We start from the raw sequence: 97,848 nt of genomic DNA, 5'->3' as shown, positions 1-97,848 counted from the left end.
CCGCACCGACCGACCTGGGCGGCGCGCCGCCGCGCCCGGGCCGGCCCCACGGGGGCGCGCCGCCCCGCGCCCGCCCCGCGCCCGCCCCGTACCCCGCCCCGTACCCCACTCCGGGCCCTCCCGGAGGCTCACCCCGGGGCCCGCCACGTCACTGCACGGGGTGGGCCCCGGGCCGTTGGACGAAGGCGTTCCGGTAGGCGGTCGGGGTCATCCCGAGGTGGCGGGTCAGGTGTTGGCGCAGGGATTCCCCGGAGCCGAGGCCGCTGCGGTCGGCGACCTGATCGACGGTGAGGTCGGTGGTCTCCAGCAGTTCGCGGGCCCGCAACAGCCGCTGCTGGAGCAGCCATTGGAAGGGCGTCACGCCCGTCTCGGCGGTGAACCGCCGGGTCAGCGTCCGCACGCTGACCTGCGCCCGGGCGGCCAACTCGGCCAGTGAGATCGGCTGGTCGAGCCGGCCCATGGCCCAGGTGCGGGCCGCGTCGAGCGAGGAGTTCGTCTCGGCCGGCAGCGGGGTGCGGACGAACTGCGCCTGCCCGCCGTGCCGCACCGGCGTGACCACTGCGGCCCGGGCCGCCGCGTTGGCGGTCGCCGCCCCGTAGTCGCAGCCGATCAGGTACAGGCACAGGTCGATCCCGGCGGCCGAACCCGCGCCGGTCACGATCCGCCCCTCGTCGACGAAGAGCCGGTCGGCGTCGACCCGTACGGCGGGGAAGGCGCGCTGGAGTTCGTCGGCGAGCGCCCAGTGGGTGGTGGCGGCCCTGCCGTCGAGGAGACCGGCCTGGGCGAGGACGAAGGCGCCACTACAGATCGAGGCGACCCGCTTGCCCGCGGCAGCCGCCTCCCGCAGCGCGGCGAGCGCGGCAGGGCCCGCGTCGTGCCGGCTCGCGGTGGAGGGGACGATGACGGTGTCGGCACCGACGACCGCCGCAAGGCCCTGCCGGACGACGACCTCGATCCCGCCGGACGCGTCGAGCACGCCGGGTTCGGCGGTGCACACCGTCACCTCGTAACCGGGCCGCCCCGCCACCTCCGCGGCGCCCAGCAGCGTGGCCGGCATGGCCAGGTCGAAGGGCTTGACCGGCGGTACGGCCAGGACGGCGACACGGTGCATGGCCAGATCCTTGGAGCTCTTGGCAATGTGGCCACTGACCCTACCGGCCGGCCACCCGCCACAGTGGGCCGAGCGGCCGGGCCCCACCCCGCCGCCCCTCCCGGGGCCACCGCCTGGAGCCCCCGGCCCCCCACACCCCTCGCCACACGAAGCACGGAGAGAACGCCATGGCTGTACGAGTCGTCATCGGGGCCGGCGCGACCGGAGCCGCGACCGCGCGGCGCCTGGCCGACCGCGGAGACCGGGTCCGCCTGATCACCCGCAGCGGCAGCGGCCCCGACCACGCGGGCGTCGAGCGGGTCGCCCTGGACGCGAGCGACACCGACGCGTTGACGCCGGCGCTGACCGGCGCTACCACGGTCGTCAACGCCGCCATGACCGCGTACCACACCTGGCCCGAGACGCTGCCGCCGCTGTTCACGGCCATCCTCACGGCGACCGAACGGGCCGGCGCCGACTACGTGATGCTCGGCAACCACTACGGCTACGGCCCGTCCACCGAACCGCTCACCGAAGGCACCCCCCTCACCTCCCGCACCCGCAAGGGCCGGGTACGGGCCGAACTGTGGCAGCAGGCCAAGGCGGCGCACGACGCGGGACGGCTACGGGTGACGGAGGTACGGGCCGGCCAGTACCTGGGCCCGGGCGCGATCTCGGCGTTCACCCTGCTGGTCGCCCCCCGGGTACGGGCCGGCGAACTCGCCCTCGTCCACGGCAACCCGGACGCGGCCCACGCGTTCTCCTACACCGAGGACGTGGCGGCGGCGCTCGTCGCGGTCGCCGACGACGACCGCACCTGGGGCCGCCCCTGGCACGCCCCCGTCATCACCACGACCGTACGCCAGGCCGCAACCGAACTCGCCGCACTCCACGACGCCCCCGAACCACGCCTGGACCCCCTCACCGAACGCGACCTGACCCTCCTGTCCTTCAGCGACCCCCTGTGGCGCGAGTTCACCGAACTCGGCTACATGACGGAACGCCCGTTCCTGGTGGACGACACGGACCTCCGGGACACCTTCGGCTTGACTGCGTCGCCACTGGGTGCGGCGTTGGTGGGTTAGGGGAGGAGGGGGCGGAGCAGCGGGTCAGGGCCTTCGCGCCGGTACGGGGCGGTTGCCCAGCCCGTTCCCGCCGAAGGGGGGAGCGGCCCGGGGGCCGGCCTGGTAGGCGACGCCGTCGGTACGGACCTGGACAACGGTCTCCGGTTCTCCGGTCCTCCCGTTCTCCGGCGCTTCCGCCAGGCCCCACGCGGGATCAGCGCCCCTACCGACCAGCCCCGTCAGCAGTACCCCATCAACCCGTCCGCCAACTCCTCCGCATCCTCGTCCTGATGCGCGGCCAGGGCCTGTTGGAGGGCGAAGGTGCCGCGGATCGCGGCTGCGCGGGTGGTGAGGTCAGGGTCGGGTGCGGGGGCGTGGGCGCGTACCCGGGTGAGCAGGTCGGGGCCGTAGCTGGCGGCGATGGCCGCCAGGTCCTCGGCCGGGTCGCCGAGCATCACCTCGTCCCAGTCGACCACGCCGCTGAGCAGGGGCAGCCCGGCCGCGTCGGTCGTCCACAGGACGTTCTCGGCGCCGAGGTCGCCGTGGACCAGGGCGGTGGTGCGCCGGGGCAGCGCGGTCACCGCGGCCAACTCGGCCGCCGCCTGCTCCCGCCCGGCGGCCGACATCATCCCGAACAACTCCGCCCGCACCTGCGCCGCGAAGCGCTGCCACCGGTCGGCGGGCTCGGCCGGCAGCGCCGCCCGCACCCGCGGCTCGTCCCCGGCCGCCGCGAGCCCGGCCAACAGCGCGGCGAACTGCGCCGCCACTGCCTCGCCGACCCCGGGCCGGTCGAGCGCGCCGCGTTCCAGCGGCGCGCCGGGGATGCGGCTGAGGACGAGGAAGGGCGGGTCCGTACGGGCAGGTCCCGGACTGCCGCCCCCGGCCTCGTCCGCGGGCTCGCTGCCCGTCCCGTCCGCGATCGGCTCCGGCGTACGGAACCCGAGGTCGAGCCCGGCGAGCGTGCGCAGTACGGCGGCCCGCTGCGGCAGCCGCCGCGCCGCAGCGGCCGTACGCGGCAGACACACGACCCGCCGAGCGCCACGCACCACGTAGTGGAACTGCCCTTCGAGGACGGCTAGTTGATCCGGAGCATCGCCCGGCAGAAGTCGGTGCAGCAGGGCGCGGTGCGTCGTCAGGACGTCCATCGGGACGGGCCTCTCTCGTGGGTGCGCACTCGGCGCGTACGTGGTGCTCACGGGTACGCGGGTACGCGTGCGCGCGGAGTGCGGAGCGTAGGGGCGTACGTGCGGTGGGGCCGCCCACGGGTCGGGCGGTGCGGCGGGTCACACGAGACCGGACGGGGTCACAAGAGCTTCCCCCGCGGCCACGTCCGCCAGGCCACGGCCACGGGCCCCCGTCCGCACTTCACGTCCTCACTTCGTCATGGACTGCCCCGGCGCGCAGAACTCCGCGTCGAAGACCTTCTCGTACGGGGCGCCGTCCGCCAGCCAGTCGCCGTTGATCTGGAAGGTCAGCGAGTGCGCGCCGTCGCGGGTGGTGGCGGAGCTGGTGAGGGAGCCCCAGACGATGCCGTCGTGGCCCCACACGGTCGTCCCGCAGGACAGGTCGCGGGCGATGAGCCCGAGCCCGTACCGGAAGTGCTGGCCGGTCTCCACGGTCTGGAACATCTCCCGCATCTGCTGCTTCGGCAGCAGCTTGCCGCGGGTCAGGGCGCGGAAGAAGGTGTTGAGGTCGCCGCTGGTGCTGATCAGTTCGCCGGTCGCGCCCGACCAGGTGGGGCTGTACTCGGTGGCGTCGTACACCTCGGGGCCCGGGTTCGGCGCGTACAGCTTGGAGTAGCCGATCGAGTGCGGCGACGGCAGCGTGGTGTCGGTGCCGGGGAAGGACGTGTGGCGCAGCCGCAGCGGCTCGATGATGCGCTGCTCGGCCTGGCGGGCGTAGCTGTCGCCGGTCACCTTCTCGATGACCATGCCGGCGAGCACGTAGTTGGTGTTGGAGTAGTGCCAGCCGGCGCCCGGTGCGAAGTACGGCCGGTACTTCAGTGCCATCGCCACGATCTCCGCCGGCCGCTTGACGTCGAAGCGGTGCTCGAAGAAGCCGGGCCCGTTCATGGTCTGCTGCCACTCCGGCGTCTCCACGCTGTCGTGGATGCCGCTGGTGTGATTGAGCAACTGCCGTACGGTGATGGCGCCCGCGTCGTACCCGTCGCCCACCACCACGCCCGGCAGCCACTTCTCGACGGAGTCGTCGAGGTCGATCTCGCCCTCGGCTTCGAGTTGCAGCAGCACGGTGGCCATCAGCGTCTTGGTGATGCTGCCGGCCCTGAAGTGGTCGCCCGCGGTCCGCTCGCGCTGCTGCGCGGTGTCGGCGTACCCGGCGGAGCCGAACCACTTCCGCCCGTCGGCCGTCTGCGTCTCGGCGGCCACGCCCGGCATACCCGCCCGCACCAGCCCGTCGAGCGCGTCCTGGGTGGGCCGGTCCACGGCCGCCACCGAGTCCGCCGCGGTGGCGGCCCCCGGCGCACCGGTCACCGCCAGCGCGCCCGCTGCGGCCGATGCGGTGATGCCGACCAGAACCCGCCGAACCCGTACGGAAGAACCGAACACGACGCACACTCCTCGTCTGTTGGCTGACTCGTCTGCTGGGCGAGTCTTTCCGCGCACCCTAGGTGATCATGGTGGGGCGAGGCCGGCTGGGGTCGGTGGCCGCACCGTACGCGCCGGGCCCCACGGCCGCCGGCACGGCCCGGCGTGCCCCGACCACCGCCCGCCGCACCCCCGTGCGCCCGCCCGATGTTCCGCCGAACCCTGCTGTTCCGCCCCGTACCGGGCTATCCTCCACGCATCCGGCGGGCGTGGCCCACGCCGGACGCACACGGGGGAGGACGGGGGTCCTATGGCCGGCGCGCACCCTGACGTCCTCCGCGACCGCTACGCGCTGTACACCGCCTGGGGCGAACGGCCCGGCTCCACCTACTGGTCCGGCTACGACCGCACGGCGCAGACCGCCGTCCTCGTGCAACAGCTCCACCCGCCCGTGCCCGACGCCGGCGGAAAGTCCGGCGGAAAGTCCGCCGATAGGACGGGCGCCAAGTGCGTTGCTGCTCACGGGAGTTGGAAACCCGGCGGGCTGGCGCGGCAAGTGCGGCCGGCGTCGGTGCCGGTGTCGGACGACTCCCACCTGTTGGCCGTGCACGACGTCTTCGAGGAGGCGGGCGCGCTGTGGGTGGTGATGGACCCGGTCGTGCCGCGTTCGCTGTACGGCCTGTTGCGCGACCACGGCCGGCTCGAACCGGGCGCCGCGACCCACATCGGCCTTGAGGTGGCGAGCGCACTCGAAGCGCTGCACGCCGCGGGCCTCGCGCACGGGCAGGTCGTCCCCGGCGGCATCCTCTTCCGCGAGGACGGCACGGCGGCGCTCCCGGGTTACGGGCTCGCGCCCCCCAGCCCCCTGGACGGGGCGCCGCCGCTGCTGCCCGAGCGGCCCAACTCCCAGTACACGGCGCCGGAGATGACCGCCGCCCACCTGGCCGGGACGCCGCCGGACGCGCCGACACCCCAGGGCGATCTGTGGGCGCTCGGCACGACCCTGTACGAGATGGTCGAGGGCCGCCGCCCGCTGCGCGGCCCCATGCCGGGCGCCCGGATCAAGGCGCTCCGGGACGCCCGCCCGCCGCGGGTGCGCCGGCACAAGGAGTTCGGGCCGCTCATCGAGGGTCTGCTCGAACCCCACCCGGGGGCCCGCCCGAAGGCGCCGTCGGTGGCCGCGGCCCTGCGCTCGGCGGCCGGCCGGCAGGAGCCGGTCACCGACACCCACTGGGCGCTGGCCACCCCCAAGCGCCACTCCCGCTGGCAGCGGCTGCGCAGCCTCCTCATCCAGGTGGGCACCCTGGTCGGCAGCCGGCTCGCCGCCGCGTTCACGGGCGGGGCGCTCGCCGCCCTCCTCGGCCTGCGGCTGGCCGGCGAGTCGGCCGCACCGGACGTGGCCACCTCGTTCCTGTCGGCCATCGTCCTCGGCACCGCGTCCGGCCTCGTCGTCCTGGGCGGGAAGTGCGTGTGGCACGCGGTGGCGTACGTCAGGGTGCGATTACGGCGCGGGGTGCGGGGCGGGGACGGCGCCCTGAGCGGAGACGGGGCCGTGGGCGGGGCCCCCGGCAGGGGCTCGGGCCGTCGCCCCGACGTCACCCACGTCTCGCACGCGCACGCTCCGTGGTTCCCGCCCGGCCAGGGCGCCGCCGCACCGCCCGCCGCGGACGACCTCCCCTCGCCCGGTAGCGCGCCGATGCGCGCCTGGGACGGCCCCGAGTCGGCCGTGGTGATCGCCGGGCTCGACCACCAGTCCCTTGTGCTCAGGGGCGACCGTGGCTCCGTGGAGCCGGAGACGGACGACCGCCGCAAGCCGCGCAAGGCGCAGGCCGGCCGGTCCCGCCCGGAGCCCGGCCCCGCCCGCCGCCACCTGGTCCGCCCGGCCCGAACCCGCCGCCCCGCCACCACCCGCCCGGGCCCGTCCCGTACGACCACCGCCCGCCCGGAACGACCCACCACCGCCCCCGGCCTCACCCACGAGACCCCCGGCGACCCGAGCAGCCCCACCCCGCGCCCGGAGCGTGCCGATACGGGCCGGGCCGACACGGGCCAGGGCGGGTCGGGCCGCGCCGACACCAGCCGGGTGAGTACGGGCCAAGTCGATACGAGCCGCGTGTCCACCGGCCACCCGGGGACGAACCGCCCCGAGCCCCACCACACAGGTCCCCACCACGCCGAGGGCGAACCACCCCACCCCGAGTCGACACCTGATGCCCAACCCGGCCTGGAAGAAGTCGAATTGGCGGGGCCGGGGGAGGGTGAGCCGCCTCGTACGGCCACACCCCCACCGCCCGCGGCACAGGACCACCCGGACGAGCCACCGCCCGCGGCGAACGAAACCGACCCACCCCCGCCGGCGGACGCCACCCCACCACCCCCGCCGGCGGACGAAACCAACCCACCTCCACCGGCACGCGAGTCCACCCCACCCCCGCCGGCAGCCAACAAGCCCCGGCACCCGGCCGCCGCAGGCCCTCCGCCCGGGCCAGCCGCCGCAGCGGGCTACCCACCCACGCCCCCCTGGCGGCCCACCGGCCCCCCCTGCCTGCCGCGGCTCACGCTGCGCGACGGGCCGGCCCGGGTGGGGGCGCCCGCGGAGCTGGAGTTCGTACTCGAAGTGCCCGACGAGCACCTGTGGGCGCGCCAGCCCGAGCACCCGTCGGCCCACCTCATGCTGGTCGCCGCGGCGCGCACCGCGGGCCACATCACGCCGCCGGCCCGCAGTTACCGCGCGGGGCACGGCAGCGACGGCGCGGCCACCTTCTCCTTCACGGCGCGCGAGCCGGGCGAGCACCAGCTCAGGTTCACCGTCTACGACCGCGACCACGGAGTGGTGCTCCAGGAACTCGACGCCACCATGACCATCGAGGCCCCCGCGCGCCCCGCCGCGCAGGCCGGACCACCCCCGGGCGGGCCCGCGACCCCGGTCGACGCCGCCGACCGCAACCAGGCGCCGGAGTTCTGAGCCGTTGGACGAGAACATTCCCCTGACGAGCAGTCAGGATGCTAGTAACGGCTACCGTCTGACCCTCGCGCCCACCCGCGAACTCCGGGACCTCGTCGTCTGCCTGCGCGTCCAGGACGGCCGGCCGTGGCTCATCGCGTGGGGCGAGACCGGGGTGCTGCCCCGCTCCCGCAGCCGCGAGCACTGGGCCGAGCTGGAGACGGACGTCCGCGACATCAAGGACCTGTCTGCGCAACTCCTGGCCGACTGGAAGGCGTTCGTGGACTACCAGCCGGCCGACCGGGCCGCCGGCATCCGCCCGTACGCCACCGGCGCGGACCTCAGCAGCCGCCCGCCCGGCGAGGTGCAGCGGCGGGTGGCCGAACTCGTCCGGGCCGGCAGCCACCTCCTGGACACGCTGCTGAGCGGCCACAACCCGAACCTGCTGCGGCTGCGTGCCTTCCTCGCCACCGCCCTGCACCGCCGTGACCTGCGCATCCGCTTCGATTCCGATCTCGACCTGCCCTGGCCGCTGCTGGCCGTCGGCGAGCAGGCCCCGCCGATATCGGGCCCGCCACCGGCACCCGCCCCGTACGCGTCGCTGACGGTTCCGTACGACGTCCAGGTGTCGTCCGTCGCCAGCCCCCCGACCACCCCCGGGACCCCAGGCGGCGGACCCGCGAACGGCCCCGGGACCACAGCCGCCAGCGCCGGGGGCACCACCGCCCCCACCACCCCCTCCGAACTCGCCCGGCTCTTCGACCTCTTCCTGGGCCACCGCCACCTCATCGAGACCGCGTCCGGCGCGTACGAGACGGACTTCTACTACGCGGCCAGTCGGGCCCGCCCGATCAGCAGCGCCAACATCGACGAGGCGCTGCGCAGGGCGTCGCGCGTGCCCGAGGCGCAGAAGGTGGCCGCCGAGGTGCACAAGCTGCTGGACGACCAGACGGAGCTGACGGAGCGGACGCACAGCGACACCCTCCTCAACGACCTGGACGCGGCCCACTTCGACGAGGACCTGATGTACTTCTTCTGCCACGGCGCCGTTCTCCGCGACGGCGACGCCACCTGGCAGGCGTTCCAACTCACCGACGCCCGCGCGGTGCACGCCGGCCGCATCGACAGCATCCGCAAGCGGTACACCGAGGCGAACCGCAGCCGGGGCGAGTTCGTCCCGTTCCACCCGATGGTGGTGCTGAACGTCTGTTACGCCGGCTCCCCGATGACCGGCAGGTTCGCCAGCCTGGCCGGCAGCTTCATCCAGCACGGCGCGCAGGGCGTGCTGGCCCCGGCCATCGCCGTACCGCAGCTCTTCGGCGCCGAGTTCGCCCTGCGCTTCCTGACTCGCTACCTGGTCGACCGGTCGGCGGCGGGCGAGGCGGTGCGCGACACCGTCCGCTGGTTCGCCGCCGAGTACCACAACCCGCTGGGCCTGATCTACGGGCTCCACTGCGGCCTGGACAGCAGGCTGCCCCCCGCCGCCCCGGACGAAGGAGCGACCGCCCCGTGACCGTGCCGCACCACCGCAGCCCCCGCCCCGGCCCCCGGCCCAGACCCCGCGACGTCCGCCGCCGGGCCCGCGCCGCCCAGGTCCCGGCGCCGGCCGACTTCGCCACCGTCGACCTGGACCACGACGGCTGGCTGCTGGCCCCCGACACCGGCGAGCCGGTCCCCGCCGACCGGCTCGTGGACCACCTGGCGCACTGGCTGCGCCCGCCGGAGTGGGCCACCGACATCCTGGTGTACGCGCACGGCTGGCAGACCGGCCAGCCCGCGGCCCTGCGCAACGCCCAGCGCCTGCTGGCCCTCGTCCACCAGCAGCACGCCCGCCACCCGCGCCTCTACCCCAGGCTGCACACGGCAGCCGGCTACGCGCCGTGGACCGTGGTCGTCCGCTGGCCCTCCTCGTCCCAGCGGCTGCGCAAGGGCTATTACGCGGTACGCGACCGGGCGCACGCCATGAGCGCCCCGGGCCGCGGCTTCGCCCCGCACGTACTCGGCCACCTGCTGGGCTACCTCGACGCCGAACGCGGCGACCCGAGGGCCGACACGCTGCGCACCGCGACCGGCCGCTACCTGCACCTGATCGGCCACTCCTTCGGCGGCAGGTTCCTGTGCGAGGCCGTGCAGTGGGCGGCGGACGCCGCCGCCGGCGACACCCTCGGCTGGAGCATCGCCACCGACCCCGGCCGGCCGTTCACCGTCGACTCGCTCACCGCCTTCCAGATGGCGGCCCCCAGCAACGCCTTCGACGGCACGTTCCGCACGCTGCGCCCCGCGACCGGCGGCCACCGGGCGCCGGTCGGCGGCCCGATGGTCTTCACCCACTCCCGCCACGACCACGCCACCGGCTACTGCCACCTGCACGCGGAGCACCTGCCCGGCATCGGCCACGGCGGTATGCGGCTGTCGCCGGCCCGCGGCGACCTGGCCCCCAACGACGTCGCCCACACCGACCTGCACCCGGCCGACAGGCCCTACGCCCGAGCCTGCCTCGACCACCCCTTCGTCAACGTCAACGCGAGCTGGCGCTACCGCAACAGCCCCCTGAACCCCCTCCGCGCCCACTCCGACTACTTCCACCCGGAATCGGCCCACTTGCTGCTGAGCTTGGCGGAGTGGTCACGGCCTTGAACGTGCAAGGCCCCCGACCGCTGGGAGCGCGGTCGGGGGCCTGTCGTACGGGCGGCGGGTCAGGCGTTGAAGTCGCCGGCCTTCACGCCTGCCACGAACGCGGCCCATGCGGTGGTGCCGAACGCGAGGGCCGGACCCTGGGGGTCCTTGCTGTCGCGGACGGGCACGGTGCCATGCGTGGCAAGGTTGGCGGCCACCTCGACGCACTCGCCGCCGTTGGAGCTGTAGGAGGACTTGGTCCAGCGGGGGGATTCGCTCGTCACAAGGTGCCCTTTCGTAACTGGTTGATCATGGCCACAGACTCGGCCTGAGACATGGATTCGGCCTGTAGCTGATGGTAGTCCGCAAGGGCTGCCGTAACGAAGGTGCTTTCGCGCTCCACATGGCCCCGTGCGTACGACTCCGCATACGCGACCATCGAGCGATCCGGCATGGTCAGCAAGTAGATCGGCAGATTGAACGGCCTCCGCTCGCCGAGTCCGAACGGGGCGATCTGCAACATGGTGTTCGGCTGCTCGGCGAAGTCCGCCAGGTAGTCGAGCTGCTCGCGCATCGCCTCTGTGCCGCCCACGGGTCGCCGGAGGCAGCTCTCGTCCAGCACGGAGATGACGGTGGGCGGACGCTGCCGATCGAGCGCAGCTTGCCTATTGGCCACCATGGCCAGGCGTTCGTCGGCCTGTTCCTGAGTGATGGTCCTTCGGCGCATGTCTGCGTTGGCCAGAGCGCGTGCGTACGCGGCTGTCTGGAGCAATCCCGGAATGATGCCGAGCGTGAACAGCCGGATCTCCGTTGCTCGTCCCTCGTAGGAGACGTACTCGGGAAAACCCTCTATGAGCGCCGTTTGGCGAACGGCCTGACTCTGCCGCTCGAACAGGTCTCCGGTGCCCAGGGCCTTATCGATACCACGCGCGAAGCGAAGAGTGGGGGGTCTGCGACCAGTTTCGACGGCCGATACGTGCGTACCGGAGCACCCGGCGCGCTCGGCGAGTTCGTCCTGTGACCACCCTCGCTCGTCCCGCTTCCTGCGGACTAGGAGTCCGAACCGCGCTCTTGGCGACCCCTCGGGATCTAGTTCCTTCCGATGCATGCGCCATCGCCTCGTTCTTCGAGCAACAAAGACAGGTTGAAGACGATTTGACTCTAGGGGACGCTGACTCATCTCGGTAGTCGGACCGCTACGGAGAGGAACGTGCGTTCCCTTTCGGCCGCCGAGCCTCGAACACGGAGACGATCAACTGCCTTTGCTGGAAAGGGAGATGGGGTCATGGCGGAACATTTGATGAGGTTGCGCGTATATCGCCGCCGCCCAGGCGAAAGCGGACCGCCCGACCCGGAAGCCACGGTCGTCACCGTGACCTCCGTCGACAGCGACCAGACATGTGCCGACGCCTTCCGCGAGGCACTCACCGGCGCCTGGCCTCCGTGCCGTTGCCCGCAGCACCGCAACCAGCCCAACAAGACGCTGACCGGGGGTGCTTGATGGACGGCACTCACCGCGTCCTGGTCATGGGTACCCCGCTGCGTTTCTTCCTCAGCTTCGGTGAGGACGGCACGTGGTCTCCCGTGACGGATGTCGAGTTCCACCGCGCGTATCAGGAGTCGATGTTCGATCCGGATGCGTTGCGCAGCGACGTCCTGTGCCCCAACCGGCACCGTGCCGAGTACGAGACCGTCGAGGGTTGGTGCTGGTCGGACGGCCGGGCCGCGTACGGGCTCATCACCCTCAACGACCGGGCGCCGCAGGCGTGCGCCGGGTTGCAATCCCTGACCCACGGAGGCGAAGCCGCGTGAAGCTCGTACACCCCATGAACGCGGTCAAGCCCGCGAACCCGCCCCGCGAGGTGTGGGTGTTCCTGCTGATCCGCTGCCCGGTCGAGAACCCCAAGTATTTCGCGCCGCTCGGGATGTGGCCGCGCGTGCTCCAGGTCGTGCGCGACGGGTGGGCCTGCCCGCCGGGGGTCATCGTGCAGCCGGGGGAGGCGATCGTCGACGCCGCCCACCGGGTGGCCGACGCATTGGGCATCCGGTTGCCGAAGGGGGCCGCACTGCTCGCTGTGGATCAGCAACCCGCCATCGATGGCGAGCAAGACGAAGAAATTGCTTTCGTCTTCGACGGCGGTAGCGCGGCTGAGGACGCCTTCGCCGATCTGCCCCGCGATCAGGTCGAGGTCGAGTGGTCGGCCGTGGAGAACCTGGAGCGGGTGGCCCTCGTCCATGCTCTCCGTACCCGGCTGCTGGCCGTCGAGCCGCCCGTGTTGGTGGAGGGGATGCCGCTGCCCGAGCCCAGGCGGGGGGAGGGGACCGCTTAGGTCGGGTCCCCGACCTTGGGACCGCCGGGCGCGTGGGCGTGCCCGGCGGGGTTGGTCGGGGTGGGGCGGGCCGGCGTGCGCCGCGCGGCAGCCGCCCGCGCGAGCCGCCGGAGGTTCCGCCCCGCCCGCCTCCCCCCGGCCGCAGGACCCGCGGCGTCAGGAGCCGCCATGCCGATGAATGCCTGCATATGTCGCTGACTATCCGGATATGAATCTTCGGCGAGCCGGCCGAGCCGATCGAGTAACGCGGTGCCTCTCCCCGTCTCCCCGGCCTCCGCGTATCCCAGTCTTTCGCTCTCTCGGTCTTTCAGTATTCGACGGTTCGGTATTTCGGCATTTCGGCACATCCGATGCTGCCCCACGGGGAGCTTTCGGCTCTTTGCCGTCAGCAGCAGGAGGGAGACCCGAATGGGTACACCGGCGCCCAGCGGGACGGCCCCGGCCAGCGCCACTCACGCGCAGGCCCTGGACGTGATGATGCAGGACGTGCTCCAGGCGGTCGGCGTCCCGGTCGACGCCGCGTCCGCCCGCCCCATCGCCCCCTTCTACGCACGGAGCACGGTCGCGGCCGGCGACGCACCACAGGCCATCGTGATCACCTCGGCAGCCGGCCTGCCGCGCAGCGCCCTGCACGTGGTGCGCGACCAGAGGGCCCCACTCGGCTGGCGGGTGGTCCCGCTCGACCTCGGGGCCGGTGTCGAACCGGCCGAGGTCGTCGTCGTACGCCACCCGCTGCGCTGCGTGGTGCTGGACGCCGCGGGCGCCCTGCACACCTGCGCGTTCGATCCGGAGCGCGGTGGTTTCGGCCCGGCCCGGCGGCTGGCGGCCGACGACGGGACCCGCTGGGAGGCGCTGCGCTCCGACGGCGGGGGGCTGGCCTACGCGCGGGCCCGCGCGCGAGACGGGGCCGACGCTCCACCTGGGGCCCGGGCGCAAGACGGGGCCGACGCGCAGCACGAGGCCGCCCGCTACTGCCTGCTCCGCGCGGCGGGCCCGCAGCAAGCGGAGTTCCCCGGTGCGGGCCGCGGCAGCGTCCTGGTGGACGTCGAACGGGGCGACGGCCGGTACGCCTACGCCGCACGGGTGACCCCGACCGACGCGTACCCCGTACGCGTGCAGTGGTGCGGCGATGACGGGGCGCGGAGCGGGCAGGTGCGGCTCGCTGACGAGGACGGCAAGCGGGCGCGGCAACTCGTGGCGCTGTACCCGGACGGCACGGGGGTGCTGGTCCTCGTCGCGAACCGGGACGGCTCCTTCTCCTGCGCCCGGATCGACGACAGCGCGTCCGACACGGGGCGGCTCGCGGCGGCGCCCGTACCGCCGATGCCGGTGGCCGTGGAGTTCGCCGACGTCGTCCCGCACCGCAGCCGGGAACCGTACGACGGGGCCGAACGTGACTTCCGGGACGTGTACGCGCTGGACGCGGCGCAGCGGCTGTGGGTGGTGCGCGAGAGCAGGTCGGCGCCGGGGCGTTGGCTGCCGCCGGTGCCCATCGACCGGGAGGTCGGCCGCATCGCCGTCGCCGGCCGCGAGTCAGGGGAGCGGGACGCCGCGCTGTTCTCCTGCCACCGCGCCGGCCCCCTGCTGCGGCTCCACGTCCACCAGGCGCGTACGCGGCGGTGGCGCGGTGTGGAGGTGCGGCTGCCCGCCACGGCCGGCGAGGCGTACACCGCCGACTTCCACCACGTGGAGGTGAGCGTCTTCGACGCGATCGGCACCCCGCTGCCGCTGCACGAGGTCAGCCTCGCCAGCGCCGCGCACGCCGGCGACTGCGAGGTCTACTGGCGGCGGCCCGGGGTGACGGGCGCCGAACCGACGCTGCACACACTGACCGCACGGCCGCAGCCGTTCCTGACCGACCATGCGGGGGTGCTGCGGTTCATGGTCCGGGCCACCACGCTGGCCAGGTCGGAGCTGGTGCTGGCGGACGCGGCCGGGGTCCGGGTGATCGTGCTCCGCCCCGGCACCAAGACGCTCGCGTACCTCGCCGGCACGGGCGCCCTGCGCGAGAGCGACGCCCGGGGGCGGCTGCCCGCATTCGATGCCCAGGGGACGGCGCTGGGCGGCCTCGCCACGGGCGTCGCCCCCGACCGGCTCGCCCGTACCGCCGGCACCATCGGGGCGATCGCCCGGCACGCGCTCGCGGGGCCCGGCGCCCCGTCCGGCGTGCACGCGCCCCCCAGTACGGGCACGGCGAGCGTCAGTACGGCCACGGTGCTCGCCAGCACGGGCGCGGAGGGCGAGGTGGAGGGCGACGCCGTCGTTCCGGCCGGCTCCGTGCCGAACGGCGAAGGCGACCCGCTCCTCTTCGGCGACCTGTGGTTCGGGGTGGAGCGCGGCGCGGTCGACGCGGGCGGCTGGGTCGCGGACGGGGCGGGCTGGGCGGCGACCGAACTGGCGCTCGCGGGGCGGGCGGTGACGGGGACGGCGCCTTCGGGGCGGCCCGTGGCCCCCGGCGTCCGGTTGCCCGTGCGGGGGCTGGAGGAGAGCGGGCGGGCCGTGGGCGCGTGCTTCGCCGGCGTCGGCGTGCCCGCCAGGGAGGCGATCGGCTGGCTGAGCACGTCGACCGACTGGCGGGCCGTGTGGGAGGCGAAGGTGGCGCTCCAGGAGGCCATGCGGCTCTCCCGCAAGGTGCTGGGCACCGACGGGTTCGCCCGCCTCGACCGGGCCTTCGACGCCTGGCTCGACGCGCGGGAAGGAGACGCCGACCGACTGCTCGACGCGCTGGCGCACGGCCTGCTCAAGGACAAGTCGTTCCAGACGGGCATCGCCCTCGTGGTGCCCCACCCGGTGGTCTTCGAGGCCCTCAACGACCCGATCACCGGCTGGCTGGAGGAACGGCTCCAGCGGTACGGCCCGCTGACCTTCCCCGCGCCCCGGCTCGACCGGGTGGTCGAGCAGGCGTTCGCCGCCGACTTCGCCGCGGTCAGCGACCGCATCATGGGCCACCTGCGCGCCCTGTGGCGGGCGGTCGGCGACCTCGTCGGCAGCCCGCGGCAGGTGTACGGGCAGGACCTCGCCCACCTGTTGGCCGCGGCCAAGGAGAGCCTGCGGGAGGTCATGGGGTGCGTACGAGAGGTCGTACACAGCCTGCTGCGGGTCGCCGACGCTGCCATGGAAGCGGTCGTCAGCGTGCTGAACACCGCACTGGACACCACATCGGGCGCGCCGAACCTCACCCCACTGTGGCAACTTGCGGCCCGCGCTGCGGGGCGCGACGAGGACGACCTGCCGACCGTCGGCGGCCTCCTCGCGCTCACCGCCGCCTACCCCGCGACCGTCGCGTACAAGGTCGCCACCGGGGACGCCCGGGCCAGCCTGTTCCCCGGCGGGGCCTGGCCCTTCCACGATGCCGACGGAGCCGGGGGCTGGGCCGAGGGGCAGACCGGGGGCCAGCCCGGGGGCCGGGCCGGAGACCGGGTTGGGGGCCAGGCCGCGCGCGAACAGGCCCTGGTGCTCGGCGTGTTGACGAGCATGAGCACGTGCTGCCTGGCGTTCGCGCAGCCCGGCGTCGACCTGTGGGCCCCGCGCGACCCCGACCAGCCGCTGCTGCGCCACTTCCACGCCGGCGTCCTGGCGTCCAGCCTGGTGGTGCTCGCGGCCGGCTTCGGCGACTGGACGCTGGCCACGGTCCCCGCCGAACACGTCCCGTACCAGGTGCTCGGGGAGGTCGTCGCCGGGCTCGGCAGCCTGCTCGCGCTACTGGGCGACGACACGCCGGCGGGCCAGGCCCTGGACCGAGCCGCGCCTGTCGTCACCACGTTGGCGGCGGTGTGCGCCCTCCCGCTGGTGGCACAGGCGTGGGAGACCGGCCACCTCGCAACGGGCCCCGACGAGTGGGCCGCGGCCCTCGGCCTGCTGGGCCCGCTCTTCGCCTTCCTCGCCCTCCCCGAGTTCGCGACGGCGGGGGATGCGCGGGTACAGGTGCCTGCGGCGCATGCGGCGATTGACCTGGGGGCGCATGTGGCGGCGGCCATTCCCCAACTTGTCGCTGCTTTGGGGTGATTGTTCGTTCAGTTGGGCTCCAGTTCGCCGGTAAGGATTCGCTCGCGGTAGTGCTGTGCGATGACCTCGCAGGTCGGTTGGCTGGCCATGGGGGCCCTTCCGCTTGGCGTTGACTTGTGGTCAGGCTCTGGGGGAGTGGGGAACCGTGAGTCGTGGTGGTCAGGCCAGGGCCGTGTGGGGGACGGTGGTTCGTGCGCGTTCGTAGAGTGCGCGGGCGGTGTTGTTCTTGAGGTGGGGGCGGAGGGAGGTGAGCATGGTGTGCATGCGTTCGTCTGCTCGTGCGGAGTGGACGAGGGGGTAGTCGTCCAGGACGCTGCGCCAGGTGGCGCATGCGGCTTCCAGGTGGCCGACTTGTAGTTGTCGTTCGGCCAGGAGCGCCTGGTGGTGGACTCGTGTGCGCCTGTATACGGTGTGCCTGAGTTTTCCGGCTTGCTGCATGGCGGCGATGGAGCCGGTCAGGTCGCCGAGTTCGTAGCGGACTTCGCTGGTGTGGTAGCTGAGCGCTGCCGGGTCGTAGGAGCCGAAGGTCTTTTCCTGGGATTCTGCTTGGTCCATGGCGACTTCGGCTTCCCGTAGCCGGGCGAGTGCTTCGGCGCGATGGCCGACTTTTGCGGCGGAGTGTGCCTGTTGCCCGGCGAGGAAGGCTCGCATGCGGGGGCCTGCCTGGGGTGAGGCGGCGGCAGCGGCGTCCGCCAGTCGCATGGCTGCCTGACCGTGGCCGAGGTTCACGGCCTGCACGCTCATGCCGCGCAGTGTGGTGCAGTACGTCAGGTGGTCTTCGGCGGCGCCGGCGAGTTCCAGTGCTTTGACGTAGTACTGCTGGGCGACGTTGTGCAGGCCCTCGTCAACGGCCATGTAGCCGGTGAGGTAACACAGGTCGGATGCAGCCGACATCATGGCTTTGCGTACGGGTTCCGGTGCTTCGGTCTTCAGGTAGACCGCCACGGTGTTGATGAGGAAGGCGGCAGCCATCGGGCGGGCGTGGCGGCCCCCGAATTGGTCGTCGAGTTCCGAGATGCGTTCGGTCATGGCGATGACGGTGTTGACGTCGGTCATTCCCATCGCCTGTACGTCGCCGACCTGCGCGGCTTCCATTCTGCCCACTACATCGGGCCAGTTGGGGATGGTCAGGGCGACGGAGAAGAGGCCAGCGCCGAGAACACTGCGGCGTGAGGGGTCCATATCAGCCCTCCCGAGATCGATCAGCCCATCCACGGTATTCGGTGGCACGTGGGTTGTCCCTCTCTCCGAGATCATTTCGCCGGTAGCTGGCTATCCGCTATCCGATGTCCGGTATTGGACCCGCCCATGCCGTGGGGTTTGGTTGGTTGTTCAGTCGAGTGCGAGGGGGTCGTTGTTGACGAGTGTGCCCAGGTGTTCCAGTGCGTGGGCTGTGTTGGGGGGAGCCGTCGGAAGGCTTTGGCGTACGGTTTTTGACAGTAGGTTTCGGGTGCGGGTGGATGCGGTTTCGCTGGCCGTGCTGTGGAGGCCGATGGCGAGTTCTTCGGCTTCTGGCCAGGCGCCGGTGTGGAGGAGGGAGCCGAGGAGGCGGGCGGCGCTGATGCTTCGGTAGCCGACCGTTGCAGAGCCCGTGGGTTGTAGGGCGCGTTGGAGGTGGGGGGCGGCTTCGCGGTGGCGGCCGGCTGCCCAGAGGGCGAAGCCGTGTTGTCCGTCGAGTTCCTGGTGGGTCACCCACCATGCCCATGCTGGTTCGTCGTCGCGTACACCGTCGTCCAGGAGGGTTTTTGCCTGGCTGAGGGCTTGTGCGCCGCCTGTTGCGTCGCCGGTGCCGAAGCGCCCCTGGGCCTCGCGTGCGAGAAACATGGCTCGTACGCGTGGCGATAGTCGCCTGGTGAGTGCTCCGTCGGCGGTGGCGAGTGCGGTGCGGAAGTTACCCCGCCATTCCGCGACCATGGCGATGTTCTGGAGGATCAGCAGTTCCATGGATCGATCGCCGCTGGTCCGGGCCAGGTGGAGGGCGGCTTCGTTGTAGCGTTCTGCCGCGTCGTGTTCTTCGGCGTCGAAGAGGGCCCAGCCGGCTACTTCGGCCAATTCCGCGGCGGCGGCCCGGATTTCTCGTTCGTACGCCGTGGCGTAGTCGCCGTTCCTCAGCCGGGTGTGAATGACCTTGAAGGCGTGGGCGGCGGTGGTGGCGATGGGCATCCCGCCGCCCTCGTTGTCGAGCGTCACCAGTCGTTGGGAGGTTTCCCGAATGGCGCGGACCAGTTCGGCGCCGCGTACGTCGCTTATGCGCAAGGTGGTGGCGAGCGCAGATTCGGGTGTGCTGGGTGCTGCTGCGAGCAACGACACGAGTTCGCCGTCGGCTCGCAGAAACCGGTCCAGCGCTGCGGCGAGCGTTTGCGACGGTGCCTGTTTGCCGGCCAATACCCGGGTCAGATAGGCGGGGTCGTAGCTCATCGCCCGGGACGCGGCCCTGATCGAAAGCCCCCGGTCGTGCAGCATCTGCTGAGTACGCCGAACAAAATCCCGACTCCCCATGCGGCCCCATGGTAGCGGGGCCTAGTCATCAGTCAGTCATCGCGGGATCACTGTCCGTGCGAAGTCGAGTGGGAGAGGGTGGTGACTGGATGATCACATTCGGTGGTCATTGGCTCCGTGAGGGTTTGGACCATGGGAGAACACCTGATGACTCTTCGCGTATATCGCCGCCGCCCCGGCGAATCCGGCCCGCCCGACCGGGAAGCTACGGTCGTCACCGTGACCTCCGTCGACAGCGAACAGGTGCGGAGTGACGACGCCTTCCGCGAGGCGGTCACCGGCGCTTGGCCGCCTTGCCGTTGCCCGCAGCACCGCAACCAGCCCAACAAGACGCTGACCGGGGGTGCTTGATGGACGGCACTCACCGCGTCCTGGTCATGGGTACCCCGCTGCGTTTCTTCCTCAGCTTCGGTGAGGACGGCACGTGGTCTCCCGTGACGGATGTCGAGTTCCACGACGCGTATCAGGAGTCGATGTTCGATCCGGATGCGTTGCGCAGCGACGTCCTGTGCCCCAACCGGCACCGTGCCGAGTACGAGACCGTCGAGGGTTGGTGCTGGTCGGACGGCCGGGCCGCGTACGGGCTCATCACCCTGGACGACCGGGCGCCGCAGGCGTGCGCCGGGTTGCAATCCCTGACCTACGGAGGCGAAGCCGCGTGAAGCTCGTACATCCCATGAACGCGGTCAAGCCCGCGAACCCGCCCCGTGAGGTGTGGGTGTTCCTGCTGGTCCGCTGCCCGGTCGAGAACCCCAAGTACTTCGCGCCGTTGGGGATGTGGCCGCGTGTGCTCCAGGTCGTACGGGACGGGTGGGCTTGCCCGCCGGGTGTCATCGTGCAGCCGGGGGAGGCGATCGTTGACGCCGCCCGCCGCGTGGCTGACGCGCTCGGCATCAAGTTGCCCAAGGGGGCAGCCCTGCTCGCGGTCGATCAGCAACCCGCCATCGATGGCGAGCAGGATGAGGAACTCGCCTTCGTCTTCGATGGCGGCAGTGCGGCCGAAGACGCCTTCGCCGATCTGCCCCGCGATCAGGTCGAAGTCGAGTGGTCGGCGGTGGAGAACCTGGAGAGGGTGGCACTCGTCCACGCCCTCCGTACGCGACTGCTGGCCGTCGAGCCGCCCGTGCTGGTGGAGGGGATGCTGCCGCCCGAGCCGGGGCGGGGGAAGGGTGACGGGGCGCGGGATGAGTAAGCCCCTCACCCGGCTGGCACTGCGGTTGGTGGTCGATGCGCGGCGGGCCCGGGTGGGTGACCTGATCGAGTTGGGTGAGCTCACTCGGCGGGTGACCTGCGTCAAAGCGTCCGACCGTGACACGACACTGGTCGTACGCGACGGGTCGATTACCTTCGCCCACGGCGTCCGTATCGTCGTCCAACGACACTGACCCACCCAGGGCGGGCCAACCCGCAACCGACCAGCCCCCATTCACTTGCCCACCCCACCCGCAAAGACCACCCCCCAACCGGCCCGCCCGTACCCCCGTACGAAGCGGGCCGGCCCCAGCCCTGGGACAACCCCGTAGGGGCAACCCAACCCTTGGGCACCGCGTACGAGTAACCCGCCCCGTACGAGCAACCCACCCAATACGGCCAACCCACCCCAACCCCACGCGAGCAACCCACCCCACCCCGCGCGAGCACCCCCCACAAACCCCCCGCAGCCCCTAACCTTCAACCCTTCCAACCCCAGCCCCAAACCCCGCCCCCTAAATCCGCTTCCTCCGGTCGAACCACATCGTGGCGAGCGTGGGGACGAGGCCCGTCCAGAAGAGGGCCTGCGGCACCGTCCGCTCCGTCCACGGGACCTCCGCGATCAGCAGGCCGCACAGCAGCGCCAGACCCGCCTGGGCCAGCACCACCTTCGCCCACTTCCCGCGCCGCAGCACGGAGCGCACGTTGAGTTGGACGCCGGCGCGCAGCCGCCGGTAGCGACGGGCCGCGCCGAACGCCCAGATCGCGGCCATCACCACCAGCACCCACAGCCGCGTACCCAGCGGCACCGGCAACTCCGGCGCCTCACCCTCCTCGGGGAACAGGTTCACCATCGCGCCCGCGGCCACCAGACAGATCAGCGCCAGCCACCGCGTGCCGCGCAGCAGCCGGTACGTGGCGTGGTCGAGTCCGCTGGTCAGCGACGTCGACGTGGGCACGGCCGCGAGCGCCCCCGCGTACAGTTCGGCCGCGTCGGCGGCCCGTACCCCGGGCGCGTTCGCCGCCTTCGCCGTCTGCTGCTCCAGGGCGAGCGAATGCGTCGGATCGATGCGCAGGATGTGCCGCTCGACCTGGTCCATCGCGGCCCGGTCCCCGGCCACCGCGGCGACCTTCCACAGCGTCATGTACGGGCCGACCGTCTCCGGCGCCAGCCGCACCGCCTCCTCGGCCAGCCCCACCCCCTCCTGGAACCGCTCCGGGCGCGGCGGAATGCACAGCAACTCCGCGGCCAGCGCGTAGCCGCCCCACCACTGCGGACTGAGCGCCATCGTCCGGCGCGCCGCCTGCTCCGACTCCTCGCGCCGGTTCAGCGAGCGCAGCACGTAGCCGCGCAGCAGCGTCGCGTCCGCGCTCTCCGGCGCGAGCGCCAGCGCCTGATCCACCGAGTGCAGCGCCTCCGCGTCGGCGTCCGTACGGAACTGGCAGCGCGCCATGAGCGTCCAGGCGGCCACGTCCGCGGGGTCCTCGGCCAGCCGGCGCGCCAACAGCTTCTGCGCGTCCGCGTACCGCTCCAGGTCGAACAGCGCATCGGCCTGCGCCGTCATCGGATGCACGGTCACAGCTTCCGCTTCCGCTTCAGGTACGCCACCAGGTCGTCGTACGAGCCGCCCTCGTTGGCGTACATGGCCACGTTGCGCGCGGTGGCGAACCACGGCTCCGTCGAGGGCACCACGGCCTTGGCCGCGCGCGTCAGATCGGTCATGTTGATCATCCGGACGGTGCCGGTACGGGCCGAGTCGAGCAGCGCCTGTTCGGCCGCCGCCTCACACACGTGGGCCAGATCGGCGCCGGACAGGCCGTCCGTCAGCTTCGCCAACTTCGCCACGTCCACCGACTCGATCGGCCGGTCCTTCAGGTGGTAGCGCAAGATCGCCTCGCGCGCGGGCGCGTCGGGCGGCAGCACCAGGATCGTCCGGTCGAGCCGCCCGGGCCGGCGCAGCGCGATGTCCACGTCCCAGGGCACATTGGTGGCGGCCAGCACGAACACGCCCTCGTTGGCGTTGGCGTCCACCCCGTCCAACTCCATCAGGAGTTGGTTGACGGTGTTGCGCATGCCGCTGTTCCCGGTCCGGCTGCGCTTGCCGCCGAGCGCGTCCAACTCGTCCAGGAACACCACGCACGGGGCCTGCCGGCGCGCCGTCTGGAAGATCTCGTGCATGTTCCGCTCGGAGTTGCCGATCCACATGTCGAGCACGTCGTTGACCGACACGGACAGGAAGTTCGCCCCGAGCTCACCGGCGACGGCCCGCGCGATGAACGTCTTGCCGCAGCCGGGCGGCCCGTACAGCAGCAGCCCGCCGCGCAGGCTCTTCCCGTACAGCCGGCGCAGCTCCGGATTGCGCAACGGGGCCAGGAACGCGGCTTCCAGCCGCTCCTTGACCTCCTGCATGCCGCCCACGTCCGCCAGCCGTACGGTGCCGGGCGCGGCCACCTCCCAGGCGTCCGCGTCGCCCGCGTCGCCGCTGCCGTCCACGGTCAGCGGCGCCTCCACGAAGCGTGGCGGGACGACGCCCCCCACCTCGTTCTCGGCCGCCTGCCAGTCGAAGCCGCCCGGCGGGGGGCCGGGGGCGTCGGCCGGGGTGGCTCCGCCAGCGGGCGGGGTGGCTGCCGGCGGGGTGCCCGGGGCGGTCGGGCCGGCCGGTGGGGCGGTCGGTGTGCCCGGGGCGGTCGGCGGTACGGCGGTGCCGGTGGGCGTTCCGCTTCCGGATTGATAGGCCGGGGCAGCGGCGGCGGGGGCCGGGGCGGCGGCCGGGGCCGGCGGGGCGATGGCCCGGGCCATCAACGCGCGCGCCTGCGCGTGGTCGGGCGCGTGCTGCAAGGCCACGGCGACCTCTGCCACGGCCGCGCCCTGCTGGCCCTCGCCGAGCAACAGCTCGGCGAGGTGCAGCCGCAGCGCCACGTCACCGGGCGCGGCCTGCACGGCGGCCCGCATGCTCTGTATCAGGGGTGACTCCTCGGACATGGGCCCACCCTATGTAGCCCCCACCCAGGCCCCACCGGCCGCCCGCCCCACCCGCAGGCGGAGCCACCCCGGCGACTGCTACCCGGGCAACATCGCCCGCCGCCCCGGCGCCGCGGACGACTGCATGGTCATCCCGCCGTCCACCACCAGGAGTTGCCCGGTCAGATAGCGCGACTCGTCCGAGGCGAGGAAGACCATGGCGTGCCCGATGTCCTCCGGCGCGCCCAGGTACGGCAGCGCATTGCCGCGCTTGAGGTCGGCGATGACACCGGGCGGCAGGTTGTTCTCCAGCGCCGGGGTCATGACGGCGCCCGGCGCGATGGAGTTGCACCGCACGCCCTGCGGCCCGTACTGCACGGCGATCGACTTGGTCACGCTGACCACGGCCGCCTTCACCGCCCCGTACGCGGTCTGGAGGACGTCACCCACCAGCGCGGCGACCGAGGCCGTGTTGATGATCGAGCCGCCCCCGGCCCGCACCAGGTGCGGGATCGCGTACCGGGAACCGAGCAGCGTGCTGCGCACGTTGCGCGCCACGGCCCGGTCGAACTCGTCCAGGTCCATCCGCAACAGGTCCAGGTCCCGCCGCGGATCGGTCCCGCCGACGTGGTTGCAGAGCACGTGGAGCGCGCCGAACTCGGCCACGGCGGCCTCCACCATGGCGGCGATCGACGCCTCGTCCGTGACGTCCACGGTGACGGCGAGCGCCCGCCCGCCCCCGGCCCGCACCAGCCGCACGGTCTCCGCGGCCCCCGCGGAATCGAAGTCGGCCACCACCACCCGCGCCCCCTGCCGGCTCATCAACACGGCCGCGGCCCGCCCGATCCCACTCCCCGCCCCGGTGACGATCGCCACCTTCCCGGCCAACCGCGCCCCTCCGGCGGGGGCGATGGCGTGCTCTGCGTGTGCTACGCGCTCTTCCATGACGTGTGGTCCTTCCGTCGTACGGGGGTGGGTCACCGGGCTTCGGTGCTGGTGGGGGCGTCCGGGTTACGCGATGCGCCGGACGTCGGCGTTGCGCTGGGCGTACGAGATGCGCCGGACGTCGGCGTTGCGCTGGCCGTACGAGATGCGCTGGACGTACGGGAGACATCGGCCGGGGCGCCGGGCGCGCCGGGATCGGCCGACTCGTGGGCGCCGTCCGTCCCCTCGGCGCCGTCCGCCCCACGGGTGCCGTCCGTACGCCGTACCCGCGGTATCGCCAGCGTGAGCAACACCCCCACGGCGGCTGCGCCCATCGCCACCACGTACGTGACCCGGAACCCGTTCTCGGTCGGCACCTCGGCCGGCCCGAGCCGCAGCGTCATGTTCGACAGGACCGCGGCCATCACGGCGCTGGAGGTGGAGGTGCCGATGGAACGCATGAGGGCGTTGACCCCGTTGGCCGAGGCCGTCTCGGTCACCGGCACGGCGTCCATGATCAGCGCGGGCATGGCGGCGTACGCGATGCCGACGCCGCCACTGACGAGCACCGCGGTGACCACGATCTGCCACACCTCGGCCATCAGGAACAGCCCCACCGCGTAACCGAGGCCGATCACGGCCACGCCGATCAGCAGCGAGGTACGGGCCCCGTGCCGGGCGGTGATCCGTGTCGAGACCGGCGACAGGGCCATCATGACCAGCCCGCCGGGCGCCAGCGCGAGCCCCGCCATCAGCGTGGACTGGCCGAGCCCGTACCCGGTGGCCGCCGGCGACTGGAGGAGTTGCGGCAGCGTCAGCGACATGGCGTACATCGCGAAGCCGACCAGTACGGATGCCAGGTTGGTGAACAGCACCGGCCGCCGCACGGTCACCCGCAGGTCGACCAACGGCTGCGCGACGCGCATCTCGTACGCGGCCCATCCCACCAGGACGACCACACCGGCGGCGAACAGCCCGAGCGTGGTGCCGCTGGTCCAGCCCCAGTCACCCCCCTTCGTCACCGGCAACAGCAGCCCCACCAGACCCACGGCGAGCCCGATCGCACCCGGGGTGTCGAACCGCTCGGTGGCCCGGCTCGGCGGCGCCGGCAACAACGCGACGACCAGCGCGAGACAGAGCGCCCCGAGCCCCGCGGCGAGCCAGAACAGTACGTGCCAGTCGGCGTTCTCCACGATGGCGGCGGACAGCGGCAGCCCGATCGCCCCGCCGACCCCCAGGCTCGCGCTGACCAGCGCGACGGCCCCACCGACGCGCGGCGCGGGCAGGGTGTCCCGCAACATGCTGATGCCCACCGGAATCACGCCGGTGGCCAGCCCCTGCAACACCCGCCCGACGATCACCGGAACCAGCCCGTCGGACACGGCACACAGCACGGAACCCGCGACGAGCGCGGCCAGACTGCCGATGAGGACCTTGCGCTTGCCGTACATGTCGCCGAGCCGCCCGGCGATGGGCGTCACGACGGCGGCGGCGAGCAGGGTGGCGGTGATCACCCAGGACGCGTCGGAAGCGGAGGCGTCCAACAGGCTCGGCAACATCGGAATGATCGGCACGACGAGCGTCTGCATGAGCGACACCACGACGCCGCTGAGCGCGATCACGGCGGTCACCGCGCCGGGCCCCACCGCACGGGGGGAGGTGGCTGACAACGTAAGAGCTCCTTGACCGGACCGGCGCGCACTCGGCGCCGATGACGTGGGATTTCGGGTTTCGGGGAGGGACGCGTTTCGGGGGAGGGAAGCGAAGACGTGCCCCGCTGCCGCCCCTGCTACCGGCCCGGCCCTGCCCCGACACCGCGGGCCCGAGCCGCGACCCGACCCCGGACGACGAACACGCGAAGTGCGTACGGGCGCGGGGCCGGGGGAACGCGGGACACGGCGTGCATGAGCACCATGCATACGATATGCACGATACACATCACATGCATAATGAACAATCCTCGTCGGTGCGGACCGGCTGGGCCGTACGAAGGGGTGCGAGAGCGCGGGGCTGGGGGCTTGGGGGAGCTTGGGGTTTGGACTCTCCAAGGAGGCGCGCGGAAGGAAGAGGCCCGAAAACTAGGAGGTTCAGAGGGCAGCCGCTCCCCGCAGGGACAACCACTCCACATCCCGCAGGCGCCCCACCCGCCCCACCGCAATGCACGATGATGAAGAGAGCCGAGGCGGAAAGAGACCGAGGGCAAGGGTATGACCGACGAAGAACACCGGCTGAGCGACCTGGAGCGAGAGCTGACCCTGCTCTCCCGCCACTTCGTCGCCTCGAAGGGCCCCCGCATCGGCCAAACCCTGGACCGCTCGGCGTACGTCCTCCTCACCCGCCTGGAAGCGGGCGACCCCCTGACCCTGAAGGAACTGGCCCACACCTTCCAGGTGGCCGTCTCCACCATCAACCGCCAGGTCAGCGCCATGCTCAAGAGCGGCCTCGTGGAACGCATCCCCGACCCCGCAGGCGGCCTGGCCCGAAGGTTCCGCCCCACCCCCCTGGGCCTGGACCGCCTGGCAGCCGACCGACCCATCAGCCTCGCCGGCACCACCCGCCTCATCAAGGCCACCGGCTGGCCCCCCGAAAAGACCGAGCAATTCCTCACCCTGCTCATCGAGTTCAACCAGAGCATCGAACAGTTGGAAGGACTGGCTTGGGAACGGGGCGGGGCCACGGGAGAGACCACGGGCGAGCACTGAACCGAGCCGGAACACCCCTCCCCGAACACTCGGGGCTATCCCGCGCCGCTGCCGCAGCTTGGCGCTTCGCTGAGAAGCGGTCCCCGCCCAGACGGGGCAGGCCCCCTCCCGGCTAGCGACCGGCTGCGCTGTGGCCACACGCCCCGCACCGGCGGGGTTCCTCCGGGCGGAGCGATGGGGCCGCACACGCCTGAGTGGCGGTTGGCCCTTGCGGGCGGGGGCAGCGTGCTCGGGTGAGTGGGGTGGGGTGCTTTGTGTGGGGGTGGGTGGGGGTGGGTTGGAGTTCTTTGTGTAGGGGCAGGTGGGGGTGGGTTGCTGTCAGGCCCTGAGGCGCCCTGCCCCTGGCCCCCCCACGCCGGGCAGGGTGAAGCAGCGAGGCATGGGCGTCGACCGTAGGGTGAGGACTGTCTATGCGGTTCGACGGGCTTCCCCTGCGGGACACGCCCCCTCCGCGCGAAACGTCGCGTGCCGGGGGATGTCGTGTACCTCAAGTGCCTGTCCGCCACGGAAACGTATGAACTGCACGCTCGCCAAGCCCTGAGGTCCGTGCTGTCCGAGGCCGAAATGACTCTGGGGCGCAGAACGACGAGCGATGGCGAGAAGGACGCCTGGGCCCGCAGCCTGCCCGTCATCGCCGGTGACCTCATCGAGGCGGGGCTCGGGGCGGTCGACCTCATGGTCGAGTGTCAGGTGCCCGGCGTCGCGGGTGAAGCGGACGTCATCCTCGCCGGTCGCCACCCGGAGACCGGTGACCACTCCTATGTGGTCACCGAGCTGAAGCAGTGGCAGCGGGTGTCAGCGGCCCCGAACGACGACCGTCGCTTCATCGTGGGCAGCATGATCAGCGGCGGGAAACGTCATCCTGCCGAGCAGACGGCGAGGGTGTGTCGGACGCTCCTCGCCTCGCACGACCTCTTCACCGCGCCCCACGACCGTCTGGTGGGCATGGCCTATCTCCACAATGCCGCTGACCACCAGGTGACGGACCTGCTCGCGGCCCCGCGCACCAGATTGGCCTACCTGTTCACCCGCGATTCCCGTGGCGCGATGCAGAGGTTCCTCAGCCGTCGGCTGGGGTCGGCGCCCGGACGTGAATCCGCCGAGTTGCTGGCCGACAGTACGTTGTTCACCGAATCCGCGGCCCAGCACGCCGGCTCCCGGGGCCCGGCTCGCCGCGAATTCCGCATCGTGGACGACTGGGACGGGGCGACGCACTGGGTGAACACCGTGCTGCGCGCATCATTCACAGCAGACCAGAAATCAGTGGTACTGGTGACGGGTCTGTCGCGGCTCGAGGCGTCACAGTTGGCCATCACCGCTGTCGAGTTCCTCTGCCGTGTCGGATATCGAGCCCGATTCCTTCCGCCGGAAGGCGCCGCTGAGCTGCCCCGGTGTGACATGTTGCTGTGCGGCGAAGCCACGCTCGGGCAGGTGCAGAACCGTACGGATAAGCGCGATGGGCAGGAGCCGTTGGCTGCGTACGTGCGGCGGCTGTTCGCCGTGGCCCAGGTGCCCGCGTTCATCCTGCCGACCGGACTGCCCGGCGAAGGGCAGGAAATGGAAGAGGTGGCCGCCGTGCTTCGGAAATCAGCGGTCGACGCGGGGTTGAAGCTACGCGTGATGGCACTGGACAGCGACTTTCGCTGAGTCGGTTCCGCTGGCCGGAACCGATCGCTGCTCACCCGGGTGAACGCCAGTTCGGTAAGGTCCTCGAGTTACGTGCTGCACCCGACGGGCTTCCTATCGAGGACACGCCCCCCGCACGACGATTCCGTCTTCCTGGGGGACCCGTGACCTTGAAGCACACCTCCGCACGAGGTTTGCTCGCCGAATCCGCCTTCGGCCAGCGTCCTTACGTCAGCGAATTGAGGGAGAAATACTTCTTCGAGTACCAGCAGTACCCCTCGACGGCCGAGGTCAATTCCTGGGGGAGGAGCCTGGACGCACTGGCTCGCTTGCTCGTCACGGCCGGCCTTGACGATGTGCACATGCTGGTCGAGTTCGCGCTGCCGATGTGCAGCCTGCGCGCCGACGTGGTGCTCGCCGGGCGGAATCCGGAGACGGGCGATCCGGCCTACGTGGTGGTGGAGCTCAAGCAGTGGAGCGCGGCGTGGCTCATTCCGGGCTCGGACGATCTGTGTGAGGTCGCCAGAATGCCCCGTCGGGCGATGCTGCATCCGATAGCCCAGGTGACGCAGTACTGCGAGTACCTCAGGAACTACGCCCTGGTGCTCGAAGGGCACGATGAGCGCGTGAGCGGGGTGGCCTACCTTCACGACGCCGACAGCGAAGACGTCGCGGAACTCCTCACCACGCCGGGTGCCGAGGGCAGGCTGTTCACCCGAACCACGCAGGACGAATTCGTCCGATTCCTGCGTGCGACCCTCTGCTTCGACGACCGCAAGGAGGTGGGCGACCAACTGGCGAACAGCCGCTTCGCCCCCAGCAAGGCGCTGATGGAGGTCGTCGCCGACGAAGTGCTCCGGCGCAGTCATTTCACCCTCATCGGTGAGCAGCAGACGGCCTTCTCCCTCGTGCTGCGTGAACTCACCATGGCGCACGAACGGCGTTCCGGCACAAAGGAATTGGTGCTCGTCTCCGGCGGTCCGGGATCGGGCAAGAGCGTGGTCGCCCTTTCCCTCATGGGGAGACTGCTGCGCGATGGATATTCTGTGATGCATGCCACGGGTTCCAGGAGTTTTACGCGGACCCTGGCGAAGTTGATCTCGGGTGATATCCGGGAACGCGGCAAGCTGTTCACGTACTTCAACAGCTTCACGGGCGACAAGGCCAGCGCGCTGGACGTCCTGATCCTGGATGAGGCACACCGACTGCGGGAGACCTCCAACGGCGCTGAGTTCGGTAGCAAGTGGGGGACCAGGAGACAGATCGACGAACTCATCGACGCCGCTCTGGTCCCGGTGTTCCTCCTTGACGAACACCAGGTGGTGCGCCCCGGTGAAACCGGCACCGTCGCGATGATCGAGGAAGTGGCCGCCGAGCGTGGACTCCCGGTGCGCCACGTCGACCTGGACGGCCAATTCCGTACCGGCGGCAGCCGCGCCTACGAGACGTGGGTGCTACGCCTGTTGGGCATCGAGCCCGGTGGCCCCTTCCCATGGAAGGGGGACGGGGGCCGATACCTCGTACACGTCGCCGAAAGCCCCGAGGAACTCGAGACCTTTCTGCGGCAGAAGAGTGGCCGCGACGAAGACGCGCGAATCACGGCGGGATTCTGCTGGCCCTGGAGCGAACCGAACAAGGACGGTTCGCTGGTGAACGACGTGAAGATCGGCTCCTGGGAGCGCCCGTGGAACATCAAGGGCCCAAACGGAGTGGGCGGCCTGCCGCCCTCGGACCTCTGGGCGACAGACCCGGCGGGCTTCGGTCAGGTCGGCTGCATCTACACGGCCCAGGGCTTCGAGTACGACTGGAGCGGCGTCATCGTCGGCGACGACCTGGTGTGGCGAGGACAGGACTGGCAGTCGGTCCCCTCAGCCAGCGAGGACAAGGTCCTCGACGGCGTCCCCGCCCACGAGTTCCACCGGCTGGTCCGCAACACCTACAAGGTGCTCTTCACCCGCGGAATGAAGGGCACCGTGGTGTATTCGACCGATCCGGCCACTCGGGAGTTCCTGCGCATGCTGGTCGCCTGAGGCCGCGGGCGGACGCACGACCCGCCGGACGGTGGATCGCGGCCTCGAGGGTGCGCCCCAGGCCGCGAGCCCCGACCGATCAGTGCCCTACCGCAAGGAGCGGGGCACCACTACCCCGTCACGGACGACGCCCGGTTAGCCGCCAGTTCCCGGAGCTTGTCCTGGGTCTCGGCGTCGGTCGAGTACAGGACGGTCCCGACCATGCCGCGCGTCAGCAGGACCTTGTACGTGTTGCGAACGAGCCGCTTCGCCTCGGGTTCCGGCATCGCCCGCTTGAACACCGGGTCCTTGGAAGCGGTAAGGTCCACCACCCATTCGTCACCGCGCCACACCAGATCGGGCCCGATGATCACCCCGCTCCAGTCGTACTCGAAGCCCTGCGCCGTGTAGACGCAGCCCACCTGGTCGAACCCGGCCGGGTCCGTGGCCCACAGTGCCGCGGGGGGAGCGCCCATCACCGAACGGTCACCCTTGAGGTTCCAGGGGCGTTGCCAATCCCCGATCACGACGTCCGACGGCAGGGGTTGGCCGGGCTTGGCGTCCGACCACTTCCAGCAGTAGCCGGCCGACAGCCGAGCCCCGTAACCCTGCGCGCGCTTCGCCCGCAGGAACTCCTCCATGGCCGCTGGCGAGTCGACGACCTCCAGCGTCATGCGGTCGTCAGGCTCCCAGGGCTCCGGTCCCCCGCCCTCGATTCCGAGCAGTCGCACCACCCACCGTAGATAGGCGTCGCTGCCACCACACCGGTACTGACTCGCCAGCGACACGACGCGACACTCCAGTCCCATGTCGGCCGCGGCAGCCTCGATCTCCTCGACGGTCCCCATTTCACCGGGCCGTACGACCTGGTGCTCGTCGAGCAGGAAGACCGGCACACGAGCCACCTCGATCAGCTCCCTGACCTGTGGCTTGCCCGTGCGGTGCTCGGCCCGTGTGTACCGGTTGGCCGATGTCTCACGGATCCGGTGCGCCTCGTCGCAGAGTAGGACGTCGATGCTGTTGGGCTCGGCCGTCATGAAGCTGTTGAAGTACTTGAAGAGGTCCTGGACCTCGCGCTTCCGTGCCCCGGCGACCTTGCGCATCGTCTTGGTGAAGGACTGCGACCCGGTGGCGTGCAGTGCCGGAACGCCCCGCCGGTACATCTCGCCCAGTACGGAAAGCGCGATGACGCTCTTGCCCGTGCCGGGACCGCCGGTCACCACCAGCACTTCCTTGTGGTGCGACCGGTGTGCGTCGCGAACGGCTCGCAGCACGAGTTCGTACGCGACCTGCTGCTCGTCCAGCAGCACGAACTGCTCGCGGTCTCGAACCTCGTCCGCGGCCACGGTCATCAACTGCTTCGACGGTTGCACCTTGCCGGCCAGGAAGTCGTCGGCGGCATCGGCGCCGGACGCGGGAGCGAGCTTCGACTGCAGGAACGTGAGGAACTTCCCCCGCCGCTCAGCCGTGAACATGCGGGCCCGTTCGTCGACCTCACCCGCGTCCAGGCCGCTGACCCCGAACTCGGTCGCGTTGTGCAGGTAGGCGACCCCACAGACGCGCTTCGGGTGGCCGGCCAGCGCCCCGTTGAACGACACCAGGTAGTCGCGGTACCTGCGTACTTGCTCGATCGGATTCAGTACGGGGCGCGAGTAGGCGTCCACCCGACACAGCACGGGGTCCTCGTCCTCATCGGGGTGCGCTTCGCTCCACTGCTTGAGTTCCACGATCACGTAGGAAGGCTCCCCCGTCGTGGGGTGGGTTCCGGCAAGCACGACGTCGGCGCGCTTGCTGGTCAGCGGCAGACCGTACTCGATCAGCATCTCCACCTGGCCCAGCCCCGCGTCGAGCAGGGCCCCGGTCAGCGCCGGGATGCTGCGGTTCCACGACCGGATCTCGGACTCGCCGGGCCGGTGGCCGTGCACGTGCACGAACTGTTCGATCAGATGCAACTCGAGTGTGCCCTCGAGCAGTCGAGCCGCGATCGACGACACGGAATCACGGATGAGCAAGGCGGACCCCCAGACAACGCATGCGACGGGAGCGGGTGGGGGCGTGTCCCGTGAGCCCCTGAACGTAGCGCCAGTGGGGAAGGGAAGCCCGGCGGGCCGCTTGATGAAGAGATGGCCACCCTATCTGCGCCTAGAGCGGCTCGATGGTGCACGGACCAAGGGGGCCGCGAGGCCCCCTCGCCCCGCCTGACGTGCTGGTTGGCATGACGAGCAGCCGTGCGAAGCACGCGCGGACAGGACGCGTGCGCCACTCGGGAAACGCCCGGCCACAATGCCGGCGTGGGCAGCCGATGCACGGCCGGGATACGTCCCGCCCGGGCCGATGAGTCGTCGGTACGCGGCGACAAGGGCGCAGTCACGAGGGGGGCTCAGACCCGCGAACTGCCGTGGTCAGGCAGCTCACGAATCTGGAGGGAAAGGTTTCCGCGTGCGCTCTTACCGCAACTCGGCGGTGCCCACGGTGGTGCGGTTAGCTGATGGAGGGCGTGTGACGCGCGGGCTCGGCAAAGGCGGGGCCTCGCCGGCGGACGGCGTACGGGTCGTACGCCGTCAGGAGCGGCGACGGCCCGTGAGCACCTTGCGCACACCGCACGGCAGAAGAGGACGAAGGCATGGAGGCCCTCCATTTCGAGGTGGGGGACATTCCCGTTGGGAGTCCGTCGTGATCGAAACAGTTCGGTCGGGACCCTACGGCGCCGATCAAAGATGAGCAAGAAGCGTCTCTTTTGGTCGATAAGGAGCAGCGATGATGCGCCGATCCGCACGCAATTGCCCACGCGCCTGTCGGCCTGGGGTGGGCCCCGATGACGGGCGCGGCGAGCGGTGACCGGTGTGGTGAAGGACGCACTCCCCGCTGCTACGGGGCGGACGCCGCCGACTCGGGAAACGACGCCACGGTGGCCAACTGCTGAGGCGAGACCTGACCGGGGAAGCCGGTCAGCGGCTGCTCCGTGGTGGACGAGCCGGGCCCGAACAGCGCACGTGCCGAGCGGTGCCCCCGGGCGTCGGTGACCGTGATACCGCCGGACCACTTCCCCCTGGCGTCCCGGTAGCGGTGTTGGAGGTGCGCGAGCCGTGGACAGTGCCGGTCGCGCACCTCGACGAACCCGGGGTGGCAGTGGACGTTGCCGGTGAGGTCTGCCGCGTACGTGACGGCGGACGCCGGCGCCAGGACCGCGGAGACCAGGAGGTCGGCGATCTGAAGGCCGAGGTGGGTGTTGCTGTGGCCGAAGAGAGGGGACTCGGGAAGGTGCGGCAGTTCGTCGCCGTCCCTGCTGAACTTGCGTGTCGTGACGCCGTGCACGCTGCCGGCGTTGTCCGACGGGTTGCGGCTGTCCAGCACGACGATCCCGCTGGCGGAGTGCTCGGCGAGGTAGTTCTCGAAGGTCGCGCACAACGCAGCGACGGATGCCGCATAGAGGGACTTCTCGTCATTGACGACGCCGTCCTCCTTCACCCAGACACGGGCCAACACCGTGCAGTGGTGCTGCTCGAGCAGGGTGAGCAGATGATCGAGGAAGCCGTGCGCCGCGCGACGTCGCTTGCGCCCCTGACCGCGGAAGGGCTTGCGCAGGGTCTCGCCTTTGACCTCGTGATGCACGACGTCCTGCAGGGTGGGCCGGGTGCGAAGCTCCGGCCGAAACCGCTTCTTCAACTCGATGAAGTCGTGGGCCAGCCCCGCCAGGCGCCGCTCCGGAACGGTGAACCCGCCGATCACCATGACCGGCACCGAGTCGGGCACGTCAGGGTTGAGGACCTGAGCGGTGCCGGATTCGTCGATGTAGCAGAGATACAAGAACGAGCCCCCAAGCACAGAAAACAGCTATGGCCGACCCCGAAATCCCGGGCGACGGCCATAGGAGGCGCCACGCCGACACGGCCGGTCGCAGCAAGGTGTTCGTACTGTTGCACAGCGTAGGCGAGGACCTTTGGCCAAACAACACCACCGCCCGCAACGGCGACCGCCCTGGGTGACCAGGGGCATCGACGGCGTGCCGCGGCCCACCCGCCTCGCCACCCCTGCCGCGTTGCGCGCGCGCCCACGCGAGGGAGGCGGCCACAGCACAGCCCACCCGCCCGCGCCCGTCTCCGCCATCGGGCCGTGGCAACGCGAAGACCCCGCATTCAACACCTGGCTGAATGCGGGGTCTCCCGGCACTTCTATTGAAGTGCCCCCGGCAGGATTCGAACCTGCGCACACGGCTCCGGAGGCCGTTCGTATGAGACGCCTCAAAGGGGCTCTGACCTGCTGAGTAGCTGACTCGTTGACGAGCGGTTCGGCGTTTCACGCACTGCTCACGCATTGGAGGGTGGAACCCGCCGTAGCTGATGACGTGGCCACTGGTGGTGCGTCTGCGCTGCCCCGCCTCTCGGGGCGATGAACGAGATGGAGAGGCGACGCGGGGTGGTCGCCCACAGGGACGGATGATGGGTCCTCGAACTTGGCCTCCGGCGACGGGCGGTAGCCTCGTGCGTGTTGAGGTGAGAGTAGGGATGCTATGGCCGAATCGCCGGGTTTGGGCGATAGGTCGCGATCGGTGGAAGTTGCAAAAGACCGGCCCTCCGCCGAATAAACCCGCAGGTCAATTGCTCTGGTCCCCGTGCACGCGGGGATGGACCCCCCGGCTTCGCCGTGCAGAGCTTGCAGGTCGACTGGTCCCCGCGCGCGCGGGGATGGACCCGGCTCGTCCAGGAGTCGGAGTTGTCCGTCCACCTGGTCCCCGCGCACGCGGGGATGGACCTGGGCTCATGTAGCGATACCTTGTATCGCAACGCTGGTCCCCGCGCACGCGGGGGTGGCCCGGCGGGGCCCCGCACAAGAAACCGGCCGCAACGAGTGTCCCCGCCCACGCGGGCGCAGCTCGCGCGAATGACCCGGGACGAGTGAAGGACGGAACACTGCCCATGGGCCCGAAGTCCGCGAAGGTCTACGAGACGATTCGGGAGTGGATCAACTCCGGCAAGCTATCGCCCGGTGACAAGCTGCCGTCCGAACGGTCCCTCGTGGAGGAACTCGGGATCGGGCGTACCGCCCTTCGTCAGGTGCTCGCCAAGCTCGTGGCCGAGCGTGTGTTGGAGGTTCGCGGACGGAGTTCGTACCGGGTGCCTGGTGGGGTCAGCGTCGCGACGCCGGAGGGGCTGGAGCCCTGGCAGGTTCACGGGAAGCGGACGATCTACGACAACCGGTGGGCCAAGCTGAGCCTGTGGGATGTCGAGCCGCCCGGTGTGAAGCGGTTCGAGCACCACGTTGTCGAGCTGCACCACGTGGCCGTGGCCGCCGTTCTGGACGACCAGGACCGGGTGCTGATGATGTGGCGCTACCGGTTCGTTCCGGACCAGTTCGGTTGGGAGCTGCCGGGCGGCATAGTCGATGCGGGCGAGGAAGCTCATGCCACGGCGCTGCGGGAGGTTGAGGAGGAGACCGGGTGGCGGCCGGCCGAGCTGGAGCACGTCGTGACGTACCAGCCGATGGTGGGCATGGTCGACTCACCGCACGAGATCTTCGTGGGGCGTGGCGCGGAGCGCGTGGGCGAGCCCACCGACCTGGAAGAGGCGGGGCACATCGAGTGGGTGCCGCTGGCGGACATCCCCGGGCTGATGGCGCGCGGTGATCTGATGGGGTCCGGCACCCTGGTCGCGCTGCTGCACGTGTTGGCCAACCGGCCCGCGGGTGGTTTCACAACCTCGCGGTGAGCAGGTCGATGCGTCGGCGGTGGCGCACGGAGCCCGTGCGGTTGGCCAGCAGGCGCGCCTGACGTAGCTGGTCCTTGGCCTGGTCGTACTCGCCGCGGGCGAGGTGGGCCTGAGCCAGGTCGCATCGCAGTCCGGACTGGGCCCGGGTGAAGCTGGGGTCCATCACGTCGAGCGCCGCGTAGAGGTTGGTCACGGCGTCCGCGTCGCCGAGGAGGGCGAGCGCGTTGCCGCGCCAGCGGGTCAGGTGACCGTCGTTGAGGAAGATGCTCAGCATGTCCGGGTCGCGTGGCTCCGGCCCGGCCGGGATGCTGGCCGCGGCGCGCTCCAACGCCTGGTGGCAGGCGTCGGCCTGCCCGACCTGCGCGTACAGCTCGGCTTCTGCCGCGTACAGCCAGGCCCGAAGCCGTGGTGAGACGCGGTCGCCAGCCACCCGTTGGGCCTCGTGGATCAGGTCAACGGCGAGGTGGGGCCGCCCGGCGTCGCAGAGTACGTACGCCTGCTCGCCCATGGCGTGAGCCACGTACATCGGCGCGTCCGCATCGAGCGCGGCCCGTTTTCCGAGTTCGTAGTGGCGCCACGCGCGGTCGATCGCGCCCGCGTGCAGTGCCTGCCACGCCGCGAGCGTCGCCGCGCCGGCCAGGGCCAGTGCGACCGGGCGCCGCGCGTCGGGCAGCACGGCGAAGGTGAGCGCGTCTTCGAGGGCCGCGAGGTGGCCCGACATCTGGTCGACCAACCCCGCGGCGCCCATCTGCCGGTCCACGGTCCGCAGCAGCTCCGTCTGGTCCATGAACGTCTTCACCATGGACTGGCTGACCGAGCGGGACGCGTCGATGCGGTCGAGCAGGTCGTCGTAGCCGTCGGTTGTGGGCGGCTGGCCCGACGGCGCGGCGCTGGGCCGCAGCTCGGCGTCCGTGATGCCCAACAGGGGGCGGAGCAGGGCCGCGTAGCGCTCCGACAGTGGGCGCTTGCCGTTCTCCCACTCGGAGACGTACACCCGTAGGCTCGCCGTCGTCGCGACGTCGATGAGGTGGCGTTCGGCGTACCGCTCGATCTCGCGGATCAGCCGTTCCTGCGACCACCCGCGCGCCTTTCGTGCGCTGCGAAGACCCTCACCCATTGCTGCCGCCTAGCCGTCGGTCCGGTGACTGCCGATCTCAGCATGGCGCAGATCGGGGCAGGTCAAAAGCGGTTAACACGCCTGGGGTTAAGGGTTGTTGGCTACCGAACATACCCCCGCGAACGGTGTCCTTGAAGGGCGCCAGGGGGCACCCGCCAAAGTCCGTTCTCACGACGGGGGTTGACTCTGGTGCGCACCAGATGCCAACCTTCTGGTGCGCACCAGTTGGCGCGCACCTCGCCCGGAGGGCTCCGTGAAAAGAGCCCGAAGGCCGCGACTGCTCGTTGAGAACTCCACAGTGATCTTTGAGAGACGCCGCCGTTGTTTGCGTAGCACCTTTGATCTGCGGCGTCCCGGCGACCGTCGGCCGTGATGGCGGTCTGGGGCCACTCCTCCCCGGGGCAAGAAAAGGGGCTCTGCCTGCTGACCGCTTGGGAGCGGGTAGGGGCCGCGCGAGCATCCCGATCTTTTCGGTCGGGCAGCGTGTGGTCAGTGATCACCCGAGGTCCGTTCGTTCGGAGGGACCCGTGATGTATCGCCGAAGTACCTAGGGTGCGCGTCGGTTGGACCGGCTGGCGCGTAGCCCGTTGCGTCATCTGCCGCGGGAGTTCCCGCCACGCACAGCGTGAGCGGGAACTCCGCGGCCAGCTCCTCTGCGTCGCCGTGATGCCCTGTCCGCTGTGGTGGGCGGGGCGGCGCACGGGGGTGCTTGTACGTCTTGGCCGTGGCCGGTGGGCCACCGATTCGATGGAAGGACGGCCGTCATGAACGTCACCAAGCACGCGATGCCGCGGCCGTCCGGCTGCTACCAGCCGTAGGCCACGGCCCCCTTTCAACGCTTGGCCGCGGTTCGACTCCGCGGTTTGAGCCCTGTGTTGCTCAGTCGCCCCTGGCTCGCGAGAGCCGGGGGCGGTGAGGAGCGCCGGGATCACACAACCCGATCGTTTCCACCCCGCAAGAACACGGCCCCGGTGCTGGAACACCGGGGCCGCCGAGCTGGGCCGCCTCTTGGAAGGAAAACCGACCCATGCACATCGTCCCACTCATGGTCTCGTTGCAGGAGGCCGTTACCGCGTTTGCTCCGTGGAAGGAGCCGACGGACGCTGAACTGGACGCGATCGAGGCCGAGATGCCGCTGATCCTGGCGGACATCGACGTGTCGGATGCGCAGATCATGACCCTGGACCGGGTCCCGTGCGAGTTGGATGAGCGGCGTGTCCGCCGGGCCCGGCGCCAGGCGCTGGCCGCCCGGACCGCGTTGGCCAACCGCGCCGCTGAAGAGAGCCTTCCGGGTGGTGCGGCATGAGTGCCCTGGTGCCTGCCACCGCGATGGTGGCGCCGCTGTTAACAGGCTGGTCGGCCACGACGTGGTGGCTTCACCGGCGCCTGAACCAGGCCCGGTTGGACCCGCTGTCGGGCCTGCCCACCCGCGCCCGCTTCGAAAAGGGCGTGGAACGTCTACTGCGGCGCCGGGCGCCGGTGGCGCTGGTGATGGTCGACCTGGACGGGTTCAAGGCCCTCAACGACACCCACGGCCACCAGGCTGGGGATGCCGCGATCACCGCGACCGGAAGCCGCCTGAGCCGCTGGGCCGCCGCGCACGCTGAGCGTTGGGTGGTGGCCCGGTTGGGCGGGGACGAGTTCGCCGCCGCCCTGACCATGCCCCACGCCACCGACCTGCCCAACGCGCTGAGCCGGTTGCACGAGAACCTGTGTGCCGCGGTGCCCATTGAGGGCGGCACCGTGGCACTGGGGGCGTCGGTGGGCGCGGTGTGGTCGCCGTACTGGCCGCTGGCTGAGCGTTCCCGGTTGCTGCGCGGGGCGGATGAGGCGATGTACCTGGCCAAGCGTGCGGGTGGCGGGTGGCGTATCGCCCACAGTGACCGCACCGCCATCGCCAGCGTCAATGGCCGCCGCCCGGGTCGGACCGGCACCCAGCCGGCAGGGGGCGCCAGGTGAACGCGCTCACGGTTGAGGAACTGGCCAACCCGCTACGGGCGCTGCGCCTGCTGGCCAGCGACTTCACGCACCTGCCCGCCCCCGCCATCAAGGTCACCGACATCTTTCCGGATTGCTTGGAACTCTCCTTCCACGGCGCCGCCGACGACCTGGGCGGGTTCGCCGCGTTCGAGACCTGGCGGCAGGCGCTGCGTGTCGAGCCGGACACCGTGGAGTTCGCAGTGCAGTCCGGTGGGCGCACGCACAGCCTGAGCGCCTACACCGAGTTCGCCGGGGCCAGCGTGCGCCTGGTCGCCTACGGGCCGGGGCCGATGGCGTCAGCCGGCGTGGAGGTGGAGCGGTGAGCGCCCGTTCTGCTTCTCGTCAGGCGTTGGCGGGTGGGGCTGGGGCGGTGACCGTGTTGTTGACGGCCGGCGCGTTTTGGCTCTCCTACGAGCACCTGCACGACACCGCCGCCGCCAACGGCCTCAGCGGCGCCCGCGCGTGGGCGTGGCCGGGCACGATCGACTTGTTCATCATCGTCGGCGAGCTGCTCATGCTCCGCGCCTCGCTCATGCGCCGCACCGACTGGTGGGCCATCGGGTTGACTGCCTCCGGTTCGCTGGGTTCGATCGCGCTGAACATCGCTGGTGTGGGGGAGGGGAGCCGGCCGCTGGAGTACGTCGTGGCAGCCGTACCCCCGGTCGCCGCGCTGCTGGCTTTCGGCGCGCTGATGCGCCAGGTACACCAACGCCTGACCACCCCCGCGGGTACACCGGCGGGTACGCCCGTACCCGCGACCGATACGGGCGTACCCGCCGGGCCGTCTCCCGTACCCGCCGGGCCGGAGTACGTACCCGCTGCCCCGGTGCGCGTACCCGCGGCGTCCGATCCCGTACCCGTGCCGCCGGTGCCGGTACCTGCCGGGGTGCGGCTGCTGCCGATCATCGCCCGCCCCGAACCGGCCCCCGCCCCCGAACCGGCACCCGATGTACCCGCCGAATCGGAGCCCGTACCCGCGGCTGAAGCGCCCGTCGGGTACGTACCCGACGAGGACGAGGACGAGGAGTCCGCGGAGCTGGGGTTGGACTGGGTGGAGCCGCACGACGACAGCCCCGCTCCGCCGGCCGAGGACAGCCTGACCGCCGACGCTCGGCAACGCTTCGCCGACCACGTGCGGGCGGGCCGGCCGGTGCCCTACCGGCAGCTTCGCGACACGTACGGCATCGGCCAACAGCGGGCCGTACGTATCCGCGAAGAGCTGCTGCGCGTCCCGGCAGGGGCCCGGTGATGGCTACTGTGGCCAGCCGGTTCTACGACCCTACCGGCGCCCGCTACGGCATCCCCACCTACCCCTGGCGCCTGGCCCCCGACGGCTACCTGACGCGACGTCAGTTGCGCGTGCGGGGGCTTCGGCCCGGCGGGCAGCCGGTGGCGGCGCAGGTGATGTGGCGCTCGCGCCGATCCCCTGCCGGGTGGCGCGTGGCCTACTTCTACCGGCTCGACAAGGCCCGGCCGGTGCGGCCGATGACTCCGGGCCGGGTGCGGGCGTTGGCCGCTGCGATGCGTGCCCGGCGTACCTGCCCGGGCTGCCGTACCGATGCCGGGTACTGCATCCCCCGCTCACTGGGCCTGTGCGTCACCTGCGCGTACCCCGTCTGAACCCTCGCCCCGGGTACGCCTGTACCCGCCGTACCCGCTCGCTCTCCCCGCCCGTACTCGGCCGTATCCGCGTCGGGTACGGGCGGGCGCCGCGGGTGGGCCGGTGACAGGCGTTTCGGGGTACCTCCCTTCTTGATCGAGAGGACTCGGTTTCGTGTCCCGTCGTAGTCGTATCCGTGCCGTGAAGACGGCCGGGAGTGTGACCACCATTCGTATCCCGCGCCAGCGTGGTCGTCGTTCGCAGCCGGTCGTGGTCGTCGTGCCCGACCGGCCCTCCTGGACCCGTGAAGCGCTGGGTTTCGCCGGGCGCATGCTCTGGCGCTTTCGCCGTGCTCTGGCTCCCGCTGCTGCTGCCTTGTTCGCGCTGGGTGTTACCGCGTTGCTGCATGCCGTGGCGTGGTGGTCCGGGCTGGCGCTGGCGGTTGTGGCGATCGTGCCGCTGGTGTGGCTTGTGCGCACTCAGCACACCCACCCCGCCACCGGCACCGCGCTGGGCTGGCGCATCGCGCTGACCTTGGTGGCCGTGACCACGTTGGTGTGGCTGGCGCTGGCGGCCGGGTTCGGCCCGCTCAGTGCCCCTCTGCTGCTCGCGTGGCTGGTCCTGGCCATCGGCGCGCAAGCCGCCTGGCTCTTCGTCCGCCGCTCGAAGTAGAAGGAGTGCATCTGATGGCATCCACCACGGGCCGGCCCAGCGGCGCGCCAGTCAGCGGGTCGGCTAAGCCGAACAAGTTCACCAACGCTGGTGCTGCTGCCGGCGGGTTCATCGGTGCGATGGGCAGTTCCTTCGTGCCGCCGATCAACGTCACCGTCAACCGCAGCACCACCACGACCTTCAGCCAGGGCCGTGAGCGCCCGCAGGCCCAGTCGTTGTTGCCGGAGCCGGACTTCACCTCGCCGGCGCAGGTGCGCAACTACTGCAACACGCTGCGGGCCGCCTCCATCACGCTGGCCATCGAGGTGGCCATGGCCGCCGAAATCCTCAAAGGGGTGCTGGCGGCCGTGCCTGACCCGGAGGGCCGGTTGGGTGGCTCGCGGATGAGGGCGGGGCGTGTGGCCCGCAAGTTGCAGAAGTCTGCGGATGAGCTGCGCTCGGCCGGGGTTGCTGCCGCCGCGACGTATGCGATGTTCCAGCAGCAGTACGAGGAAGAGATCAACCGCGTCCGTCACCGTGCTCGGCGCCCGCAGACCCCACGCATCGACTGGACCCGTCAGTAAGGAGGGACGGTCATGAGCGACCGCAACCACAACCGCAACCGCAATCGCATCCGCGATCACGAGCATGCTGACTCCACTGCCGGTGGCGGCCCGGTGGGCACGTATCTGCTGCACCGGGTCAAGCCGCACCTTCCCCCCTGGCTGGGGGTCGCTGGAACCGGGTTGGCCGGCGTGCTCGGTCACGCCCGGTGGGCGGACTCCGCCGCGGCCGGCGTCGGACTCACCCTGGCGTCGGTGGCGTTGACGGGCACCACGTGGTGGGTGGGCCGCTCCACCGGCGCCCAACGCCGGCTGCACTCGGCCATCACCGTGGCCACCGGCTCCGCCTGGCTGACCGCCGCCTGCCTGGCCGGCCCCACCACCAGCCCTGTCGGGGACCTGTTCCTGATGGGCGGGCCCGTCCTGGCGCTGAGCTGGAACGTTCGTCTGGTCATCGGCCGCACCACCGACCCCACCGGCGAGAGCTCTGACAAGGGGTTGCTGGCGAAGGTGGGGTTGGCGCGGGCGCAGCTTGGGGCGACGAAGGTCGAGCCGAACCGTGTCACCGCCCCCGTGCTGCTGGAGCCGGGGGAGCAGACCAACGACGACGTCACCAAGGCGTTGGCCCGCCTGGCATCCGCGCTTGATCTGCCGAAGAACGCCGTGCGCTACACCCCCGACCCCTTCTCCGAGCGCCGCGGGGAGCTGGTCATCGTCCCCGAAGACATGCTCTCCCAGGTGGTGGAGTGGGAAGGCCCCTCCAACCTCGGCGGCTCGATCACCGAACCACTGGACCTGGGACGGTATGACGACGGGGCGCCGTTGCTGATCTGGCTGCCCGGTGATCCGGAGGCCGGGCGCAACTCCACCCACCTGCTCATCGCGGGTGGCACTGGTTCCGGCAAGGGCGACACCGCGCTGAATCTGCTGACGGAGATCCTCTCCCGCCGGGATGTGATCGTCTGGTTCTCCGACCCCAAGGCGTTCCAGGACTTCGCCCCGCTCCGCCCGGGCCTGGACTGGGGCGTGGAGGGCGGCACGGACACCGAAGTCCTGATCGAGGCCGTCAAAGCCGCGATCCCTGAGCGCACGCGCTGGCTGGGTGCCCACGGCTACCGCCAGTGGCTGCCCCAGTGCGCACACCAGCAGACTGATCCCGACCACTCGTGCCGTGCGGATGGGCGGGCGTGTGGGTGTGCGGGGATGCCGTTCCTGGTGGCCTGGATGGAAGAGGCCGCCAACACCCTGCGCGCTCTGGGCGACGACGTGTTCACCGGCATCGCCCAAGAAGCACGCTCGGCCGGCATCAGCCTGGTCGTCTCACTCCAACGCCCCTCCTACGACCAGATGTCCACCAGCACCCGCGCCTCCCTCCCCTCCGTCATCGCCCTGGGCTGCGACCCACGCGACGAGGGATTCTCGCTGCCGGAGACGGTCATCGACGCCGGCGCGCATCCGGGCGCGTGGGGTAACCGCAGGCCCGGATACTGCTACATCGTCTCCCCGGGCATCGCGGAGGACCGCTACCCCTCCCCGGGCCGCACCCGCCGCTTCACCACCCGCGCGATCGCGGTCATGGAACTGCTGGCCACCTGGGCCCAGCGCAACGGCGCCACCGCCGACCCCATCACCGCCCGCGCCGCGGCCAACGTCGCCGGCCGCGCCTACACCGGCCGCACCACCACCCCCGACACCCACACCGGCTCGACTGGCTCCAGTCCATCCGGTGGTGGGGTGGACTTGGCGGAAGAGGACGAGATGGGCCCCGAGCCGCACTACGACCCGGACGACGCCGGCATCGACCCCGAAGTCGACCTTGCCGCCCCCGAGCCCGGCGACGACGCTCCGATCTTCGGCACCCCGCCCGGTCGCCGACCGAGCCCGGAAGAGGCCCGGCGCCTGTTCGCCGACGCCCTCGCCCAGTTCGAGACCGAGGGCCGAATGATCGTCGGACCCAAGGACTTCATGGACTGGTGCGATGAGCACCAGCTCTCGCGCTCCTGGGTCTCCCTGCGCCTCAAGGAAGCCGCCCTGGACGGGCGCCTGGAGCCGACAAACACCACGGGCCGCTGGCGCATCCTGCCCGCCCTCACAGCGGCGTAACACCCGTAACACGTTACGCCGGCCTAACACCCAAACCCCTAGGCAAACGCGCCGTTACGCGGACCTCACACCGTCCCGTAACACCCCTCACGCCTCGTCTAACACTCCGATCCCTGTGGGCCCGCGCCTCTCCTTCGGCGCGGGCCCACACCGGTCGAGAACGGAGCCCCGGCATGGACCACGAACGGCCCCCGGCCGTCGTCCACCACCCCATCCCACTCCCTCCCCACCCCGCGCCCCTGGCCCCCATCCAACCCGCCACGGCCCCGGCCCTCTCCAGCGTCCAACTCCCCGACGGCCACATCGTCACCGGCTACACCCTCACCCCCCACCCGCACCCGGCACCGGTTCCGGAACCCGTTGAGCCGCGGCCGGTCATCTCCCGCACCGCGATCAACATCGCGCTCGGCGGCATCGGGTTCGGCGCCATCTGCGGCGGACTGGTCCTGCTCACCACGTTCATCGCCGCCCTGGCCGCACTCATACAGCAACTCATCATCCTGGCCGCTGTCATCTTCGGCGGCTGGATCGCCACCCAAGCCCTCCGCCACCGGCCCACTCGCAGGGGCACCACGGTCAACATCCGCAAAGCCGTCATCAAGCGCAACCACTTCCACACCTGACGCGAAAGCGCGATGTGGCCCACCGCCATCGCAAGCCAACCGCCTACACACGACAAGGGGCCGAACTGATGTGGACCACCCTCATCGCCGTGGTGGGCACCCTCGCCGGCGCGGGTCTGGGCACGCTCGCCCAGCGCTCCGCCGAGCGAGATGCCCGTACCGAACGCCACCACCAACAGGTCATCCAAGCCCTGACCAGCCTGCTGGAAGCGATCCTGCGCTTCCGCGAGAACTACTGGCTCGGTATCGCCCGCCTACGCGCAAACCTCCAGGCACCCAGTGACCCAGAGACCGAATACCGGCTACGCAGCAACATCACCATCGCCCGCGATCACCTCGCCCTCGTCGCGCACGGCACTGCCTTGCCCGCACTCGGGGAGGCCGCCGCATGGGCCGCAATCACCCTCTCTGAGATCCCGCTGAGCACGCCGGTTGATGGTCGCTTCGACCCGGCCACGGAAACCGCGCTGGCCACCGCTCGCGATCACAGCCGCGACACCCACACCGCCCTCCGCGAAGCCGGAAGCACCTACCTCAACACCTGACACCCCCGCGCCCCGAACCCGGGGCGCCCCCTCCAGCGAAGGTGAGCCCGTGACCACCCCTGTCCCCTGGCCCGAGGGCCCGATGCTGGCGGTAGACGTCGAAACCACCGGCATCGACCCCGAAACCGCCCACATCGTCTCCGCCGCCATAGCCACCATCGACAGCGGTAGCGACACCACACCCGTAACCACTTCGTGGCTCATCAACCCCGGCATCGACATCCCCGCGGACGCCACCGCCATCCACCACATCACCACCGACCAAGCCCGAGAGAACGGCCGGCCCCCGGCCGAAGCCCTTCCCGAGATCACCACCGCACTGGCCGAAGCGGTGGGGGCAGGCATCCCGCTGGTCGTCTTCCGGGCCCCGTACGCACTCACCGTCCTCGCCCGCGAATGCACCCGCGCCAGCGTCCCCTTCCTGGAAACGGTGGCACCAGTCATCGACCCGGCCGTACTCGACAAGCAGGTCGAACGCTACCGCCCCGGACGCCGCACCCTGCCCGCGCTCTGCACCCACTACCGCGTCCGCCACGACGGCCCCAACAACGCCATCGAAGACGCGCTGGCCGCTGCCCGCCTGGCCTGGCGCCTACCCCGCGTCCACCCCAGCCTGGCCGCCGTCCCGCTTCCCGAACTCCACACCCGCCAGGAGGCATGGGCAGCAGAACAAGCTGCGGGCCTACAGGAACACCTGCGGCGCACCGACCCCAACGCAACGGTCAACGGCACCTGGCCACTGGTTCCGTGAGCGCCGGCCCCGCGCCTGCGGGGCCCACCCGACGACGTGCAGATCGTCGGAGCGCTCGAACGGACCCCCGCTCGCGCGGGGACCACCACACGGTCCGCACCGACCGCCAGGCGGGGCCCGGACCACCCCCGCTCGCGCGGGGACCACCTGGGCGAGGGCCGGGAGTAACGCGGCGATCTCGGACCACCCCCGCTCGCGCGGGGACCACAACACGAAGAAGCTCGTCGACCTGATGAAGGGCGGACCACCCCCGCTCGCGCGGGGACCACGTAGCCGAGGTACGCCGGGCCGGTGGGGCTGCCGGACCACCCCCGCTCGCGCGGGGACCACCCTTCCCGACCTGCGACGTTACAACGCACATTCCAACTCTTTACCCAGTTCAGCAGAACGGGGCGGCCCGCGTCTCGCCAAAGCCTCGGGCCGCCCCTCCGTCCCATCAGAACGGAGCACCAGCATGGCACCAACCCCCCGCCCGTCGCTGCTTGTCGCAGCACTGGATGCCGCAGCGCGCGGTTGGCCCGTCTTCCCCCTGCGCCCCCGCGACAAGCGCCCCACGGGCCACGCCGAACCCCGCTGCCTGCGTGTAGGCCCCTGCGCGGATGGCCACCACACGTGGGAACAGCGCGCCACGACCGACCGCTCCGCCATCTGCGCCGCCTGGTCGCTGCGCCCGTACAACATCGGCATCGCGACCGGCCCCGCCAACCTGGTCGTCATCGACCTGGACCAGCCCAAGCTCAAGGGCAACGCGGACACGCCTAACGGCGCGACGAACCTGTTGGCGCTCTGCGAGCGCGCCGGACAGCCTGTCCCCCGCACCTACCGCGTCCGGACCGCCAGCGGTGGGTGGCACCTGTACTTCACCGCCCCACCCGGCACCCGGCTGAACAACACCGCGGGCCGGCTGGGGCCGCTGATCGACACCCGTGCCTGGGGCGGGTACGTCGTCGCCGTCGGCAGCACCGCCCCCCACGGCATCTACGAGCTGGCCGACAGCGTGCCCGTCGCACCGCTGCCCGATTGGCTCGGTCAGTTGCTTCGCCCCGCTCCCGCCCAGCCTGCCCGCCCCCTCAAGCTCCGCGTCGTCAACGGCTCCAGCGCTGCCCGCGCCGCGCTGGAGCGGGAGTGCGCGGTGGTGTCCGGAGCGCCGGACAAGCAGCGCAACACCACGCTCAACCGCTGCGCCTTCAAGGTGGGGCGCTTCGTGGCCTGGGGCGACATCCCCCGCCACGAGGTGGAAGAGGCCTTCCAAGGGGCGGGAGAGGCCCGGGGACTCACCGCTGCCGAGTGCCGCGCCACCATCCGCAGCGCACTCGACAGCTCCCTCCGCAAAGCCCGCCCCCGGGACGCGGCATGAACACACCCCGCCCCGCCCCCTTGGAAGGCCACCCCAGCACCACCAACAGGCCTGGCCCCGCCAAGGAGACCCCCGCCCCTGCCGGCCGTGGCGCGCCGAAGGACGCCGCCCGCAAGGGCGTCCGCACTGCCCTTCGTCCGAACCCGCGCCCGGACGACGGGCGCCAGCCGATCGCCTGGCTCCACATCACCGCGCCCCGCGACGCCACCCCCACCGCCCGCTCCTGGTGCGCCTGCGGACGCGACCGCTTCGCCGCCGGCCACCACCGAGCGCTCGCGCTGATCGCCGACCACACCACACACCGCACGCTCTGCCCGCTCCGCAACCCCCAGGAAGGCAGGGCCGCCGCATGAGCACTCCCGCCAACAGCACCGACGGCGCCGCACTGCTCGATGAGATCGAGGCATTCCACCGTCGCTTCAACGCCTTCCCCACGCCCTCCGCGTACGTGGCCGTCGTGCTGTGGGACGCGCACACGCACCTGCTGGACGCATTCGAGTCCACCCCCCGCCTGGCCTTCCTTTCCCCGGAACCGGGGTCGGGGAAGACGCGAGGTCTGGAGATCTGCGGGACGCTGGTCCCGCAGCCGATGGTGGCCGTCAACGCCTCCCCGGCCGCGCTGTTCCGTGCGGTCTCCGGGATGGAGGGCGGGCGCCCCACCATCCTGTTTGACGAGATCGACACCGTGTTCGGCCCCAAGGCCAAGGACAACGAGGAACTGCGTGGGCTGCTCAACGCCGGGCACCGCCGCACCGGTGTCTCCTACCGGTGCGTGGGCGATGGTGGCCAGCAGACGGTTCAGGCGTTCCCCTCCTACGCGGCCGTGGCCGTCGCGGGGCTGGGCTGGCTGCCCGACACGATCATGACCCGGTCCGTCATCATCCGGATGCGTCGCCGGGCGCCCAACGAGCACGTGGAGGCCTTCCGCAGCCGTATCCACGAACCGGAAGGCCACGCGCTGCGCGATCGATTGGCCACCTGGGCCGACAGCGTGCGCGAGACCGTCGAAGGGTCCTTCCCTGAAATGCCCGACGGGGTCTCCGACCGCCCCGCGGATGTGTGGGAACCCCTGCTGGCGGTCGCCGACGCGGCGGGTGGCCACTGGCCCGAGCGGGCCCGCGCCGCGTGCGTGGAACTGGTGGCCGCCGCGACGGCCGGCGACAAGGCATCGCTGGGCATCCGGCTGCTGACCGACCTGCGCGACACGGTGTTCTGCGGCGCCGACCGCATGCCCACTGCGCAGATCCTCGCCGGACTCACCGCTATGGACGAAGCCCCCTGGGCCGACATGAACGGCAAACCGCTCGACTCTCGCCAACTCGCCAAGAGGCTGGGCGAGTACGTCACCGCGGACAACGAGCCCATCAAGGCCCGCAACATCCGCACCGGCTCCGGAGTGGTCAAGGGCTACTACGCCAGCGACTTGTACGACGCGTGGAAGCGGTACTGCCCCGCCCCCAAGGCAGCGGAATCCGCTACACCCGCCACAGACTCCGCATAGCCACCGGCTGACCAGCGGAAACGGCGTAGCGGCTGTTACCCACGACAACCGCTACGCCCCCGCTACGCCTCGCCCCGAACCGCTACACCCCTCGCCCCCCGTAGCGGACCCATCCGCTACACCCCGCCTTGCCGCTACGCCAAAACCCGCCCCTGACCTGCGATGTAGCAGCCGTGGCGGATGTAGCGGACCTGCTGCGGAGGGGCCGTTCGCTCTACACGACAACAGAAGAGAGGAGAGTGGAATGAGCACCCGTGTGGTGGACGAGAAACTGACCATCGCCGAGATAATCGCTGACCTCAGAGTGCCGCCCTCCACCTTCCACCGGTGGCGCCAGCTCGGGAAAGCGCCTCGCTCGATCAAACTCCCGAACGGCGATGTGCGAATTCGCCGGTCGGATTACGAACGCTGGTTGGCGGAGCGGGAGGACGCCGCGTGACCAGCGGTATAGCCGGTACGTCTCGGGGTGCTCATGAAAGTGAGCACCCCGAGGGTGCCAAGGAGAGAGCATTTTCCAACGACGTGCGCGTATGGCGTGTCGGCAAGGTGAGGAGTAAAAGCGCTCCTTATCAGCTCCGTTGGGTAGTTGCGGGGGAAGTTCGGCACGCGTCCTTCGCCACATTCGCACTTGCCGACAATCGCCGTTCAGAGCTGCGTCAAGCCATGCGCAGGGGCGAAGCGTTCGACGTGGAATCGGGCCTGCCCGAGTCGGAAGTGCGGCGGGCGGAAGAGGCACTGGCCGCGCAGACCGCAGAGAAGTTGGACCCCACCTGGTGGCAGTTCGCGCGTGAGTTCATGCGGCGCCGTTGGCGTACGGCTGCGGCCAAGACGAGAGAGGGTTTCGCCGACAGCCTGGCGTCCGCAGCGCTGGGGATGATGAACGACAAGCCCGACGCTCCGGACCTCCGCCTGGTGCGCCAGGCCGTGCGGTGGGCGGTCGTGCCAGCCCACGAGAACGAGGAGCCGCCGCCCAAACTCACCAAGGCATGTGCCTGGTTGGCGGAGAACTCTCTTCCCTTGTCAGCGCTACGAGAATCCAGCATCGCCGAAGACGTGCACTACCGGCTGGCTTACAAACTGGACGGCAAGCTGGCGGCCAAGGACACGTACAAGAGGCGGCGTCGTAACTTCAACGCGGCTATCGTCTACGCGATTCAAAAGGGTTATCTCGCTGAAAACCCGATCGCTGAGCTGGAGCGCCCATCCACCGCAGCCAGCGGCCCGATCGATCCGCGCGTGCTCATGAATCCCATCCAGGGGCGCGAGTTCCTGGTAGCTGTGTCGTACGTGGGGTCGGTGAAGCGGAACCGGGGGAGAAGGTTGGTCGCCTTCTTCGGGTGCATTCTCTACGCCGCGATGCGCCCGGCAGAAGTCGTAGGGCTACGGGAATCCGACTGTTACTTACCGGAGAGCGGGTGGGGTGTTCTCACCCTTCGGGAAACGCGTCCGGTCTCCGGTAAGAAGTGGACTGACTCCGGCGAGCGGCACGATAAGCGCGGGCTGAAGATGCGGGACCCGGAAGCCGACCGGCCGGTGCCTATCCCGCCTGTCTTGGTGGCGATGCTCCGAGCACATGTGAAGGAGTTCGGCACGGCTGCAGGCGGCCGGCTGTTCCAGAACGAGCGCGGCGGCCTGGTCGGGACGTCCAGTTACTGGCGCGTCTGGCAGGAAGCCCGAGCGTTCGCCTTCCCGCCGCCAAAGTTCCACTCGCCTTTGGCGCAGAAGCCCTACGACGGGCGTGCCACGGCCATCACCGACTGGCTCCGCTCCGGCCTCCCCGTGGCGGAGGTGGCCAGGCGCGCGGGCACCTCGCCGGAGGTCATCGACCGTCACTACGCGGGGGTGATCGACAACAGCGAGCAGGAAGACAACAGGAAGATCGAAAAGACAATGGGGTGGGGGCCGGAAGGGGACTCCTGAGCCACGCGTGGCTCACGCGCTCCTCACGCGCAGCCAGTGGGAGGCAACGAGAAAGGGCGGGAGTCAGTGAGACTGACTCCCGCCCTTTCCCATCGGCATCCGCCCTGGTCAGAACCTGGATTCAGGTAGTTGACCGGCGAGTGCCCCCGGCAGGATTCGAACCTGCGCACACGGCTCCGGAGGCCGTTGCTCTATCCCCTGAGCTACGGGGGCGTGTCTGCCGTCTTGCTTGGCGACGGGTAGAACACTACCAGCTCGTGAGGGGTGGCCATGAACGCGTTTCTCGGGTGGGGTGGGGCGGGGCGTGGTGGGGTGTTTCGGGAGGGGGATGGGCGGTTGGTGGGGAGGCGGGGCGGGCTTTTAGCGCATCCGTTGTGTTCCGTGGGGAGGCTCGGCGAAACGTCCCCCGCACGTGGCGGAAGTGGGCAAAACCCGGACGCAGCCGGAGTCGCACGCCTACGCTTCGAGATGTGCCTGGCGTGTCCGGCCGGGTCCTTGTCGTCGACGACAACAAGGTCATCCGGCAGCTAATCAGGGTCAACCTTGAGCTTGAGGGGTTCGAGGTCGTGACCGCGGCTGATGGTGTCGAGTGCCTGGAGATCGTGCATCGCGTGCGGCCCGACGTGGTCACTCTTGACGTGTCGATGCCCCGTCTCAACGGGTTGCGGACCGCTGCTCGATTGCGGGATGACGTACGTACTCGGCACATCCCCCTCGCTATCGTCAGCGCCTGTACGCAGTCGGATGTCGACAGTGGACAGTCCGCTGGTGTCGATGCCTTCCTTGCGAAACCCTTCGAGCCCGCCGAGCTGGTGCGGCTCGTACGACAACTCGTGCGGCAGTCCGCCGGCCATGAGGTCGGAGAGGACGGTGACGACGACGGCGGTCCGGGATCTGGGCCGTCTGAAGGCGTCGAGCCGGTCGTCCGGCCCGGTGGCTGAGCAGACGTAGCTGGCGAACTGCTGAGTCGTACCGCCGAGCCGTAGCAGGGCGGGGGCGATGGCCGCCCCGGGCCGGCCGGTGGGGCGGGTGTCGGCCGGCCGTGGGAGCGGTCGGCGCCCGGAGGGGCATCGTGGGGATGACCGGTTCCGGCCGGGGCGGCCGGTTCCGCCCGCGATGCGAAACCCGTTCGCAAAGCCGCCCCCTTTCTCCCATACGCTTGCCCCGTGACCCCCGCGCAGCTCTCCCGCACCGTCGTGCACGCCGTGCGTTCGGCCGTCCGGGCCGGTGAGCTGACCTTGCCCGCGGACGAGCTGGCGTGGTGCGACCGGGCCGCCGCCGGGGGCGGAGCGCGGCCCGGTGTCGTACGGGTCCCCGCCAAGGCCGGTCGCGGGGACTTCTCCTCACCGATCGCGCTGCGGCTCGCCGCCGCGTCGGGCCGTACGCCGCGCGAGGTCGCGGACGTCCTGCGGCGCCGCCTCGTACGCGAACCCGGCATCGCCCGGGTCGACCTGGCCGGACCGGGTTTCCTCAACATCACCGTGGCCCACGCCGCCCACGCCGGGCTCGTACGGGACGTCATCGCGCAGGGCGCCGCGTACGGGCGGGGGCACGGGCTGGACGGAGTGCGACTGCGGTTGCGGTACGCGCCCGGGGTGCGGGCCGCGCTGTGGGCCGAGACCGTCGAACGGCTGGCCACCGCCTGCGGCGCCGAGCCCGCGGCGTTCCCGGCGGAGGCGGCTGCGGACCTGCGGGGCGGGGCGGCCCCCGCTCGTGGGTCTGGCGGCGATCCGTACGACGGCGCCTTGGCCGTCGACCGTGATGCTGCGCCCGGATCCGGCTTCCCACCCGGAACCGGCTCCGAACCCCTCGCTCCGGCCCGCCGGACCAGTGAGCGCGAAGTCGACTTCGTCGTGCGCGAGCCCGGGATCGGGGCTGCGGAGCTGGTGGCCTCGCTCGGGCGGGACGGCGCGCGGTGGGCGCTGTTGCGGGCCGCCGCGCACGACCTCCCGCTCTGTGATCCGGCCGCCGTCCTCGCCCAGCGCGAGAGCAACCCGCTCTTCCGCGTGCAGTACGCCCACGCGCGGGCCCGTGCCCTGCTGCGCAACGGCCGTGACCTGGGCGTTCTTCCCTCGCCCGGGGCTGGGGCCGAGGCCGGGCCCGACGACGTACGGGACGCACGCGAGGGGCGAAGCGATGCCGCGCTGCCCGATGCCGCGCTGCTCGCGCTCCTGGCGGATTTTCCGCGGGTGGTGGAGGACGCCGCGCGGCGGACGGCGCCGGACCGGGTGGCGCGGGAGCTGGTGGCCGTCGCCGACGCCTTCTTCCGGTTCCACGACAGGCAGCCGCCGCTGCCGCGCGGCGAGGAGAAACCCTCGGCCGTGCACCGCGACCGGCTGGCCACCGCCGAGGCCGCCGGAACGGTGCTGGCCAACGGCCTGACCCTGCTCGGCATCTCCGCACCCGTCCACCTGTGAACCGCTGTAGCCGTAGGAGACCTGACCACCATGAGCCGATCCGCTCACCCCGCCGGACCCCGCCACGGTGACGTGCTGCCCGAGGGGCACTACTTCGCGCCGCCCGCCGACCTCAACGCACTCGACCCGAAGGTGTGGGCACGCACCGTCGACCGGACCGACGAGGGATCGGTCACCGTGGGCGGGCTCGACGTGCGGGCGCTGGCCGAGGAGTTCGGCACGCCCGCGTACGTGCTGGACGAGAGCGACTTCCGGGCCCGCTGCCGGGCTTGGCGGGAGGCGTTCGGCGGCGAGGCCGACGTGTTCTACGCCGGCAAGGCGTTCCTCTCCCGGGCCGTGGTGCGCTGGCTGCACGAGGAGGGCCTCAACCTCGACGTGTGCTCCGGCGGCGAGCTGGCCACGGCCCTCTCGGCCGGGATGCCCGCCGAGCGCATCGCGCTGCACGGCAACAACAAGTCGACCGCCGAGATCGAGCGGGCCGTCGAGGCCGGCGTCGGGCGCATCGTGCTCGACTCGTTCCAGGAGATCGTGCGGGTGGCGCACGTCGCCGAGCGGCTCGGCAAGCGGCAGCGCGTACAGATCCGGGTGACGGTCGGCGTCGAGGCGCACACCCACGAGTTCATCGCCACCGCGCACGAGGACCAGAAGTTCGGCATCGCGCTCGCCGGCGGCCAGGCGGCCGAGGCGGTGCGGCGGGCGCTCAAGCTGGACGGGCTGGAACTGATCGGTATCCACTCGCACATCGGCTCGCAGATCTTCGACATGGCCGGCTTCGAGGTCTCCGCGCGGCGCGTCGTGCAACTGCTGGCCGACGTCCGCGACGAGCACGGCGTCGAACTCCCCGAGATCGACCTCGGCGGCGGCCTCGGCATCGCGTACACCTCGGACGACGACCCGCGCGAGCCGCAGGAGATCGCCGCCGCGCTGAGCCGCATCGTCACCCGCGAGTGCGAGGCCGCCGGGCTCGCCGTGCCGCGGATCTCGGTGGAGCCGGGGCGTGCCATCGTCGGGCCGACCGCGTTCACGCTGTACGAGGTCGGCACCGTCAAGGAGCTCGACGGGCTGCGTACGTACATCAGCGTCGACGGCGGCATGTCGGACAACATCCGTACCGCGCTCTACGACGCCGAGTACTCCGTCGCCCTGGTCTCGCGGGCCTCGGACGCCGATCCGATGCTGGTGCGGGTGGTGGGCAAGCACTGCGAGTCGGGCGACATCGTCGTACGGGACGCGTTCTTGCCCGCCGACGTCGCGCCGGGCGATCTGATCGCCGTGCCCGCCACCGGGGCCTACTGCCGCTCGATGGCCAGCAACTACAACCACGCGCTCCGGCCGCCGGTGGTCGCCGTGCAGGACGGCGCGGCGCGGATCATTCTGCGCCGAGAAACCGAAGAAGACCTGATGCGGCTCGACGTCGGGTGACAATTGGGGGACCGGCGGGCGGCTCGCGCGCTGCGCACAGTCGCGTGTGCCGGTAGACGAAATAGACATCTCGGATACTGGACGGGGGGCGGAATCTCCCGTCCAGTGAGTGAGACTGGTGCCGACGTATGTGCGGTCGATGCAGAGGAAACGAGGTCGGATGATGCGTACGCGTCCGTTGAAGGTGGCGCTGCTGGGCTGTGGTGTGGTCGGCTCAGAGGTGGCGCGCATCATGACGACGCACGCGGACGACCTCACGGCGCGCATCGGAGCGCCGGTGGAACTGGCCGGGATCGCCGTGCGCCGCCCCGGCCGGGTGCGCGCCGGCGTACCGGCCGAGCTCATCACCACCGATGCGATGGCGCTGGTCAAACGCGGTGACATCGATGTGGTCATCGAGGTCATCGGCGGCATCGAACCGGCCAGGTCACTGATCACCACCGCCTTCGAATCCGGCGCCAGCGTCGTCTCCGCCAACAAGGCGCTGCTCGCCGAGGACGGCGCCGCGCTGCACGCCGCCGCCGAAGAACACGGCGCCGACCTCTACTACGAGGCGGCCGTGGCCGGCGCCATCCCGTTGGTGCGGCCGTTGCGCGAGTCGCTGGCCGGAGACACCGTCAACCGGGTGCTCGGCATCGTCAACGGCACCACCAACTTCATCCTCGACAAGATGGACAGCAGTGGCGCCGGGTACTCCGAGGCCCTGGACGAGGCGACGGCGCTCGGCTATGCCGAGGCCGACCCGACCGCGGACGTCGAGGGCTTCGACGCCGCCGCCAAGGCCGCGATCCTGGCCGGCATCGCCTTCCACACCCGGGTGCGGCTCGACGACGTGCACCGCGAGGGACTGACCGAGGTCACGGCCGCTGACATCGCATCCGCAAAGCGCATGGGATGCACGGTGAAGCTCCTCGCGATCTGCGAGCGGGCCGTGGACGGCCGCTCGGTCACCGCGCGGGTGCACCCGGCGATGATCCCGCTCAGCCACCCGCTGGCCTCGGTCCGCGAGGCGTACAACGCGGTCTTCGTGGAGGCCGAGGCCGCCGGGCAGCTCATGTTCTACGGGCCCGGAGCCGGTGGTGCGCCCACCGCGTCGGCCGTACTCGGCGACCTGGTCGCCGCGTGTCGCAACAAGCTGGCGGGCACCACGGGCCCCGGCGAGTCCGCGTACACGCGGCTGCCCGTCAGCCCCATGGGCGAGGTGGTCACGCGTTACCACATCAGCCTCGACGTCGCCGACAAGCCGGGTGTCCTCGCGCAGGTCGCCCTGGTCTTCGCGGAGCACGGCGTCTCCATCGACACCGTCCGCCAGCAGGGCAAGGACGGTGAGGCGTCACTGGTCGTGGTGACGCACCGGGCGCAGGACGCGGCGCTCTCGGCCACCGTCGAGACGCTTCGACAGCTCGACACGGTCCGCGGCGTCGCGAGCATCATGCGGGTTGAAGGGGAGTAACGAAAGCAATGACCGCAAACATCAGCGCTCGGCAGGGCACCCACCAGTGGCGCGGGGTCATCGAGGAGTACCGGGACCGGCTGCCGGTCGGCGAGCACACCCCGATCGTCACGCTCCGCGAGGGCGGCACGCCGCTGGTCCCCGCCCAGGTGCTCTCCGAGCGCACGGGATGTGAGGTTCATCTCAAGGTCGAGGGCGCGAACCCGACCGGGTCCTTCAAGGACCGTGGCATGACGATGGCCATCACGCACGCCAAGGAGGCCGGCGCCCAGGCCGTCATCTGCGCCTCCACCGGCAACACCTCGGCCTCGGCCGCTGCGTACGCGGTACGGGCCGGCATGGTCTGCGCCGTCCTGGTGCCGCAGGGCAAGATCGCGCTCGGCAAGATGGGCCAGGCCCTGGTGCACGGCTCGCGCATCCTCCAGGTCGACGGCAACTTCGACGACTGCCTCACGCTGGCCCGCGAACTGTCCGAGAAGTACCCGGTCGCGCTGGTGAATTCGGTCAACCCGTCCCGGATCGAGGGGCAGAAGACCGCCGCGTTCGAGGTGGTCGACGCGCTCGGCGACGCCCCCGACATCCACGTACTGCCGGTCGGCAACGCGGGCAACATCACCGCCTACTGGAAGGGCTACCAGGAGTACGCGGCGCCCACCCAGCACGGCGGTGCCGTCTCCTCGCGCACGCCCCGGATGTGGGGGTTCCAGGCGTCCGGGTCCGCGCCGATCGTGCGCGGCGAGCCGGTCAAGGACCCGCACACCATCGCCACCGCCATCCGCATCGGCAACCCCGCCTCCTGGGAGCAGGCCGAGCGGGCGCGCGACGAGTCGGGCGGCCTCATCGACGAGGTGACCGACCGTCACATCCTGTCCGCCTACCGGCTGCTGGCCGCCCAGGAGGGCGTCTTCGTCGAGCCCGCGTCGGCCGCCAGCGTCGCCGGACTGCTCAAGGCGGCCGAGCAGGGCCTGGTCGACCCGGGCCAGCGGATCGTGTGCACGGTGACCGGCAACGGCCTCAAGGACCCGGACTGGGCGGTGGCCGGTGCGCCGCAGCCGGTCACGGTGCCGGTGGATGCGGACGCCGCCGCCGGCCGGCTCGGGCTGGCGTAACTTCCGGTAAGCGGAGCGGCGGCCCGGGTTACGGCCAAGCGGAATACGTGTTAACTCCCTTGGCATCCGGCCGCCGAGCAGCGATAAAGGAGCGACAGAGGAGCACGGGAAGGCTCGCGACACGCATCGTGCGCCTCCCGTGCGCCCTATGTCGCCACAGAACCTTCCTTCGATAGGCTGTACTGAATCCGCCCCGTCGCAGCGCACCCGTCACAGCGCAATCGCCTGTGTGCGGCCGTGCCGAACGGTCCTTGCGGTGTTCCCGTACTTCGTCGATCCGCCGCAGTCCCACACCGCAGCCCGCACACGTCCCGACACGTTCGCAGTAATTCGCAGCAACACCTCTCGTCCCACGTCCACAGTCACACAAGGAGAGTCATCGAGCGATGGCCGGTCCAGCGTTCCGTGCCGCCGCCGTCCGGGTGCGCACCCCCGCCACCAGCGCCAATCTCGGCCCCGGCTTCGACTCCCTGGGCCTGGCCCTGGGGCTCTACGACGACGTGGTGGTCCGCGTCGCCGACGCCGGTCTGCACATCGACATCGCCGGTGAGGGCGCGGACAGCGTGCCGCGCGACGAGAACCATCTGCTCGTACGGTCCCTGCGGGCCGCCTTTGACCTACTCGGAGGCCAGCCCCGCGGCCTGGAGCTGGTGTGCGCCAACCGGATTCCGCACGGCCGCGGGCTCGGCTCGTCGGCCGCCGCCATCTGTGCCGGGATCGTGGCCGCCAGGGCGGTGACCATAGGCGGCGCCGAGCGGCTCGGGGACGAGGCCCTGCTGGAACTGGCCACCGAACTCGAAGGACACCCGGACAACGTTGCGGCCTGTCTCTTCGGCGGGTTCACGCTGTCCTGGATGGACGCCGGCGTCGCCCGGGCCATTCGGATGACACCGACGGATTCCATCGTTCCGGTGGTCTTCGTCCCCGCCGGCGCCGTGGCGACCGAAACGGCCCGCGGACTGCTCCCGCGCACCGTCCCGCACGCGGACGCGGCGGCCAACGCGGCCCGCGCCGCGCTCCTGGTCGAGGCCCTGACCAGGCGCCCCGAGCTGCTGCTCACCGCCACCGAGGACCGGCTCCACCAGGAGTACCGCACGCCCGCCATGCCCGAGAGCGTGGGCCTGGTCAACCGATTGCGCGCCGACGGCGTCCCTGCGGTCATCTCCGGTGCGGGCCCCACGGTGCTCGCGCTGGTCGAGAGCGGTGCGGCCGAGAAGGTCGCACGCCTGGCGGGCGAGGGGTGGGCGGCCAACCGGCTGGCTCTCGACGCCGTGGGCACGAGCGTCCTGCCGCTCGCCTGACGCACGGGCCCGGGCCGCCCCCGGACCTGGCTGAAATGCGATTGCCGGACTTGGAGAGGGGGAATGTTTGTTGGAGCCGGTAGTGTTAACCTCAAGTCTGCACCTGTCGCCTTTCGGTCTGTTGCAAAGGCGCAGTGCTCACCGTCCCCCTTCGGGACCACCCTTCTTCCGGGAGCCTCCCCAACTGCCTGAGCAGCCTGCCTGAGCAGTGTTGAGCACGCTCCGGAATCGGCGTGGCGGATCTGAGTGATAGGTCTCTACCGCGCGCCGGACCCAGCACCGATCTTTCCGCCGTCCTGGCGGACCACCGCCCCGGTCAGGTCCATGCAATGCGGACCACAGCCGGACAGCACAACCGGTCGCCGAGCCAGACAGGCCGACGCCCGCTCCAGGGAAGGACCCTTCGTGAGCGACACCACCGATCTGATGGGCGTGAACGCCTCCGGCACCACCGACAGCTCTGTCGGCAATGCCGCCGCGCCCGCCACGGACGCTGCCGCCGCGCCTGCCACCGGTGCCACTGCCAGTGCCCCGAGGCGGCGCCGTTCCGGTACCGGCCTTGACGCCATGGTCCTGGCCGAGCTCCAGCAGCTCGCCTCCAGCCTCGGCATCAAGGGCACCGCGCGGATGCGGAAGAGCCAGTTGATCGAGGTCATCAAGGAGAAGCAGGCAGGTTCGGGTGGTGCCAAGAGCACCGAGACCGCGCCCGCAGCCGAGGCGCCGGCCAAGCCCAAGCGCCGTACGACCTCCCGGGCCCGCACCGGCGAGGGTGCCGACAAGCAGGCTGAGGGGGCGGCCGAGCAGGCCCCCGCCCAGCAGCAGATCGACATCCCCGGTCAGCCGGTGAGCGACGAGGCCCCGCCGGTCGAGCGCCGCCGGCGCCGCGCCACCTCCCAGGCGGGCAGCCCGGAAGCCGCCGAGCAGCCGGCCGAGCCGCAGCCCGAGGCTCGTAGCGAAGCCAAGGCGGAGGCCCGTAACGAGGCCAAGTCCGAGGCCGCAGCCGCCGACGGCCAGGACGGCAAGCCCGCCAAGGCCGAGCGCGCCGAGCGTGCCGAGCGCGGCCAGAAGGGCGAGCGCAGAGAGCGCGGCAACCAGCGCGACCGCGGCGACCGCGAGAGCCGTCGCGGCAAGAACGACGACGGCGGCCAGGGCGGCCGTCAGCAGCGCGAGGGCCGTGGCCAGGGGCAGCAGCGGTCCGACGAGGACGGCGAGGACTTCGAGGGCGGCCGGCGCGGCCGGCGCGGGCGCTACCGCGACCGGCGTGGCCGCCGGGGCCGCGACGACTTCGGCAACGAGCCGCAGGTCGCCGACGACGACGTCCTGATCCCGGTCGCCGGCATCCTGGACATCCTCGACAACTACGCCTTCATCCGTACGTCCGGCTACCTGCCGGGGCCCAACGACGTGTACGTCTCGCTGGCCCAGGTCCGCAAGAACGGGCTGCGCAAGGGCGACCACGTCACCGGTGCGGTGCGGCAGCCGCGGGAGGGCGAGCGGCGCGAGAAGTTCAACGCGCTGGTACGGCTCGACTCCGTCAACGGCATGGCCCCCGAGACCGGTCGCGGCCGGCCCGAGTTCGGCAAGCTGACGCCGCTGTACCCGCAGGACCGGCTGCGCCTGGAGAACGAGTCCGGCGCGCTGACCACCCGGATCATCGACCTGGTGACGCCGATCGGCAAGGGCCAGCGCGGTCTGATCGTGGCCCCGCCGAAGACCGGCAAGACCATGATCATGCAGGCGATCGCCAATGCGATCACGCACAACAGCCCCGAGTGCCACCTGATGGTCGTCCTCGTCGACGAGCGGCCCGAAGAGGTCACCGACATGCAGCGGTCGGTCAAGGGCGAGGTCATCTCCTCGACCTTCGACCGCCCGGCCGAGGACCACACCACCGTCGCCGAGCTCGCCATCGAGCGGGCCAAGCGGCTGGTGGAGCTCGGGCACGACGTCGTGGTGCTGCTGGACTCCATCACGCGTCTGGGCCGTGCCTACAACCTGGCGGCGCCCGCCTCCGGCCGCATCCTCTCCGGTGGTGTGGACTCCACCGCGCTCTACCCGCCGAAGAAGTTCTTCGGTGCCGCGCGGAACATCGAGGACGGCGGCTCGCTGACCATCCTGGCCACCGCGCTGGTCGACACCGGCTCGCGGATGGACGAGGTGATCTTCGAGGAGTTCAAGGGCACCGGCAACATGGAGCTCAAGCTCGACCGCAAGCTCTCCGACAAGCGGATCTTCCCGGCGGTGGACGTGGACGCGTCCTCCACCCGTAAGGAGGAGATCCTGCTCGGCAGCGAGGAGCTGGCGATCGTCTGGAAGCTCCGCCGGGTGCTGCACGCGCTGGACTCGCAGCAGGCCATCGAGCTGCTGCTGGACAAGATGAAGCAGACCAAGTCCAACGCCGAGTTCCTGATGCAGATCGCCAAGACCACGCCCGCCCCGGGCAACGGCAACGACTGACGCCGGGCGTCGGACGCGGTGCCGCGCCCCAGCGGCGCGGGACCGGGCGTGATGCACCGGCTCCGCCGGTGACGTGCGCGTCTCCCCTCTTCCGGGACTCAGGGCCCCTTCCGTACCAGATGGGACGGAAGGGGCCCTTCCGCATGTTCGGGCCCGGGTGGGGAGCCCCGGCGACAGGGCGCCCTGGCCGGTCGACGGGGCGCCGGGCTGAGATGTGGAGCACAACGATTACCGGCCACGGTCGGCGCGACGGATGCCACTGATGTCGATGAAACAGCAGGTGAACGGCGTCGGTACGGGCCGCGGTACGGGCCCTACCGGCGATCAAGAGGCGATTTTTACCTGGGCCCCCGCATGCAACCCTGACGCCTGAGCCCTCGTCTGACTAGTCACGATGGGGCGCGCCAAACCGTGGCGTCAGGGGGTAGCGAAACCACCGAGGACTGAGGAGCCCATGGCGGACGAGAGTAAGAGCGAGTCGGTGGACCGGCGTCGCCATGGCCGAAAAGGCAAGCGCCGCAGGCCGAAGGCGACGACCAAGCGGCGCCGCGGACTGGTGATCACCGCGTGGATAGCCGGGTCCGTCGTCCTGCTGGGCGGGGGAGCGCTCGGATACCTCTACTACCAGCTCAACGGCAACCTGACCGGCGTGGACATCAATGCCGCGCTGGGCACCGACCGCCCGGACGACGTCGACAACGGCTCGATGGACATCCTGGTCCTCGGCTCGGACTCACGGGCCGGCAAGAACAGCAAGTACGGCAAGGACGAGGGCGGCGCCCGCTCGGACACCGCGATGATCCTGCACGTGTACGAGGGCCGGAAGAAGGCCAGCGTCGTCAGCATCCCGCGGGACCTGCTCATCGACCGCCCCCCTTGCACCAAGGACGGCCAGGAGGCCCCGGCGGCCCACCGGGCGATGTTCAACACCGCGTACGAGGTCGGCGGGCCGGCCTGTGCGGTCAAGACCGTCGAGGCGATGACCAGCATCCGCATGGACCACTACATGGAGGTGGACTTCTCCGGCTTCAAGAACCTCATCGACGACCTCGGCGGCGTGGACATCACCACGACCGAGCGTGTCCGGGACAAGAAGAGCCACCTCGACCTGGAGCCCGGGGACCACACCCTCAACGGCGAACAGGCGCTCGGCCTGGTCCGCACCCGGCACGCCGTCGGCGACGGCACCGACCTCGGCCGGATCAAGCTCCAGCAGGCGTTCATCAAGGCCCTGATCGACCAGGTCAAGGACGTCAACCTGTTCGGCAACCCGAAGAAGCTGTACGACCTGGCGGACACCTCCACCAAGTCGCTCACCACCGACTCCGAGCTGGCCTCGGTCGACAAGCTGCTGGGCTTCACCCGCGGCCTCAAGGGCATCGACTCCAAGCACATGACGATGGTGACGCTGCCGGTGGTGTACGACACGATCGACATCAATCGGGTGGTGCCGATGGAGGAGAAGGCCAAGCAGGTGTGGCAGGCGCTGCTGGCCGACCGGCCGATCCCGAAGTCCGCCACCGAAGGCTCGGTCGGCAACCAGCCGGAGGCAGGCAAGGTGGTCGAGAGCGCCGACGGGCCCGAACCCGACCCCACCGGCAGCTCCACCGGGCCGACCCCCACCACCAGCGCCCCGGCCCTGACCCCGACCGGCACCCGCGGCTGAGCCCCGTACGGGCGCGGCCGACCACCGGCCGCGCCCCGCGACCTGGGCCGTGCGCGAGGTCGCCCGAGAGGGCCGTACGCGGCGGGGAGCCGTACGGCCGTACGGGAGGGCCCGTCCGCGCATGATGCACATGAGGCCGCACGAGAACGCCGTACGGCCAGGTCAGCCGCGCGTCAGCCGTGCGCGAGCCGCGCACCGGCCGGAGGGCGGGCCATGCGCGAGGCCCCGCGGGAAGGCGTGCGGCAAGCCGTAGGCCAAAGCCGTGCGAGAGCCCTGCGCAAGCCGTTCGACCGGCCTCCCGCCGCCCCGGCACGGCGGTCGGCGGGCGCCTCGGGCGGCCTGCCCCGGGGTGGGGGAATACCTCCCGACCGGCCCCCGTTTTGGGAGATGCGGCCAGTGCTGGCAGACTGGTCCGTCGGCTCCGGTTCACGTCGGGCAGCCTTCCCTTCCGACCTGCCCATCGGGTCGAAGGGGGCCCAGCGACCCGGTGCCCTCCCGAAACCTAGGAGATTCCCTTGAAGAGCGACATCCACCCCGAGTACGTCGAGACCCAGGTGAGCTGCACCTGTGGCGCGTCGTTCACCACTCGTAGCACCGTGAGTGAAGGCACCATCCGTGCCGACATCTGCTCCGAGTGCCACCCGTTCTACACGGGCAAGCAGAAGATCCTCGACACGGGTGGCCGCGTTGCCCGCTTCGAGGCCCGCTTCGGCAAGAACGCCGGGTCCGCCAAGAAGTAGCGACCCCTTCGGCGCCGGTTCCCGGCCGCCCCGCCCCGGGGTGGCCGTGGGCCGGCGTTCTGTCGTAGCGGCCACCTCCGGCCGCTGCACGGGCCCGCTCCCCACCGGCGCGCGGGCCCCGACCCACACCAGAGCCCCCTTGCGGAGAAACGAGTCCCGATGTTCGAGGCGGTCGAGGAACTGATCGGCGAGCACGCCGACCTCGAAAAGCGGCTCGCCGACCCCGCGGTCCACGCCGACCAGCGGGAGGCGATGCGGTTGAACAAGCGGTACGCGGAACTGACCCCGATCATCGCCACCTACCGCGCCTGGAAGGCGTGCGGCGAGGACATCGAGGCCGCCCGCGAACTGGCCGCCGACGACCCGGACTTCGCCGACGAGGTCAAGGAGCAGGAGAAGCTCCGCGAGGAGCTGACCGAGAAGCTGCGGCTGCTGCTCGTACCGCGCGACCCCAGCGACGACAAGGACGTCATCCTGGAGGTCAAGGCGGGCGAGGGCGGCGAGGAGTCCGCGCTGTTCGCCGGCGACCTGCTGCGCATGTACCTGCGGTACGCCGAGCGCGTCGGCTGGAAGACCGAGATCATCGAGGCCAACGAGTCCGACCTCGGCGGCTACAAGGACGTGCAGGTCGCGGTCAAGACCAAGGGCGGTGGCGGAGCCACCGAGCCCGGGCAGGGCGTCTGGGCCCGGTTGAAGTACGAGGGCGGGGTGCACCGCGTGCAGCGGGTTCCGGCCACCGAGTCGCAGGGCCGCATCCACACCTCGGCCGCCGGCGTCCTGGTCACGCCCGAGGCCGAGGAGGTCGAGGTCGAGATCGGGCCGAACGACCTGCGCATCGACGTGTACCGCTCGTCGGGACCCGGCGGCCAGTCCGTCAACACCACCGACTCCGCGGTCCGCATCACCCACCTGCCCACCGGCATCGTCGTCTCCTGCCAGAACGAGAAGAGCCAGCTCCAGAACAAGGAGCAGGCCATGCGTATCCTGCGCTCACGACTTCTCGCCGCGGCCCAGGAGGAGGCCGAGCGCGAGGCGTCCGATGCGCGCCGCAGCCAGGTCCGTACGGTGGACAGGTCCGAGCGCATCCGTACGTACAACTTCCCGGAGAACCGGATCTCCGATCACCGGGTCGGCTTCAAGGCGTACAACTTGGACCAGGTGCTCGACGGCGAACTGGACGCGGTCATCCAGGCGTGCGTCGACGCCGACTCCGCGGCCAAGCTGGCCGCCGCCCAGTAGGAGGGGCCAGTGCAGCAGTCACCCGGGGGCCGCCCCCCGAACCCGCGGTCCGTGCTGCTCGCTGAGGTGGCACAGGCCACCCAGCGGCTCGCCGACGCGGGCGTGCCATCGCCGCGCTTCGACGCGGAGGAACTCGCCGCGTTCGTCCACGGCGTCAAGCGGGGTGAACTGCACGCCGTCGCCGACGCGGACTTCGACGCCCGCTACTGGGAGACGATCGCCCGCCGCGAGGCCCGCGAACCGCTCCAGCACATCACCGGGCGCGCCTTCTTCCGCTACCTGGAACTGCACGTCGGCCCCGGCGTCTTCGTGCCCCGCCCGGAGACCGAGTCGGTGGTCGGCTGGGCCATAGACGCGGTACGGGCCATGGACGTGGTCGAGCCGCTGATCGTGGACCTGTGTACCGGCTCCGGGGCCATCGCCCTGGCCCTGGCCCAGGAGGTGCCGCGCTCGCGCGTGCACGCCGTCGAACTCGACGAGAGCGCCCTCCAGTGGGCCCGCAAGAACACCGAGGGCTCCCGGGTGGTCCTGCACCACGGTGATGCGCTCACCGCGCTGCCGGAGCTCGACGGCCAGGTCGACCTGGTGATCAGCAACCCGCCGTACGTGCCGCTGACCGAGTGGGAGTACGTGGCCCCCGAGGCCCGCGACCACGACCCGGCGCTGGCGCTGTTCTCCGGCGAGGACGGCCTGGACACCATCCGCGGCATCGAGCGCACCGCGTTCCGGCTGTTGCGTCCGGGCGGCGTCGTCGTGGTCGAGCACGCCGACACGCAGGGCGGCCAGGTGCCGTGGATCTTCACCGAGGAACGGGGGTGGGCGGACGCCGCGGACCACCCGGATCTCAACAAGCGCCCCCGCTTCGCCACCGCACGCCGGGCCATGCCATGACGAGCGCCATGGCGAAGGCATGCCCGCGCGGCGCAGCCGTGGTGCGCGACGGTGCGCCCCGGCAGACATTGGTCACGTACGAGGAGGTCCGTTAAATGGCTCGGCGATACGACTGCGGTGACGCGACCGACCGCAAGACCGGTCTGCGCGAGGCCGCGTCCGCGATCCGCCGCGGGGAACTGGTCGTGCTGCCCACCGACACCCTCTACGGGATCGGGGCGGACGCGTTCAGTCCGGAGGCCGTCGCTGACCTGCTGGCGGCCAAGGGCCGTGGGCGCGGCATGCCCTCGCCCGTCCTCGTCGGGTCCCCGAACACGCTGCACGGGCTGGTCACGGACTTCTCCGAGCAGGCGTGGGACCTGGTGGACGCGTTCTGGCCGGGCGCGCTGACGCTGGTCGCCCGCCACCAGCCGTCGCTGACCTGGGACCTGGGGGAGACCCGGGGCACGGTCGCGGTGCGGATGCCGCTGCACCCGGTGGCGATCGAGCTGCTGACCGAGTTCGGGCCGATGGCGGTCTCCAGCGCCAACCTGAGCGGCCACCCCTCGCCGCAGGACTGCGACGCGGCCCAGGACATGCTCGGCGACTCCGTCTCGGTCTACCTCGACGGCGGGCCCACGCCGGCCGCCGTGCCGTCCTCGATCGTGGACGTCACCGGCAAGGTGCCGGTCCTGCTGCGCGCGGGTGCGCTCAGCGCCGAAACGCTTCGCGAGGTCGTACCCGATCTTGAGGTGGCCAATTGACGTCCCCCCACGGGCGTGGCATAGCGGACGGTGGCTTCACCCGCGACGGTGACCCCGACGGCGCGGGCACCTTTCGCATCCTCCACGTCAGCACCGGCAACGTGTGCCGCTCGCCCATCACCGAGCGGCTGAACCGGCATGCCCTGGCTCACCGGCTCGGCGACCCGTACATCGGCGGTCTGGTCGTGGAGAGCGCGGGCACCTGGGGACACGAGGGCGCGCCGATGGAGGCGCACGCCGCCACGGTCCTGGCCGACCTCGGCGCGGACCCGGCCGGTTTCCTCGGCAGGGAACTCCTCGACGAGCACGTCATCCGCGCCGACCTGGTGCTCACCGCGACGCGCGACCACCGGGCCCAGGTGATCTCGATGGGGCACTCGGCCGGGTTGCGCACCTTCACGCTCAAGGAGTTCACCCGCCTGGTGCGGGCCATAGACCCGGCGACGCTGCCCGATCCGGAGCTGAGCGGCGGCGTGGTCGAGCGCGCCCGGGCGCTGGTGCGGGCCGCTGCCGCGCTGCGCGGCTGGCTGCTGGCCCCCACCGAGGACGCGGACGAGGTGCACGACCCGTACGGGGCGCCGATCACGTTCTTCCGCAGCATCGGCGACGAGATCAACCAGGCCCTCGACCCCGTCGTCACGGCCCTGACCGGGGTGCCGGCCCGGGCGTGAGGGGCCGGCCCGGGCGTGCGGGCGCCGGCCGGTCGGTCGGTGCCGGCCGGCGGTGCGCACGCCGGGGGTGGGTTGCCCGGTCGGCTGCTGCGGTGTCGCTCGTTGCGCCGCCGGCCTGCTGGCCGTTGCCCCGCGGGCCGTGGCCCGTCGCCCGCCGCGGCGCAGGCTGTCGCGGTGTTGCCGGTCGCGCCGCCGGTCCGCGGCCCGTCGCCCACCGCCCCGGTCCGCAGGCCGCTGTCCGTCGCGGCGCCAGCGGGCCCGTACCGTCGCGCGGGGGCGCTCGTAGGGTAATCGGACGGCCCGCGCCCCGCAGGGGCTGACACGGGCTCGTATGGGCTCCCAGGGGCTCGTACGGGCGACAAGCCGGCCCTACCGCAGCCGCTGGACCGCGGACGCCCCGCGGGCGGGCGGACGACCGGGACACCGCCGGACGGACGGGCAGAGGGGCGGGCGAACCGGCGGGCCTGACGCTCGCCGGTGAACGGGCGGGACGCCGCCGTTCGGTCGGCTTCTTCGGTACGGGTGCCGCGCGCCGCGCCCGACGCCGGGCGCGGCACGCCCGCCGGACCTACATTGGGCGGTACGTCCCCGTCTAGGCCCGGAGCAGCCGCCATGTCGGTCATCGCCACGTCCTTGCCACAGACCCCCTGGGGAACCGATCTCGACGCGCTCCAGCGGGCCGACCCCGAAATCGCCGGGGTGCTGCTCGGTGAGGTGGAGCGGCAGTCCGGCGGGCTCCAGCTCATCGCGGCCGAGAACTTCACCTCGCCGGCCGTGCTCGCCGCGCTCGGTTCGCCGCTGGCCAACAAGTACGCCGAGGGCTACCCGGGCGCCCGCCACCACGGCGGCTGCGAACTGGTCGACCTCGCCGAACGGATCGCGATCGACCGGGCCAAGGCGCTCTTCGGCGCCGACCACGCCAACGTCCAACCCCACTCGGGCTCGTCCGCCATGCTCGCCGCGTACGCCGCACTGCTGCGCCCCGGCGACACCGTGCTGGCCATGGCGCTACCACACGGCGGCCACCTCACCCACGGTTCGCCGGCCAACTTCTCCGGCCGCTGGTTCGACTTCGTCGGCTACGGCGTGGACCGCGCCACCGGCCTCATCGACTACGACCAGGTGCGCGCGCTCGCCCTCGCGCACCGCCCGCGGGCCATCGTCTGCGGCTCGATCTCGCACCCGCGCCACCCCGACTACGCCGCGTTCCGGCAGATCGCCGACGAAACCGGCGCCTACCTCATCGCCGACGCCGCCCACCCCATCGGCCTGGTCGCAGGCGGCGCCGCCCCGAACCCGGTGCCGTACGCGGACGTGGTGTGCGCCACCACGCACAAGGTGCTGCGCGGCCCGCGCGGTGGCTTGATTCTGTGCGGTGCACCGCTCGCCGAGCGCATCGACCGGGCCGTCTTCCCCTTCACCCAGGGCGGCGCACAGATGCACACGGTGGCGGCCAAGGCGGTCGCCTTCGCGCAGGCGGCCACCCCCGACTTCGTGGGGTACGCGCACCGGGTGGTGGCACACGCCCGCACGTTGGCCGAGGCGCTGGCCGAGGAGGGGCTCGGACTGCTCACCGGCGGCACCGACACCCACTTGATCAGCGCGGACGTGACCGGACTCGGTCTTGACGGGCGCACCGCCCGTGGGCTGCTGGCCGCCGCCCACATCGTCCTGGACACCTGCGCCCTGCCCGCCCCCGGCCGGGGCGACGGCTATCTGAAGGGCATCAGGCTCGGCACCGCGGCCATCACCACGCAGGGCATGGGCACGGCCGAGGTGGAGCGGGTCGGGCGGCTGATCGGGGCCGCCCTGCGGGGGGAGCCCGGGGTGCGCGAGGCAGTGGTGGAACTGGCCGGGACCTTTCCCCCGTATCCGACCGCGACGAAGGCCCGGACCAGCGACGGGAACCGTTGAACCGCCCCGTGCGTCTGTCTTGAAGTTCACAGAAGAAGGTCGGACACGCATAGGGTGTGGGGCTGTGATGGCCAGCGAAACCTCTGGGGCAGCCCGTGCGTGAATACCTGCTGACGCTGTGTGTCACGGCTGCGGTCACCTATCTGCTCACCGGCCCGGTGCGGAAGTTCGCCATCGCGGCCGGGGCGATGCCCGAGATCCGCGCCCGCGACGTGCACCGCGAACCGACCCCGCGGCTTGGCGGGATCGCGATGTTCGGCGGACTGTGCGCGGGGTTGCTCGTCGCGGCCCACCTGACCAACCTCAAGAGCGTCTACGAGATCTCCAACGAGCCGCGCGCGCTGCTCTCCGGCGCCGGCCTGATCTGGCTGCTCGGCGTCCTGGACGACAAGTGGGGCGTGGACGCGCTGGTCAAGCTGGGCGGCCAGATGATCGCCGCCGGCGTGATGGTCCTCCAGGGCCTGACCATCCTGTGGATTCCGGTGCCCGGCGTCGGCACCGTCTCGCTCACCCCGATGCAGGGCACCCTGCTCACCGTGGCGCTCGTGGTGATCACCATCAACGCCGTCAACTTCGTCGACGGCCTCGACGGACTGGCCTCGGGCATGGTGTGCATCGCGGCCACCGCGTTCTTCATGTACGCGTACCGGATGTGGTTCGGGTACGGCGTGGAGGCCGCGGCCCCCGCGACGCTGTTCGCCGTCATCCTGATGGGCATGTGCCTGGGGTTCCTGCCGCACAACATGCACCCGGCGCGGATCTTCATGGGCGACTCCGGGTCGATGCTGATCGGCCTGGTGATGGCCGCCGGCGCGATCTCGATCACCGGCCAGGTCGACCCCGACCTGCTGAACTCCTCCGCGGGTTCGGAGCGGGCCGCCGTGCACGCGATGGTGCCGGTGTACATCCCGCTGCTGCTGCCGCTGACCGTCCTCGCGGTGCCCGTCGCCGACCTGGTGCTGGCCATCGTGCGGCGCACCTGGAACGGCCAGTCGCCGTTCGCCGCCGACCGCGGCCACCTGCACCACCGACTCCTGGAGATCGGCCACTCGCACAGCCGCGCCGTGCTCATCATGTACTTCTGGTCGGCGCTCATCGCCTTCGGCGCGGTGGCCTACTCGGTCAACTCCGCCAGCGTCTGGGTGGTCCTCACCATCGCCGCCCTGAGCGGCGTGGGCCTGGTCCTGCTGCTGCTCCCGCGCTTCACCCCGCACGCGCCGCGCTGGGCGGAGCAGGTCTTCCCGCCCCGCTACCGGCGCGGTCGCCGGCGGGGCGCGCACGCGGCGGGCGGCGCCCCGCACGAGGGCGCGGCGGCGGGCCCGGAACAGGCGGCGGACGAGGGCGATCCGCAGGACGCGGACCGGGAGTCGGTGCCGGCCGGGTTCCACGGGGCGACGGCGGTCGGTGACCGTTCGCGGTTGCCGCAGCGCCGCCGGATCAGCACGCACCGCTGACCGGGCGCCGCACGGCCGGGCGCTCCTGTCGGCTGTTCCCGTCGGATGTTCTCGCTGGGCGTGGCATCGCCCGACCCGTCGCTCTCGGGTGGCGTACGGGCTCAGGCGTACGGGCCCGGGGCCGGCGATGCCCAATGCAGTCGATACGCAATGCAAAGGTGCGAAGGCCGGCGCCCGTGTGGGGGAGGCCGGTGGGGCGGGGCCCGATAAGGTGCACCCGCCCCCTACCAGACTTGGGCGACGGCGTCAGCTAGGCGCGACGGAAGTCACCCTTCTGTGTGACGGGCGGCACACTTTATAGGTAAAGGCCTCATCAAATAGTTTGTGATACCGTTCACGAAACCCGGTGCACAGATCCTAAGGGCCCCAGTGCGATGGTCCTTTGGGTCCTAGGTCATCCCCTGCCCCGGGCTACGCTCGTCCATGACGACGCCCGCCCTCTCGCCCAGCCGGAGCTGCCGCCATGCAGTCGAATGACGCCCGAATCTTCCTCCATACCGCCGTGCCCACCGCTGCCGCCGGCGTACTCGCCGTCGTACTCAGCGCCGTGTTCGCAGGTGGCAAGGGGGCGGTCGGTGCGGTCATCGGTGCGCTGTTGGTGATTGCGCTCATGGGCATGGGGCTCGTCGTCCTCCAGTGGATTGCCAAATCCCTGCCCCAGCTTTTCCAGGGCATTGGACTGGTGCTGTACGTGGTGCAGCTCCTGCTGATGGTGGTATTTCTCGCGGTGTTCAAGAACGCGACGTTCTTCAACCCCCGGGCGTTCGCCATCACTCTGGTCGCCGCCACCATCGTGTGGATCGGAGCCCAGGCCCGTGCACAGATGAAGGCCAAGGTCTTCTACGTCGACCCGGCGGCTGCCCAGGCGCAGAAGCCAGAGACCGCAGGGTCCTCGACGTGACACGTAGGGGCGGAATAAATGTCCGCACGAGCGCCTGCTATCGTCCGGTGCCATCTGCGGCACGGCTGGCGCCGGCGGCTGAACTCCCGTATTGCGCGGGACGCAACCAGCGGCCACCTCGGCAGGTGCCAGTGACCCGCCCCGGCCCAGCGCCGACCAGCCGCTCTCTCATCCGTAAGACCAGTCCAGTGCCGTTCCGTGGCTCCGTGCCGCGCCGACACAACGAGGTTGCCGTACCCATGCGCCACGCTGAAGGAGCTCGCGGTGAGTTCTGACCAGACGCTCGCCTTCGAGACCGATTGCCACATCTTTGACGGGTGCGGCTTCCCGGCCCCAGGGCTTCACTCGTTCACTTTCGACCCGATCTTCACCGTCGGCAGCTTTGAGTTCAACAAGCCGATGCTGCTGGCGTTGCTCGGAACGGTTGCCATCGTCTGGTTCTTCTGGGCGGCCTTCGGAAAGGCCAAGGTCGTTCCGGGCAAGCTCCAGATGGTCGGCGAGGCGGGGTACGACTTTGTCCGTAAGGGCATCGTCTACGAGACCCTGGGCAAGAAGGAGGGCGAAAAGTACGTCCCCCTCATGGTCTCGCTGTTCTTCTTCGTATGGATCATGAACCTGTGGTCGATCATCCCGGTGGCACAGTTCCCGGTGACGTCGATCATCGCCTTCCCCGCCGCCATGGCGTTGGTCGTCTACGTCCTCTGGATGTACCTGACCTTCAGCAAGCACGGCTTCATCGGCGGCCTGAAGAACATCACCGGCTATGACAAGTCGCTCGGCGGAGTGCTGCCGCTGGTGATGTTCCTGGAGTTCATGTCCAACGTCATCGTGCGCCCCTTCACGCACGCGGTCCGGCTCTTCGCCAACATGTTCGCCGGTCACCTGCTGCTGCTGATGTTCACCATCGCCAGCTGGTACCTGCTGAACGGGATCGGCATCGCGTACGCGGGTGTCTCGTTCGTGCTGACCATCGTGATGACGGCCTTCGAGCTGTTCATCCAAGCCGTCCAGGCGTACGTCTTCGTGCTGCTGGCGGCCACTTACGTACAGGGCGCTCTGGCCGAGCACCACTGAGCACCCGCCTCCCTCAGTCCCGTCCCATAGACGTCCGGTGGCCAACCCCCACCGGTCCGTGAAAGAGAAGGAAGAACCGGCATGTCCGCTCTCCAGACCATTGCTGCTGGTGTCGAAATCAAGGGCAACCTTGGCTCGATCGGTTACGGCCTCGCGGCCATCGGCCCCGGCGTCGGCGTCGGCATCATCTTCGGTAACGGCACCCAGGCTCTCGCCCGTCAGCCCGAGGCTGCCGGTCTGATCCGCGCCAACCAGATCCTCGGCTTCGCCTTCTGTGAGGCGCTCGCCCTGATCGGTCTGGTTATGCCGTTCGTCTACCCGACCAGCTGATCACGGCGTAACGCCCAGTTGATTCGACGAAAGGCACTGATGTGAACGCCCTGGTACAGATGGCGTCCGAGGAGGCAGAGAACCCCCTCGTCCCGCCGATCCCAGAGCTCGTCATCGGCCTGATCGCCTTCGCGATCGTCTTCCTCTTCCTCGCCAAGAAGCTCCTCCCGAACATCAACAAGGTTCTGGAAGAGCGCCGCACGGCGATCGAGGGCGGCATGGAGAAGGCCGAGGCCACCCAGGCCGAGGCGCAGCAGGTTCTCGATGACTACCGGGCCCAGCTCGCTGACGCCCGCCACGAGGCCGCGCGCCTGCGCCAGGAGGCGCAGGAGCAGGGCGCCACGCTCATCGCCGAGATGCGCGCGGAGGGTCAGCGGCAGCGTGAGGAAATCATCGCCGCTGGTCACGCCCAGATCGAGGCCGACCGCAAGCAGGCCGCGCTCTCGCTGCGCCAGGACGTGGGCAAGCTCGCCACCGAACTGGCCAGCAAGCTCGTGGGCGAAGCGCTTGAGGACAACGCCCGGCAGAGCCGCACCATCGACCGCTTCCTCGACGGGCTTGAGGACAGCGCGACGAAGGCCGAGGCCACGCGATGAACGGAGCGAGCCGCGAGGCGCTGGCCTCCGCACGCGAGCAGCTCGACGCGCTGACGGACAACACCTCCGTCGACGCGGCGAAGCTCGCCGAGGAGCTGGCCGCCGTCACCACGCTGCTCGACCGCGAGGTGTCGCTGCGCCGGGCCCTGACCGACCCGGCACAGTCCGGCGACGCCAAGGCCGAGCTGGTGGGCCGACTGCTCGGCAACCAGCTCGGCGGCGAGGTCATCGACCTGGTCTCCGGCATGGTCCGCTCCCGCTGGTCGCGCTCGCGTGACCTGGTGGACGCGGCCGAGGAGCTGACGGCCAGCGCCGACCTCATCGCCGCCCAGCGCGCCGGTGCGCTCGACGACGTGGAGGACGAGGTGTTCCGGTTCGGCCGGATCGTCTCCTCCTCCACCGAGCTGCGGGCCGCGCTGGCCGCGAAGGCCAGCCACCAGGGCGCCGCGACGGCCAAGGCGGAACTGCTGCGCACGCTGCTCGGGGGACGGGTCAACCCGGTCACCGAGCGGCTGGTGGTCCGCCTCGTCACCCAGCCCCGGGGACGTAGCCTGGAAGCAGGGCTGGACGCCCTCTCCAAGCTGGCCGCGGACCGCCGCAGCCGCATGGTCGCCGTCGTCACCTCCGCGGTGCCGCTGAGCGACCAGCAGAAGCAGCGCCTCGGCGATGCGCTCGCCAGGGTGTACGGGCGCTCCGTACACCTCAACCTCGAAGTGGACCCCAGCGTCCTCGGCGGGGTCACGGTGCGCATCGGCGACGAGGTCATCAACGGCAGCATCGCGGACCGTCTCGACGAGGCGGCCCGGCGGATGGCCGGCTGACCAGCCACCAACTCAACAAGCATTGCTAGCGGCCCGAGTTGGGCCGACTGAGTCCTCTGGGGGGTAGCCCCCAGACCCCCCAGAAAAACTTCGGGCCCAACAAGGAGAGCAGGGAACCCAGATGGCGGAGCTCACGATCCGGCCGGAGGAGATCCGGGACGCACTGGAGAACTTTGTCCAGGCGTACACGCCGGACGCGGCCTCGCGCGAGGAGGTCGGTACGGTCAGCGTTGCCGGCGACGGCATCGCGAAGGTCGAGGGACTGCCCTCGGCCATGGCGAACGAGCTGCTGAAGTTCGAGGACGGCACCCTTGGTCTCGCCCTCAACCTTGAGGAGCGCGAGATCGGCGCCGTTGTCCTCGGCGAGTTCAACGGCATCGAGGAGGGGCAGCCGGTCACCCGTACCGGCGAGGTCCTCTCGGTCGCCGTTGGCGAGGGCTACCTGGGTCGCGTCGTCGACCCGCTCGGCAACCCGATCGACGGCCTCGGCGAGATCGAGACCGAAGGCCGGCGCGCCCTGGAGCTTCAGGCCCCCGGCGTCATGGTGCGTAAGTCGGTGCACGAGCCGATGCAGACCGGCCTCAAGGCCGTCGACGCGATGACCCCGATCGGCCGCGGCCAGCGCCAGCTCATCATCGGTGACCGGCAGACCGGCAAGACCGCGCTGGCCGTCGACACGATCATCAACCAGCGTGACAACTGGCGCTCCGGCGACCCCAAGAAGCAGGTCCGCTGCATCTACGTCGCCGTCGGCCAGAAGGGCTCCACCATCGCCGGCGTGCGCGGCGCGCTGGAGGAGGCGGGCGCCCTTGAGTACACGACGATCGTCGCGGCTCCGGCGTCCGACCCGGCAGGCTTCAAGTACCTCGCCCCGTACACCGGCTCGGCCATCGGTCAGCACTGGATGTACCAGGGCAAGCACGTCCTGATCGTCTTCGACGACCTCTCCAAGCAGGCCGACGCCTACCGCGCCGTGTCCCTGCTGCTGCGTCGCCCGCCGGGCCGTGAGGCCTACCCGGGTGACGTCTTCTACCTGCACTCGCGGCTCCTGGAGCGTTGCGCCAAGCTCTCGGACGACCTCGGCGCCGGCTCGATGACCGGTCTGCCGATCGTCGAGACCAAGGCGAACGACGTGTCGGCGTTCATCCCGACCAACGTCATCTCCATCACCGACGGCCAGTGCTTCCTGGAGTCGGACCTGTTCAACGCGGGCCAGCGGCCGGCGCTGAACGTCGGTATCTCGGTCTCCCGAGTCGGTGGCTCGGCCCAGCACAAGGCGATGCGCCAGGTCTCCGGCCGGCTCCGCGTGGACCTCGCCCAGTTCCGTGAGCTGGAGGCGTTCGCCGCCTTCGGTTCCGACCTGGACGCGGCGTCCAAGGCGTCGCTGGAGCGCGGCAAGCGCATGGTCGAGCTGCTCAAGCAGGGCCAGTACGCGCCGTTCTCCACCGAGGACCAGGTCGTCTCCATCTGGGCCGGCACCTCCGGCAAGATGGACGACGTACCGGTCCAGGACATCCGCCGCTTCGAGCGTGAGCTCCTCGACTTCCTGCACCGGGAGCACAAGGACCTGCTGACCTCGATCCGCGAGGGCGGCAAGATGTCGGACGACACCCTCCAGGCCGTCGCCGACGCCATCGCCTCCTTCAAGCGGCAGTTCGAGACCTCGGACGGCAAGCTGCTGGGTGAGGGCTGAGCATGGGCGCCCAGGTACGGGTATACAAGCGCCGCATCAAGTCCGTCACCGCCACCAAGAAGATCACCAAGGCGATGGAGATGATCTCCGCGTCGCGCATCGTGAAGGCGCAGCGTCAGGTTGACGCGTCTTCGCCGTACGCGAACGAGCTCACCCGCGCCGTCCGTGCAGTGGCCACCGGGTCCAACACCAAGCACCCGCTGACCACCGAGGTGGAGCGTCCGACGCGGGCCGCCGTGCTGCTCATCACGAGCGACCGCGGTCTGGCCGGCGGCTACTCCTCCAACGCCATCAAGGCGGCCGAGCAGCTCACCGAGCGGCTCACCGCCGAGGGCAAGGAGGTCCTGTCGTACATCGTCGGCCGTAAGGGCGTGTCCTACTACAGCTTCCGGGGCCGTACGGTCACGGAGTCGTGGACGGGCTTCACGGACAACCCGACGTACGCGGACGCCAAGGCGGTCGCGGGCTCGCTCATCGAGGCCGTGACCACGGAGACGGCCGAGGGCGGTGTGGACGAGCTGCACATCGTCTTCACCGAGTTCGTGTCGATGATGACGCAGACGCCGGTCGACGCCCGGCTGCTGCCGCTGAGCCTCGAAGAGGCGACCGGGCAGGCGGAGACCTCGGGCGCGGGCAAGGAGCAGATCCTGCCCCTGTTCGAGTTCGAGCCCTCGGCCGAGGACGTCCTCGACGCCCTGCTGCCGCGGTACGTCGAGAGCCGGATCTACAACGCGCTGCTCCAGTCGGCTGCCTCCAAGCACGCCGCCACGCGCCGCGCGATGAAGTCGGCGACCGACAACGCGGAAGAACTCATCAAGTCGCTCACGCGGCTTGCCAACGCGGCCCGCCAGGCCGACATCACCCAGGAAATCAGCGAGATCGTCGGTGGCGCGAGCGCCCTGGCCGACGCGACCGCGGGGAGTGACTGATATGACCACCACTGTTGAGCCGACCGCTCCTGCCGGCGTGGCCACTGGCCGCGTCGCGCGGGTCATCGGCCCGGTCGTCGACGTGGAGTTCCCCGTCGACGCGATGCCGGAGATCTACAACGCGCTGACCGTCGAGGTGGCCGACCCGGCCGAGGACGGCAAGCTCAAGACGCTGACCCTTGAGGTCGCCCAGCACCTGGGCGAGGGCATGGTCCGCGCCATCTCGATGCAGCCGACCGACGGCCTGGTCCGTCAGGCGGCCGTCACCAACACCGGCGACGGCATCACCGTCCCGGTCGGTGACATCACCAAGGGCAAGGTGTTCAACACCCTCGGCCAGATCCTCAACGAGCCCGAGGCCGAGAAGGACGTCACCGAGCGCTGGGCGATCCACCGCAAGGCCCCCGACTTCGACCAGCTTGAGTCGAAGACGGAGATGTTCGAGACCGGCCTGAAGGTCGTCGACCTGCTGACCCCGTACGTCAAGGGCGGCAAGATCGGTCTGTTCGGCGGCGCCGGCGTCGGCAAGACCGTCCTCATCCAGGAAATGATCATGCGTGTGGCCAAGCTGCACGAGGGCGTTTCCGTGTTCGCCGGTGTCGGCGAGCGCACCCGTGAGGGCAACGACCTCATCGACGAGATGACCGACTCGGGCGTGCTGGACAAGACCGCGCTGGTCTTCGGCCAGATGGACGAGCCCCCGGGCACCCGTCTGCGCGTCGCGCTGGCCGGCCTCACCATGGCCGAGTACTTCCGTGACGTCCAGAAGCAGGACGTGCTGTTCTTCATCGACAACATCTTCCGCTTCACGCAGGCCGGCTCCGAGGTCTCCACGCTGCTCGGCCGTATGCCGTCCGCGGTGGGTTACCAGCCGAACCTGGCGGACGAGATGGGCCTCCTCCAGGAGCGCATCACCTCGACCCGTGGTCACTCCATCACCTCGATGCAGGCGATCTACGTCCCCGCCGACGACCTCACCGACCCGGCCCCGGCGACCACCTTCGCGCACCTCGACGCGACGACGGTGCTCTCCCGTCCGATCTCGGAGAAGGGCATCTACCCGGCGGTGGACCCGCTGGACTCGACGTCCCGCATCCTGGACCCGCGGTACATCTCGCAGGACCACTACGAGTGCGCCTCGCGGGTCAAGGGGATCCTCCAGAAGTACAAGGACCTCCAGGACATCATCGCCATTCTCGGCATCGACGAGCTCGGCGAGGAGGACAAGCTCACGGTCCACCGCGCCCGTCGCATCGAGCGCTTCCTGTCGCAGAACACCCACGCGGCGAAGCAGTTCACCGGCCTCGACGGCTCGGACGTCTCGCTGGACGAGTCGATCAGCGCGTTCAACTCGATCGCCGACGGTGAGTTCGACCACTTCCCCGAGCAGGCGTTCTTCATGTGCGGTGGCCTGGACGACCTCAAGGCCAAGGCCAAGGAGCTGGGCGTCGCCTGACGCTGACGTAACGGGAGGGGCGGGTGTGTCCCGCCCCTCCCCGCACGCCCACTAGAATTCGACCCAACACCCGGCACACCTGCCGGGTGTCGACCCGAGGAGCCACGTTGGCTGCTGAGCTGCACGTCGAGCTGGTCGCTGCGGACCGGAGTGTCTGGTCCGGCGCGGCCACCTTGGTCATCACGCGCACCACATCGGGTGACATCGGCGTCATGCCCGGCCACCAGCCGCTGCTCGGTGTGCTGGAGTCGGGCCCGGTGACCATCCGTACGAGCGACGGCGGGACGGTGATCGCCGCGGTGCACGGCGGGTTCATCTCGTTCGCCGACGACAAGCTGTCGCTGCTCGCGGAGATCGCGGAGCTGTCTGACGAGATTGACGTTCAGCGTGCCGAGCGGGCGCTGGAGCGTGCCAAGTCGGAGGCGGACGACGCCGCCGAGCGGCGCGCCGAGGTCCGACTGCGCGCGGTGGCGGGCGCGCACTGAGCCGGCCACCGATACGTACGATCCTCAGCCGCGGACCCCGCTGGACCTTGATCCAGCGGTCCGCGGCTGAGGCGATGCAGGTGCGGGTTTTCCGGATGATGCGAGGAGGTCGGTAAAGATGGTCCTCGCTCTGCTCGTGAGCGGCGCGGTCGTCGTACTCGTGCTGCTGGGACTCTTCGTCTTCGGCTTGCGAAGGCGATTGATCCAGCGTGCCGGAGGGACCTTCGACTGTAGTTTGCGCTGGGACGTGACCGTCCGCGGCGAGCAGGACGCCGCGGCCGGCGAGCCGAGCGGCAAGGGCTGGGTGTACGGCGTCGCCCGCTACAGCGGTGACCGGGTGGAGTGGTTCCGCGTCTTCTCGTACGCGCCCCGCCCGCGCCGCCTCCTGGAACGCTCGGCCATCGAGGTCATCGCCCGGCGCACCCCCCAGGGTGAGGAAGAGCTCGCCCTCCTCTCGGACGCGGTCGTCCTGGCCTGCTCGCACCGCGGCACCCAACTGGAACTCGCAATGAGCGAGGACGCGCTGACCGGCTTCTTGGCTTGGCTGGAGGCGGCGCCGCCGGGGCAACGAGTCAATGTGGCTTAGAAAGAGGCGTCTCGTTGTTTGGGGGCCCCTCCCAGCGTTAGCTGGGGGAGAGTCAATGTGGCTTAGATAGAGGCGTCTCGTTGTTGGGGGGTGCCGACCAGCGTTGGCTTGGGGCGCATCACATGTGGCTTGGGCAGGGATGTTGCGTTGTTCGGGGGCGCTGCCCGGCGGTGAGGGAGCACAGGTTGCTCGGGTGGGTTGGGCTCGGGGGTGGGTGAGGGTGTTTCCCGGGTTGGTGGTGGTTGGTGGTGACTGGGTGGGCCGTGACTGAGCTGGTGCTCGTACGGTTCGGGGTGGGTGTGTCGTGGGTGTGGGTGGGTGGGACCTGGTCTTGGGCCGGGGGTGGGACGTACAGGTTTCGGAGTCTTCCGGGGCCTGTTTTTTCATGCCCTCCTCAGGGTTGCTGGTTGTGGCTTGTGTGTGGGGTGGCTCGGGGGCGGGTGGGTTGTTCGGCCGTGGGTGGGGCCAGGGTGGGAAGGGACCGGGGCCGGGGGACGTGGGCATGCGGAAGGACCGGAGAGGCGGCGGGCGGTGCCGTCTCTCCGGTCCGGTTTCACACCGTGCACGAGGCTGTCGCGTGCACGTTCCTCGGGGTGCGGCGGGGCCGCCGTGGCGGGCCGTCCGTGCGGCCCGCCACTCCGAGGGGGTTAGCGCAGGCCGCTGTTGATGGCCGAGATCAGCTCACCGTTGGTGGTGTCGCCACTGAACTCCCAGAAGAACGAGCCGCCGAGCTTCTGGTCCTTCACGTACGACATCTTGCCGCCGATGGTGGCCGGGGTGTCGTAGCTCCACCACTGGTTGCCACAGTGGGCGTAGGCGGTGCCGGCGACGGTGCCGTTCGACGGGCAGCGGTCCTTGAGGTCCTTGTAGTCCTCGATGCCCTGCTCGTACTTGCCGGGCGCGGGGCCGGTCGCGGTGCCGCCCGGCTCCTTCTGGGTGACGCCGGTCCAGCCGCGGCCGTAGAAGCCGATGCCGAGCAGCAGCTTCTTCGCCGGGATGCCCTTGCCCTTCAGCTTCTGGATCGCCGCGTCGGAGTTGAAGCCCTCCTTCGGGATGCCCTGGTAGGAGGTGAGCGGCGAGTGCGGGGCCGTCGGGCCCTTCGCGTCCCAGGCGCCGAAGAAGTCGTACGTCATGACGTTGTACCAGTCGGCGTGCTGAGCGGCGCCGGCGTAGTCGGCGAGGTCGAGCTTGCCGCCGTCCGAGCCGTCAGCGCTGATCGCCGCGGTGACCAGGTTGTCCTTGCCGAACCGGTCCCGGGTCGCCTTCATCAGCGCGGTGAGGGAGTTCTGGCCGCTCGTGTCGCAGGTCAGACCACAGGCGTTCGGGTACTCCCAGTCCAGGTCGATGCCGTCGAAGACATCGGCCCAGCGCGGGTCCTCGACCAGCTTGTAGCAGGAGTCGGCGAAGGCGGCCGGGTTCTTGGCCGCGTCACCGAAGCCGCCGGACCAGGTCCAACCACCGAACGACCACAGCACCTTGATGTGCGGGTACTTGGCCTTCAGCTTGCGGAGCTGGTTGAAGTTGCCGCGCAGCGGCTGGTCCCAGGTGTCCGTCTTGCCGTCGACGCTCGCGCTGGCGTCGTACATCTTCTCGTAGTCGGCGTAGCTGTCGCCGATCGTGCACTTGCCGCCCTGGACGTTGCCGAAGGCGTAGTTGATGTGCGTGATCTTCTCGGCGGTGCCGGACGTCACCAGGTTCTTGACGTGGTAGTTGCGCTGGTAGACACCCCAGTTGGTGAAGTACCCAAGCTTGACCGCGTCGCCTACGGGCGGCTCGCCGCCGCCACCGGTGGTGCGCACGGTGCGGGCGGGGCTGGCCGGGCCGACCTGGTCGGCGGTGTCGCGCGCCTTGACCGTGTACGAGTAGTCGGTGCCGGCGGTCAGACCGCTGTCGGTGTAGCTGGTGCCGGTGACGGTGGCCACCTTGGCGCCGCCACGCAGCACGTCGTAGTTCTTGATGCCCTTGTCATCGGTGGCAGCGGTCCAGCTCAGCTTCACCGAGGTGTTGGTGATCTCGCTGGCCGAGGGGGTGCCGGGAGCGGTGGGCGGGGTGTCGCCCGGCTGGGTGCTGCCGTCACAGGAGCCGCCGTTGAGCTTACAGCCGCTGGGCGCGCCGGTGCCGGTGCCGTTGAAGCCGAAGGTGACGCTGGCGCCGGGCGCCAGGGTGCCGTTCCAGCTCAGGTTCTTGGCGGTGTAGTGGCCGTTTGAACCGGAGACGGTGGCGTCCCAGCCGGAGCCGACGGTGGTGCCGGAGGGGAAGTCCCACTCGACGGTCCAACTGTTCAGCGTGGTGTCACCGGTGTTCTTGACCGTCCAGCGGCCTTCGAACCCGCTGCCCCAGTCGGATGCCTTGAGGAAGGTGGCGGTGGCGGACTCGGCGGCCTGGGCGGGAGAGGCGAGGCCAACGAGTGCGGCGAAGGGGAGGGCCATCGCGACGAGCGTCGCGGTTGTTCTGTGCCGGGTATGCCGGATGCGTCTGACGATTCCTGATCTCACTACAGGGGCTCCTGGATACTCGGGTCCGGACGTGGGGTCCGGATGTCGGGCTGAGATCTTCGCGAAACGAGCGCCGCCCAGTAAGCCGTCATTGTCATGACACGCTCACCAAAGATGTGAAGGGAGCGTAAGGAGGTCTGGACCACTGGTCAATAGGTCTGGACCAAAGTGAGAGTCGATCTGTCGACTCGTTCCGGTTAGTCGCGGGGCTGAGGTGCGCTCACGCCGCACTCCTGCGCCAACACCGCGGCCTGCACCCGGCTGCGCAGTTCCAACTTCGCCAACAACCGGCTGACGTGCGTCTTCACGGTCGCCTCCGCCATCGTGAGCCGGGTGGCCACCTCCGCGTTGGACAGCCCCTCGCCGAGGCAGCCGAGCACTTCGCGCTCGCGCCGGGTCAACGTGCCGAGGAGTTCGGAGCCCTGAGTGCTCGGCGGCTCCGGCGGCTGCACCCGGCCGAACTCGTGGATGAGGCGGCGGGTCACCGCGGGGGCGATGGTCCCCTCGCCGCGGGCCACCGTCCGCACCGCGGCCAGGAGTTCGCCCGCCTCGCTGTCCTTGAGCAGGAAGCCGGCCGCGCCCGCGCGCAGCGCGCCGAAGACGTAGTCGTCGAGGTCGAAGGTGGTCAGGACCAGCACGTCGGCCAGGCGCTCGGCGACGATCTGCCTGGTGGCCGACACCCCGTCAAGCCGGGGCATCTGCACGTCCATCAGGACTACGTCGGGGCGCAGTTCGCGCGCCATGGCCACGGCCCGCTCGCCGTCCGCGGCCTCGCCCACCACCTGGAGGTCGGGCGCCGACCGCAGGATGAGCACCAGCCCGGCCCGTACGGACGACTGGTCCTCGGCGACCAGCACCCGGATCGGGGCTGCGGGGCCCGCGTCGGTCGACTCGGTCATGCGTGCTTCTCCTCCTCCACCGGCAGTACGGCCCGTACCCGCCAGATCTTCTCCGAACCCGCCTGCGCGGGGCCCGCCTCGAAGGTGCCGCCGAGCAATTCGGTGCGCTCGCGCATGCCGACCAGACCGGCCCCGGAACCCGGCGCCCGCGGGCCGTCCCGGTCGGTGAGTGCGCTGGTCACCTCCACGCACAGCGGCCCGGTCCGGGTCCGGTCGAGCCGCACCAGGACCGTACCGGGACCCGCGTGCTTGAGCGCGTTGGTCAGCGCTTCCTGCACGATGCGGTACGCGGCCAACTCCACCGGCATCGGCAGCCCGCGGGGCGCCTCGCCGAGGGGCGTCGCCCCCGTGCCGCTGCCGGCGGCCGGCGCCTCGCCCGCGCGCGTACCGGCCTCGGCCGGGGGCTGCGGCGCGCGCTCGTCGCTGAGCACGAAGGACAGGCCGCTGTCGGCGCCGGCCCGTTCGGCCCGGTCGATCATCGCCTGGAGCCCGTCGAGCGTGGGGACCGCGGTCGGCTCCACCTCGCCGCTGGCATCGCGCAACAGTCCGATCAGCCGACGCATTTCGGCCAAACCCTGCACGCTGTTCTCGCGGATCACGCCGAGCGCCTCGCCGGTCGCCTTCGGGTCGCCGAGCGAGAGGGCGGCGGTGGAGTGGATCGCGATGGCCGACAGATGGCCGGCGACCATGTCGTGCAGCTCGCGGGCCATCCGGGCGCGCTCGGCCGCGACGGCCTCGCGCCGGTCGAGCTCGGCGAGGAGTGCGGTGCGCTCGGCCTCGTGCCGCGCCGCCTCGGCCGCGTCCCGGTGCGAGCGCACCAGTGCGCCGGTCCAGGCCGGCACGATCGTGATCATCGCGGTGGCGAAGCCGAGCAGCAGCGCGGCCGGTTCGCGGTAGGCGGCGAAGGTGCCGGCCGTGGCCAGCGCGGTGATCAGGTAGCACTCGCGCTGCACCCGGCGGGCGGTGCGCGGCGAGCCGTACAGCACGGCCGCGTACACCACGTCCGAGAACATCAGGACGGTGACCATCAGCGTGCCGGTGATCAGGTCGAGGGCGAGCGCGAGGGTGGCGACGACCAGGGCGAACCTGGGCATCGTGCGGCGCAGCAGCTCGGCCCCGCACATCACCACCAGCGCCAGCAGCAACAGCCATTCGGGCAGCCCGAAGGCGGTGGAGCTGTTGCGCAGGTCGAGCGCGTAGAGGAGGAGGCCGCCGAGCAGCCCGCTGACGCTGATGAGCACGTCGTGCTCGTGCGGTCGGAGCGGGGGCGGGCGGCGCGGCATGGCTCCATCACAGCACGGGACGCGGAGCGCCGACGTCCGCTGCCGGTCGGGCGCGCGCCGCGGCCGGTACATCGAAGGATGCAGTACGGGTTCGTCAGCGGCGACGACGCGGGCCGGGGCGGCGGCGGGGGAAGGTGGAGGGGTCGCCCGGGGCCGAGGCTCGCCCACGGGTCCGCCGCAAACGATCGAAGTACGGGAGCACGCCGTGATCGTCACGATGATCATCGTCGCCGAGGTCGGCTTCTGGGTGCTGCTGGCCGCCGGCCTCACCCTGCGGTACGGGCTGCGCCGCCCGCGGGCGGGGGCAGCGGTCCTCATGTGCGAGCCGCTGCTCGAACTCGTCCTGCTCGTCACGACCACCGTTGACCTGCGCAACGGCGCCACCGCGAGCACCAAGCACGGGCTGGCCGCGGTGTACATCGGCTACTCCGTCGGCTTCGGCCACTACACGATCGCCTGGGTCGACCGGCACGTCGCGCACCGGTTCGCCGGCGGCCCGAAGCCGGCCAAGCCGCCGAAGTACGGGCGGGCGCGCATCGTGCACGAGTGGCAGATGTGGCTGCGGATGGCGCTGGCCGCCGGGGTCGCCGCCGGGCTGCTGCAACTGGCGATCTGGTACGTCGACGACGCGGACCGCACGGCGGCGCTGCGGGACTGGCAGTCGCCGATGGGCCTGGTGACCGGCATCTGGTTCCTGGTCGCGCTCTCGTACACGATCTGGCCGAAAAAGGACCCTCGCGGGGCGTCCGCCACGCCCGGGCCCCTCGCCGAGCAGCCCTCGCCTCCCCACTCCGCGGACGGCCGCCCGGAGCGCCCGCCGGTCGGGGCGGCCGGCTGGGCGCCACCGATGGCGGGGGAGCGGGCGACGGAGCAGCAGGTGGACCCGGCGTCGGACCGGACCGCGAGCTGGGAGCCGGCAGGCCGTACGACGGAGCGCTGGGGGCAGGACGGGCGGTGAGGCAGGGCGCGGGGCGGGCGGCGGGCCGGGGAGGCCGGTGCCGGCGCGGCCCGGCCCGCGCGAGCAGCCCGCCTTGACGGCCCGCCCGTACGCCCGCCGCGGAGAGCCGGCCCGTACGGCCTGCCGTGAGGGCCAGCCCTTACGCGTACCGCGAGGGCTCGCCCGTACGTCTGCCGCGGAGGCCCGCCCGTACAGCCCGTACGCATGAGAACACCGCCCCGGTCCGCCCGCCCCCGGCCCCGCTCACCGCTCCCTCAGCGCTGGCCGCCCGGGACCCAGAGCACGTCGCCGGTCTCCTTGTTCGCCGTGCGGGCCAGGATGAACAGCAGGTCGGAGAGGCGGTTGAGGTAGGTCGCGGTGAGGACGTTCATGGTGCCGCCGTCCTCGACCGAGCGGTGCTCGGCGAGCGCTGCCCAGGTCGAGCGCTCCGCGCGGCGCACCACCGTGCACGCCTGGTGCAGCAGGGCCGCGCCCGGGGTGCCGCCGGGCAGGATGAAGCTCCGCAACTTGTCCAGGTCGGCCAGGAAGGTGTCGCAGTCGGCCTCCAAGCGGTCGATGTAGGACTGCTCGACCCGCAGCGGCGGGTGCTCGGGGTTCTCCACCACCGGGGTGCACAGATCGGCCCCCACGTCGAAGAGGTCGTTCTGCACCCGGACGAGCACGCGGACCACCTCGTCGGGGAGCGAGCCGAGTGCGATGGCCACGCCGATGGCGGCGTTGGCCTCGTTCGCGTCGGCGTACGCCGCGATGCGGACGTCGGTCTTGGCGGTGCGGCTCATGTCGCCGAGCGCGGTCGTGCCCTTGTCGCCGGTGCGGGTGTAGATGCGCGTCAGATTGACCATGGGGTGAGCGTAACCATCCGGTCAGGAGCCGGCCGAGGTGAACACCCGGGTGCCGATGCCCATGGTCAGCGCCGCGAACCCGAGGCCCACCAGCGTTCCGTACAGCATCTGCGGACTGGCGTAGTCGCCGACGAACGCGGCCCGTACGGCGTCCACCAGGTAGCGGAACGGCATCACGTGCGAGAGCGCGTCGAGCCAGCCGGGCGCCAGTGACATGGGCAGCATCAGCCCCGAAAGCAGCATGGACGGCATGGTCAGCGCGTTGATCGTGGGCCCGAACTCCTGGGGCGTGTTGACCTTGACGGCCAGCGCGTAGGACAGCGAGGCCAGCGACACGGTGAGCACGGCGACGAACGCCAGCCCGATCAGCACCCCGACCACCGGCGCGCGCAACCCCATCGCCAGTGCGGCGCCGATCAGCAGCACGGCCTGGAAGACGAAGAGTGCCGCGTCCCGCAACACCCGCCCCAGCAGCAGCGCCAGCCGGCTGACCGGCGTCACCCGCATCCGCTCCACCACCCCCGACTGCTTGTCGATGAGCACCGCGAAGCCGGTGTACGAGGCGCCGAAGAGCCCGAGTTGCAGCAGCAGCCCCGGCACCAGGACCTGCCAGGAGTCGCCGCGCGAACCGAGCGGCAGATCGGTGAGCAGCGGCCCGAAGAAGAGCAGGTACAGCAGGGGCATCAGGATGCCGAAGAGCATCTGGAACCGGGACTTGAGCGTCTGCCGCGCGTACCGTCCGAAGATCAGCGCGGTGTCGGAGACCAGGGCGGGCAGGGCGGCGGATGGCGCGGCGGCGGGCGCTGCGGCGGACATGCGGGGCTGCTCCTCGGGGTGCGTGCGGGATGCGCGGGGTGGGGCGTACGGGAGGGGCCGTACGGGGCTGTTGCTGCGGATCGGCGCGGGGAGCCGGGTCAGACGGCGGCGGGGGCCGGTTCCTCGGGGGCGATGCCGCGCCCGGTGATGGCCAGGAAGGCGTCCTGGAGCGAGGCGTCGGGCGAGCCCGCGTGGCGCTGCTTGAGCGCGCGCGGGGTGCCGTCGGCCACCACGACGCCGCCGTCCACGACCACCAGCCGGTCGGCGAGCGCGTCGGCCTCGTCCAGGTAGTGCGTGGTGAGGACGACCGTGGTGCCCAGGTCGGTGCGGACCCGGCGGACCAGCTCCCACAGGTCCGTACGGCTGGCCGGGTCGAGGCCGGTCGTCGGCTCGTCGAGGAAGAGCACGACGGGCCGGTGGGTGAGGCCCAGCGCGATGTCGAGCCGCCGCCGCTGGCCGCCGGAGAGGGTGCGCACCGGCCGGTCGAGCAGCTCCACCAGGCCGAGGTCGGTCGCCAACTCGGCCGCCCGGGAGGCGGCTTCGGCCTTCGGCAGCCGGTACAGACGGCCCTGGGTCACCAGCTCTTCGCGCACCGTCAGATGGGGGTCGACGCCGCCGGACTGGGCCACGTACCCGCTGTTGCGCCGCACCCCGGCCGGGTCGCGGAGCAGGTCGCAGCCGGCGACGGTGGCGGCGCCGCCGGTGGGCCGCAGCAGTGTGGTGAGCATCCGCAGCGTGGTGGTCTTGCCGGCGCCGTTGGGGCCGAGGAAGCCGACGATCTCGCCGGGCGCGACGGTCAGGTCGATGCCGCGCACCGCCTCCACCGCGCCGTGCTTGGTGGTGAACGTACGGGTCAGGCCGGCCGTACTGATGATTGCCATGACCCCAGAAAAACAGAGACTCTTAATTTTTGCAATGACTCCAAAATTGGTGGGTGCCCAGCTGCGCGTACGATGGCGGCATGGCAGAAGGGCTCAGGGAGCGGAAGAAGCGGCAGACGCGGCAGCACATCTCGGACGTGGCCACCGGGCTCTTCCTGGAGCGCGGCTTCGACGCGGTGACGATCGCGGAGATCGCCGACGCGGCCGACGTCTCCGTCAACACCGTCTACAACTACTTCCCGGCCAAGGAGGACCTGTTCTTCGACCGCAGCGCCGGCGTGGTGGACCGGCTGCCGCGGTACGTGCGCGGTCGCGCGGCGGGTGAGTCGGCGATGCGCGGCGTGCTGCGCCAGTTCAGGGCCGAGGTGGAGGCCGTCTCGCCCGTCGTCGGCCTGTTCGCCGGGTACGCCGCGTTCATGCGCGTCATCCAGGACGCGCACACCCTCAAGGCGCGGCTGTGGTACCTCCAGCAGGAGGTGAACGAGGCGGTGGTGGCCGTACTGCGCGAAGAGTGCGGGGACGGCCCGGGCGACCTGCTGCCGTTGCTGGTCGGCGGTCAGATCGCCTGGGTGCAGAGCACCCTGATGGCCTTCATCGGTCGCGAGATGATGGCCGGCCGTGAGGCCACCGAGGTCTCCCGCGAAGCGCTGGTCCTGCTCGACGAGATGGAGGACCTGCTCGGCGAGACCGTCCTCAACTACGCGGTGCGGCCCGCCGGGTGACGGCGGTGCGGCGCGCCACGGGCCGTCGCCGGTGTGAGGTCCGTCATGTGAGACGTGACGCGCATCTCTTCCGCTGCCCCCGGGGCCCTGGTGCCCGCTAAGGTCCGCCTCACAGCCGAAAATCCAGTGAAGGGTGGGGGCGCCGCGGCCCCCGGCAGGTAAGGGAGACGCAGTGGCCAAGAAGCTCGCCGTCATCGGGGCCGGACTCATGGGTTCCGGCATCGCTCAGGTCTCGGCCCAGGCGGGCTGGGAGGTCGTGCTGCGCGATGTGACGGACGCCGCCCTGAAGCGGGGCAAGGACGGCATCGAGGCGTCGTACGCGAAGTTCGTCTCCAAGGGCAAGTTGGAGGCCGACGCCGCCGAGCAGGCGCTGGCCCGCATCACCACCACCACCGACCTCGACGCCGCCGCCGACGCGGACATCGTGGTGGAGGCGGTCTTCGAGAAGATCGAGGTCAAGCGGGAGATCTTCGCCACCCTCGACGGCCTGGTCAAGGACGAGACGATCCTCGCGTCCAACACCTCAGCCATCCCGATCACCAAGATCGCGGCGGCCACCTCCCGGCCGGAGCGCGTGGTCGGCACGCACTTCTTCTCGCCGGTGCCGCTGATGGCGCTGTGCGAACTCGTCCGCGGCTACAAGACCAGCGACGAAACCCTCGCCGCCGCCCGCGCGTTCGCCGAGGGCATCGGCAAGACCTGCGTGGTCGTCAACCGCGACGTGGCCGGCTTCGTCACCACCCGGCTGATCTCGGCCCTGGTGGTCGAGGCGGCCAAGCTCTACGAGTCGGGCGTGGCCAGCGCCGAGGACATCGACATCGCCTGCAAGCTCGGCTTCGGCCACGCGATGGGGCCGCTGGCCACCGCCGACCTGACCGGCGTCGACATCCTGCTGCACGCCACCGAGAACATCTACACCGAGTCCCAGGACGAGAAGTTCGCCCCGCCGGAGGTCATGCGCCGCATGGTCGACGCGGGCGACTTCGGCCGCAAGACCGGCCAGGGCTTCTACTCGCACGGCTGAGCCCCCGCGCCTGCCCGGGGGCCGGGCAACTCGGATCGCCTCCGCACGATTCCGAGCCATCCGGGCCGCCCCCGGACCGCTTCCGGACCACCCCGGACCGCCCGCTGACCGCATCTGGCCCCTCCCGCCCGGCTCACCCGTACGGCCCAGCCCCGGCCGCTCCGTACGGCCCGGGCCGGGCGGGTCCACGCCGGCGCCGGACCGGGACGGGTCCCGGGTCCGATCGCCGGTTCAGGTGTCGGACCCGGCCCCGGGGGGAAGTTGGCCCTGCACGCACGGGCGCCACGCACCCCCGGGAGCCGGCGCCCGTACGGGCGGAAACCACCACAGAAGGGCTCGCACCCCATGGGCCCACTCCATGGGGTGAATTCGGTATCGGTTCGCTTACGAGCGGCAACTTTGCCGTATGAGAGGCAGTCAGTTCTGTAGGTATACGACCATTACGACCGACTACGACCACAACGGTGCGGCTCTGTCGCACCATCGGGGAGCGCATATGCACATCAAGGGCGACCACGCCGAGCTGGTCGTCGGGGGTCGACTCGACATCCGTAGCGCGGCGGACGCCCGTACGGCCTTCCACACCGCCGTGGACGGGGGCGGCGGAGATCTCGTACTGGACCTGTCCGGACTCGACGCCTGGGACGCCACCGGGCTCGGCGTCATCATGGGCGCGCACCGCAGGGCCGGCCGGGCCGGCCGCCGACTGGTGCTGCGCGGGGTGCCCCCCCAGATGCAGCGGCTGCTGGTGGCCACTCGGCTGCACCGCATCCTGGCCATCGAGGGCGGCCTGGAAGCCGCCTCCCTGCCCCGGGTCTGAGGACGCCGGGCAGCAGTCGGCGGGCCGCCGCGGGGCCGTCGTACGAAGAAGGGCCCGAGCCGTGGCCGGCCGTCAGCGGCCAGCGCACGGCGGGCCGTCCGCGGCCTCTCCCGCCGTCCCGGCGGCGGAGCAGCCCCGGGTTCAGTGATACTGGGTCTCGGCCGCCGCAAGGTTTGAGGTCCGGAATCCGCCGCTCACCACGGCGGGCGGGCACCGGACCGATCGCGACGGCCGGGGCACCTCGCACGATCCGACCGGCCCCGACCACCACGGCACCGTCGCGGCACGACCGGCCACGACACGGCCACGGCATCGTCGCGGCACTGCCCGCTGAACACACGGCACGCAGCTCTGGGGGGCTTTCACCATGGACCCGACGCACCCGGGACCTGACGAAGACAACCAGCACGCTCCGGGCGCCGCCGGTGGCCCCCGCCGGGCGCCAGGCCGCGGCGCACAGCCAGCGGCCACCGGCCGGCACGACCGCGACCGCACCGGCCGCGCGACGGCCTCTCCCGGCCTGGCGACAGCCTCTCCCGGCCTGGCGGCGGGGGCCGCCGGCCTCGGCGCCGGCTCGGCGGCCGGGCCCGCCAGGACCGCCGAGCTCACCTCGGGCGACTACCTGCTGACCATCAACCCCGTCGACGGCAGCGAGATCGAACAGTGCCCGCCGGGCAGCCCCCGCCACCCGGCCGCGCCCACCCGGCACAGCCCGGACGAACGGGCCGCGCTGCGCCGCGCCCAGGCCGCCGCCCGCTCCACGGTCACCGCGGGCGCCGGCGCCATCGCCACGTACACCGCCCGCGGCGAACTGCCCCTGCTGGAGCGCGAGGAGGAACGGGACCGGCTGGTACGGCTGCTCGGCCGGGGCCGCTCGGTCCGGCTGACGGCGCCCTCGGGGGCCGGGCGCACCGCGCTGCTTGACGCGGTCGCCGACGGGTGTGCCGACTTCGCCCCGGACGGCGTGATCCGCCTCTCCGGCTACCGCAGCACCCCCACCGACCTGCTGCACGCCCTGTGCGCGGCGGTCTACAAGATGCCCGCGCACCGCCCGGACCGGGCACAACTCCTGGAACTCGCACGCGACGTCGGCGCCGTCGTGATCCTGGACGACGTCGAGTTCGACGGCGCGGCCCTCGATGACTTCCTGGACGCCACACCCGAGTGCGCCTTCCTGATATCGGCGACGCCCGAGGTGTCGGCCCCCTCGCCCGGCGCGTACCTGGAAGAGGTCGCGCTCGGCGGCCTCAGCCGCACCGCCTGCATGGAGTTGCTCGGCCGCCTGGTACGCCGCCCGCCCACCGACGAGGAGGCGGCCTGGGCGGCCGACCTGTGGTTCGAGTCGGAGGGGCTGCCGCTGCGGTTCGTCCAGGCCGCGGCGCTGTTGCGGGGCCGCGACCGGGCGGCCGGGGGCACGGCGGAGCCGGCCGATGCGGACCGGCGCGCACCGGCGGTGCAGCCCGCCGATGCGGTGCCGTCTGGAGCGGTGCCGTCTGGCGCCGTGCCCTTCGACGCGGCGCCGTCCGACGGGGTGCCGGGTGACTCCCCCGTGGCCCAGGGGCCCACGGCCGACGATGCGCCGGGGCAGCGGGCGGGCGCGGCCAGCGGACCGGACGCCGAAGCGGCCGGGGCACCGGCCGCCGCCGGGCCCGCCGCACCGACCACCGGCACGGGACCCGCCAGCACGGGACCCACGGGAGCCGGGCCCGCCGCGCCGGCTGCCCTCACCCTCACCGACGGTGTCGCCCCGGCCGCCCTGCTGGCCGGCCTGATCAGCCCCGCCGCCCGGGAGGCGCTCCAGTTCGCGCTGGCGCTCGGCGGGGAGTGCCCGCACCCGGCGCACCTGCCCGCACTCATCGGCGACGCGCAGGCCGACGCCGCCGTCGCCGAACTGCTCGACTGCGGCCTGGTCACCCAGGCCGGCGACCACTACCGGCTGGGCACCGGCGTCGCCGCGCAACTCACCGCGGCCGGCCTGGCGCAGGACCCGGCGACCCGCGCGCTGACCGCTGCCCAGCACTACGCGTGGTGGGCCGGCCACCCCTCGGTGGCGGCGGCCCGCGCCGTGGAGGAAGCGGACGCGATGCTCGGCGCGCTGGCGGCCCTGGTCACCGCCCGCGGTACGCACACCGCGCCGGCCGCCGGAGCCGCCGGTGCGTCGGGAGCGGCTGGTGCGTCGAGTGCGACTCATGCGTCGAGTGCCTCCGGTGCTGCCTCCGGCGCCGCCGACACTGGCGGGCAGCGGGTCGGGCAGCTCAGCGCGGCGGTGCTGCTGGCCAGGACGGCGGCCCCGGCGTTCGCCGCCGGGCTGCACTGGAGCGCGTGGGAACGCTGTCTGCGGCACGGTCAGGAAGCGGCCAGACTCGCCGGCGAGGTAGCCGAAGAGGCGTATTTCCACCACGAGTTGGGCGTCCTCGCGCTCTGCACCGACCAGGTGGACCGGGCCCGCGCCGAACTTGAGGCGTCCATCTCGCTGCGCGGCGTACTGGCCGACCGGCGCGGCGCCGTCGCAGGACGCAGGGCGCTGGCCCTGGTGGTGGACCGTACGGGCATCTCGGCGCCGGGCGGCCTGGACACGCTCGGCGCGCTCACCGGCGGCGTGGAGCCTGCCACCGAGCCGCAGGCCGGGGGGCCCGCGGGCGCCCCGGGTGCCGACGACCCGACCGCGGAACTGCCGCCGACCGCGGACGACGACACGCTCCAGGGCGTCGCGCTCGGCGCGGCTGCTGCCGCCCACGGCGCGACGGGCGCCGACAAGGCCGGTGCGGGGGCCGGGAAGGGCGCGGCCGGTGCGGGCGCGGTCTCCGGCGGGTGGCGGGCCTCGGTGCGCCGGCTGCCGCTGGTGGTCAAGGCCCGGCGGAACCTGGCGGCTGCGGGCGCGGGCGCGCTGCTCGTCGCGGTGCTCGGGGCCGTCGTCACACTGGGCGCGACCTCGGGCGACGAGGGCGAACCGGACCGGGTCGCGCCCCGGAAGACCATCCTGCGCCAGGAGGAGCCGGCGCCGGACGGCGAAGAGACCGGCGAGGAGCCGAGCCGGAACGCCCCGGGCGACACCGGCCGGCCGGGCGGCGGCACCACGCCCGGCGCCCCGGACGCCCCGCGCCCGTCCTCGTCCACCGGCGCGAGCGACAGCCCCGACGAGACCCCGTCGACCAGCGGCACGCCGACCACGGACGCCCCCACGGACACCGGCAGCCCCACCGACCCGGACCCGGAGCCGACCGCCCCGACGACCAGGCCGAGCGATCCGCCGCCGACCCGGCCCACCGATCCGCCGACCAAGCCGACCGACCCGCCCACCAAGCCGACCGATCCCCCGACGGAGCCCACCGACCCGCCGACGGAGCCGACCGACCCGCCGACCACGGCCCCGACCACGGACGCCCCGCCGCAGTCGCCGAGCCAGCTCACCAAGGACCCGACCCCGCGCTGAACGACCGCGCCGCCGGCCGGTCCCTCGTACGGAGGGCCGGCCGGCGGCGCGGGCAGAACGTGAGGCGGAATGCCGGAACCGCCGGGCCGGGACCCGAGGCGGCGGGTCGGCAGGACCCGCGACGAGAACGGCCGGAGCCGGCTACGGCGGGATTCGGCTACGGCGAGGACCCGCTGCGGCGGGAGCCGGGGCGTGGCGGGAGCCGGCGAGCGCGCGACCCGCAACGGCGGGAACCCGCTACGGCGCGGCCCCGGCTGAAACAGCCAGAAACAGCCAGCAACAGCTAGAACAGTCGGAGCTTGTCGTCCTCGATGCCGCGCAGGGCGTCGTAGTCGAGGACCACGCACGACATGCCGCGGTCGGTGGCGAGCACCCGGGCCTGCGGCTTGATCTCCTGGGCCGCGAAGACGCCCTTGACCGGGGCCAGGTGCGGGTCGCGGTTGAGCAGTTCCAGATAGCGGGTCAACTGCTCGACGCCGTCGATCTCGCCCCGGCGCTTGATCTCCACCGCGACGGTGCCGCCGTCGGCGTCCCGGCACAGGATGTCCACCGGGCCGATGGCGGTGGGGTATTCGCGCCGAATCAGCGTGTAGCCGTCGCCCAGCGTTTCGATCCGGTCGGCCAGCAGCTCCTGGAGGTGCGCCTCCACGCCGTCCTTGATCAGACCCGGGTCGACGCCCAGTTCGTGCGAGGAGTCGTGCAGCACCTCCTCCATGGTGATGATGAGCTTCTCGCCCGCCTTGTTCACCACGGTCCACACCTGGTCCTCGCCCTCCTTGAGGGTGCAGGGCGGAGACATCCAGTTGAGGGGTTTGTAGGCCCGGTCGTCCGCATGGATCGAGACGCTGCCGTCGGCCTTCACCAGGATCAGCCGGGGCGCGGAGGGGAGGTGGGCGGTGAGCCGGCCCGCGTAGTCAACGGAGCAGCGGGCAATGACGAGACGCATGGTCGGCAACGCTACTCGACGCCGACCCGTGCACGCGATTCGCCCGCCGCCGGCCCGTTCGGCGTTGGCCGGTAGTGAGTGCAACGTCCTGGTGTCGGCACGGTGGCCCGAATTACCGTTGAAGCAGCGGGTTGCCGCCCGAGTACGCTGCGTCGCGGCCCCCCGGCCCCCATCCGCAGGACCCCGGCCCCGGGGTCACGAGAGGAGAACCCATGTCGCTCGACGTCTCACCGGCCCTGCTCGAACAGGCCGAGCGAGGCGAGGTCGACGAAGCAGAATTCGTCGACTGCGTCCGGACCTCCCTGCCGTACGCGTGGGAGATGGTCAGCTCTCTGGTGGCCCGGCTCAAGGTGGACGGCGGTGACTTCGCGGACAACCAGGTCCCGCCGCCGGACGAGCAGGCGCGCGGGCAACTGCTGCGCGCGCTGGCCAGCGACGCGATACGCGGCTCGCTGGAGCGGCACTTCGGCGTCCGCCTGGCCTTCCAGAACTGCCACCGGGTAGCGGTCTTCCCGCTCGACCCCGCGGCCGACGACCGGTTCGCCCGCTTCACCTCCATCCGTGGGCAACTGCTCAACCAGTCACCGGAACTGCGTGACTGCTGATGTGCCCGAGCTGCCGCTCCGTACGCCACGCACACTGAACGCCACGGGGCGGCAGCCCCTTCCGCACGGGCCGCCCCGTGCGCCCCGCAGGACGGCCCTCAGCCCTCCCAGCGGCCGGGCCGGACGCTGTGCCCCGCGCCGCCGGCGCGGGGCACGCGCGGGCCGTCACCGACAGCGCGGCAACACTTCCTCACCCAGCCGCCGGACGTTCTCCTCAGTGCTGGTCAGCTCGCCCGAACCCTCCACCAGGAACGCGAACCGGTCGATGCCGGTGCGCTCCGCGCTGGCCGCCAGCAGGTCGGCGCAGAGCTCGGGCGGCCCCACCGGGTGCAGGGCGCACAGTTGCTCCGCATAGGCCCGCGGGTCGCGCATCGCGCGCTGCCGCCCGTCGACCGTCACGTACGCGTCGAGGCCCTGCCGCAGCCAGCCCGGCATCGCCTTGAGCAGCGTCTGGGTCGCGTCCGCGCGGCTGTCGGCGATCTGGAGCACCCCCATCGAGACGTGGTCGGCGCCGGCGACCGCATCGGGGGAGTGGCCGGCGGCGAGCGCCGTACGCCGCCACAGGGCGACCATCTCCGCCTTCTCCTCGTCCCCGCAGTGCATGCCGAGCAGCATGGGCAGTCCCCGTTCGGCAGCCAGCCGTACGCCGCGCGGCGACACGCAGGCCACGACGATCGGCGGACCGTCGGCAGCCACCCCGTCGAAGAACTCGTCACCCCGCGGTACGACCGGCACCTCCCGGAAGGCGTACTGTTCTCCGTCCGCGCCGACCGCCGGCTCCCGCAACCAGCGCAGCAGCAGGTCGAGCGATTCCGGAAACCCCTCCTCGTACGCCCGCAGCCCGGTGCCGAAGACCTCCAGGTCCACCCAGGGCCCGCCGCGCCCCACGCCCAGCGTGAACCGGCCGCCGGTGGTGAGGTGCAACAGTGCCGCCTGCTCGCCCAGGGCGACGGGGTGGGTCGTGGACAGTACGCTCACCGCCGTACCGACGCCGATGCGGTGGGTGCGACCGAGTACCAGTGCGGCGAGGGTGGTGGCGGACGGACAGACGCCGTACGGAATGAAGTGGTGTTCGGCCAACCAGACCGCATCGAGCCCGGACTCCTCGGCGACCTCCGCGGTCCTGATGGCCCTGCGGAGTGCTTCCCGCTGGCCCTGGCCCGGGAACTGCCCTGCCAGGACGAATGCTCCAACGCGCATCGTTCTCTGCCTCCTCTTGCAGTGTTCCGACCGACGCGGCCCTCCCGGGAGGCATTAACGCCTGTCACGTGCCAAAGGCACGGCCTGGCAAGAAGTTTTCATGATGATCGGGAGATGTTGCGGAGCGTGCTGCTCCGGGGGGTCCCGGACCGTGACGACAGCCCGTACTCTGGTAACGGTCCGTAGTCTCAGTCGAACCCACGAGGTGTCCCGTGTCTCCTCGCCGAAACCGCCCGCCGCGAGGCGGCGAGCAGCCAGCAGAGCGTTCCACGTCGGGCTCCTCCGCCCTGGAGCGCACGGAGAGTTGGCAGGGGGAGGAGTGGCTGGTGCGCCCGGTCGCGGGCGCCGCCGCCGGCAAGTACTACCGCTGCCCCGGGTGCGACCAGGAGATCCCGCCGGGCGTCGGCCATCTGGTGGCCTGGCAGCAGTACGCGGGCGTGGACGACCGCAGGCACTGGCACCGCGCCTGCTGGAACGCGCGAGACCGCCGGAGCGCACGGCTCCAGCGGTCTCGTAACGCGCCACGCTACTGACGGGCACGCGCGCGGGGGCGGGCCCCGGCGGCTCGTGGCGGCCGGTGGGCGCGCGCCGGTGGGCGTGCGCCCCGCGGTGGGTCGGGCGTTCCGCGGTGGGTCAGACGTCCCGCCGCTCCAGCAGCGTGAAGGCGCCGGCCAGCGCAGCACCGGAGACGATCACGATGATCAGCAGCGGGTCCCAGCCGGAGGGGCCCGAGTCGGTGACGGTGTTGCTGAACATCACGCCGAGCTGGCTCGGGATCGAGTACTCGAAGAGCTTCTCGCGCAGCGTCTCCAGCGCCTCACCGCGCATGAACAGGGCCAGCACCAGCGGCAGCAGCACCACACCGATCATGATCGTGATGGCGCCCGCCGAGTGCCGCAGCATCGAGCCGACGCACAGCGCGAGCAGCCCGAGCAGCGCCACGTAGAGGCTGACCCCGACCGTCGCCTTGAACCACTCCGAGCCACCGGTGGCGCCCGCGCCCTTGGAGCTGCTGAGCAGGGAATCGTTGATCAGGCCGACCACGGCGGTCGAGGCGAGCGTCACCACGAAGGTGAGCCCGAAGAACACGGTGGCCTTCGCCGCCAGCACCCGCCCGCGGCTCGGGCAGGCGGTCAGCGTCGTACGGATCATGCCGGTGCTGTACTCGGCCGAGACCACCAGCACCCCCAGTGTGATCACGCACAGCACGCCGAGCAGCATCCCGAAGAAGCCGAAGGCCAGCGGAGACTCGCCGTCCAGGTCGGTGTCGCCGCTGGCCAGCCCCGTCGCGGTGAGCAGCCCGATGCCGACCACCAGACCCACCATGATGGCCAGCGTCCACACCGTGGAGCGGACCGACTTGATCTTCGTCCACTCGGAGGCCAGCGCGTGGCTGAACCGGGTGGGCTGGATCGGGATGGGCGAGGTGTAGCCGCCGGGCGCGAAGCCGGCCGGGGCGTACGCCTGGGCGGGCGCGGCCGGCGCCTGCGGCTGGCCGACGCCGTACCCGGGCGCCGACACGACGGGCTGGCCGTGCGGCGCGCCTACCGGAGCCCCCACTGGGGCGCCGACGGGCTGCGGCTGCGGGGCCGCGGCGACGGCGGCCTGGGCGGCCGGTCCGGCGGGGGCTGCGGGTGCGGCCGGTGCGGCGG

At 71.3% G+C, this 97,848-nt stretch carries 86 protein-coding genes, 2 tRNA genes and 1 pseudogene; 64 read left to right on the top strand and 25 right to left on the bottom strand.

Annotated elements, in window-relative coordinates:
• Positions 1–148 precede the first annotated feature (148 nt).
• A complete protein-coding gene (locus tag ACMA1D_RS20425) occupies positions 149–1,111 on the bottom strand; it encodes a GlxA family transcriptional regulator (RefSeq protein ID WP_414725449.1) in 963 nt (320 codons plus the stop codon).
• Positions 1,112–1,278: 167 nt separating this feature from the next.
• Here ACMA1D_RS20425 and ACMA1D_RS20420 point away from each other — a divergent pair, with 167 nt between their 5' ends.
• Positions 1,279–2,175 (top strand): NAD-dependent epimerase/dehydratase family protein, encoded by an 897-nt coding sequence (locus ACMA1D_RS20420; RefSeq protein WP_414725448.1) that lies wholly within the window; start codon positions 1,279–1,281, stop codon positions 2,173–2,175.
• 218 nt (positions 2,176–2,393) lie between these two features.
• Here the strand turns inward: ACMA1D_RS20420 and ACMA1D_RS20415 are convergent, their stop codons facing one another.
• Together ACMA1D_RS20415 and ACMA1D_RS20410 are read right to left on the bottom strand one after the other, a co-directional pair.
• On the bottom strand, positions 2,394–3,299 hold the full coding sequence (locus tag ACMA1D_RS20415) for an aminoglycoside phosphotransferase family protein (RefSeq protein WP_414725447.1): 906 nt from the start codon (positions 3,297–3,299) through the stop codon (positions 2,394–2,396).
• Between the two features lie 228 nt (positions 3,300–3,527).
• On the bottom strand, positions 3,528–4,721 hold the full coding sequence (locus ACMA1D_RS20410) for a serine hydrolase domain-containing protein (RefSeq protein WP_414725446.1): 1,194 nt from the start codon (positions 4,719–4,721) through the stop codon (positions 3,528–3,530).
• A 289-nt stretch (positions 4,722–5,010) separates the two neighbouring features.
• On the opposite strand from ACMA1D_RS20410, the gene ACMA1D_RS20405 reads away from it, so the two are divergent.
• The 3 genes from ACMA1D_RS20405 to ACMA1D_RS20395 are packed head-to-tail and all read left to right on the top strand — an operon-like array spanning position 5,011 to position 10,281.
• Positions 5,011–7,665, top strand: a complete 2,655-nt coding sequence (locus ACMA1D_RS20405) for a protein kinase domain-containing protein (protein ID WP_414725445.1) — start codon at positions 5,011–5,013, stop codon at positions 7,663–7,665.
• Between the two features lie 4 nt (positions 7,666–7,669).
• On the top strand, positions 7,670–9,157 hold the full coding sequence (locus ACMA1D_RS20400) for a CHAT domain-containing protein (RefSeq protein ID WP_414725444.1): 1,488 nt from the start codon (positions 7,670–7,672) through the stop codon (positions 9,155–9,157).
• A complete protein-coding gene (locus tag ACMA1D_RS20395) occupies positions 9,154–10,281 on the top strand; it encodes a hypothetical protein (RefSeq protein WP_414725443.1) in 1,128 nt (375 codons plus the stop codon). Before ACMA1D_RS20400 ends, ACMA1D_RS20395 begins: the two co-directional genes overlap by 4 nt.
• 59 nt (positions 10,282–10,340) lie before the next feature.
• On the opposite strand, the gene ACMA1D_RS20390 is transcribed toward ACMA1D_RS20395, so the two are convergent.
• Both ACMA1D_RS20390 and ACMA1D_RS20385 read right to left on the bottom strand, forming a co-directional pair.
• Complete coding sequence (locus ACMA1D_RS20390) at positions 10,341–10,544, bottom strand: DUF397 domain-containing protein (RefSeq protein ID WP_414725442.1); 204 nt, start codon at positions 10,542–10,544, stop codon at positions 10,341–10,343.
• On the bottom strand, positions 10,541–11,368 hold the full coding sequence (locus ACMA1D_RS20385; protein WP_414725441.1) for a helix-turn-helix domain-containing protein: 828 nt from the start codon (positions 11,366–11,368) through the stop codon (positions 10,541–10,543). Before ACMA1D_RS20385 ends, ACMA1D_RS20390 begins: the two co-directional genes overlap by 4 nt.
• A 264-nt stretch (positions 11,369–11,632) precedes the next feature.
• Here ACMA1D_RS20385 and ACMA1D_RS20380 point away from each other — a divergent pair, with 264 nt between their 5' ends.
• The 4 genes from ACMA1D_RS20380 to ACMA1D_RS20365 all read left to right on the top strand — a co-directional run bounded on the left by ACMA1D_RS20380 (position 11,633) and on the right by ACMA1D_RS20365 (position 16,595).
• Complete coding sequence (locus tag ACMA1D_RS20380) at positions 11,633–11,761, top strand: hypothetical protein (RefSeq protein ID WP_414725440.1); 129 nt, start codon at positions 11,633–11,635, stop codon at positions 11,759–11,761.
• On the top strand, positions 11,761–12,072 hold the full coding sequence (locus tag ACMA1D_RS20375) for a hypothetical protein (RefSeq protein WP_414725439.1): 312 nt from the start codon (positions 11,761–11,763) through the stop codon (positions 12,070–12,072). Before ACMA1D_RS20380 ends, ACMA1D_RS20375 begins: the two co-directional genes overlap by 1 nt.
• Entirely contained in the window at positions 12,069–12,590 is a 522-nt protein-coding gene (locus ACMA1D_RS20370) for a hypothetical protein (RefSeq protein WP_414725438.1), read from the top strand. Before ACMA1D_RS20375 ends, ACMA1D_RS20370 begins: the two co-directional genes overlap by 4 nt.
• A 408-nt stretch (positions 12,591–12,998) precedes the next feature.
• A complete protein-coding gene (locus tag ACMA1D_RS20365) occupies positions 12,999–16,595 on the top strand; it encodes a hypothetical protein (protein ID WP_414725437.1) in 3,597 nt (1,198 codons plus the stop codon).
• 159 nt (positions 16,596–16,754) lie between these two features.
• Here the strand turns inward: ACMA1D_RS20365 and ACMA1D_RS20360 are convergent, their stop codons facing one another.
• Both ACMA1D_RS20360 and ACMA1D_RS20355 read right to left on the bottom strand, forming a co-directional pair.
• On the bottom strand, positions 16,755–17,777 hold the full coding sequence (locus tag ACMA1D_RS20360; RefSeq protein ID WP_414725436.1) for a transcriptional regulator: 1,023 nt from the start codon (positions 17,775–17,777) through the stop codon (positions 16,755–16,757).
• Between the two features lie 150 nt (positions 17,778–17,927).
• Positions 17,928–19,058 (bottom strand): helix-turn-helix domain-containing protein, encoded by a 1,131-nt coding sequence (locus ACMA1D_RS20355; protein ID WP_414725435.1) that lies wholly within the window; start codon positions 19,056–19,058, stop codon positions 17,928–17,930.
• Positions 19,059–19,313: 255 nt separating this feature from the next.
• On the opposite strand from ACMA1D_RS20355, the gene ACMA1D_RS20350 reads away from it, so the two are divergent.
• From ACMA1D_RS20350 to ACMA1D_RS20335, 4 genes are read left to right on the top strand one after another with little or no spacing between them, the layout of a single operon-like run.
• Positions 19,314–19,445, top strand: a complete 132-nt coding sequence (locus ACMA1D_RS20350; RefSeq protein WP_414725434.1) for a hypothetical protein — start codon at positions 19,314–19,316, stop codon at positions 19,443–19,445.
• Positions 19,445–19,756, top strand: a complete 312-nt coding sequence (locus ACMA1D_RS20345; RefSeq protein ID WP_414725433.1) for a hypothetical protein — start codon at positions 19,445–19,447, stop codon at positions 19,754–19,756. The genes ACMA1D_RS20350 and ACMA1D_RS20345 overlap by 1 nt, the downstream gene beginning before the upstream one ends.
• A complete protein-coding gene (locus tag ACMA1D_RS20340; RefSeq protein ID WP_414725432.1) occupies positions 19,753–20,286 on the top strand; it encodes a hypothetical protein in 534 nt (177 codons plus the stop codon). Before ACMA1D_RS20345 ends, ACMA1D_RS20340 begins: the two co-directional genes overlap by 4 nt.
• Positions 20,279–20,479, top strand: a complete 201-nt coding sequence (locus ACMA1D_RS20335; protein WP_414725431.1) for a hypothetical protein — start codon at positions 20,279–20,281, stop codon at positions 20,477–20,479. The genes ACMA1D_RS20340 and ACMA1D_RS20335 overlap by 8 nt, the downstream gene beginning before the upstream one ends.
• Before the next feature lie 321 nt (positions 20,480–20,800).
• On the opposite strand, the gene ACMA1D_RS20330 is transcribed toward ACMA1D_RS20335, so the two are convergent.
• From ACMA1D_RS20330 to ACMA1D_RS20315, 4 genes are all read right to left on the bottom strand, one after another.
• Entirely contained in the window at positions 20,801–21,850 is a 1,050-nt protein-coding gene (locus ACMA1D_RS20330; RefSeq protein ID WP_414725430.1) for a hypothetical protein, read from the bottom strand.
• Between the two features lie 11 nt (positions 21,851–21,861).
• Positions 21,862–23,268, bottom strand: a complete 1,407-nt coding sequence (locus tag ACMA1D_RS20325) for an ATP-binding protein (protein WP_414725429.1) — start codon at positions 23,266–23,268, stop codon at positions 21,862–21,864.
• Between the two features lie 78 nt (positions 23,269–23,346).
• Positions 23,347–24,192, bottom strand: a complete 846-nt coding sequence (locus ACMA1D_RS20320) for an SDR family NAD(P)-dependent oxidoreductase (protein ID WP_414725428.1) — start codon at positions 24,190–24,192, stop codon at positions 23,347–23,349.
• Positions 24,193–24,224: 32 nt separating this feature from the next.
• Positions 24,225–25,841, bottom strand: coding sequence for an MFS transporter (locus ACMA1D_RS20315; RefSeq protein WP_414725427.1), 1,617 nt, complete (start codon positions 25,839–25,841; stop codon positions 24,225–24,227).
• Between the two features lie 537 nt (positions 25,842–26,378).
• Here ACMA1D_RS20315 and ACMA1D_RS20310 point away from each other — a divergent pair.
• From ACMA1D_RS20310 to ACMA1D_RS20300, 3 genes are all read left to right on the top strand, one after another.
• Positions 26,379–26,873, top strand: coding sequence for a MarR family winged helix-turn-helix transcriptional regulator (locus ACMA1D_RS20310; protein ID WP_414725426.1), 495 nt, complete (start codon positions 26,379–26,381; stop codon positions 26,871–26,873).
• Between the two features lie 546 nt (positions 26,874–27,419).
• On the top strand, positions 27,420–28,520 hold the full coding sequence (locus ACMA1D_RS20305) for a hypothetical protein (protein ID WP_414725425.1): 1,101 nt from the start codon (positions 27,420–27,422) through the stop codon (positions 28,518–28,520).
• A 143-nt stretch (positions 28,521–28,663) separates the two neighbouring features.
• The gene (locus ACMA1D_RS20300) at positions 28,664–30,529 is read left to right on the top strand and encodes a DNA/RNA helicase domain-containing protein (RefSeq protein WP_414725424.1); all 1,866 of its coding nucleotides are present in this window, start codon (positions 28,664–28,666) and stop codon (positions 30,527–30,529) included.
• A gap of 110 nt (positions 30,530–30,639) precedes the next feature.
• On the opposite strand, the gene ACMA1D_RS20295 is transcribed toward ACMA1D_RS20300, so the two are convergent.
• The 3 genes from ACMA1D_RS20295 to ACMA1D_RS20285 all read right to left on the bottom strand — a co-directional run bounded on the left by ACMA1D_RS20295 (position 30,640) and on the right by ACMA1D_RS20285 (position 34,759).
• Positions 30,640–32,520: a DNA/RNA helicase domain-containing protein gene (locus tag ACMA1D_RS20295; protein WP_414725423.1), complete on the bottom strand. Its 1,881-nt coding sequence runs from the start codon at positions 32,518–32,520 to the stop codon at positions 30,640–30,642.
• Between the two features lie 856 nt (positions 32,521–33,376).
• Entirely contained in the window at positions 33,377–34,315 is a 939-nt protein-coding gene (locus ACMA1D_RS20290; protein WP_414725422.1) for a DUF3800 domain-containing protein, read from the bottom strand.
• Between the two features lie 374 nt (positions 34,316–34,689).
• Positions 34,690–34,759 (bottom strand) — tRNA-OTHER (locus ACMA1D_RS20285).
• Positions 34,760–35,424: 665 nt separating this feature from the next.
• Between ACMA1D_RS20285 and ACMA1D_RS20280 the strand changes: the two genes are divergently transcribed.
• Positions 35,425–36,213, top strand: coding sequence for a GntR family transcriptional regulator (locus ACMA1D_RS20280; protein ID WP_414725421.1), 789 nt, complete (start codon positions 35,425–35,427; stop codon positions 36,211–36,213).
• Here ACMA1D_RS20280 and ACMA1D_RS20275 read toward each other — a convergent pair.
• A complete protein-coding gene (locus tag ACMA1D_RS20275; protein WP_414725420.1) occupies positions 36,197–37,330 on the bottom strand; it encodes an XRE family transcriptional regulator in 1,134 nt (377 codons plus the stop codon). The two genes, ACMA1D_RS20280 and ACMA1D_RS20275, sit on opposite strands and share 17 nt — an antisense overlap.
• A 1,027-nt stretch (positions 37,331–38,357) precedes the next feature.
• On the opposite strand from ACMA1D_RS20275, the gene ACMA1D_RS20270 reads away from it, so the two are divergent.
• From ACMA1D_RS20270 to ACMA1D_RS20195, 16 genes are all read left to right on the top strand, one after another.
• Positions 38,358–38,636: a DUF6284 family protein gene (locus tag ACMA1D_RS20270; RefSeq protein ID WP_414725419.1), complete on the top strand. Its 279-nt coding sequence runs from the start codon at positions 38,358–38,360 to the stop codon at positions 38,634–38,636.
• Positions 38,633–39,289: a GGDEF domain-containing protein gene (locus ACMA1D_RS20265; RefSeq protein WP_414725418.1), complete on the top strand. Its 657-nt coding sequence runs from the start codon at positions 38,633–38,635 to the stop codon at positions 39,287–39,289. Before ACMA1D_RS20270 ends, ACMA1D_RS20265 begins: the two co-directional genes overlap by 4 nt.
• Positions 39,286–39,633, top strand: a complete 348-nt coding sequence (locus tag ACMA1D_RS20260) for a hypothetical protein (protein WP_414725417.1) — start codon at positions 39,286–39,288, stop codon at positions 39,631–39,633. Before ACMA1D_RS20265 ends, ACMA1D_RS20260 begins: the two co-directional genes overlap by 4 nt.
• On the top strand, positions 39,630–40,559 hold the full coding sequence (locus ACMA1D_RS20255; protein ID WP_414725416.1) for a DUF2637 domain-containing protein: 930 nt from the start codon (positions 39,630–39,632) through the stop codon (positions 40,557–40,559). Before ACMA1D_RS20260 ends, ACMA1D_RS20255 begins: the two co-directional genes overlap by 4 nt.
• Entirely contained in the window at positions 40,559–40,930 is a 372-nt protein-coding gene (locus ACMA1D_RS20250; protein ID WP_414725415.1) for an RRQRL motif-containing zinc-binding protein, read from the top strand. The genes ACMA1D_RS20255 and ACMA1D_RS20250 overlap by 1 nt, the downstream gene beginning before the upstream one ends.
• Before the next feature lie 199 nt (positions 40,931–41,129).
• Complete coding sequence (locus tag ACMA1D_RS20245; protein WP_414725414.1) at positions 41,130–41,582, top strand: hypothetical protein; 453 nt, start codon at positions 41,130–41,132, stop codon at positions 41,580–41,582.
• Positions 41,583–41,596: 14 nt separating this feature from the next.
• The gene (gene traA, locus ACMA1D_RS20240) at positions 41,597–42,145 is read left to right on the top strand and encodes a plasmid transfer protein TraA (RefSeq protein WP_414725413.1); all 549 of its coding nucleotides are present in this window, start codon (positions 41,597–41,599) and stop codon (positions 42,143–42,145) included.
• A gap of 12 nt (positions 42,146–42,157) precedes the next feature.
• A complete protein-coding gene (gene traB / locus ACMA1D_RS20235; protein WP_414725412.1) occupies positions 42,158–44,227 on the top strand; it encodes a plasmid transfer protein TraB in 2,070 nt (689 codons plus the stop codon).
• A gap of 173 nt (positions 44,228–44,400) precedes the next feature.
• On the top strand, positions 44,401–44,850 hold the full coding sequence (locus ACMA1D_RS20230) for a hypothetical protein (RefSeq protein WP_414725411.1): 450 nt from the start codon (positions 44,401–44,403) through the stop codon (positions 44,848–44,850).
• Positions 44,851–44,918: 68 nt separating this feature from the next.
• Positions 44,919–45,395 (top strand): hypothetical protein, encoded by a 477-nt coding sequence (locus ACMA1D_RS20225; RefSeq protein ID WP_414725410.1) that lies wholly within the window; start codon positions 44,919–44,921, stop codon positions 45,393–45,395.
• A 49-nt stretch (positions 45,396–45,444) separates the two neighbouring features.
• Positions 45,445–46,146, top strand: a complete 702-nt coding sequence (locus ACMA1D_RS20220; protein WP_414725409.1) for an exonuclease domain-containing protein — start codon at positions 45,445–45,447, stop codon at positions 46,144–46,146.
• A gap of 454 nt (positions 46,147–46,600) precedes the next feature.
• Positions 46,601–47,503 (top strand): bifunctional DNA primase/polymerase, encoded by a 903-nt coding sequence (locus tag ACMA1D_RS20215; RefSeq protein WP_414725408.1) that lies wholly within the window; start codon positions 46,601–46,603, stop codon positions 47,501–47,503.
• Positions 47,500–47,856 (top strand): hypothetical protein, encoded by a 357-nt coding sequence (locus ACMA1D_RS20210; protein ID WP_414725407.1) that lies wholly within the window; start codon positions 47,500–47,502, stop codon positions 47,854–47,856. Before ACMA1D_RS20215 ends, ACMA1D_RS20210 begins: the two co-directional genes overlap by 4 nt.
• Positions 47,853–49,004, top strand: a complete 1,152-nt coding sequence (locus tag ACMA1D_RS20205; RefSeq protein ID WP_414725406.1) for a DUF3631 domain-containing protein — start codon at positions 47,853–47,855, stop codon at positions 49,002–49,004. Before ACMA1D_RS20210 ends, ACMA1D_RS20205 begins: the two co-directional genes overlap by 4 nt.
• Before the next feature lie 244 nt (positions 49,005–49,248).
• Positions 49,249–49,443, top strand: a complete 195-nt coding sequence (locus tag ACMA1D_RS20200; RefSeq protein WP_217197058.1) for a helix-turn-helix transcriptional regulator — start codon at positions 49,249–49,251, stop codon at positions 49,441–49,443.
• A 224-nt stretch (positions 49,444–49,667) separates the two neighbouring features.
• Positions 49,668–50,924, top strand: a complete 1,257-nt coding sequence (locus ACMA1D_RS20195) for a tyrosine-type recombinase/integrase (protein ID WP_414725405.1) — start codon at positions 49,668–49,670, stop codon at positions 50,922–50,924.
• A 141-nt stretch (positions 50,925–51,065) separates the two neighbouring features.
• Here the strand turns inward: ACMA1D_RS20195 and ACMA1D_RS20190 are convergent.
• Positions 51,066–51,137, bottom strand: a tRNA-Arg gene (locus ACMA1D_RS20190).
• Between the two features lie 257 nt (positions 51,138–51,394).
• Here ACMA1D_RS20190 and ACMA1D_RS20185 point away from each other — a divergent pair.
• From ACMA1D_RS20185 to ACMA1D_RS20065, 25 genes are all read left to right on the top strand, one after another.
• Positions 51,395–51,865, top strand: a complete 471-nt coding sequence (locus tag ACMA1D_RS20185) for a response regulator (protein ID WP_414725404.1) — start codon at positions 51,395–51,397, stop codon at positions 51,863–51,865.
• A gap of 225 nt (positions 51,866–52,090) precedes the next feature.
• Positions 52,091–53,341, top strand: a complete 1,251-nt coding sequence (gene nrtL / locus ACMA1D_RS20180) for an ArgS-related anticodon-binding protein NrtL (protein ID WP_414725403.1) — start codon at positions 52,091–52,093, stop codon at positions 53,339–53,341.
• 30 nt (positions 53,342–53,371) lie between these two features.
• The gene (lysA, locus tag ACMA1D_RS20175; RefSeq protein ID WP_414725402.1) at positions 53,372–54,763 is read left to right on the top strand and encodes a diaminopimelate decarboxylase; all 1,392 of its coding nucleotides are present in this window, start codon (positions 53,372–53,374) and stop codon (positions 54,761–54,763) included.
• Between the two features lie 160 nt (positions 54,764–54,923).
• The gene (locus tag ACMA1D_RS20170) at positions 54,924–56,216 is read left to right on the top strand and encodes a homoserine dehydrogenase (RefSeq protein ID WP_414725401.1); all 1,293 of its coding nucleotides are present in this window, start codon (positions 54,924–54,926) and stop codon (positions 56,214–56,216) included.
• An 8-nt stretch (positions 56,217–56,224) separates the two neighbouring features.
• Positions 56,225–57,325, top strand: coding sequence for a threonine synthase (thrC, locus tag ACMA1D_RS20165; protein WP_414725400.1), 1,101 nt, complete (start codon positions 56,225–56,227; stop codon positions 57,323–57,325).
• Between the two features lie 386 nt (positions 57,326–57,711).
• Positions 57,712–58,626: a homoserine kinase gene (gene thrB / locus ACMA1D_RS20160; protein ID WP_414725399.1), complete on the top strand. Its 915-nt coding sequence runs from the start codon at positions 57,712–57,714 to the stop codon at positions 58,624–58,626.
• Positions 58,627–59,031: 405 nt separating this feature from the next.
• Complete coding sequence (gene rho / locus ACMA1D_RS20155) at positions 59,032–61,083, top strand: transcription termination factor Rho (RefSeq protein ID WP_414725398.1); 2,052 nt, start codon at positions 59,032–59,034, stop codon at positions 61,081–61,083.
• Between the two features lie 454 nt (positions 61,084–61,537).
• Positions 61,538–62,749, top strand: coding sequence for an LCP family protein (locus ACMA1D_RS20150; RefSeq protein WP_414725397.1), 1,212 nt, complete (start codon positions 61,538–61,540; stop codon positions 62,747–62,749).
• Between the two features lie 515 nt (positions 62,750–63,264).
• The gene (gene rpmE, locus ACMA1D_RS20145; RefSeq protein ID WP_414725396.1) at positions 63,265–63,489 is read left to right on the top strand and encodes a 50S ribosomal protein L31; all 225 of its coding nucleotides are present in this window, start codon (positions 63,265–63,267) and stop codon (positions 63,487–63,489) included.
• Positions 63,490–63,648: 159 nt separating this feature from the next.
• Entirely contained in the window at positions 63,649–64,728 is a 1,080-nt protein-coding gene (prfA, locus tag ACMA1D_RS20140; RefSeq protein WP_349989928.1) for a peptide chain release factor 1, read from the top strand.
• Positions 64,729–64,737: 9 nt separating this feature from the next.
• On the top strand, positions 64,738–65,619 hold the full coding sequence (gene prmC / locus ACMA1D_RS20135; RefSeq protein ID WP_414725395.1) for a peptide chain release factor N(5)-glutamine methyltransferase: 882 nt from the start codon (positions 64,738–64,740) through the stop codon (positions 65,617–65,619).
• A gap of 95 nt (positions 65,620–65,714) precedes the next feature.
• The gene (locus ACMA1D_RS20130) at positions 65,715–66,362 is read left to right on the top strand and encodes an L-threonylcarbamoyladenylate synthase (RefSeq protein WP_414725394.1); all 648 of its coding nucleotides are present in this window, start codon (positions 65,715–65,717) and stop codon (positions 66,360–66,362) included.
• A complete protein-coding gene (locus tag ACMA1D_RS20125) occupies positions 66,359–67,033 on the top strand; it encodes a protein-tyrosine-phosphatase (RefSeq protein WP_414725393.1) in 675 nt (224 codons plus the stop codon). Before ACMA1D_RS20130 ends, ACMA1D_RS20125 begins: the two co-directional genes overlap by 4 nt.
• Positions 67,034–67,645: 612 nt before the next feature.
• Complete coding sequence (glyA, locus tag ACMA1D_RS20120) at positions 67,646–68,947, top strand: serine hydroxymethyltransferase (RefSeq protein ID WP_414725392.1); 1,302 nt, start codon at positions 67,646–67,648, stop codon at positions 68,945–68,947.
• 95 nt (positions 68,948–69,042) lie between these two features.
• Positions 69,043–70,401, top strand: coding sequence for an MraY family glycosyltransferase (locus tag ACMA1D_RS20115; RefSeq protein WP_414725391.1), 1,359 nt, complete (start codon positions 69,043–69,045; stop codon positions 70,399–70,401).
• A gap of 463 nt (positions 70,402–70,864) precedes the next feature.
• Positions 70,865–71,302, top strand: coding sequence for a hypothetical protein (locus ACMA1D_RS20110; RefSeq protein ID WP_414725390.1), 438 nt, complete (start codon positions 70,865–70,867; stop codon positions 71,300–71,302).
• 264 nt (positions 71,303–71,566) lie between these two features.
• Positions 71,567–72,376 (top strand): F0F1 ATP synthase subunit A, encoded by an 810-nt coding sequence (gene atpB / locus ACMA1D_RS20105; protein ID WP_414725389.1) that lies wholly within the window; start codon positions 71,567–71,569, stop codon positions 72,374–72,376.
• Between the two features lie 81 nt (positions 72,377–72,457).
• Complete coding sequence (locus tag ACMA1D_RS20100; RefSeq protein WP_184572433.1) at positions 72,458–72,706, top strand: F0F1 ATP synthase subunit C; 249 nt, start codon at positions 72,458–72,460, stop codon at positions 72,704–72,706.
• A 41-nt stretch (positions 72,707–72,747) separates the two neighbouring features.
• Positions 72,748–73,302, top strand: a complete 555-nt coding sequence (locus ACMA1D_RS20095; RefSeq protein ID WP_414725388.1) for a F0F1 ATP synthase subunit B — start codon at positions 72,748–72,750, stop codon at positions 73,300–73,302.
• Positions 73,299–74,123, top strand: a complete 825-nt coding sequence (locus ACMA1D_RS20090; protein WP_414725387.1) for a F0F1 ATP synthase subunit delta — start codon at positions 73,299–73,301, stop codon at positions 74,121–74,123. The genes ACMA1D_RS20095 and ACMA1D_RS20090 overlap by 4 nt, the downstream gene beginning before the upstream one ends.
• A gap of 121 nt (positions 74,124–74,244) precedes the next feature.
• On the top strand, positions 74,245–75,816 hold the full coding sequence (atpA, locus tag ACMA1D_RS20085) for a F0F1 ATP synthase subunit alpha (RefSeq protein ID WP_414725386.1): 1,572 nt from the start codon (positions 74,245–74,247) through the stop codon (positions 75,814–75,816).
• Between the two features lie 2 nt (positions 75,817–75,818).
• The gene (locus ACMA1D_RS20080) at positions 75,819–76,745 is read left to right on the top strand and encodes a F0F1 ATP synthase subunit gamma (RefSeq protein WP_414725385.1); all 927 of its coding nucleotides are present in this window, start codon (positions 75,819–75,821) and stop codon (positions 76,743–76,745) included.
• A gap of 1 nt (position 76,746) precedes the next feature.
• The gene (gene atpD / locus ACMA1D_RS20075) at positions 76,747–78,201 is read left to right on the top strand and encodes a F0F1 ATP synthase subunit beta (protein ID WP_349996054.1); all 1,455 of its coding nucleotides are present in this window, start codon (positions 76,747–76,749) and stop codon (positions 78,199–78,201) included.
• A 107-nt stretch (positions 78,202–78,308) separates the two neighbouring features.
• Entirely contained in the window at positions 78,309–78,686 is a 378-nt protein-coding gene (locus ACMA1D_RS20070; protein WP_349996052.1) for a F0F1 ATP synthase subunit epsilon, read from the top strand.
• Between the two features lie 118 nt (positions 78,687–78,804).
• The gene (locus ACMA1D_RS20065) at positions 78,805–79,272 is read left to right on the top strand and encodes a DUF2550 domain-containing protein (protein ID WP_414725384.1); all 468 of its coding nucleotides are present in this window, start codon (positions 78,805–78,807) and stop codon (positions 79,270–79,272) included.
• A 647-nt stretch (positions 79,273–79,919) separates the two neighbouring features.
• Here ACMA1D_RS20065 and ACMA1D_RS20060 read toward each other — a convergent pair.
• The 3 genes from ACMA1D_RS20060 to ACMA1D_RS20050 form a co-directional block, all read right to left on the bottom strand.
• A complete protein-coding gene (locus tag ACMA1D_RS20060) occupies positions 79,920–81,701 on the bottom strand; it encodes a glycosyl hydrolase family 18 protein (protein WP_414725383.1) in 1,782 nt (593 codons plus the stop codon).
• Between the two features lie 263 nt (positions 81,702–81,964).
• Positions 81,965–82,666, bottom strand: a complete 702-nt coding sequence (locus tag ACMA1D_RS20055) for a response regulator (protein ID WP_414725382.1) — start codon at positions 82,664–82,666, stop codon at positions 81,965–81,967.
• Positions 82,663–83,949 carry a sensor histidine kinase gene (locus ACMA1D_RS20050; protein WP_414725381.1) on the bottom strand — a complete coding sequence of 429 codons (1,287 nt, stop codon included), beginning with the start codon at positions 83,947–83,949 and terminating at the stop codon, positions 82,663–82,665. Before ACMA1D_RS20050 ends, ACMA1D_RS20055 begins: the two co-directional genes overlap by 4 nt.
• Positions 83,950–84,154: 205 nt before the next feature.
• Between ACMA1D_RS20050 and ACMA1D_RS20045 the strand changes: the two are divergent.
• Positions 84,155–84,709: pseudogene (locus ACMA1D_RS20045) on the top strand (hypothetical protein); the annotation flags it as partial.
• Between the two features lie 452 nt (positions 84,710–85,161).
• Here the strand turns inward: ACMA1D_RS20045 and ACMA1D_RS20040 are convergent.
• The 3 genes from ACMA1D_RS20040 to ACMA1D_RS20030 form a co-directional block, all read right to left on the bottom strand.
• A complete protein-coding gene (locus ACMA1D_RS20040; RefSeq protein WP_414725380.1) occupies positions 85,162–85,749 on the bottom strand; it encodes a cob(I)yrinic acid a,c-diamide adenosyltransferase in 588 nt (195 codons plus the stop codon).
• 21 nt (positions 85,750–85,770) lie between these two features.
• Complete coding sequence (locus ACMA1D_RS20035; RefSeq protein ID WP_414725379.1) at positions 85,771–86,565, bottom strand: ABC transporter permease; 795 nt, start codon at positions 86,563–86,565, stop codon at positions 85,771–85,773.
• 98 nt (positions 86,566–86,663) lie between these two features.
• Positions 86,664–87,446 carry an ABC transporter ATP-binding protein gene (locus tag ACMA1D_RS20030; protein WP_414725378.1) on the bottom strand — a complete coding sequence of 261 codons (783 nt, stop codon included), beginning with the start codon at positions 87,444–87,446 and terminating at the stop codon, positions 86,664–86,666.
• Positions 87,447–87,526: 80 nt separating this feature from the next.
• Here ACMA1D_RS20030 and ACMA1D_RS20025 point away from each other — a divergent pair, with 80 nt between their 5' ends.
• The 4 genes from ACMA1D_RS20025 to ACMA1D_RS20010 all read left to right on the top strand — a co-directional run bounded on the left by ACMA1D_RS20025 (position 87,527) and on the right by ACMA1D_RS20010 (position 93,445).
• Positions 87,527–88,168: a TetR/AcrR family transcriptional regulator gene (locus tag ACMA1D_RS20025; protein WP_414725377.1), complete on the top strand. Its 642-nt coding sequence runs from the start codon at positions 87,527–87,529 to the stop codon at positions 88,166–88,168.
• Between the two features lie 172 nt (positions 88,169–88,340).
• Complete coding sequence (locus ACMA1D_RS20020; RefSeq protein ID WP_414725376.1) at positions 88,341–89,192, top strand: 3-hydroxyacyl-CoA dehydrogenase family protein; 852 nt, start codon at positions 88,341–88,343, stop codon at positions 89,190–89,192.
• Between the two features lie 496 nt (positions 89,193–89,688).
• Entirely contained in the window at positions 89,689–90,012 is a 324-nt protein-coding gene (locus ACMA1D_RS20015; RefSeq protein ID WP_349997569.1) for an STAS domain-containing protein, read from the top strand.
• Between the two features lie 367 nt (positions 90,013–90,379).
• Complete coding sequence (locus ACMA1D_RS20010; RefSeq protein WP_414725375.1) at positions 90,380–93,445, top strand: ATP-binding protein; 3,066 nt, start codon at positions 90,380–90,382, stop codon at positions 93,443–93,445.
• A gap of 283 nt (positions 93,446–93,728) precedes the next feature.
• On the opposite strand, the gene nucS is transcribed toward ACMA1D_RS20010, so the two are convergent.
• Positions 93,729–94,391 carry an endonuclease NucS gene (gene nucS / locus ACMA1D_RS20005; RefSeq protein ID WP_414725374.1) on the bottom strand — a complete coding sequence of 221 codons (663 nt, stop codon included), beginning with the start codon at positions 94,389–94,391 and terminating at the stop codon, positions 93,729–93,731.
• Positions 94,392–94,603: 212 nt separating this feature from the next.
• On the opposite strand from nucS, the gene ACMA1D_RS20000 reads away from it, so the two are divergent.
• Positions 94,604–94,996, top strand: a complete 393-nt coding sequence (locus ACMA1D_RS20000; protein WP_414725373.1) for an SCO5389 family protein — start codon at positions 94,604–94,606, stop codon at positions 94,994–94,996.
• A 165-nt stretch (positions 94,997–95,161) separates the two neighbouring features.
• Here the strand turns inward: ACMA1D_RS20000 and ACMA1D_RS19995 are convergent, their stop codons facing one another.
• Positions 95,162–96,196, bottom strand: a complete 1,035-nt coding sequence (locus ACMA1D_RS19995) for an LLM class flavin-dependent oxidoreductase (protein WP_414725372.1) — start codon at positions 96,194–96,196, stop codon at positions 95,162–95,164.
• 212 nt (positions 96,197–96,408) lie between these two features.
• On the opposite strand from ACMA1D_RS19995, the gene ACMA1D_RS19990 reads away from it, so the two are divergent.
• The gene (locus tag ACMA1D_RS19990; protein WP_414725371.1) at positions 96,409–96,729 is read left to right on the top strand and encodes an ATP/GTP-binding protein; all 321 of its coding nucleotides are present in this window, start codon (positions 96,409–96,411) and stop codon (positions 96,727–96,729) included.
• 100 nt (positions 96,730–96,829) lie between these two features.
• On the opposite strand, the gene ACMA1D_RS19985 is transcribed toward ACMA1D_RS19990, so the two are convergent.
• The gene (locus ACMA1D_RS19985; protein WP_414725462.1) at positions 96,830–97,717 is read right to left on the bottom strand and encodes an ABC transporter permease; all 888 of its coding nucleotides are present in this window, start codon (positions 97,715–97,717) and stop codon (positions 96,830–96,832) included.
• Between the last annotated feature and the right edge of the window lie 131 nt (positions 97,718–97,848).

This window comes from Streptomyces sp. 796.1, assembly GCF_047525675.1.
In the GTDB taxonomy this organism is placed as follows: Bacteria; Actinomycetota; Actinomycetes; order Streptomycetales; family Streptomycetaceae; genus Streptomyces.
The sequence above is the reverse complement of the archived record's forward strand: the minus strand, read 5'-3'. Positions and strand labels throughout refer to the sequence as shown.

Excerpts from the sequence above, each read along its gene's own strand:
- ACMA1D_RS20425 (WP_414725449.1), bottom strand. The coding sequence starts at position 1,111 with ATGCACCGTGTCGCCGTCCTGGCCGTACCGCCGGTCAAGCCCTTCGAC.
- ACMA1D_RS20420 (WP_414725448.1), top strand. The coding sequence starts at position 1,279 with ATGGCTGTACGAGTCGTCATCGGGGCCGGCGCGACCGGAGCCGCGACC.
- ACMA1D_RS20415 (WP_414725447.1), bottom strand. The coding sequence starts at position 3,299 with ATGGACGTCCTGACGACGCACCGCGCCCTGCTGCACCGACTTCTGCCG.
- ACMA1D_RS20405 (WP_414725445.1), top strand. The coding sequence starts at position 5,011 with ATGGCCGGCGCGCACCCTGACGTCCTCCGCGACCGCTACGCGCTGTAC.
- ACMA1D_RS20385 (WP_414725441.1), bottom strand. The coding sequence starts at position 11,368 with ATGCATCGGAAGGAACTAGATCCCGAGGGGTCGCCAAGAGCGCGGTTC.
- ACMA1D_RS20375 (WP_414725439.1), top strand. The coding sequence starts at position 11,761 with ATGGACGGCACTCACCGCGTCCTGGTCATGGGTACCCCGCTGCGTTTC.
- ACMA1D_RS20365 (WP_414725437.1), top strand. The coding sequence starts at position 12,999 with ATGGGTACACCGGCGCCCAGCGGGACGGCCCCGGCCAGCGCCACTCAC.
- ACMA1D_RS20360 (WP_414725436.1), bottom strand. The coding sequence starts at position 17,777 with ATGGACCCCTCACGCCGCAGTGTTCTCGGCGCTGGCCTCTTCTCCGTC.
- ACMA1D_RS20355 (WP_414725435.1), bottom strand. The coding sequence starts at position 19,058 with ATGCTGCACGACCGGGGGCTTTCGATCAGGGCCGCGTCCCGGGCGATG.
- ACMA1D_RS20345 (WP_414725433.1), top strand. The coding sequence starts at position 19,445 with ATGGACGGCACTCACCGCGTCCTGGTCATGGGTACCCCGCTGCGTTTC.
- ACMA1D_RS20335 (WP_414725431.1), top strand. The coding sequence starts at position 20,279 with ATGAGTAAGCCCCTCACCCGGCTGGCACTGCGGTTGGTGGTCGATGCG.
- ACMA1D_RS20330 (WP_414725430.1), bottom strand. The coding sequence starts at position 21,850 with ATGACGGCGCAGGCCGATGCGCTGTTCGACCTGGAGCGGTACGCGGAC.
- ACMA1D_RS20325 (WP_414725429.1), bottom strand. The coding sequence starts at position 23,268 with ATGTCCGAGGAGTCACCCCTGATACAGAGCATGCGGGCCGCCGTGCAG.
- ACMA1D_RS20320 (WP_414725428.1), bottom strand. The coding sequence starts at position 24,192 with ATGGAAGAGCGCGTAGCACACGCAGAGCACGCCATCGCCCCCGCCGGA.
- ACMA1D_RS20310 (WP_414725426.1), top strand. The coding sequence starts at position 26,379 with ATGACCGACGAAGAACACCGGCTGAGCGACCTGGAGCGAGAGCTGACC.
- ACMA1D_RS20280 (WP_414725421.1), top strand. The coding sequence starts at position 35,425 with ATGGGCCCGAAGTCCGCGAAGGTCTACGAGACGATTCGGGAGTGGATC.
- ACMA1D_RS20275 (WP_414725420.1), bottom strand. The coding sequence starts at position 37,330 with ATGGGTGAGGGTCTTCGCAGCGCACGAAAGGCGCGCGGGTGGTCGCAG.
- ACMA1D_RS20270 (WP_414725419.1), top strand. The coding sequence starts at position 38,358 with ATGCACATCGTCCCACTCATGGTCTCGTTGCAGGAGGCCGTTACCGCG.
- ACMA1D_RS20265 (WP_414725418.1), top strand. The coding sequence starts at position 38,633 with ATGAGTGCCCTGGTGCCTGCCACCGCGATGGTGGCGCCGCTGTTAACA.
- ACMA1D_RS20250 (WP_414725415.1), top strand. The coding sequence starts at position 40,559 with ATGGCTACTGTGGCCAGCCGGTTCTACGACCCTACCGGCGCCCGCTAC.
- traA (WP_414725413.1), top strand. The coding sequence starts at position 41,597 with ATGGCATCCACCACGGGCCGGCCCAGCGGCGCGCCAGTCAGCGGGTCG.
- traB (WP_414725412.1), top strand. The coding sequence starts at position 42,158 with ATGAGCGACCGCAACCACAACCGCAACCGCAATCGCATCCGCGATCAC.
- ACMA1D_RS20230 (WP_414725411.1), top strand. The coding sequence starts at position 44,401 with ATGGACCACGAACGGCCCCCGGCCGTCGTCCACCACCCCATCCCACTC.
- ACMA1D_RS20225 (WP_414725410.1), top strand. The coding sequence starts at position 44,919 with ATGTGGACCACCCTCATCGCCGTGGTGGGCACCCTCGCCGGCGCGGGT.
- ACMA1D_RS20215 (WP_414725408.1), top strand. The coding sequence starts at position 46,601 with ATGGCACCAACCCCCCGCCCGTCGCTGCTTGTCGCAGCACTGGATGCC.
- ACMA1D_RS20210 (WP_414725407.1), top strand. The coding sequence starts at position 47,500 with ATGAACACACCCCGCCCCGCCCCCTTGGAAGGCCACCCCAGCACCACC.
- ACMA1D_RS20205 (WP_414725406.1), top strand. The coding sequence starts at position 47,853 with ATGAGCACTCCCGCCAACAGCACCGACGGCGCCGCACTGCTCGATGAG.
- ACMA1D_RS20200 (WP_217197058.1), top strand. The coding sequence starts at position 49,249 with ATGAGCACCCGTGTGGTGGACGAGAAACTGACCATCGCCGAGATAATC.
- ACMA1D_RS20195 (WP_414725405.1), top strand. The coding sequence starts at position 49,668 with ATGCGCAGGGGCGAAGCGTTCGACGTGGAATCGGGCCTGCCCGAGTCG.
- lysA (WP_414725402.1), top strand. The coding sequence starts at position 53,372 with ATGAGCCGATCCGCTCACCCCGCCGGACCCCGCCACGGTGACGTGCTG.
- ACMA1D_RS20170 (WP_414725401.1), top strand. The coding sequence starts at position 54,924 with ATGATGCGTACGCGTCCGTTGAAGGTGGCGCTGCTGGGCTGTGGTGTG.
- thrC (WP_414725400.1), top strand. The coding sequence starts at position 56,225 with ATGACCGCAAACATCAGCGCTCGGCAGGGCACCCACCAGTGGCGCGGG.
- thrB (WP_414725399.1), top strand. The coding sequence starts at position 57,712 with ATGGCCGGTCCAGCGTTCCGTGCCGCCGCCGTCCGGGTGCGCACCCCC.
- ACMA1D_RS20150 (WP_414725397.1), top strand. The coding sequence starts at position 61,538 with ATGGCGGACGAGAGTAAGAGCGAGTCGGTGGACCGGCGTCGCCATGGC.
- prfA (WP_349989928.1), top strand. The coding sequence starts at position 63,649 with ATGTTCGAGGCGGTCGAGGAACTGATCGGCGAGCACGCCGACCTCGAA.
- ACMA1D_RS20130 (WP_414725394.1), top strand. The coding sequence starts at position 65,715 with ATGGCTCGGCGATACGACTGCGGTGACGCGACCGACCGCAAGACCGGT.
- glyA (WP_414725392.1), top strand. The coding sequence starts at position 67,646 with ATGTCGGTCATCGCCACGTCCTTGCCACAGACCCCCTGGGGAACCGAT.
- ACMA1D_RS20110 (WP_414725390.1), top strand. The coding sequence starts at position 70,865 with ATGCAGTCGAATGACGCCCGAATCTTCCTCCATACCGCCGTGCCCACC.
- ACMA1D_RS20100 (WP_184572433.1), top strand. The coding sequence starts at position 72,458 with ATGTCCGCTCTCCAGACCATTGCTGCTGGTGTCGAAATCAAGGGCAAC.
- ACMA1D_RS20090 (WP_414725387.1), top strand. The coding sequence starts at position 73,299 with ATGAACGGAGCGAGCCGCGAGGCGCTGGCCTCCGCACGCGAGCAGCTC.
- atpA (WP_414725386.1), top strand. The coding sequence starts at position 74,245 with ATGGCGGAGCTCACGATCCGGCCGGAGGAGATCCGGGACGCACTGGAG.
- ACMA1D_RS20080 (WP_414725385.1), top strand. The coding sequence starts at position 75,819 with ATGGGCGCCCAGGTACGGGTATACAAGCGCCGCATCAAGTCCGTCACC.
- atpD (WP_349996054.1), top strand. The coding sequence starts at position 76,747 with ATGACCACCACTGTTGAGCCGACCGCTCCTGCCGGCGTGGCCACTGGC.
- ACMA1D_RS20065 (WP_414725384.1), top strand. The coding sequence starts at position 78,805 with ATGGTCCTCGCTCTGCTCGTGAGCGGCGCGGTCGTCGTACTCGTGCTG.
- ACMA1D_RS20060 (WP_414725383.1), bottom strand. The coding sequence starts at position 81,701 with ATGGCCCTCCCCTTCGCCGCACTCGTTGGCCTCGCCTCTCCCGCCCAG.
- ACMA1D_RS20055 (WP_414725382.1), bottom strand. The coding sequence starts at position 82,666 with ATGACCGAGTCGACCGACGCGGGCCCCGCAGCCCCGATCCGGGTGCTG.
- ACMA1D_RS20050 (WP_414725381.1), bottom strand. The coding sequence starts at position 83,949 with ATGCCGCGCCGCCCGCCCCCGCTCCGACCGCACGAGCACGACGTGCTC.
- ACMA1D_RS20040 (WP_414725380.1), bottom strand. The coding sequence starts at position 85,749 with ATGGTCAATCTGACGCGCATCTACACCCGCACCGGCGACAAGGGCACG.
- ACMA1D_RS20035 (WP_414725379.1), bottom strand. The coding sequence starts at position 86,565 with ATGTCCGCCGCAGCGCCCGCCGCCGCGCCATCCGCCGCCCTGCCCGCC.
- ACMA1D_RS20030 (WP_414725378.1), bottom strand. The coding sequence starts at position 87,446 with ATGGCAATCATCAGTACGGCCGGCCTGACCCGTACGTTCACCACCAAG.
- ACMA1D_RS20025 (WP_414725377.1), top strand. The coding sequence starts at position 87,527 with ATGGCAGAAGGGCTCAGGGAGCGGAAGAAGCGGCAGACGCGGCAGCAC.
- ACMA1D_RS20015 (WP_349997569.1), top strand. The coding sequence starts at position 89,689 with ATGCACATCAAGGGCGACCACGCCGAGCTGGTCGTCGGGGGTCGACTC.
- ACMA1D_RS20010 (WP_414725375.1), top strand. The coding sequence starts at position 90,380 with ATGGACCCGACGCACCCGGGACCTGACGAAGACAACCAGCACGCTCCG.
- nucS (WP_414725374.1), bottom strand. The coding sequence starts at position 94,391 with ATGCGTCTCGTCATTGCCCGCTGCTCCGTTGACTACGCGGGCCGGCTC.
- ACMA1D_RS20000 (WP_414725373.1), top strand. The coding sequence starts at position 94,604 with ATGTCGCTCGACGTCTCACCGGCCCTGCTCGAACAGGCCGAGCGAGGC.
- ACMA1D_RS19995 (WP_414725372.1), bottom strand. The coding sequence starts at position 96,196 with ATGCGCGTTGGAGCATTCGTCCTGGCAGGGCAGTTCCCGGGCCAGGGC.